Origin of the sequence: Thalassospira sp. MCCC 1A03138 (assembly GCF_002115785.1) — a bacterium.
Lineage (GTDB): Bacteria > Pseudomonadota > Alphaproteobacteria > Rhodospirillales > Thalassospiraceae > Thalassospira.
The window spans coordinates 115,344-221,132 of sequence record NZ_JFJY01000008.1; the positions used below are offsets into that span (position 1 = coordinate 115,344).

The following is a 105,789-nucleotide window of genomic DNA, read 5'->3' on the forward strand; positions in this document are numbered from 1 at the left end:
AAAAGAATATCGACCACGGTCGAACTTCCGTAAACCTTGCCAGCGCCCTGACCAGCATCCCCGATGCCCCGGATGCCCGACATAACTATAATGCGGATGGGACATGGGCCGATCTGGAGGACAGCTTTGTCCAGGGACGGATCGAACATGATGTAAACGACTATCTTATGGCCTATGCCGCCGCAGGCACCCGCCACATGGAAGAATCCGGGATTTATTCCACGCCGACCATTACCGGCACCGATGGCACCATGACCTATGGCGGTTCAACCATCGTTCGCGAAGATACAACCAATAGTGCGCTGACCGGTGCCCGCGTTAAATTTGAAACCGGTGTGGTAAAGCACGAACTGAATGCCGGGGTTTCCTATCTTCAGAACAAAAGCCATCAGGCATGGGCGTTCTCGCCCGGTGCATCGGCGCTTACCGGCAATATTTATGGGCCGACACCCACAGGCTATCCGGCGCTGGCAGCGCCATCAGGAAATCTGAGCGATCCGGGGCTTCGCAATATCAACGAACTGACCAGCTATTTTCTTGCCGATACCGTCAGCTTCCTTGATGACCGCGTCAGCGTCACGGGTGGCATTCGCCGTCAGTCGGTCAATACCAAGCAGTTCAGTCTGACCAGCGGTGCACAATCGAGCAACTATGACGCGGACGAATACACGCCGATGGTCGGCATCGTCGGCAATGTGACCGATCAAGTATCGGTTTATGCCAACTATATGGAATCCCTGTCGCCCGGCGAAACAGCCGCCAGTGCGGCAAGTGATGCGACCCTGACCAACCCGAGCGAACAGTTGGCCCCTTACACCTCCGAACAATATGAAATCGGGGCGAAGGCGGATTTCGGCAGCTTTGGCGGTAGCATCGCGCTGTTCCAGATTTCCAAACCGTTTTCTTATAAAAACGCCAGCAACACCTTTGCCGCAGACGGCGAGCAGCAGAACCGCGGCGTTGAATTCCAGGTTTTTGGCGAACCTGTGACCGGCACCCGTATTCTGGGCGGTATCACCGTTTATGATGCGGAACTGTCCGATACCCAGAACGGCACCAATGACGGCAACACGCCGATTGGCATTCCCGACTATGTTGCCAAGCTTGGCATTGAATATGACCTGCCGTTCCTTGAGGGGGCGACGGTCAATGCGCGGGCGGTTCACACGGCATCGCAATATGTCAATGCAACCAACACCCTTTCGATCCCGTCATGGACGCGCCTTGACCTTGGTGCGCGTTACACGACCGATGTGCACGAATATCCCGTTACCATCCGTGCCAATATCGAAAACGTCACGGATAGCGATTACTGGGCGTCGGCCAATGGCGGCTATCTGACGATGGGTGCGCCGTTGACGGCCAAAATCTCGCTGACGGCAGATTTCTGATCCCGATCAGCTCAAACAAAAACGCCGCCCCAAAAGGGCGGCGTTTTTCGTTAAGGGGTCTAGCCTGAACGATCAGGCGCGTGCCTTGCTTTCGGACAGGCCAAGCGCACCAAGGGCGGTTTTGACGATGCTTTGCGCATCAAGTCCTGCCTTGGCGTATTGAATGTCGGGCTTGTCATGATCGATCAGGGCATCGGGCAGCGCCATGGTGCGGACTTTAAGCCCGTGATCCAGCAGGCCGTTGCCCGCCATATGTTGCAGGACCATCGCGCCAAAGCCGCCAATCGATCCTTCTTCAATCGTGATCAGGACTTCGTGGTTGCGTGCCAGATCGGCGATCAACGCATGATCAAGCGGTTTGGCAAAGCGGGCATCAGCGACCGTCGCCGGAAGGCCACGTGCGGCGAGGTCTTCGGCGGCCAGCATCGCCTCTGCCAGGCGGGTGCCGTATGACAGGATGGCGATCTTACCGCCTTCGCGCAGGATACGCCCCTTGCCGATTTCAAGAACCTGTCCCTCGGCCGGCATTTCAACACCGACACCCTCGCCCCTTGGATAGCGGAACGCGCTTGGGCGGTCATCAATCGCCCATGCGGTCGTGGTCATATGGACCAGTTCGGCCTCGTCAGCCGCCGCCATCAGAACGATATTGGGCAGGCAGCCAAGATAGGCAATGTCATAGGCACCGGCATGGGTCGCCCCATCCGCGCCGACAAGCCCGGCACGGTCCATGGCGAAACGGACCGGCAGGTTCTGGATGACCACGTCATGCACCACCTGATCATAGGCGCGTTGCAGGAAGGTCGAATAAAGCGTGCAGAACGGTTTATAGCCTTCGCACGCCATCCCGGCGGCAAAGGTCACGGCATGCTGTTCGGCAATGCCGACGTCAAAGGCACGATCCGGGAACCGTTCGGCAAAGATATTGACCCCGGTGCCCGACGGCATGGCCGCCGTGATCGCGGTGATCTTGTCATCGGTTTCAGCAAGTCTGGTCAGCGTTTCGCCGTAAACCTTGGTGTAGGACGGTGCATTGGGTGTGGCCTTGGCCTGCTTGCCTGTGACAACGTCGAACTTGGCGACGCCATGATATTTGTCGGCGGCATTTTCGGCCGGGCCATAGCCCTTGCCCTTCTGGGTCACGACATGAACAAGGATCGGGCCATCGACATCCGCATCGCGCACGTTTTTCAGCACCGGCAGAAGATGATCCAGATTATGACCATCAATCGGCCCGACATAGAAGAAACCCATTTCTTCAAACAGGGTTCCGCCGGTCACCATGCCGCGGGTATATTCTTCGATCTTGCGGGCGGCTTCTTCGATCTGACGCGGCAGGTGTTTGGTCAGGCCCTTGGCCGCATTGCGCAGGCCCTGATAGCCCTTGCCCGAAATCAGACGCGACAGATAACCCGACATGGAGCCCACCGGTGGGGCAATCGACATGTCGTTATCGTTCAAGATCACAATCATGCGCTGATCGGCGGCAGCGGCATTGTTCATCGCCTCGTAGGCCATGCCGGCACTCATGGAGCCATCACCAATCACGGCAATGACGTTTTTGCGTTTATCATCGGAAAGCTGATTGGCGACCGCCATGCCAAGCCCGGCCGAGATCGAGGTCGAGCTGTGCCCGGCACCGAACGGGTCATATTCAGACTCGGATCGTTTGGTAAAGCCCGAAAGCCCGCCGCCCTGACGAAGGGTGCGGATACGATCACGTCGCCCGGTCAGGATTTTATGCGGATAGCATTGATGCCCGACATCCCAGATCAGCCGGTCGTCGGGCGTATCAAACAGGTAATGGATCGCAACCGTCAGTTCGACCACGCCAAGCCCCGCCCCCAGATGCCCACCGGTAACCGACACGGCATCAATCACCTCGGCGCGCAATTCATCTGCGACCTGCTTCATCTGCGCAGGTTGCAGGCTGCGCAAATCAGCCGGGGTGTTAATCGTGTCCAAAAGCGGGGTCTTGGAGGTCGTGCTCATACCGATCTCGATCTTCAGTTTTGTGTGGCGTTTTTTATATAGCGTTCAAACCAACAGGGTGACGTTTCCTTAGCCCTATTGCAAGCAGCGTAAAATAAACAGCTTCGCTGTAATTAGCGACCCTGAAAATCACCTGATTTGATGTCACCGAGGAACTTCAGCACCACCTGCTCGACCGTGCGGTGAATATCAGTGCGTTCGCGCCCGAAATCCCGGCATAAATAACCAAAGTTTTCAGCAATATAGGGTGTGCAGGGTGGCAGGAATGAATAATGCCCGGCCCCTTTTGCCTTCACAAATTTTGCCCGGCCGCGCAGCAGCGTGCGAAAATGGGCGGCATTGGCGGTTTCGGGCAGGATTTCATCAGTTTCGGCCTCGATAAACAGCATCGGCACCGTCACATCGGCAAAGCCCGCATCGGTCGCGGCAACGCCAAAGGCCGGGGTTACGGCAATCACGCCCGCGATCCGGTCATCGCGTGCGGAAACAAACGGGCCGCCATAACGATCATGCAGACCATCAATCAGGTCATCACCGGGCGCGTGCTGGCAAATCACGCGGTCCTGATCGGCATTGAGCGCGCAATAGCTTTGCCAGGCGGCGGCATCAAACTGCCAGCCCGCCATTTTAAGCACCGTCGCCCCACCCGCCGAATGGCCGAGCGCATAAATACGATCCGTATCAATCTGAGCAGCAATGCCGTCATGATTCAGCAACAGATCAAGGGCAAGACGCATTTCGCGTGGACGGCGTTCGATGATCGTCAATTGCCGCGCATCGGACGGATCAAGGTAATTATCGCCATGATGCTGCGGGGCGGCGACGATATAACCGCGCCGTGCGAGATATTCCGCCAGCCAGAACTGATTGAACCGGTGCCCTTCGGACCCATGCGAGAACATCACCAGCGGATAGGGTCCGTCGCCTGCGAAATCCGCATCGCGGGCCGCCGTCGAGGTCACGCCCATATGGCGCACGGGGCGTTCATCGGCGTGCGACGGATACCAGATCGCAAGCGGAAACGGGTCCCTGTCAAACAGCCGGTCACGAAAACCGGCTGTGTATCTGGCTTGTTGGCTCATGACAGGTGACGGACCTTAACGCCCGCGTTCGATCACGAAACGGGCGACCTCGCGCAGCGGTTCGGCTTCGCCGTCAAAGCAGTTCAGGTGATTGATCGCCTGATCACACAGCATTCTGGCCTGCTCGCGGGCCTGTTCAAGGCCCAGAAGCTTCACGTAGGTCGATTTATCCTGATCGATATCCTTGCCGGCCGTTTTGCCAAGTTCGGCGCTGCTGGATTCCACATCCAGAAGGTCATCCTTGATCTGGAAGGCCAGCCCCATGTCATGTGCGTAGGATCGCAATGACATGCGCATGCTTTTGGGGGCCTTGCCCAAAATCGCCCCGGCTTCGCAGGCAAAGGCAAACATCCGGCCGGTTTTCAGCAGATGCAGATGGGTGACCTGCGCCTGATCAAGGCTTTGCCCCTCGCCCGCCAGATCGATCATCTGACCGCCGACCATGCCATATGGCCCGGCCGCACGGGCAAGCGCACGGACAAGATCGGTGCAGACACGCGGATCGGGATGGGTGCTTTCATCGGCCAGCACTTCGAAGGCCTGTGTCAGCAGCGCGTCACCGGCCAGAATGGCGGTCGCCTCGTCAAACTGATTGTGGCAGCTTGGCTTGCCACGTCGAAGGTCGTCATCATCCATGGCCGGCAGATCATCATGGATCAGCGAATAGCTATGGACCATTTCAACCGCGGCGGCGACTCGCAACGCGCACTGGCGCGATACCCGGAACAATCCGGCGGAGCTTAACACCAGAAACGGACGCAGGCGTTTGCCTTCGCCCAGTGTCGAATAACGCATCGCCTGAAACAGGCGTTGCTCGATCTGGCCATTGGGGCGCGGCAGAATGCCATCAAGCGTTTCGCCAAGGTCAGCAGAAGCAGTACTCAGCTCAGCAAGCAGGTCGTAACTCACCATATTCTCCGCGAGAATTATTCGATTTCGGTCGGGGTTGCGTTCGGACGGCCATCCGCACCCAGCGTGATTTTCTCGATGCGTTCTTCGGCCGCACGCAGTTTATCGGCGCAATGACGTTTCAGCGCCGCACCGCGTTCATAGGATGCAATGGCATCATCAAGCCCCACCTGCCCCTGTTCAAGCTGCCGTACGAGGCTTTCAAGCTGGCCGAGGGCCTCTTCAAAGCTGAGTTTGGCGATATCATCGGGGATTGCGGTGGATGGGGTTGGCTCGGACATGTCTGCTCCATTGATTTGATTGGCGCGGAGTTTACGCCGACCGTCCCGGCAGGGCAACCAGCCAGAATGGAATTCCAAAAGGAAATTCGCAGCTGCGAAGCGTCCCCCCGCCCGGCCGGAGTTTGGGCCGGGATTGATGCCTTATGCCGTCATCAGGGTTCGCACATGGGCCTGAACCGAACTTGCCAGCGATGGCAGGTCATAGCCGCCTTCAAGCACCGAAACAACGCGGTTGTCGCAGACCTCGCCCGCAAGGGCGAGAAGCAGTTCAGTCATCCAGGCAAAGTCGCTTTCAACGAATGAAAGGCCCGCCAGCGGATCATTGCGATGCGCATCGAAGCCGGCCGAAATGATCAGCAATTCCGGTTTGAAGGCGGCAATGCCGGGTAAAACCGATTGTTCGAAGGCGTGCTTCATTTCAGCCGTTCCCGCCCCGGCCGGAAGCCCGACATTGAGGATGTTATTGGCGCATCCGCGTTCATCGGGGGCACCGGTGCCGGGATAAAGCGGCCATTGATGGGTTGAACAGTAAAACAGGTCGGGATCGTTATAGAAAAGATCCTGTGTCCCATTGCCGTGATGAACGTCAAAATCCATCACCGCCACACGTTTGATGCCATGGGCATCGCGGGCATGACGCGCACCGACCGCGACATTGTTAAACAGGCAGAACCCCATCGCCCGGTCATATTCCGCATGATGTCCCGGCGGGCGCACGCCGACAAAGGCATTGCGTTCATGGCCGGCCAAGACCGCATCGACCGCGACGCAGACACCGCCAACCGCGCGCAATGCCGCCTCGCCCGAGGCGGGTGAAACATAGGTATCGCCATCAAGGGATTCATATCCGCTTTGCGGGATCGCGGCCATGACACGGTCGACATAGGCCGGATCGTGGACCTTTTTGATCAGATCAAGATCGGCCTTTGGGGCTTCTTCGCGGTGCAGGAACATGAATTCTTCGGCTTCAAGAACCCGCTGAATGACGCGAAGACGATCAGGCTGTTCCGGGTGGCCCGGCCCCGTATCGTGGTCGATACAGCTTTGATGCGTGACAAATAATGTCGCCATGTTTTGCGGATACCTTCCTGAATAGATGCCAGTCAGACAAGTTTGATCTTTGACGGTCACCTTGCCTTACGGGCGGCAACCTTGGTTATTATTGTTTCATCGTGCCAGCCGAAGTTATCTGCTGCTTTGTTCTAGATCATCATGAATCAGACAAATACTGCAAGTTTTCAAACTGAATGACAGATTAAGACCCTGCATGAACTGTCTATTGTATACTCGGTGACTCAGAACGAAATATCGCCATAATCTCTGTCCACAAGACAAAGAGTGTCTTGACAGTTTGATGTTATACTTGAGAATAGGAAGCTTCCCATTCTTGAATTTCATTAATGGGTTTGAGGCACAAAGACCTCGTTGGTTGGAAAAAATCGGGGACATCCCATCGGAGATTATCACCACGAATGTGATACACCCGATGCCCCAGTTGGGACAAAAGCCGAATATGGCCAGGCTAAAGGGAGCCAAATGGAACTTACCCATCTCGAAAAAAAGGCCGAGCAAGCCAGCGCGCTTCTGAAGGCCATGAGCAATCAGAGCAGACTTATGATTCTTTGCCAGCTTAACGATGGCGAAAAATCGGTCGGTGAACTTGAACGCATTGTCGGACTGAGCCAGTCCGCCCTGTCACAGCATCTTGCAAGATTGCGGCGGGACAAGCTGGTTAAAACCCGGCGCGAGGCACAGACGATCTTTTATTCGCTGCAAGGCGATGAAGCGGTCACCGTCATCAAGACACTTTATGGTCTGTATTGCCGCGACGACAGCAGCGCCGTCGCCGCCTAAGACTTTATGGAACTTCCCCCACAAAAAAGCCTGTCGGACATCCGGCAGGCTTTTTTGCGTTGATATGTATTATCCAGATGGGCCCGAAGCGGACCTAGCCGCATTCGGGTGCCGCAAGCCGCGTGACCTTTTGCAGGTCACCGCGCACGCGGAAGCTGCCGTAATTCATCCGCAGTTCCTGGGCGACACCGTTTTCCCCGAAATCAACCGCAATCTCGGTCGACGGGCCGTTTTCGGCATTGCCCAGCGGGTAATAGGCCAGGTTCAGGCTGTGATAGGGTCGGTTTGCGATACCATCGGCATCTTCGGCCGTGTTCTGCGATGGTCTGGCTGCCGAAATCACTGCGGCAATCCGGTTGGTCGGTGTATCGCCGCTGCCATCAAACACCAGATCATTGGCAAATTTGTCGCCCTGAAGCGCGCGCTTCAGCAGGGTTAGGGAATGCTGGGTCGGGAACATGGTATCGGCCGGCAGTTCCTCGGTCACTTCGACCGGGACTTCGTAGGTGACAAGAACCTTGTCCTTGTCACGCACCGCATCGCCAACAACCTCGTCGACCTGCACACCGTCGAGATAATCACGCATGCGGAAGCGGTATTTCGATCCGTCAAAGTTTTCCCACTGGGTCATCGAATAGGCGGAATTGATCGAACCGCCCTCGGCCCCTTGCAGAACCATCAGATGCTGCATCTCGGTGATCCAGCCATCACAGACCTTTTCAAACCGGTACCCCAGCGCACCGCGCACACCGACAACGGAGCTGCCGACATCCGATGACACCATCGAAAACCGGTATTCCGCCACATGCGGCACCAGTTCGGCCTGAGTATCGGCCGCTTTACGCACATGAGCCGGGTCAAAACCGCCCGGATTGGCAGCAAAGGATTGCCCTGCCTGCGCGGAACATCCCGCCAGGGCGACACAAAAGATCAGCGCTCCGAAGACGGAACGCTGTCGATTTTCAGGACAAACCTTAATAACTGGCAACTCTATTCTCCGGCAGCGTCGATCCCGACAATCCAGGGATCTTTGACACCCTTTTTGGCAGCAAGATGGCGTAAATCTTTTGCATGCTCGTGCGATAGCGGACCAACAGCAACACGCAGGTATTCGCGGCCCTTGACCGTCGCACTGATCAGACGCGGCTGATATTCACTGTAAAGCGACAGGGCATTTTGCGCGCGCAGCTGATCGGCGAAGCTTGCCAATACTACATAGTCCCCCGGAAGCGGCACTGCAACAAGCTTGTCCTGCGCCGCGTTTTCCTGCGCGATCACGCTGACCTCGTCGGTCATGATGCCGGTATCGGTCAGGGCGGCGGTTTGGGTTTTTGCAACCGGGGCGACCGATTTTGGCGGAGCGACATACCCGGCGACCGCGGCATCGGCCTCGCCCTGCGGATCAAGGGGGCCCTCGTTGCGAAGCGGGGTACGGTCATAGTCGGGGGTGAATTGATCCTGTGCGCTGGCGATTTCGACGGGGGCTGATGCAGGAACAGCAGCCACTTCGTCATGCGACACTTCGTCATGTATCACCGGGCGCGGCGGCAGATCGGTTTTGACAATCACGGCCGATGTGCGGGCACCGGCTTTGGGATTTGACCAGTCTTCGCCAGGTGCGTTAACGGCATATATTGCGGGTTCGGCATCGCGGATTTTCTGTTTGACCGATGGTGCGCCCGGCTCGGCCAGGGCAACGGCATCATCAAGGACCACATTATCGTGGCAGACGTCTTCTTCAAATAACGGGCGATGCAGGGCGCAATCACGTTCGGCAACGGCCGAGACCGCATGATCCGTGGTGCTTTTGCCCGTGGTCACATAGCTGATCAGATCGCCGGCCAGCTTGGCAACGGTCAGTTCGACCGGCCCACCGCACGCCGCCAAAGCCAACGGTGCCACCACCGCAAGTATCTTTTTCAAACCGTAATCCCCCGCAGGATATAAATTGTTCCACGGTGAATGTGGATTACGGCGGGTTAAGATTACGTAAGCATAGGCCATAAAATAACGCGCTCCTGCCCCATCCCTTTGATGATTCCCGGCTTAGAATCCTGAACTCGCCCCAACCACTCTTAAGGGTAACTTTACACGGGAACCACTCGCGCAAAGATTGATGGTGTCGCCTTCACATTGCCATTCACCATTAACCCGAGGCTTCCCAATGTGCACAGACTTTCAAATCTGCGTTGATCAGCAAGGTTACGTTTCCGGTCGCTCCATGGAGTTTGCCCTGAACCTGAATTCCAAATTCTTCTTCCGCCGCGTCGGACACAAATATACTCAAGACCTTTGGGGCAAGAATTTCGGTTATAGCTGGACCGGAAAATACGGCTTCGTTGCCATGAACTGCTTTGATCAGCAGATCGTCACGGATGGCATGAACACCGCAGGGCTTTCAACAGGCAACCTCTGGCTGCCCGGTAGCAAGTACCAAACGATCACCGATCCGCAAAGAGGCCTTTGCATTGATAATTTCGCAGCCTGGATACTGAGTTCATTTGCAACCTGCGATGAAGTGAAGCAGGCATTAAAGGACGAAACGGTTCAGGTTGGTGCATCGACACTTGTAACGGGATTACTGCCCCTGCATTTCCCCATCCATGACGGTGACGGAAACTGTATTGTTATTGAATTCACCGACGGCAAAGCGATTGTTTACGACAATCCGGTCGGTGTGCTGACCAATCAGCCCGAATTTCCCTGGCATCTCGATAACCTGCGCAACTACACATCGCTCTCGCCCTATGACGCCGACGAAGCAACCTTCAACGGACATACCTTTACGCAAACGGGGCATGGCTCCGGCCTTTCGGACCTTCCGGGCGACCCGACCCCGCCAAGCAGGTTTGTTAGGGCGACGGTTATGACAAGTTTCGCCGCACCGGTCACATCACTCGACGCGGGCACCAATCTTGCCTTTCATATTCTGAACACTGTCGATATTCCCAAAGGTCTCGTGGCCGGTAAGAAAGACAACAAATCCATCCTGCCTGACATGGATTATACCCAGTGGGTTGTTGTGCGAGACGCAGCGCGCAAAATATACTCAGTACGTTTTTACGGATCCCAGCAGGTCCGTTCGATCAATCTGACCGAACTGGAACAATCCGGCCAGCTTGATGAACTTGATGGCCTGCTTGTGCCCTTCACATCAAACGGGTTTGGCAATATGACCCGCGAAGAACTTGGCGCAACCGAACCCCCGAAAAGCGTCGCTGACTTGCCTCGGAACAACTGATCAATCCGACGAAAATAGAAAAAACGGCCCGGAACAATCCGGGCCGTTTTGCTGTCTGCGAAAGGCAGAAATCAGTCTTTTTTGATTTTCGGCGGAAGCTGCACACGCAGGTGCAGTTCCTTGAGCTGGCGGTCATCGACCTCGGCCGGGGCATTCATCATCAGATCCTGTGCCTGCTGGTTCAGCGGGAAGGCAATGACTTCGCGAATGTTCGGCTCGTCAGCCAGAAGCATGACGATACGGTCAACACCCGGGGCAGAACCACCGTGCGGCGGAGCGCCGAATTTGAACGCGTTGATCATGCCACCAAAGCGGTCATCAACGACGTCCTTGCCGTAACCGGCAATCTCGAACGCCTTATACATGATGTCCGGGCGGTGGTTACGAATGGCACCCGACGACAGTTCGATACCGTTACAGACGATGTCATACTGCCACGCCTTGATATCAAGCGGGTTCATGCTTTCAAGGGCTTCAAGACCGCCTTGCGGCATCGAGAACGGGTTGTGGCTGAATTCGATCTTGCCGTCGTCGTCTTCCTCGTACATCGGGAAATCAACGATCCAGCAGAATTTGAACATGCCGTCTTCGCGAAGACCCAGTTCATCGCAAACCTTGTCGCGCGACTTGCCGGCAAATTTGGCTGCTGCCAGTTCCTTGTCACAGGCAAAGAAGACCGCATCGCCATTGGCAACGCCGGTGACTTCCTTGATTTTCGCGATACGTTCGGCATCAAGGTTCTTGGCAATCGGGCCTTTGGCTTCGCCGTTTTCATCATAAACGATGTAACCAAGACCAGCCGCACCTTCTTCGCGTGCCCAGGCGTTCAGCTTGTCAAAGAAGCTGCGCGGGCGGCCTGCGGCCCCCGGTGCCGGAATGGCGCGAACCACCGAACCCTTTTCGATGTTCGAGGCAAAGATGCCGAAATTCGAACCACGGAAGGCTTCGGTCACGTCAGACAGAATGATCGGGTTGCGAAGGTCGGGCTTGTCCGAGCCGTATTTCGCCATCGATTCATCAAACGGAATGCGCGGGAACGGAAGCGGTGTTACGTCACGACCACCGCCGAACTCGACGAAGATGTCATGGAGAACCGGCTCGATCGCGTCAAACACGTCGTCCTGGGTGGCAAAGGCCATCTCGAAGTCGAGCTGATAAAACTCGCCCGGCGAACGGTCGGCACGGGCGTCTTCATCGCGGAAGCACGGTGCGATCTGGAAATAACGGTCAAAGCCCGAAACCATCAGAAGCTGTTTGAACTGCTGGGGTGCCTGCGGCAGGGCATAAAACTTGCCCGGATGCATGCGCGACGGTACGAGGAAGTCACGCGCACCTTCGGGCGAGCTTGCCGTCAGGATCGGGGTCTGGATTTCCAAAAATCCCTGTGCCGTCATTTTCTGACGCATTGCCGAAATCACGCGCGAGCGCAGAACGATGTTCGAATGAACACTTTCGCGGCGCAGGTCAAGGTAACGGTGACGCAGGCGGATTTCCTCGCCATATTCGGCATCGCCAAATACCGGCATCGGCAGAACGTCGGCCGACGACTGGACTTCGATATTTGATGCATAAACCTCGATCTCGCCGGTCGGCAGGTTCGGGTTGACGGTTTCGGCGGTCCGTTTGACGACCTTGCCATCCACCGTGATCACACTTTCGGCGCGCGACTTTTCAAGAACCGCGAAAAGCGGGCTTGAAATGTCGATCACGATCTGGGTGATGCCGTAATGGTCGCGCAAATCGACAAACAGAAGGTTGCCGTGGTCGCGCTTGCGGTGGATCCAGCCGGACAGGCGCACTTCCGCATCGGCGTCAGAGGCGCGCAACGCATTACAATTGTGTGAACGATAAGGATGCATGGTCTTTCCAGGTTGCTTTGTATGCTTGGTATTTCGGGCCGCAAATTTGGCGCAAAGGTGCATGGCTGCACCGCGCTGTCAAACAAAAAAGCACCGCAAACCAACCGCCACCGGCAAATCGGGGCGGTCAAATCGGATGATCTGTCTGTCTGCGCGACGCGGCGCTTGAAATTCTGCGGTATAAAACGCTGCCAAAGCCCCGCCGTCAAGTGCCCGTCGCAATGGTCTGCATTGCGGGCCGGAATTTCAGGTCGGTGGCGCACCGATCCCCTGCAAATCCTTGACCTTTACAAAACGGATCAGTCGCCCGGCTTCTGGTTGGACATCCGCCCAGTGATCAACATCGAATTCATACTGGCAAAGACCGCAGGTCGGATATTTGCGGTTCATTTCCAGCAATGCCTCGCCATCGCCCTCGCCAAACAGCCGGGCGGCGAAATCGGCAATTCCCGGATTATGGCCGATCATCATCACACAGCGGGCCTCGTCATGGGTGTGCCCGAGGCTTTCAAGCAGTACGGCCTCGGTCGCCATATAAAGGTCTTCGTTGTAGATCACGTCGGATGCACTGGCAAAATCCCGGCCCAGCAGCGTGAGTGTCTGGACCGTGCGTTCGGCGGTTGAACACCAGATCAGATCGGGTACCAGCCCCTGGTCATGCAGGTAACGTCCCATCACCGGGGCCGCCTTTTCACCGCGCCGGTTCAGTTCCCGATCGTGGTCGGATCGGGATGGATCGGTCCAGCTTGATTTTGCATGCCTGAGCAGAAGCAATGTCTTCATAAAATCGGGTATCCGGTGATCTTAAGGAAAGCAGACTTTTGCATGCCACATCGGGCGCTGTGAAGCCACCAAGAAAACTGACTTAAAAATTTAAGAAAATTGCACCCCGACAAGCAGTTATCCTATACTCCAATCGCAACCGGGGCCTGTCGCTTTATTTCAAGGACACAAACCCACTTTCGCAGGAGGCACAGCGTGACCCACGCCGCCGTTATTCAATCAAGCGCCATCACACTTGATTCGGACAAGCGCTTTATAAACCGCGAACTTTCGTGGCTGGCCTTTAACGGTCGCGTCCTTGAAGAGGCACAAAACAAACGTCATCCGTTATTGGAACGGGTGCGTTTCCTGTCGATTTCCGCCAGCAACCTTGACGAATTTTATATGGTTCGCGTTGCAGGCCTGGTCGGGCAGCTGCGTGCGGGAATGACCAAAGTCAGCCAGGATGGCATGAGCCCATCCGAGCAGCTTCGCGCCATTACATACGACGCCAACCAGTTGATGCAGGATCAGCAGCGCATCTGGCAGCAGCTTAGCACGGAAATGGAAACGCACGGGATTTCGGTGATCGGACCGGAAGACCTGACCCAGACGGATCGCAAATGGCTTGATGGCTATTTCATGCGCGAAATCTTTCCGACGCTGACACCACTTGCCATCGATCCGTCGCATCCCTTCCCGTTCATTCCGAACCTTGGTTTCGCGATTGTCATGCAGCTGTTTGACCCGGCGGATGGTCACAACATGCGCGGGCTGATCCCGGTGCCGCCGAAGATCGGCCGCTTCCTGCGCCTGCCGGGCCGCACCGAACGGTATCTGCCACTCGAACAGGCGATTGTCCTTTACCTCGATAAGCTGTTCCCCGGTTTCGACATGATCGAGCATGGCCTGTTCCGTGTCATCCGTGACTCGGACGTCGAGATTGAAGAAGAAGCCGAAGATCTGGTGCGCGTTTTCAAAACCGCGCTGAAGCGCCGTCGTCGCGGTAGCATCATCCGGCTTAAAGTCAACGCCAAGATGCCCGAAGACCTTCTGGATTTCGTGGTCGATGAACTTTCTGTCGCCCCCGAAGAAGTCGTCAAGGTCGACGGGCTTGTCGGGCTTGTCGATGTCAAGCAGCTGATCGATTCCGATCTGCATCATGATCTTCTGTTCCCGCCCTATGGCGCGCGTTATCCGGAACGGGTGCGCGACTTTGGCGGTGACTGTTTTGCCGCGATCAGTAAAAAGGATCTGGTGGTTCATCACCCGTTCGAGGATTTTGACGTCGTCGTGCAGTTCCTGTTGCAGGCTGCGCGTGACCCCGAAGTCGTCACCATCAAACAGACGCTTTATCGCACATCGGAAAACAGCCCGATCGTCAAGGCGCTGATTGCGGCGGCCGAAGCCGGTAAATCGGTTACCGCCATGGTCGAGCTTAAGGCACGCTTTGACGAGGAAGCCAACCTGCGCTGGGCCGCTGATCTTGAACGTGCCGGTTGTCAGGTGGTCTATGGCTTCCTTGACTGGAAAACGCATGCCAAGGTGTCGCTGGTGGTTCGGCGCGAAAGCCACGGGCTTCGGACCTATGTCCATTTCGGGACCGGCAACTATCACCCGATCACCGCGAAATTCTATACCGATATTTCGTTCTTCTCGTGCGATCCGGCATTGGGGCGTGACGCGGCCAGTATCTTTAATTTCATGACTGGCTATGCCACCCCGCGCTCGCTTGAAAAAATTGCCATCGCACCGCATACGCTTCGCCCGACCCTGCTTGCCCATATCGATCAGGAGATCGAAAATTGTCAGGCGGGCAAACCGGCTGGCATCTGGGCCAAGATGAACAGCCTTGTTGATCCGGTGGTGATTGATGCGCTTTATCGTGCCAGCCAGGCCGGGGTGCATATCGAACTGGTGGTGCGCGGCATATGCTGTTTGCGGCCGGGTGTGCCGGGCTTGTCAGAAAATATTCGCGTCAAATCGATCGTCGGTCGGTTCCTTGAACATTCGCGCATTGTCGTCTTTGCAAACGGCGCAAAACTGCCATCGCGCAAGGCCAAGGCGTTCATTTCATCCGCCGACTGGATGCCGCGCAACCTTAACCGTCGTGTCGAAACGCTGGTCCCGGTGGAAAACCCCACTTGCCAACGCCAGATTGTCGAACAGATCATGATTGCAAATCTGAAAGATACGGCGCAGGCTTGGTACCTGCAGCCCGACGGGTCATATGAGCGGTGCGAAGCAGACGAAAATTCATTCTCCTCTCACCAGTATTTCATGACCAACCCGTCACTTTCGGGCCGTGGCAGCGCGCTTAGCGAGGAAGATCCAAATGTTCCCGTGCTGCAGCTTGATGACTAAGAAAACAGGCAGGTTCAACCAACCGCATGCTGACTGACCAAAGGGTTTCCAACCGTATCGCCATCATCGATGTTGGCTCGAACTCGGTGCGTCTTGTTGTGTTTGATGGCATGACACGCGCACCGGCCCCGATTTTCAACGAAAAGGTGATGTGCGGCCTTGGCCGTGATCCGGAAAATACCGGACGGCTGAACCCCGAAGGCGTTGAAATGGCAACCGCTGCCCTGCGGCGGTTCGCCCGGCTGTTGCGTGCGATGAAGGTCACACGTGTCGATATCCTTGCCACCGCGGCCGTGCGTGCGGCCAGCGACGGACAGGCGTTTTGCGATCGGGTCCTTGCCGAGACCGGCCTAACGGTCAAGGTCATTGACGGCCTTGAAGAAGCCCGCCTTTCCGCCCTTGGCGTGATTTCCGGCGACCGCCGTGCGACCGGTATCGTCGGAGATATCGGTGGCGGGTCGCTTGAACTGGTCCTGTTGGAAGAAGGCGAGATCAAAAAACGCGTGAGCGTGCCCTTGGGTGCGATGCGCCTGCATGCGGTATTTGGTTCGGACCGTGCCCGTCTGGAAGCCGAAGTCAAAACCCACCTTGAAAGTATCGACTGGCTGCATGAAGGGGCGGGCAAGCCATTGATTGCGGTTGGCGGTTCGTGGCGTTCGATTGCCAAGCTTTATATCGCCCAGGAAAACTATCCGATTTCGGTGGTCCATAACCTGACGATGCCGCGATCAGAAATTGGCGAACTGACGCATATCATATCCCAGCAAAGCCGCGTGTCGCTTGACAAGGTTGGCGGTGTTTCCAAACGCCGCATTGATAGCCTGCCGCATGCGGGCCTTGTCATGAACATGCTGCTTGAACGCATGCAGGCCAAGGAAGTTGTCTTTTCCAGCCATGGCCTACGCGAAGGCTGGATGTATGAAGCCCTGCCCGATGAATTGCGCGAACGCGACCCGTTGCTTGATGCCTGTCTCAGCTTTGCCGAAGACGGCGAACGTTTCCATCAGCATGGCGAGGAACTTTATCGCTGGTCGGCACCGATTTTCCGCGAACAGCCGGGGAATCTGGGCCGTTTGCGCCTTGCTGCCTGCATCATCGGCGATGTCGGCTGGAACGAACATCCCGATTACCGGGCGATCCAGAGCTATAACCGCATCCTGCATCACCCCTATCTTGATCTGAACCATCATGACCGGGTGTTCCTCGCTTATACCATCGGGTCACGCTATACCGGCAATTTCAAGGGTGACGAGTCAAGCGACCGTCTGCTTGACGACGATACACGCGCGATTGGCCGCCTTTACGGTCATGCCATCCGCCTTGGCCATACGCTTTCGGGGGGGGTTGAAGGCATCCTTCCCGGTACGGCGCTTGTTCATGAAGATAAGACGCTTACACTTCAGATGCACAGGGACTTCGCGGCACTCAACGGTGAAGTCGTTGAACAACGTTTATCGAAGCTTGCCAAACTGATGGATTGCGACAGCAGGGTCGTGATTGTCGATCAGCTTCCCCAGCCCTGATACCGTTTCCTTCTGTTTATTCAGGGCTTTCCGGTTCATTTATTTTGAACCGGAAAGCCCGCAATGCTATGGTGCCCTTGCTTCCCAAAGCACCCCGTCCGCGGAAAGGGCTGCGCCCGGTCTTAAATGACATATGAACCACACGGTTTCCTTGCCTGTCTGGCGGACACAGGCTTAAGCACGGGGGAATCGTATGTCTGCTTCACGCACATCGAAATCCAGAATATTTGACGGCCGTCTGAACCTTGAACAGCAGCGCAAGCGCGCCAAGGAACTGCTGAAACCTGCCCGCAATCAGCAGGCAGATGCCCAAACCCGGATTGCGGCCCACCTGCCTGGTAAAAGCATTGATGACCTGCAACTGGCCGATAGCCAGCTTGTCATCGCACGCGAAAACGGCTTTGCCAGTTGGCCGAAATTGAAATCCCATATCGACCGCATTACCGAACACCAGCGCCAGATTGCATCGGGGCAGTTGCCAACGCTCGACACCCCGGCAACCCTGCATCTGCGCTGCGGCTCGGACATTGCACACGGTTTGAAACTGGCCGGATTTGTCGGTACTTTCATGGAATTTTCCGATCCGTTCTGTCAGGGACCGGTGCCCGATGTGCCCCTGCCCGACTTTATCGAAACGCGCGCGCGTTTTATCGCATCGTCCTATCGGATTGATTTTCCCGATGCGCTTTCCCGCCTGCAACGCGAATATGCCGGGCTGGCGACATTGGGCGATTATGATCATGTCGTGCTGTGGTTTGAACATGACAGCTACGATCAGCTCATACTGGCCTTCCTGCTTGATTTCATCGCGACACTTCGCCCGCAAACCAGGCTTGATCTGATTTGCGTTGATCGGGTGCCGGGGGTTGAGCGTTTCATCGGCCTTGGTCAGCTTTCGCCCGAACTGCTGATCTGGTGCTGGGAAAATGCCCGCGCACCAGTTTCAGGTGCCATGCTGGAATTCGGCCAAACGGTCTGGCCCGCGATCCGTGCCTCAAGCCCCGATGCATTGCTTACCATCATCGATAACGGTCAATCGCCAATCCCCTGCATGATCGCAGCCCTTGATCGACATCTGCGTGAATTGCCCGATCCCGAAAACGGTCTTGGCCTGACGCAGAAACTGACGCTGCAAATCCTTGCCGATTTCGGTCCGCTTCCGGCCGGCAAGGTTTTTGGTCACCTGATGCGAACCTATGACCCGCTGCCGTTTCTGGGCGATTTGATGTTCTGGGAAGTTCTTGTTGATATGGGCCGGGCGAAAATGCCGCTTTTCACCTATCCCGAAAACCCGAGCCAGACGCCCTGGCCGGACCGGACCCTGTCGCTTTCTGAGACCGGCAGCGAAGTCCTTTCCGGCAAGCGAAATTTCATGGAGTTTTACGCCGGTGAACGATGGGTTGGCGGCATCCGGATTAGCGGTGCAACAGGACCTTAAACCAGCTTTCGCGTGACCCTGAAAATCTCGCCCCGCAGCCATTTATGCGGGGCGCTGGCGGCGTTGCGGACGTGCCAGGACTGGGCGAAGCTGTATTCAGGGAAATCAAGCGGGAAGGTGCATTTGGCAAAGCCGGTCATGACATCGCGTTCAAGCCGCGATGGCAGAGATGCGATCACATCCGTCCCGCGGATCAGGCTGGCGATGCTGGCAAAGGTGGATGCCTGCAAAACCGTGCGGCGTTTGCGTCCGATGGCATCGAGCATCTCGTCCACCGCCGAATGATCATTATTGCCGATAATCACGCGCGCATGGGGCACGGCGCAATATTGATCCAGCGTATCGGGTGGCACATCATGGCAATCCGCATCGTAAAAGCACGCCATATGTTCGCGAAACAGAGTCTGTTGCGCGATATCGCCGACATTTTCAGTCATATGCAGACCAATCGCCAGATCAAGCTGGCCGCTGCGCAGCCGGTCGATCACGTTGGTATCGCCATGGATCGGCAGAATCCGAAGCCGGATATCGGCGGCATAGCCGCGGATGATGCGAAACAGTTCGGGCATGATCACCGCCACCTCGTAATCGTTGGTACCGATCACAAAGCGGGCTGATTGGTTCGGATCATTCGGATCGAAGGCATCAACGCGGGCAAGGTTGCGCAAATCCTGCAACAGGATACGCACCCGCCCGGCCATTTCATCGGCATGGGCGGTCGGCGTAATCCCCCGCCCCGACCGGACAAAAAGCGGATCACCGACAATCTGGCGCAACCGGTCAAGCCCGTGGCTGACCGTCGGTTGACCGACGCCAAGGCGATTGGCCGCGGCGGTTACCGATCCCTCGTCATAGATGGTCAGGAAAAGCCGTAGCAGACGATAATCAAGATCCAATTCATCGATGTTCATGCATGAATACTATCACCTTGATCGAATTGATCATATGGGAAATCAGGTGCAGTTTCATTTCATTGACGGGCCAATGCCCACCCCCGATTACCGGAGAAATGAAACCATGAAAATCCTCGTTACCGGCGCCACCGGCCAGCTCGGAAGCCTTGTTGTCAAACATCTGCTCGACCGCGTCCCGGCCAGCCAGATCGCGGCCAGCGTGCGCAATATTGCCAAGGCACAGGAAATGGCCGCCGAAGGCATTGATATCCGCCATGGCGATTTTGATGATCTTGCCCTGATGACCAACGCGTTCAAGAACGTTGATATCGTGCTGATAATTTCGGGCGAAACCGATGTTGAAACCCGCATCAAACAGCACCGTACCGCCGTTGATGCCGCCAAGGCAGCCGGTGTCAGCCATCTTGTCTATACCAGCTTCATCGATGCGCGCCCTGAAAGCCCGTTCACCTATGCCGCGATCCATGCCGACACGGAAAGCTATATCAAGGCAAGCGGCCTGTCCTTTACGCTGCTGCGCAACAGCTTCTATACCGACCTTCTGATGGCAGGCGTTCCGCATGCGCTTGAAACCGGCGATTTTGGTGCCCCTGCCGGGAATGGCAAGGTCAGCTACATTCCGCGCAACGACCTAGCCGAAGCTGCCGCCACCGTGCTTGCCAATCCGGCCGATCATGTCAATCAGACCTATGACCTTTCGGGCACGCCCATCGGCTTTGCCGATATTGCGGCCATCATTGCTGACGCAACCGGCAAGGATATCCGTTATGTCGATCTGCTGCCCGAAGTCCATACCGGCATTCTGGCAAGCTTTGGCCTGCCCGACCATCTGATCGAGGCGCTAAGCGGCATGTATGTCGGCACGCGTAATGGCGATTATGAACAAACCAGCGATGATTTTGCCAAGGTTGTCGGCCGCGCACCGCAAAGTACGGCGGACTTCCTTAAAGCGGCGCTGAAATAATCTGCCACATCTAAAAACGAAAAACGGGCCAAATCTGGCCCGTTTTTTCATGTCTTCGATTGGGTCGCGGGATTTAGTCCCGAGCTTCAAGCTCTACAAATACCACTTCGCCGTTCTTGAGCTTGAGCCCGATCTGTCCGTGCTTGAGTTGCAGGGCATATTGGCCGAACAGCTCGCGCCGCCAGCCATGCATCGCCGGGACGTCGGCATTGTCATCAGCCGCGATATTCTGCAAATCGTCGCTGGATGCCACAAGACGCTGGGCAACGCCCTTTTCCTCGGAACAGAGTTTCAGCAGCACCTTAAGCAGTTCCACCGTCGGGCCGATCCCGGCAGGAAGGTCCGGGCGGAATTTTGGCTGCGGCCAGTCTTCCTGCGGGCTATCAAGGGCGGCCTGGATGGCTTCGATGATCGCCTGACCGGGTTTGCTGCTGCCGAAATTGCGGCCAACACCGCGGGTCTTGTCGAGATCCTTGTCGGTCAATGGCTGCCGGGCGGCGATATCAAGCAGCGTATCATCGCGCAGAACGCGGTTTCGCGGTAAGTTCTTGCGCTGTGCCTCGGTCTCGCGCCATTCGCCAAGCGCACGCGCCACCGCCAGGAATTTCGGGCTGTTGGAGCGGGTTTTAAGCCGAAGCCATGCTTCTTTCGGATCAATCGAATAGATCGACGGATCGGTCAGGCGTTCCATTTCCTCGGCCAGCCAATAGGCCCGACCATTGGCTTCGAGCCGTTCGTGGAAGGCTTCGTAAATCACGCGAAGATGCGTCACATCCGACAGCGCATAGCTGAGCTGTTTGGTCGAAAGCGGACGATGCGACCAGTCGGTAAAGCGCATTGATTTATCGATGTTCTTGCGCACCACCTTGTTGACCAGCGTCTCGTAACCGACCTGATCGCCATAGCCCAGCACCATCGCCGCCACCTGGGTATCAAAGACCGGGTGCGGGACCTTGCCGCTGAGATGGACGAAAATCTCGATATCCTGACGGGCGGCGTGAAACACCTTGACCACGCTTTCGTCCTGCATCAGGTCGAACAGCGGGGCAAGGTCAATGCCCTCGGCCAGCGGATCAACCGCCGCGCCATTATCCGATGTTTCGGGGCTTGCCAACTGCACGAGGCAAAGCTGCGGCCAATAGGTCGAATCGCGCATGAACTCGGTATCGACCGTGACGTATTCGAACTGCCGGAGCTTTTCGCACAACGCGCGCAGTTCTTCTGTATTTGTAATTGGTTCCATAAACCTTGCTATAACATTGCCGGGCGCGATCCGCCAGTAGCTTCGATATGACAGCTATCATGCGTAAAAATCACGGAAAACCCGCCGCCTTAGATGATTTCATCCTCGTCAAGCAGCGGATCGGATTGCAGATGGGTTTCGATGGCGTCCATGCGTTCCTGCAATTCCGATGACCGTTTGATGGCCGCCACATGGAAAAGCGCATCGCCCTGATTGACAATCGGCAGATTGGTCCGCCCGATGATCAATCCGGCATGTTTCGCCACGACCTCTGCATCGCGAAGGCCAAACGGATCGGAAACTGCGGCCACCACATCGCCTTCGTTGACGAACTCGCCCGCGATCTTGAAGGTCCGTAAAATCCCGCCGACCGGCGCACGCAGCCAATAACTGCTGGATGATTTGAAAGGGGGGACTTTCGGATCACGGATCGAGCGGCCCGACGTCATGCCAAGCTTGCGCATCACGCGCAAGACACCCGACACACCAGCCCGGATCGACATTTCATCAAAGCGGAGCCCCTCGCCCGCTTCATAGAGCAGGATCGGGACTTCGGCCTCTTTGCCGGCCTGGCGCAGCGACCCTTCACGCAGCGGGCTGGTCAGGATGATTGGAGCACCAAAAGCCTCGGCATATTCCATGATGTCATGATCATCGTCATTGACCCTGATCTGGGGCAGGTTGACGCGGTTCACGGCTGCCGAATGAAGATCGATGCCGAAATCGGATTTCTCGACAATCTCGGTCAGGAAAAGATGGGCAAGCTGTGCGGCAAGCGACCCCGCCGAATGACCGGGGAAACACCGGTTAAGATCGCGGCGGTCAGGCAGATAGCGCGTATGGTTCAGAAAACCGAACGCATTGACCACCGGAACCGCCAGCAATGTGCCATGCATCCCGCGAAGGGCGGGCGATTTCAGAACCCGGCGGATGACCTCCACCCCGACGATTTCATCGCCATGCACGGCCCCACTGACAAACAGGACCGGACCGGGCCGTTTGCCATGCACCACATTGACCGTCAGATTGACCGGCGTGTGATTGGATAAAAGCGAGATCGGAATATCAACGATCTGGCGCGTCCCGGCGGGGACTTTTTTGCCGCCAATCTCGAAGTCCGGGGTCCTGGCTACCTTTGCCGATTTGGCTTTGGATACTTTCTTCCCGATCTCGTTCACAGCTTATCCCTTGCCTTTGGTCCGCACCTTGCCTGGGCGGTGATCCTTTTCCATGAATTCGATAATCATCCCGGCAATATCCTTGCCGGTTGCCCCTTCGATGCCTTCCAGACCGGGTGATGAATTGACTTCCATCACCACCGGACCGTGGTTGGAGCGAAGAATATCGACACCACAGACATTTAGCCCCATCGCCTTGGCGGCTTCAACTGCTGTTGCGCGTTCCTGCGGAGTAATACGCACGGACCGCGCCGAACCGCCGCGATGAATATTGGATCGGAAGTCGCCCTCTGCCCCCTTGCGTTCCATGCTGGCGACGACCTTGCCACCAATCACAAAGCAGCGAATATCGGTATTGCCCGCTTCCTTGATGAATTCCTGTACCATGATATCGACATTGGCACCGCGGAAGGCCTCGATCACGGACTTGGCGGATTTTTCGGTTTCGCCAAGAACCACGCCAATGCCCTGGGTGCCTTCAAGAAGCTTGATCACCACCGGGGCACCGCCAACGATGGAAAGGACTTCGTCGGTTTTTTTCGGATCATGGGCAAAGGCCGTTACCGGCAGGCCAACACCACGCCGCGACAGAATCTGCAGGGAGCGCAGCTTGTCGCGCGAGCGGCCAATCGCCACGGATTCGTTTAACGGATAAACGCCCATCATTTCAAACTGGCGCAACACCGCCAGTCCGAAAAACGTGACCGAAACACCGATACGCGGAATGACCGCGTCATAGCCGCTAAGCTTCTGGCCGCCGTAATAGACTTCGGGTTTAAGGGAGGTGATGTTCATCGTGACGCGCAGCGTATTGATGACATCAATTTCGTGCCCGCGACTTTCGGCCGCCTCGACCAGCCGTTTGTGGGAGTACAGATTAGGATTGCGCGCAAGCATTGCGATTTTCATGCAATGGACTCCCGTGGTCGAGCGTTACAGAATGTGTCGAAGGTTCAACGACAGCGTCGGATCATTGTTCCGAAACGGTGCCGGATTGCAGCGCCGTATAAACCTGTTCCGGTTTCCCCGCCAGATAAGATTTTGACGGTTGGACCAAAAATCTTCCTGCCTTCATTGCCGTGCGCCCCAACAGCATGGGAAAGCCCATCAATGAACGGTTTGCCAATGAAATCTCGACCCGGATTTTATGATGCCCGACGGCGATATGGGTCGAAATCACATAACGTTCCTCGGCCTCGCCGTTGGAGCTGCGAATCTCGCGGGTTTCCACAAGCGGTGCCGTGCATTCGATACGACCATGCCCGTCACCGCGGTAATGCGGCAAGATGAATTTTACGAACTTTTGGTTATCGCGTTCAATCAGCCGTGGATTAAGCGCATGCAGCGACGATGTCCGCGCCCCGGTATCGACCTTGGCCTTCATCAACGGCACGTCAAAATCCGGTAGTCCGATCCATTCGCGCCAGCCCAGAACATGTCCGGACTGGACCAGTGCATCGGTCTTGGATTTCAGGGACGGTTTAACCTTGGTCTTGCGCGCGGTCACATGCACTATCCGGTAATTTGCAATCGGGCGAATATAACGCGTAACATCTTGCCTCGCCTATCGAAAATGCGTCGGACTGCTGCGTCAATCCTGTTGACCATCCATCACGGCCCGCACCAGCGGCAATGTCACCGCGCGTTTTTGCGCCAATGCCTGCCGGTCAATCGCGGCCACCAGTTCGGTAAGCGCGACAAAGCTGCGTTCGATGCGTGGCAGGATATAGGCAATGATCTGCGGGCCTGGTGCCATCTGCCGGTCGGCGAACAGCTTGATCAGAAGTCCGACCATCAGGTCGTCATCGGGCGGGGAGATTTCGCAGACCAGTGCTGCCCCCAGACGTGATTTCAAATCCGGCAGATCGACTTTCCAGCGCGATGGGGGCTGCTGTGCGGTCATCAGCAAATGCCCGCCGCGTTCTTTCAGCATATTATAAAGATGGAAACACGCCGTCTCGTCGAGGCCAAGATCGGCATCCTCGATGACAAGCCCGGTGGCATCGCCCAGAAGCACGTCCGGATTCGCCCCGACAAGGTCACGCCCCGAAACGCTTAGCGCGGCCGACCGTGCCCGCCATACTTCCGCAAGGTGGCTTTTGCCCGATCCGCGCGGCCCATAAAGACAAAGGGCAGGAACCGGCCATTCCGGCCAGTGATCAATCCATGAAACGGCTTCGCGATTACAATCGGCGACCATGAAATCGGCCCGCCCCAATGCCGGGCGCAGTTCCAGTTCCAGCGGCAACTGTTGCGGCGATAATTCCGGCATATGGCCGTCGCCACCCTTTTCGGGTGCAGCGGGCGTTTCGTCCGGGGCCGTCTTTTGGGGTGCGCGGGTCACTGTGTTCTCAATTCTCGGCGTCTTTTAACGGATCATAGGCCGGATTGTCAGGGCCGTGATCATATAACCGGCTATCCAGATACTGCCTTAAGCCATATCGCACAAGCACACCGATCACCGCAGCCACCGGTACGGCCAGCATCACACCCAGCAATCCGAAAACAGCACCCCCGGCCAGCAGGGCAAACATCACCCAGACCGCATGCAGACCGACCTTGTCGCCGACCAGTTTGGGGGTCAGGAAGTTGCCTTCCATCACCTGCCCGGCCCCGAAAACAAGGGCGACCAGCGCCAGATCGACACTGACGCCAAACTGCGCCAATGCCACGCCCATGCCAACGGCAAACCCGGCAAACATGCCGAAATAGGGTACAAAGGACACGAGCCCGGTCATCAGGCCAATGACAAAGCCGAATTCAAGCCCAACCGCCGTCAAGCCCAGCGCGTAGAACAGGCCGAGCAAAATGCAAACCGTAGCCTGCCCGCGCACGAAGCCAGCCAGGGTTTCATCAATTTCGCGCGCGCATTGGCGGATATCCCCGGCCGAACGGCGCGGCAGATATCCATCGATCTTGGCAACGATCTTGTCCCAGTCACGCAGCAGGTAAAAAGCCACAACCGGGGTAATGAACACAAGGCTGAGGAAGTTCAGCAACGCCAGCCCCCCCGAAAGCACATTGGTCAGAAGGTTGCCGACCCATTTGATCGCGTTCGCGGTCTGGCCTTTGACCGAATCCGATATGCCTTCAAGCGTTTCGGGCGCGATGCGGTCGATGATGTGCTGCACATACGGTGCTACGGTCGTCCGCAATGTGTCGATATAACCGGGCAGTCTTTCAAGGAAGCCTGCAAGCTGGCTGCCGATCATCGGCACGATCAGCAACAACACGAAAATGAAAATCAGGAAAAACAGAGCCGTGATGATCGTCGTGGCAATCGTCCGGTTGATCCCGCGTGCTTCCAGCCGATCGGCCAACGGATCAAGGAAATAGGCAATCGCCATCCCGGCCACAAACGGCAGCAGAATACTGGAAAAAAGCCAGATCAGAACGAAAAAGGCGACAACGAAAATCAGCCAGAAACGGGCCTGCTGCCGAAATGTCATATCCGTTTTTCCCCTTGTTTCGCTGTCATGTCGCCGTGATGACGCCCGCCCCCAAAACATTTGCGAACATCCTGGACGGTAAAGCCTCAGGCGGCATTAACCGCCGATCGACAGGTCCTGTAAACGTTCCGAACCGACAGGCTGGATAAACCAGAGATCGCCGGACTGGCTCAAGCTTAAATTCTGCTGTGCCAGGGCGGTGCGCAGCTGATCGGTTGAACCGACATAATCAACTGCAATCTGCACTTCGCGGCGCGACATCGCGACAACCCGGCTGGCGCGGACCACCGGGGACCCGACAATGCGGTCCTCGATCCTGGCCCAGTCATCAAGACCGGTGATCGGGATGAACACCATCAACTGCCCGCCGGTTCCGTAATTGATCAGGTTGGCACGTTTCCATCCTGCCGAAAGCTGGTCCTGCACGCCCTTGGCCGCATGCACCAGCGTTTCGTTCAGGCTTTCGCCCGACTGGGTCGTTTCGGTCACACCAAAGACCTGTGGTGCGCCGCTGGCATCATAACGGGTCACGGTTACATCAACCCTTTCTGCACCGGTTTCGCCACTGACCGTGGCGCTGGCGACAACGGCGACATTCGCACCATAGCGGCGGGCAAGCTCGTTCAAACGTTCGATCGCGCCATTTTCCGCCTGTTCGGCCGAAACGGTGCCGATATCCTGCAAATCGCCAATCGGTGCCTTGACCGGGACCAGACCGCCCGATGCGAAATTGCGGCTCCAGATATCGCGCCACGGATTGGGGTCATCCCACAGGCTGGTGTAACCGCCCGAATGATAGACCGGCACAATGATCACCGGCTTGGATTGCAGTTCGGCAAACGGGATATCGCGGAAACGCAAATAGTTGCGAAGTTCGTTTTCCTTGAACCGCACCGTCATGTCCGCGATATAGCGCACCGAGGATGTTTTTTCGTTCGAGACACCGAAATCGCGCACCATATTATTGATGTCGTTCTGGTTTGGCGTGCCAAGACTTCTGCGGTCTTCGGGCAATGTCAGGCGTGCCACAACCTCATCGAAGGCCTTGCGCTGACCGATGGCAAGGGCCTGATCACGTGCGGCGGCGGCGGTTTCCGCACTTTCGTCAACATGCACCCCCGATACCGAGAAGATGTCCTGTGCAAATACCGGAAAGGATAAGGACGCCGAAAGTCCGACGACACCTGCCAACAGCCTGAAACTTTTGAGTCTTGTAAGCACGTTTGCCTCTTTGCCCATTTTTCGATGGTTTGATGCTTCTTGTGGCACGAGTGAAGCATTCTGGAAAGAAAACTCTCCCATGCGCACCTGAGCATTGCATATTGCCCACGTTTGAGTATTTTCGGCCCAGCGGAAATTATCAAGCCCGCGTTTTTTATCAGTATGATGACTTTTGGCTTCTTATTGCCCTGATTAAAGGCGTAACCAAGGCGAAAGTTCCGGTCCCGGTTGCCAAAACCCGGCCTGATCGCCCGTACTGATGAAAAACGCGGGTTGCCCGCTTTTGTTTTATCCATGCGCTTAAGCCGAGGATCACCCAATGACCGCCTCCAACGGCCTTACCTATAAGGACTCCGGTGTCGATATCGATGCTGGCAATGCCCTTGTCGATGCAATCAAACCGCTGGCCAAAGCAACCAGCAGAACCGGCGTTACCGGTGGTTTGGGGGGATTCGGCGCTTTGTTCGACCTGAAAGCTGCCGGTTATAACGACCCGGTTCTAGTTTCGTGCACCGATGGTGTCGGTACCAAGCTTAAAGTCGCCTTTCTGGCCGACAAACACGATACCGTCGGCATCGACCTTGTCGCCATGAGCGTCAATGACCTTGTGGTCCAGGGCGCAGAACCGCTTCTGTTCCTTGATTATTTTGCCACCGGCAAACTTGCCGTCGACAAGGCAACCGACGTTGTTGCCGGTATTGCCGAGGGTTGCAAACAGGCGGGCTGCGCGTTGATCGGCGGTGAAACCGCCGAAATGCCGGGGATGTATTCGGATGGCGAATATGATCTGGCCGGTTTTGCGGTTGGGGCGGCGGAACGCGGCGAACTGCTTGACGGTTCGAACGTTGCCGAGGGAGATGTGATCCTTGGCCTGGCGTCAAGCGGTGTTCATTCCAACGGTTATTCGCTGGTGCGCAAGGTTGTTGAACGTGCCGGTCTTGGTTATGCCGACGATGCCCCGTTTGCACCGGGCAAAAATGTTGGCGAGGCCCTGCTTGAACCGACCAAAATCTATGTCAAAAGCTGCCTTGCGGCGCATAAGGCCGGTCTGGTCAAGGCGCTGGCGCATATTACCGGTGGTGGTCTGACCGAAAACGTCCCGCGCGTTCTGCCGGAAAACCTGACGGCGGTGTTTGACGCCAGCACGTGGGAATTCCTTCCGATTTTCAAATGGCTGTCCAAACAGGGCGGCATTCCGCCGGTTGAAATGGCGCGTACCTTTAACTGCGGCATTGGCATGTGCGTTGTGGTTCCGGCGGATAAGGCCAATGAGGCCGAAGCATTGCTGCGTGAAAACGGCGAAACCGTCAGCCAGATCGGTGTGATCGGCCCGCGTGCCGGTGATGGCCCGCAGGTCATCATCAAAAACATGGCTGCTGCATGGGAAAAGTAACGCCGCTGAAGCTTGCCGTTCTGGTTTCGGGCGGCGGGTCGAACCTTCAGGCGATTATCGATGCCTGCAAGTCTTCTGACTATCCGGCGGAAATCGTTCTGGTGTTTTCCAACCAGCTTGACGCAGGCGGGCTTGAACGTGCGCGCCGTGCCGGTATCCGGGCAGAAGCCATTTCGCACAAGGGCTTCGAAGGGGGGCGTGAGGCCTATGACAGCACGGTCAGCAACCTGATTGAAGCGTCCGGTGCCGATCTTGTGGTTCTGGCAGGTTACCTGCGCCTGGTCAGTGAAAGCTTCGTGACGCGCTGGGAAGGCCGGCTGATCAATATCCACCCGTCGCTTCTGCCAAGCTTCAAGGGCCTGCATGTTCATCAGGCTGCGCTTGATGCCGGGGTCAAATATTCCGGCTGCACGGTGCATTACGTCGTGCCAGAAGTCGATTCCGGCCCGATCATTGCGCAGGCCGTCGTGCCGGTCCTGCCCGGTGATGATGCCAGTGCGCTGGCGCAGCGTATCCTGAAACAGGAACATCGCATCTATCCGCAGGTGATCCGCTGGATCGCCGAAGGCCGGGTTTCGGTCGATGAAGCCGGGATCGTAACGGTCGCCGATGCGAATGCCCCCGATTTCGCGCGAATCAATCCGGTGCTTGAACCGAACTGACTGCGCCCGTGGCGGGCGATCCGCAAATGGTTTTAAGGGGTGAACGAAAGTTCACCCCTTTTTTCTGAAAACTGCCGTTCTCGCCATATTGCCTCCGCAATCTGTCGGCCAAATGCGTGACCGAAATGACATCCCCCTTCGCCAAGACGGATTTGATATGCGGATTGCCAGCCTTACCTCTTCGATTGCCGTTGTCCTGGCATTGCTTCCAAGTCCTGTTCCTGTGCTTGCGAACGAGGCCCCGCCCGCACCGAGAAACTGGCGCGAAACCAAATGCGCGATGTATCACGATATCCGCGCCGAAGTTCTGAAATCAATCCCGCGCGAAGCAATCGGCGATGCATTTGCCAAAGCCGAAGAAGACTATATCGCCGGGGGATGTCGCGGGCGTGCCTATGCCTGCCCGCGAACCGACACGCAGCTGGAATATGCCAACACCGTTTCACTGCGCATGATGAGCGGCGGTCTTTCGGGCACGTTCCTGCCCTATGGCTGCGAGGGCGGGACGGAAACAGCCCCCGAACAATAAGCCGATCATTCGCCAAATGAATGATATCGCCAGTTAATCTGCGTCTTGCGTCGCAACAACTTCACGTCTATACACTGGAGAAATTCTAAACGCAGGAGGCTAATTTGCAGGGTAAAGACTACGAACTGACCAAGACCCACGTCGACATCTATAACGGCTATACCGTTTTTATGAAGTGGGTCACTCTTTCTGTTGTCGCCATTTTGATCCTGATGGCCATCTTCCTGCTGTGATCGCCTGATCGCGGGATAAAAAATGCAAAGCTGCCGAAACCGGCAGCTTTTTTCTTGGCCAAAAACAAACGCATGGCGTTATTTTGGAAATATTTATTCATCCCTGAAATGTGTTACGATAATTGCGGCATCCCCGCTGCAAGGGGGCGCATACCTGTAACATGTCAGGGAGGAAACAATGCAAGGAAGCGACTACGACACCAATCTGGTTGAAGTCCACCAGCATGGCTGGGAAAACTGGACCAAATTCATGCTCTGGAGCGTCATTTCAATTGCCGTCCTGCTGTTATTGATGGCGGCATTCCTGCTTTGATCGGCTGTATATTTCGCGCATAAAAAAAACGCCCCGCACATGATGCGGGGCGCTTCTTATCCGGCGAACCGGAAACCGTATTTCGTATCGCTTAACCGACGATGTCGGAGCCTTAAGGCTTAGCCGACGATGTCGGTCTGGGCGAAGAAATAGGAAATTTCGATTGCAGCATTTTCAAGCGAGTCCGAACCGTGGACCGAGTTCGCTTCGATGGATTCTGCAAACTGTTTGCGAATGGTGCCTTCCTCGGCATTGGCCGGGTTGGTAGCGCCCATTACTTCGCGGTATTTGGCAACAGCGTTTTCGCCTTCCAGAGCCTGGACGACGACCGGGCCGGAAACCATGAAGTCCACGAGTTCACCAAAGAACGAACGTTCTTTGTGAACAGCGTAGAAGCCTTCAGCCTGTGCACGGGTCAGAGCGACACGCTTCTGCGCGACGATGCGAAGGCCTGCGTCTTCGATGACGGCATTGATTTTGCCAGTCAGGTTGCGGCGCGTTGCGTCCGGCTTGATGATCGAAAGAGTGCGTTCGATAGCCATTGGTTTCACCTAGCTACTTGTAAAAATTCGTTACCCCCAAGAAGGGACTGCGGAAGATAAAAAAGCCGACGACAAGGCTTCCTTATCATCCGCAGACCCTAAGGTTGGCGCTATATAAACGCCCTTGGATCGCAACGCAACACATAGTTCTGCCCGCGCAATTCAGACCTGCGCGCCTTGCATCGGCGGTTGAAAGCCTCAAAACCCGCCGGTTTCCCTTCAAAACTGCGATTTACTGGCATTTGCATATGCTGTCTTGGGGTTCTTTGCGTCCAGATGACAGTTTCAAGAATCCTTGCGTCGCAGCCCTCCCTGCCCTATTGAAAGCACAGATTTTCAAACGATTCCCGGATGCGGACCCGAAATGCTGCAAATTACCGATCTGACCTACCGCATTGGCGGCCGCATGATCCTTGATCATGTCACACTGACCGTCCCCGATGGCTATAAGCTGGGCCTGATCGGACGCAACGGGGCTGGCAAATCCACGCTGCTGAAACTGATTTCCGGCGAAATCGCATCGGATGGCGGCGATGTATCGCTGTCAAACCGCACCCGCATGGGTGTGGTATCGCAGGAAGCCCCGGCAGGGTCGCGATCCCTGCTTGATACGGTTCTGGATGCCGATACCGAACGTGCGGCCCTTCTGCATGAAGCCGAAAACGTCACCGATCCGAACCGGATCGCTGATATCTATACACGGCTTGCCGATATCGATGCCCACACCGCCGAGGCACGCGCGGCATCAATCCTTTCGGGGCTTGGCTTTGATGCCGAAGCCCAGCAACGCCCGTGCGATGATTTTTCCGGCGGCTGGCGCATGCGTGTGGCACTTGCGGCAACCCTGTTCCTGCAACCCGACCTGCTGCTGCTTGACGAACCGACCAACCACCTTGATCTTGAAGCCACCATCTGGCTTGAAAACTATCTGATCAACTATCCCGGCACGATCATCCTGATCAGTCACGACCGCGATCTTCTGAACAAGGCGGTCAAACATATTGCCCATCTGACCGATGGCAAGGTGACGATGTATGGCGGCAATTACGACAAATTTGCCAAGACCCGCCGCGAGCAGATGGAACTGGCGTCCAAGCATTACGAAAAACAGGTCGCCCAGCAAAAACACATCCAGTCCTTCATCGACCGCTTCCGCGCCAAGGCCAGCAAGGCCAAACAGGCGCAAAGCCGTATCAAGATGCTGGAAAAAATGGGTCCGGCGATTGCCGTTGTAGAAGACCGCAGCATTTCGTTCGACTTCCCAAGCCCCAAGGAATTGCCACCGCCTCTGATCAATATCCATAACGGAGATGTCGGCTATGAACCCGGCAAACCGGTCTTGCGCAATATCAGCCTGCGCATTGATATGGATGACCGCATCGCGCTTCTGGGCGCCAACGGTAACGGTAAATCGACACTGGCCAAGCTTCTGGCCAACCGGCTTGAACTGATGGCCGGGGAAAAGGTTGCGTCAGGCAAATTGCGCATCGGTTATTTTGCACAGCATCAGACCGACGAGCTTCGCGGTGATGAAACCCCGTATCAGCATATGGCTGCCCTGATGCCTGATGTGATCGAACACAAGGTCCGGGCCCAGCTTGGCCGCTTTGCGTTTGAAGGCCAGAAAGGCGACACCAAGGTCAAGGACCTTTCGGGTGGGGAAAAGGCGCGTCTGCTGTTTGCGCTCATGACGCTTGATGCCCCGCATATGCTGATCCTTGACGAACCGACCAACCATCTTGATATCGACAGCCGCGATGCGCTTAATCATGCGCTTAATGCCTATGAAGGTGCGGTAATCATCATCAGCCACGATCCCTATCTGATCGAAGCCTGTGCCGATCGCCTGATCCTGGTTGCCGATGGTGCGGTCACCGCCTTTGACGGCGACGTTGCCGAATATCGCCAGTATCTGCTGAACCGTGCGCGTGATGAACGCCGCGCGGACAAGGCAGAAGCCAACGAGAATGGCGAACCGGCACGACCAGAGGACAAAGGCAACCGAAAGGCGCTCCGCCAGCAGGCTGCCGAAAAGCGCAAGGCCGCCGCCCCCATCAAGCGCGAGATCGAAAATCTTGAAAAGCAGATGGAAAAGCTGACCGCACGCCGTGACAAAATCAAAGAAGAAATGGCAGATCCGGCGCTTTACGAGCCCGATAACGCGACCAAACTGACCACCTTGCAAAAAGACCTTGGCAAGATCGAAAACGAACTGGCCGAGATCGAAACCCGCTGGATGGAAAAGCAGGAAGAATACGAACAGAAGGTGGCGTAATCCGCCGCCTTCTGGCGTCTCCCCTGTTTTGACGTCAATCCCGCCCCGCTGCCATCAAGTCGCCGAATTCTCCCCGCAGCTTTTCCCAAGGGCAAAGCAAACAATGCGGGAGACGGACCATGGTTGAAATCATCTATGGGACCGACGGCGCAGATGTGCTTGTCGGAACGGAACAGGACGATCATATTTTTGGGCGCGCGGGCAGTGATTATATCCGCGGGCTTGGCGGCAATGACCGCTTCTATGAGATCGGACTGGGGAACGATACACTTGATGGCGGTGCCGATCATGATCATTTCCACGCAGGTATCGGTGACGACACGCTGCTTGGCGGTGCCGGCAATGACAAACTTGATGGCGGCCCGGGAGCCGATATCATCGATGGTGGTCCCGGCCGCGATGAAATTCAATTTTCCTATTCAAATGACTCGGCCAGGGAAGGTGTCATCGTCAATCTTGTCACCGGCATCGGTGTGGGCGGCGATGCGGATGGCGACCGCTATAGCAATATCGAGGACATCCGAAGCACCAGATATGACGACGTCCTAATCGGCAATGAAAAGGACAACACCTTTTTTCAGACCTACAACCGATATGGCGATGGCGATATCATGCGCGGAGGTGATGGCGATGATAAATTCCATGCTGCCGCCGACTCTTCTTTTTCCGATGATCAGAACAACTATTTCATCGGTGGCGAAGGCAGCGACACCATCAGCTATATTGCCGGTTGGGGCAATGATGCGCCTTATGGGGAATATGGCCCGCAGCCGGTGATCAACCTGGAAACCGGTTCAGGGCGCACCGGCGACCATTTCGTCAGTATCGAAAATGTAGATGGCAGCAATCAGGGCGATCTGATCATCGGTGACGACAATGATAACCGTCTGATCGGCAACAAGGGAACTGACACCATCTATGGCGGCGATGGTGACGATATTCTGGAAGGTGAAGAACTATACGGCGAAGCAGGGAACGACACACTTACCGGCGATGGATATAACGTCTCGCTCTATGGGGGTGATGGCCATGACACGCTTGATGCCGGCCCCAAAGCCCTTGAAGCCTTTTCCGACAACATCCTTTCGGGCGGCGGCGGTAATGACTGGCTTCAGGGAAATATCGGCGATGATACCTTTATCTTTGACGCCGAGGCCTCCAGCCGTGATCGTGTGGTTGATTTCGAAACCGGTGACGGTGGCGATACCCTGCTCCTCACCGCTGATCTTCAGGCCAGATCGGGCATTACCGATTTTGACAGCCTGCTGGATCACACCACCGAAACCGATGGTGGTGATCTTTACATCGATTTCAGCAACGGCGATCCATGGACCTTTGGCGTGATCGTCGAAGACATCACCGAGGATGACCTGACACCTGATAATGTCGAGTTTGGCTAAGCTGGCCCCATATGCCGATATGCCAAGGCCGCCCGATTATGACAGGGCGGCCTTTGTTCTGTTCAGGTTGCGGTGGGCTGATTGACCCTGGCCGAAAGGGCCGCGTGGCTTTCCACCCGTTCGGAATACCGATCAACAAGGTGATCGCGAATGTCGCGGGTTAACAGCGTGAACTTCACCAGTTCTTCCATCACATCGACAATCCGGTCGTAATAGGGAGACGGCTTCATGCGCCCCGCCTCATCAAACTCGTTCCATGCCTTGGCGACCGATGACTGATTGGGGATGGTCAATAACCGCATCCAGCGCCCCAGAATGCGCAACTGATTGACGGTGTTAAAGCTTTGGCTGCCGCCGCACACCTGCATCACCGCCAGTGTCTTGCCCTGTGTCGGGCGCACCGCACCAAGCGACAGCGGTATCCAGTCGATCTGGCTTTTCATAAGGCCAGTCATGGCCCCGTGCCGTTCGGGCGATGACCAGACCATCCCCTCGCACCAGCTGACCAAATCGCGAAGCTCTGTCACTTTCGGGTGATCGGTCCCGGCTTCGTCAACCAAGGGCAGGCCTGCGGGGTTGAATATCCGGACCTCTGCGCCAAACCGAGTCAAGATACGTGCGGCTTCCTCGGCGGCGAAACGCGAAAAGCTGCGTTCACGAAGCGAGCCATAAAGCACCAATATACGCGGTGCATGGGTGCTGTGTGCCGTGGGAAACAATGCCCCAGCCGTGATCGGTGCGAACTGCTCATCCTTGATATTGGGGGTATCAGCCAACGCGTTCCCCTTTCGCATTCAGGATCATCTCGCCATCTTCCTTGTAAAGCGGCCCGACCGGCAAGTGATCAAGCAGATCAAGTACCGTTTCGGACGGACGGCACAACCGAACCCCTTTTGGCGATGCAACAATCGGGCGGTTGACCAGAACCGGATGGGACAGCATCGCGTCGATCAGGGCATCGTCCGATACCGCATCATCAAGCAATCCCAATTCTGCCGCCGGTGATTTGCTGGTACGCAGTGCCGTGCGCGGTGTCAGGTCGGCGGCGGCAAAAAGTGCCAGAAGCTGTGGCCTGGTCCAGCCTTCCTTCAGATATTCGATCACCTGATAGGGATCGCCGGATTTCTCAATAACCTCCAGGACATTGCGCGATGTCCCGCAATCAGGATTGTGGTGGATAACGATCATGGCAAACCTCGTGAAAGCTTATTATGCGTCGGGGAAACGGGCACGTGTCCGGTTGGCAAAGGCCACCAGCGACAGCATCACCGGTACTTCGACCAGAACACCGACCACGGTTGCCAGTGCCGCCCCGGAATTCAGGCCAAACAGACTGATCGCCACCGCGACGGCCAGTTCAAAGAAGTTCGATGTCCCGATCATCGCGCAGGGTGCCGCCATCCGGTGCGGAATGCGCAGCAGGAAGGCCGCCCCATAAGCCAGCACGAAAATCCCGTAGCTTTGAATCAGGATCGGAACCGCAATCAGGACAATCACCAGCGGCTGTCGCAGGATCACATCGCCCTGAAGCCCGAACAGAATGGCGACCGTCGCAATCAGGCCAAGGATCGACCATGGTTTGACCCGGGCGGAAAATCTTTCGATCGCATCCTTTGATCCCAGAACCCGACGCGTCACCAACCCGGCCAGAAGAGGTAAAACCACATAAAGCACGGTTGCCAGAACCAGCGTTTCCCACGGTACGGCAATATCGGTCACGCCGAGCAACAATGCGACAATCGGCGCGAATGCCACGACCATGATCAGATCATTGACCGACACCTGTACCAGCGTGTAGGTCGCATCCCCCCGCGTCAGTTGCGACCAGACAAACACCATGGCTGTGCACGGTGCCGCCCCCAGAAGGATCAGACCGGCGATATATTGCGCGGCGTCAACTGGTGCGATCCAGGGGGCAAAAACATGTTCGAAAAACATCACCGCCAGAAACGCCATGGTGAACGGCTTGATCAGCCAGTTGACCACCAGCGTCACCAGAAGCCCCTTGGGCTGGCGGGCCACCCCGGCCACGGCGGCGAAATCAACCCCGACCATCATCGGATAGACCATCGCCCAGATCAGGACGGCGACCACCAGATTGATCGACGCCACCTCGCTTGCGGCAATCGCATCGACAAGCCCGGGCGCCACCACGCCGATCACAACCCCGCCAATCATGGCAAGCCCGACCCAAACGGTCAGAAACCGTTCAAACACACCAAGTTTTCCACTGTCGGCACCGCAATCGGCACCATTGTTTGCGTGATTATTCTCTGTCATCGGAATTCCCTGTGATCGTAGTGATCAGGCCGCTCATCGGCAGGTTTTGTTCAACATCGGCAGACAGATATCCTCCCGCCCGCCACAACAGTCTTCCATCAGGAACACCAGAAGATCACGCATCGTGCCGATCTCGGCAAAATAACGGATCGCACGCCCCTCGCGCACCGACCGGACCAATCCAGCGGACGACAGGATGTTCAGATTGTTCGAAAGCGTGTTGGCGCGAATATCAAGTGCCGCCGCAATATCCCCGGCAATCATGCCTTCCGGTTCCGCCTTGATCAGCAGCCGGAAAATATCAAGCCGGACATCATGCGCCAGCGCCGATAATGCATTTAAGGTATCTATCTTTTCCATAATTCATGAAATATCGAATTATAAAGACAGGTGCAATCAAAAATGCACCACTACCGATCTTATATCGCAACAAAAAGACCGCCCCGGTTGTCCACGACGGCCTTTTCTTCATATCCGTCCCAGACAGATCCGGCGGATCGGACGGTATTCATGCTTCTGCTTTCTGGCCCCGCTTACCCATCGATTTGCGCGTTCGTTTCTGCTGATACATGCTGTCATCAGCAAGCCCAAGCAGCGCCATAACCTCGGTCGTGTCGCCGGGGAAGACGGCAAAACCGATACTGGCCCTGACGCTGACGGTCACCGTATCGATATCCATATTGCGTTGAAGGGCGGCGGAGATTTTCTGGCTGATCCAGTCGACCTCATCCCTGCTTTTAAGGGCGTCGACAATCACGGCAAACTCGTCCCCGCCAAGTCTTGCGACCGTGTCGCCCTGACGGACCGTATTTTTGATCCGCTGCCCGACCTTGGTCAGGACCACATCGCCAACCTCGTGTCCATAGCGGTCATTGATCGGCTTGAACCCGTCAAGATCGATATAGAGCACGGCAATCATGTGGCCTTCGCTTTCGGCATGCCTGCAGGCAACATCAAGCCGATCTTCAAACAGCAACCGGTTGGGAAGCCCGGTCAGGGCATCGTGATTGGCCTGCCGCCAAAGTTCCTGCGCATTTTCCATATGGCGCGAAATATCAAACCCCGTCTCGACAAAGCTGACCGCCCCGCCATCGGCATGACCAATCGCACTGATGACCACATTGACATAAAAGAAATTGCCATCCTTGCGCCGGTTACGAACCTCCCCCTCCCAGGTGCCATTCGCACGTGCCGCCATCAGTATTTCGTCAAGCTCGGCAGCATTTTCACGTTCGGCGCGCAAGAAAGACAGGGACCGGCCGATGGCCTCGTTGGGCAGATAGCCGGTCATGGCGGTAAAGCCCGGATTGACCTTGGTGATCAAGCCTGTCTCGTCCGTGACGACAACGCTGTTCTTCGATGTTTTCAGAACCTCGGACGATAGGCGCGCATCAAAGCTGTCTGCCAGTTGCCGTTGGCGCGTCCATGCATAGGCCGCACTTCCAACCGCAATCAAAATCAGGAATGCTGCGGACACCGTGATCAACATCGAACGTTGCGGCCACAAAAGATCATCCAGCACGTTTGAAGAAATCCATGCCCCGACAAACAGATCAAGCCGACCTTCGCTGCTTTCACCATTGCCGAAAATCACCGAAAGCGACCGGCTGCTGTCGCGCATCAGAAACATGTCCGATACGCCAAGCTGACGCAGGGTGAAAAGCCCCCTGTCCGTCGAAAAACTTTCCAGTCCCAGCCGGATATTCTCCCACGCATCGCCAAACCGGTCGGCAAATGTCACGGGTTTTTCCGAAAGCAGCATCGACCAGTTTTCATCCTCGCGCCCGCCGCGGATCCAGTTGCCCGCCTGATCAAGCACAAACGCGTGTGATCCCGCAACCGCAAGCGGGGCCAGAACATCATCAAGCAAGGGGGCGGCACGCAGGTTCAGAACCACAACACCCTGCCGCTCCCCAAACCGGTCAAATACCGGTGCCGAAAGCCGGATTACCGGTTTGATCGGCTGTTCGATTTCGCCGTATTCCCGATTAAGATCGATGCCAGAGATATAAACCGTGCCGCGCGGCGCACGCGCAGCCTGCGCAAAATAAGGACGCTTCGCCTTGTTCTGGAGATCACGGCCCGGCACCTGATAAGGCACTCCACCACCGTAATTCACCCGAACGACCTCGTCGCCCGCCATATCCAGAAACCGGATCTGATCGTAAACAATCCGGCGTTGCGCAAACAGGACATATTCCTCGGCCAGCCGATCGGTTGACGATATCCCGGCAAACACCGCATCAAGGCTGGGGCTTTCCGACAGGATCAGAAGGTCAGAAACCACATTGCCGATCTTTTCCTGCAAAACCGATATCGACTTGTCGAGATTGTATTCCTGCTGCCCTGATATGACCTTAAGCCGCGTTGCGCTGCCATCCCATGCGACAAACGACACCAGCAGCACAAAAACCGCGCAAAGCGGTATGAAACAAACCAGAAACGATTTGATATGCCCCGATCGGATCATGCCTCTGAACTTCTCAACCTGTTTGTTCGTTTTATCTAAATGGGAACGGTCGCAAAAATTACACCGCCTACCCGTAAAAGTTCCACCCCCGATCCCTGAGGACAATACCCCGCCCCACCTGACAGACAAGTCGCAAACAGCCATATCGATTCTTCACCTTCCTGACATGAGCCTGTCAGGAACGCCCTGCTAGTTTAGCCCTGCCGATCAAATGGTTCGGCGGATAAATTACGAGCGCCCCATGACATATGCTGAAAATCTCTGGCTGTTCTTTGTTCTGCTGTCGGGCATCATCATTGTGCCCGGCATGGATATGTTTTTCGTTATTGCCAATTCCCTGACCGGCGGCAAACGTGCCGGGTTGTCGGCCACCGCCGGGATCATGCTGGGCGGGGTGTATCACACGCTGCTGGGTGCCATCGGCATCAGCGCGCTTCTCGCCATCGCGCCATGGCTTTTGAATGCCATGCTGTTTGCCGGGGCGGCCTATATGGTCTGGATCGGCATCACGCTGTTGCGCAGTGCCATCACGGTGGAACGCATCCGGGCGGCCAGAACCGCATCGCTTTGGGTCGCATTTCGCCAGGGCATGATCACCTGCATGCTCAATCCCAAGGCCTATCTGTTCATTTTCGCGGTCTATCCGCAATTCATCCGCCCGCATTACGGGCCACTATGGTCACAGGCGCTGGTCATGGGGATCATGACGGCCGCCGTACAGCTTGCGGTTTATGGCGCGCTGGCCCTTGCGGCCGGGACCAGCCGTAACCTGATTACCGGCAATCCGGTGGCAACGATTTTCATCGGGCGGACGGCTGGTTTGGTGCTTATCGGTGTTGCCCTTCTGACCGCGTGGCGGGGCATGGCGACAACCGGGATCAACTTTTGATTGACAGGGCGGTGTGGCCTGATCAATACTTAACCTCATGGTTAAGTATCAAGAAGCCGAACTGAACGACATTTTTGCCGCCCTTGCCGATCCAACCCGCCGTGCGCTTCTGGCGCGGCTGGAGACGGAAGAAAACCTGTCGGTCAGTGAACTGGCGCGACCGTTTCACGTTTCGCTGCCTGCGGTGATGAAACATCTGGATGTTCTGTCCGATGCCGGGCTGATTGCGCGGCAAAAGACCGGACGGACGGTCAATGTGCGCCTGAATGCCGAACCGATGGAGCACGCCATGGAATGGCTGGCCCGCTATCAGCGCTTCTGGTCGCACAAACTCGATCAGCTTGCCGCGTTCCTTGAACAAGAAGATGACGACGCCATCAAAACCGAAAAGAAGCAGGATAGGGAATGATGCCCGATACAACATCAGACAAGCCGAGCCTGATGATCCGGCGCCGGATTGCGGCCCCACCGTCAAAGGTTTACGCCGCATGGACCCAGCCCGAAAAACTCGCCAGATGGTGGGGACCGGAGGGTTGCGAGATGATTGATGCCAGCATCGACGTCCGGACCGGCGGCACCTTCCGCATCCGTTTCAAGGAACCGGGGCCCGATGGTGAAATCCACGATGTCAGCGGCACCTATGATGCAGTTGAAGCCGATGCAAAGCTGTCCTTTTCCTGGCAATGGATCACCATGCCCGAACGCAAATCGCATGTGACCCTGACCTTTATGGCCGAGGATCACGGGGCGGCGACCATATTAACCCTCCATCACACGCAGTTCTTTGACGAGGCTGCGCGTGATGGGCATCAGAAAGGCTGGAGCAGTACGCTTGACAAGCTTGAAGCCTATTGCACCTCGGCATGAGGTTGCCCCGATTTCAGTCTTGACCTCAACCATGGTCAAGATCCCAACATCACGCCGAAGAACAACCGCATAATAAATTCCGCGATGCCCCAATCCATTGCGGCCTGCGCCACCATAAGAAATACTGGAAACACAAGACATGAGCGCCCCGAATAGCCCCGTCGCGTCACCAACCGACGATACCGCCCAGACCGACAACAAGGCCACCCGCCGCGAATGGATCGGCCTTCTGGTGCTGACCCTGCCGTGCCTTCTGATCGCGATGGATATGACGGTTCTGCATCTTGCCGTACCGGCCCTGACCGCAAGCCTGAACCCGACAAGTGACCAGTTGCTTTGGATTGTCGATATCTATGGCTTCTTCATTGCCGGGTCGCTGATCACCATGGGCACCCTGGGTGACCGGATCGGTCGGCGTAAATTGCTGATGATCGGCGGTGGCTGCTTTGGTGCGGCCTCCGTACTTGCCGCCTTTTCCGATACGCCGGAAATGCTGATTTTCGCCCGGGGTGTGCTGGGCATTGCCGGGGCGACGCTGATGCCTTCGACCCTGTCGCTGATCCGGTCCATGTTCCACAATGACAAGGAACGGTCCTTTGCGATTGCCGCATGGATGACGACCTTCATGGTCGGCACCGCTGCCGGGCCGCTTCTGGGCGGACTTGTTCTCAGCTATTTCTGGTGGGGCGCTGTTTTCCTGCTCAATGTGCCGGTGATGGGGCTTTTGCTGATTGTCGCCCCGATCCTTCTGCCCGAACACAAGGCAGAAAGCTTTGGCCGGCTTGACCTGTTCAGTGCTGCCCTGTCGCTTGGCTCGGTTCTGGCGATCATTTACGGGGTCAAGGTCATTGCCGCCTATGGCTTTGGCAGTGATGCGCTTGCCGCCCTTGTCTTTGGCCTGCTTGGCGCATGGGTTTTCATCCGCCGTCAGCGCAAGCTTGCCGATCCATTGCTGGATCTTGATCTGCTCAAACAGAAAACCATCGCACTTCCCATCGTCATTCAGACCGCGGTGATCTTTGCCGGTATGGCTTATTTCCTGTTCCTGTCCCAGGCCCTGCAACTGGTCATCGGCCTTACGCCGATCCAAGCCGGGCTTTCGATGTTGCCCGCAACTGTCGCCGGTATTGTCGGCTCGATGGGGGCGCCGGTCCTTATGGGCCGGTTCAAACCGGGACAGGTGATGACCGGTGCCCTGATCCTGACCGCGGCTGGCTTTGGCATGCTGTCATGGCCGGGCAGCGTCGTCAGCCTTTATGTCCTTGTGGCTGGTGCGACGATCTTCTCGCTTGGCATTACGCCGGTTGCGATGATCTGTACGGATATGGTGGTGGCATCGGCCCCGTCTGATCGGGCCGGATCGGCAGCGGCGATGTCGGAAACAAGTGCGGAGCTTGGCGGTGCGCTTGGCATCGCCATTCTGGGCAGTGTCGGTACCGCGATCTATCGCGATGTCATGATCGAAGCCGTACCGACCTGGATCGGGAACGAGGCCGCAGACGCCATCCGCAGCACATTGGGCGGGGCGGTCAATGCATTGCACGATCTTCCTGCGACAATATCATCGGACATTTTGCCACTGGCGCGCGCGGCCTTTACGGACGGTTTGCAGGTTATTTCGATTATCTGCACAATTTTGATGGTTTTATCGGCGATTGGCACCCTGTTCGCGTTGCGCGATGCGCGTTGTGACACAAATAACGATGATGGGACCGATGGGGTAAATGGCGATACCCCTTACGACCCGGCCATCAAACAGGCAGCCTGCGCCACCGGAAATGTGGAGTAATCACAATGCGAAGTCCGGAACTCCCCCCAAGACTTGAAAGCAAGCGTTTCATCCTGCGCGATTTCACGCCCTCGGATCGGGCGGCGTTTGTCGCCTATCAGATGGATGAACGGTATCGCGCCCTTTACGGTACTGCTGATAACGACGGCACGCGCGCCAGCAGCAATGCGCTGTTTGACCGGTTCCTTGCATGGCAGGAAGAACAGCCGCGGCGCAATTTTCAGGTCGGGATTTTTGATAAATCGTCGGGCGATCTGCTTGGCTGTGTCGGCCTGCGTGGCAAGGACCTGCCGGTGGATAGCGCGATTTTCGGGATCGAGCTGTCGCCGAGCCATTGGGGGCGTTACCGCGCAGCCATCGAGGCCAGCACGATGATGATCGCCTTTGGTTTCCGCGAGCTTGATCTTGCGTCGATCATGGGCGTTACGGCCAGCGACAATAAACGCATTGCCCGTCTGGCTGACTGGTTCGGGGCCGAAGTCGTGGCAGAACGCCATGGGTCGGAAAATTCCCCCGAATGGACCACCGAATGCGGGACCGCAAAGGTCGACTGGTCCCTGAAACGTACGATTTGGGACCATGGCAGACCCGATGCATATCCCCGCACCGGTCATGACAGCTTTATCTATGCCAACTGCAATCACAAAACCGGTACTAACGCTGAGATGCAAAAACAGGCCTGCGAGGGAATGTAAGTCAGATCCGATCGGATGGACATATGGCCGGTAAAATGGCCTGCCCCAACTGATCGGTGCCTGATGCCTGCTTGAATTGCCCACCCATTTCCCGGACGACACGTATTTGCATTGCCTTTTGATCAGCGCGCCAACCGATCAACAAGGAGAATATGATGAAACGCCCCGAAATCGTCTCTCGCGCGGAATGGCTTGATGCCCGCAAGGCGCATCTTGCAAGGGAAAAGGAACATATGCGCGCCTATGACCGCCTGTGCGAGGAACGCCGTGCCCTGCCATGGGTGCGGGTGGACAAGGATTATGTCTTTGACACGCCGGACGGTGAAAAATCGCTGGCCGATCTGTTTGATGGCCGCAACCAGCTTATTGTCTATCACTTCATGTTTGGCCCCGGCTGGAAAGAGGGCTGTGTCGGTTGTTCATTCCTTGCCGATCACTTTGACGGTGCCAACCTCCATCTCAAACATCATGACGTGACACTCGCGGTCGTTTCGCGGGCCCCGCTTGCGGAATTTAAGGATTTCAAGAAACGGATGGGCTGGAACTTCTCCTGGTTTTCTTCGGCGGGATCGGATTTCAATTACGATTTCGATGCGTCGTTTCGCCCTGATGACGTCAAATCCGGCACCGCGACCTATAACTACGCGCCCTATACCGGCAATATGGAAGACCTTCACGGCGAAAGCGTCTTTGTCCGTGATCCCGACAGCGGCGAGATTTTCCACACCTATTCCAGTTACGCCCGCGCCGGTGATGCCCTGATCGGGGCGCACGCCTTCCTTGACATGACACCCTTTGGCCGTAACGAGGACGGAGTGATGGACTGGGTCAAGCTGCATGATCAGTACGAGGAATACCAACCCGTGCATTCCTGCTGTCACTGATCAGGCTGCTCTGACATTTGCCTTACGGGTATTGCCTCCCCCTTATCGGTGCTGGGGCAATACCCATTAATATCCCCCGCCCCCATCAAACGGGCGCAATCCCATACACTCCTGTAAAGACAAGACAATTCTCTTTTTCGCGCTATGATGGCGGAAATAATCGCGGATAAAAATCCGCCCCCGCACGAGCAATGCGAAAAAGAGGATTACATGGAGCTGTTTTTCACAGGTGTCTTCAGCCTGACCATATTGGTCGGCGCGATCATGGGCATCATCGCTTTTTTCCGGATACGCGGTTTCAAACAGAAACTGCAAATGCTGGAACAACAGATCGGGCTTTTGAAAGCCGGTCTGTCGGTGCCTCCGGCTCCTTCGGTCACACCTGCTGCGGCCCCACCGGATAAAACAGCAAAAGCCGACGCGGCTGATCCTGCTGATCAGGCAAAACCGGCCAAGACCGACACCTCCGCCCGCCCAGCAAAACCAGCAGCGGCCGCGCCAAGACCACAACGCACCGTGCCGCAAGCAGCCCCCAAACGCGCCATCGGCTTTGAAGAAAAGATCGGCACGCGCTGGGCGGTGTGGATCGGCGGCATCGCGCTGGTGTTTGGTGGCATTTTCCTTGTGCATTATTCCATCGAGGCCGGTTTGCTTAGCCCGTTGGTACGCATTCTGCTTGCGGCCCTGTTTGCCGCGGCCCTGTTTGGCACTGGCGAATATCTTCGCCGTCAGCCCGCCCTGCTTGCGGCCAAGACCGGCAACAATGCCGGTTATATTCCGGGCATTCTGACCCTTGCCGGGACGACCACCGCCTTTGCCACGGTTTTTTCCGCCCATATGCTTTATGGCATGGTCGGCCCGGCGATGGCCTTTGTCCTGATGGCGCTTGTGGCGCTGGGCACGCTGGCACTTTCGCTTTTGCAGGGGCCATTGGTGGCATCGACCGGGCTTCTGGCCAGTTACATCGTGCCGTTTATGGTGCAGTCGGGTGAACCCGCCCCCTGGGTTCTGGCCTTTTACGGTTTGATCATCACGGCAGGCAGCTATGGCATTGCGCGATTGCGTGGCTGGCACTGGTTTGCCATGACAACCGCGATTGCGGGTTTTGTCTGGGGCCATCTTCTAGCCTTTGCCGCCCCGGCCGATATGGGGGCGTCGCTTGCGGTTTATGATATTGCCATTCTGCTGGCCGCGATTGCGACCTATGCCATTGGCATTTACCCCCGCGATCCCGCCCGGATTCCCGAACACATCGACTGGAAATCGTCGCTTATGGTCGCCGGGAATGGCTGGCTTGTGATTTATCTGCTTCATCACAGCGGGTTTGATGCGACCGGCACCGCGACCCTGATGATCATGCTGGCCCTGCTGCTGGCGACGGCGGCCCTGTTCCCGGTTCTGGGGCCGGTTGCACTTGGTGCGCCAGTATTGGCACTGATTGGCTATCTGGGTTGGGATATCCGTCTTTCCATCGATCCGCTGCTGTATGATCAGCCAATCATCACCGATGCGATTGATAAATTTTCCGTCCTGCCCGATACGCAATCCTTCCTTCTGACCGGGCTTGGGCTTGGCCTGATTCTTGGTCTTGGTGGCTCTGCCGGGGCGGTATTTTCCACCGCCCGCCTGTTTATGGCGGTTGCCGGGGTGTCGGGCCCGATCGGGCTGTTCCTGATTGCGCTCTGGCGTAGTGATATTCTTGATGTCGATTTGTTCTTTGGCGGTTTTGCACTTGCGCTGGCGGCCGGGTTCCTTGGTGCCTTAAGCATCATCGACCGCAGAATGCCCGCCACCGCACATGGCCGGGACGGGGCGCTTGCCGCCTATACGGTGGGCACCATCGGCATGATTGCCACCGCGATGTTCATCCTGCTGGGGGATGGCTGGCTGCCGCTGGGGCTTGCCGCCCTTGCGGTTGCGACCGTTTGGGTTGGCGGGCGCTGGCCCCTGCCGGGGCTTGCCAAAACCGCGATTGGCATTGCCGGTCTGGTTCTTGTGACAATCTTCTGGCAGCCGACCATTGTTCCCGCTGATCAGCTTGGCACCACACCGGTTTTCAATGCATTGCTTTGGGGCTATGGCGGTCCGGCGCTGGCATTCTGGGCCTGTGTCTGGATGCTTCGCCAGTCCGGCGATGTGCGCCACCGTCTTGTTTTCGAAGGACTTGCAATTTTCACAAGCCTTGCGACCGGTGCGGTGATCCTGCATCACGCCACCAATCATGGCGTTTTCCATGCCATGCCCGATACCCTGATGGAATGGAGCCTTCAGTCCCTTCTGGCGCTTTCGGCGGCAATCGGTTTGCAGCGGCTTGACCGGTCGCTGGCAAGCCCGGTGATGTCCCGGTGCATTCTGGGGCTTGGTTTTGCCGGGTTCTTCATGCTCGGCATGCTGAACCTGCTGTTGCTCAACCCGTTGATGAGTGGCGAGTTTGTCGGCAATGGCCTGTTCTTTAACCTGCTGCTTTCGGCCTATCTGCTGCCCGCGATCCTGACCGGCCTTCTCGCGACCCGGCTTTCGGGGGGCAAACCGGAAAGCTATCGCCGGACGGCAGGGGTTCTATCGATCCTGCTGGCCTTTTGCTGGATCACCTTTGAAATCCGCCATTTCTTCCACGGCGGTTATATCGGCATGTATCAGCCGTGGACATCGCCGGAACTTTACAGCTATTCCGCGGCGTGGCTGGGCTTTGGGATTGCGCTTTTGGCCTATGGGTTGTGGCGTGGATCGCTGCATGTCCGCATGGCATCGGCGGCCTTTGTCTTTATGGCAGTTGCCAAGGCGTTCCTGTTTGATATGTCGGGCCTTGAAGGCATCTGGCGGGCGCTGTCCTTCATCGGGCTTGGCGTCGTTCTGATCTGTGTCGGGCTGTTCTATCAGCGCCTTTTGGCACGCCAAAACGGCCCCAGCCCCGAAAACGACCATGAGAACGGGGAAATCGCCGAAAATGCGCCGCCAGAACCACCAAAAGGAGATCAGGACTAAACCGGTTTTTATCAGAAACCGGGTGTCGTACACGATCAGCGATATGGTTAAACCGCGTTAAATCGTGCACATGCCTGCATATAACAAAAACGCCCGCGCTCTGATTCGAGCGCGGGCGCAATTTTTTCTGAATAATCGCAGGGATTATTCAGAAATTTTGAAAACCGGCAGGACCGAGCCTTCATATTTGGTTTCGATGAATTCGCGGATCGCATCATCGTGATAGGATTCAACCAGCGTTTTGACCCACGGCGCGTCTTTGTCCTGGGTGCGGGTGACGATCACGTTGGCATACGGGCTGTCATTGCCTTCAATCGCGATTGAATCCTTGATCGGGTTCAGACCGGCTTCGAGTGCGTAGTTGGTGTTGATCGCCGACGCATCCAGATCGGCAAGCGAACGCGGCAGCTGGGCCGCATCAAGTTCGACGAACTTGATGTTTTTCGGGTTTTCAATCACGTCAAGCGGGCTGACCGAAAGGCCGGCTGCCGGATCGACCTTGATCAGGCCTTCGGACTGCAGCACCAGAAGCGCACGACCGCCATTGGTCGGGTCGTTCGGAATGCCGACTTCGGCACCGTCTTTAAGCTCGCTCAGATCCTTGATCTTGTCGGAATAGATGCCCATCGGGGTCAGGATGTTATAGCCGACCACCGAAAGGTCATAACCGCGATCCTTGATCTGGTTATCAAGGTAAGGCTTGTGCTGGAAGCTGTTGGCCTGCAGGTCGCCATCATCAAGCGCCTGGTTCGGAATGACATAATCCGAGAAGCTGATGATTTCGATGTCAAGGCCCTTTTCGGCCGCGACCTTGACGACCTGTTCCATGACTTCTTCGTGCGCACCGGGGGTGACGCCGATCTTGATTTTCTCGTTCGCCAGCGCCTGACCGGTCAGGGCGGCGGCCAGAACGGCAGCAGCCGTCAGTTTAAGCAGAAACCGCATGGTAAAACTCCTTGTTTACTGTGGTGTTTTGCGGGAATTCAAAGAAGATGAAGAAACGAAAACAGTGATCAGATATTGCGTTTATCAGCCTTGCGCGCCAGCCAGTCGCCCAAGCTTTGCACCATCTGCACCACCACAATCAGGGTGATGACAACTGCCGCCATAACATCGGGGCGGAAACGCTGATAACCGTAACGAATGCCAAGATCGCCAAGCCCGCCAGCACCGACCGCGCCAACCATCGCCGAATACCCGATCAGGGTGACCGCAGTTAAGGTCAGGCCGTGAATGATGCCCGGCAATGCTTCGGGCAGCAGCACCTTGGTCACCACCTGAAACGGGCGTGCACCCATGGCCTGGGCCGCTTCGACAAGGCCGCCATCAACTTCGCGGATCGCGCCTTCGATGATGCGTGCGATGAACGGAATGGCCGCCACCGTGAGGGGCACAATCGCCGCTGCCGTACCGATGGAGGTTCCCGCCACCAGACGGGTGAACGGAATGATCGCCACGGCCAGAATGATGAAGGGCACGGACCGGGTCGCATTGACGATCGGACCGATGATTTTCTGGAACAGCGGGGCTTCGAACAGTTCGCCGCGCCCGGATGTCGCCAGGACCACCCCAATCGGCAAGCCGAATGTCGTGCCAAGCACAAGGGCAGAAATCACCATCGAAAAGGTTTCAAGCGTTGCCTGAAGCAGGATCGGTGCAAGTGTTGCAAACATGATTAAGCCTCCTGCCCGGTATTCGCGTTCGCAGCCGCATTCGGCCGCGCCGGGTAATCAAGGAATTCATCGGCCAGAAGCGATTGCGTCGTGGCGTGGGTCGGATTGGCGAAAATCGCGTCAACCTTGCCTTCCTCGACAATCACGCCGCCATCCATGACCGCCACCCGGTCACAAAGCTGTTTGACCACGGCCATTTCATGGGTGATCACCACCATGGTCAGGCCAAGGCGTTTGTTGATGTCACGCAGCAGGCTGAGAATCTGGCGGGTGGTTTCCGGATCAAGGGCGGATGTGACCTCGTCACACAGGACGACCTTGGGATTGCTTGAAAGCGCACGCGCAATGCCAACGCGCTGTTTCTGACCACCGGAAAGTTCGGCGGGATAACGGTCGCGCTTGTCTTCAAGACCGACCAGCGGCAGCAACGGATCAACCGCCGCGGCAATTTCCGCCTTGCTGGCGCCGGCAAGCTCAAGCGGCAGGGCGATATTGTCGTAAACCGTGCGCGATGACAGCAGATTGAAATGCTGGAACACCATGCCAAGCTGACGGCGAAACAGCGGCAGATCGCGTTTTACCAGTTGCGTGACATCGGTGCCATCAACGATGACACTGCCCGCTGTCGGGACTTCAAGCAGATTGATGCAGCGAATAAGCGTGGATTTCCCCGCACCGGACCGACCGATCACCCCCACGATTTCACCGGCCGCGATGTCAAGATCGATGCCGTGAAGCGCTTTATGCGCCGGGCTTCCGCGCCGTGCGGGGTAGGTCTTCTGGACGTTCGAGAGCCTGATCATGGATCCCAACCTTTTCCGAACATAAAAAAACCGCCGCGGCTATTCCCGAGGCGGTCGTACATGTCGGAGCGTGCACGCCCTCTCGCTTTAGCCGCATTTTTATCGCGCCCGCAAGCTGAGGAGCAAATCGGCGCGTTCGATAGAGACTGTATACCCAACCCTGCGCCATTCATCAATCCCCATCAACATGCAATTTACGCATGGCTTGCATGAGACGGGCATGATCAACACGAAATATTTGTATTAACACCCCATCACAAACCCCGCCTGTCGGCGTCATAGGACGTCTTCACCAAAGCGGGACCGGACAAATGGCCTATGCCGACAGGATCAGCGACCTTGCCCGAACACTGGCGCAATACCCGACCAGTGTGACCATCACCGGCAGCAAGATCGACATTCGCACCGCCAAGCAGCTTGAAAGCCTGAATGCGCAGATCAGCAACGATCAGAACCTTGCGCGTGATGGCGATGCCCTGATCGCAGCGGCCAGCGGCAAGGATGCCAAGGCATTGTCGCAACGCATTGCCGACGCCGCCCCGCAGGTCGGCAATCTTCTCGCGGCATTTGGCGCGCAGGATACCGAGCGGCTCAAGACGCTGAGCATCATGAGCAAACAGAAATTCGATGCGAGTGCCGCCAGCCGCCTTCAGGCCGAGAAACGCTTTGCCGATGAGGTTGCGAAACTGATGGCACAGGAAGCACAGGCGGTTGCGGCCCTGCCGACATCGCCCTGTGGCCCGAAACCGCAACCCACACCAACGCCGACACCATCGCCCGGCCCCAGCACCAGCCCATCACCGGTGCCGTCGCTTGATGATGTGATCGCGTCGCTGCCCGGTTATCTGCAGATCACCATCCCCGATGCGGTTAGCGGATATGACGCCGACAGCCTGGCGGTCGCGAGCAAGGCCGCAGGAGATGCCGCGATCAGGCTTGGCGTCAAAACGCCGGACGGGATTACCGATTACGCCACCGTGCAATTCACGGGAGGCCCGGATGTCACCAGTCAACCGTGGGCAAGTGCGATCCTGAAGGATACCGGACTTGGCACCATTGATGACCGGATTGCCATTCTGAACAACGCGCTTCAGGCGCGGCTTCTGATTGCCGATGCGATGAATGACAGCCCATCACCCGCCCCTACCAGCCGCTGAGGACGTCATGGCAAATTATACCGTCCAGTTCACCGCCCCTGCCGGAGTTTACCCGTTCAATACAGTGCACGTTTCGCTGACCTGCGATGCCCATCCGCAGCAGACACAGGATTTGGTTCTGATACCCAATGTCGCGGTTTCCCATGTCTTTGATATTGCGAGTGGCACTTGGCGGCTAAAGATCAGCGGAGCCGGGTTCGTCCCAGTGGATCAACAGAACATTGTTGTGAATGGCGATGCCACCAATGCCAAGAATCTCGATGTTATCTGGTATACGCTTCACACCGACCGCAATCGCGACGGCAATCTGGATGATGCCGGTCTTCTTAATCAGGTCACCCCACCTGCCATCACATATGGCGTGGCAGGCGTCGGCGCAATCATTCCGGTCAACTGTAATCGTGACGGTAACAATACCGCAGTCGGCTATGCCGATAATCAGGACCAGCGGGTAAACGGGAACAACGATCTTCTCACCGGTACCTCCCGTCTTGAAATCAGGCGAAATGCACTTGGCCCGAATGTCGGAGCACCGGCCGTTCCGGGCAGTTGGAACTTGCAGCTAAGCGTTATCGGAACCCTTGGCGAAAACCCGGCCCGGCAACATTTGCGGATATTCGACGGTATTCTGAATAACAGCACCGAAATCATCGGCCCTGAAACGACCGACATTACACCGATCACGACTGTCACTGTCGGTGCGACCAAACTCTTTGCACTTGAAGCTGTCCGGTTTGCAGGCAACGGATTTACTTCTGGTCAGATTCGCATTGCCATGCATGTGATCCAGGAAGAAGTCACGGGTGTTGGCAATCCGACCTATCTGTATGCTGACCGGGTTGTCGTCGCACGCTGGCTCGGCAATCACCATTTGCAAACAGTTGCCTGCATGTATGTCGCCAACGCAAACAATGCACAGTTTCGCATTGAACTTGGCGCTGAAGCCGGTGCAGACAATCCGGTTATCCCGGTTACGGTTGGGGCTCCCACCGCAGCAACCCGAACAGGTGTTCCCTATCTGAACGGCAATGTATGGGCAAACTATCTCGGGGTCACCGTTGCCGCCGGGGATGACCGCTGGATGCGCGATACTATTGTATCGGGTAACTGTTCATGGCCCGGCAACGGCACAGGTGTTGAAAACAAGGATGTTTTCATGAAGGCACACCGCTGGCGGCCCCTGCAAAACTGGGTTTATGAGACATTGCTAAGCGCAAATGTTGGCATTTCATATCCGGCCGCAGGAAGCGCAGATGCTATCACTTCGGCTAATTCCGGGGGAAATATTGCCGTGACCCCACCCGTTCAGAAAACGGCGAATGGCATAGTCACATCGTATCGATACGGTCGGATTTATTATGGCCATAACCGGTATCACAGGGTCGATGCCAGTAGCCGCGACTTTATGGCCGCCCAGAACATGCAAACACCGATCATTCTTGACACGGATTGGCTGCTGGTTGGTCATGTCGATGAAATGATGACCTTTGTGCCGGATAATAATCCGGCCAATGCCTTCAAAAAGTGGAAGCTTCTGGTGGCGAGCCCGGCGGAGGCATATCGCCTTATGACAGCCGCCCAGGCTGCACATGGCGCAGCAAATGTGCTCAATCGTGCGGCGTGGGACCCTGTCAACAATCGCTTTAATTATGCAAGCCAGCAAATCAACGGGACCAATGTTGGCGCAACCATCAACGCCTTTCTTGGCAACGGCCAGGCCCCCTTAACCAATCCGCGAGATCACAGCAATTACACATACAGGCAACTACGCAACTGGAATATCGGTGGCGTTGAAACAATCATCACCAGGAATGTTGCCGTCCTGAAAAATGCATTTGATCTGGCTGATACCGATATCATCAAGGTTCCGGTCATCTTCTTCCCGGAAGGCTTTAACCCCGGTAACTTCACCTTTGCAGACAAGGTTTCTGGTTGGACAATCGGGCGTGACAACGGCTTTAACGTCTATCCGGGCAAACAGGGCGGTTTTCAGTGCGGTGCCTTGACCGGTGACATGCCCAATATGTTTGTTGGTAATCACCGCCTGATGATCCCCAAGCCTTTCGGCCCGTGGATCGAGGACAATACAAACCCCCATCACGGATATGATCTTTTTGAACGTGATTTGACCCAGAAAATCGCTGCCATCGTCAATGGTCCCACCTGCCAATTCATTGATGACTGGAATGACTATCACGTTGAACTTGGTGAAATTCACTGCGGCACGAACGAATTGCGCACGCCTTATAACGGTCAGGCGGCGTTTGGCAATGCGCGCTATGCCAACTGGTGGACAGCGGTTGATGCGTGATATCGTGACATATGAAACGGGAGCTTTCCGATGACTGCACAAAGCGACTATCAACAGGCCCTGAAAGATATCGCGAACCTTGCAACACAGGAAGCAAAGCGCGTGACCGGCCGCCCGGCCCCACAGGCGATTGACCAGATTTTCCGGCAATATGGCGGCACCATCGCCGCCCCGATGATCGATGATCTTAAAGCAAGTTCGTGGAAAAAGTGGGAAAGCTGGCAGTTGGGCGGGGCGATTGCCTATCTGTCGAGTTACGGCACATCGGCCGCGGTTACGCCATTGCGCGATATCGAGCAGAACTATCCGGTGACCGATATTCAGATTCAGGCAAAGGCACTGGCCGACCTTTTGGCAACACTTGACGTTGCCGCGTCCGAGGCCAAGCAAATCCCGCAGGTGCAGGACGCAATCAAAAGCGGTGATGCCGATCAGATGGCGCGTGCAATGTTGTTGGGGCTGGCGCAAATCGATCCGGACTGGCCGGTGCGGGCATCTGAAATCCAGACAAAGCTGTTTGCCCTGTCGGCGGACAGTTTCCCGGCAATCAATGAAATGGCGGACGGTAGACTAAGCCAGAATGACGTCACCAAGGCGCTGGTGGAAATCCTGTTTGAGAATGTGACATCGGGGACGGGCACGCCGTAAGCATAGTAAAAGCCGATCAGCTTTCGGCCTTTTTTTCCCATGCCCCTTGGGGGGTCTGCTGCCAGTAAGACAGCTTGTGCCCGGCGTCTTTCCAGTCTTTCCAACGCGTGCGCGCCTCGGCCACCGCATCATGATCGCGGTCATCAAACAGCATGATGACGCGTTCATAATCTGCGATCTTTTCGCTAATCGCGCGGTCGGTCAGAAACAGAAACTGCGCCCCGTTGGGATTTTCATCATCGGATGTCAGCCATACCGGCTGCATTTCCGGATCACCATCGGATTTCGATCCATGGGGCATCCAGCTTGCGGCGTCATAGGTCCAAAGCAGGGTGTTGAGCGCCTCGATCCTTTCCTCGGTTCCGGTCATGACGACAGCACGTTTTTCCCGCTCCAATGTCTTGGACAGCAGGGTCGGCAATGCACGTTCCAGCGGGGACGCGGTCAGATGATAGAACCAGATGTCAGCCATGGTCGATTTCTATCGCGAACATGAAAACGGGGCAAGGTGATCGTCACCCTGCCCCGCAAGTTTGTGGTCAAACCGCCGTGAAATCAGGCTTCGTGATTGTCCGCAACAAAGCGATCAAGCAGACGTACACCATAGCCCGTGCCACCCTTTGGCGTGACTTCGCTATCCTTCGTCGCCCAGGCCATGGCGGCGATATCAAGATGCGCCCATGGGCGATCCTTGGTGATGAAGCGTTGCAGGAACTGGGCAGCCGTGATGGAACCGGCCGGACGACCGCCGACGTTTTTCATATCGGCAATGTCGGATTTAAGCTGGCTGTCATAGGCCTTCGACAGCGGCAGGCGCCAGACGGTTTCATTGACCGCAAGACCGGCATTGGTGATCTGGGCGGACAATTCATCATTGTTGGAAAACAGCCCGGCATTTTCATGGCCCAGCGCAATGATGATCGCGCCGGTAAGCGTCGCCAGATCGACGATCAGTTTCGGATCGTATTTTTCCTGCACATAGGTCAGGGCATCACACAGAACAAGGCGGCCTTCGGCGTCGGTATTGATGACTTCGATGGTCTGGCCCGACATGGAGGTCACAACATCGCCCGGACGCTGTGCGGTGCTTGACGGCATATTTTCAACAAGGCCGATGACGCCAATCACGTTGGCCTTGGCCTTGCGCCCGGCCAGGGCCTTCATCAGGCCGGAAACCACACCGGCCCCGCCCATATCGAATTTCATGTCTTCCATGCCAGCAGCCGGTTTGATCGAAATACCGCCGGTATCAAAGGTCACACCCTTGCCAACAAACGCGACCGGTGCGTCTTTTTTCTTGCCTCCGTTCCAGCGCATGACAACCATATAGGGCTTGTGCGCCGAACCTTGCGAGACGCCCAGAAGTGCGCCCATGCCAAGTTTTTTCATTTCCTTTTCGTCAAGCACGTCAATCTCGATACCGAGCTTTTCAAGCGCGCTGACTTCTTTCATGAAGCTTTCGGGATACAGCACATTGGCCGGTTCAGACACCAGATCGCGGGTGAAGAACACGCCTTCGACGACCTTTTTGGCACTGTCGAACTGTTTTTTGGCGTCCTTGTGATCGCGTGCGGCAATCGCGATGGATTTCAGGACCGGTTTATCTTCCTTGGTTTCGGTGGTGCGGTATTTATCGAAACGATAATCGCGCAGCATCGCACCGGTGGCGAAATCACAGGCCATGCCTTCCATGTCAAACAGGACGGTCACGTCCTTCTCGCCGGTCGAAAGGGCGCGCACGGTGACATTGCCGCCAAGTTTCTGGGCGGCGATCACGTCAAATTCGGCTTCCTTGCCAATCCCGAACACGATGATGCGCGAAAGATCGGTATTGGCCGGTGCCAGAAGCTGCAGGCTTTGCCCTGCTTTCCCCTTGAAGGTCGATCCCTTGATCGCCTTGGCAAGTGCGCCGCCGGTTGCTTCGTCCAGCGCCACGGCACTTGGCATCAGATCGCCGCCATCGGTGGCAAAGGCGATCACAGCGCCCGAGGTCGGGATGGCGAGATCGGAGAACGTGATCTTCATGAGAAAAAGGCTCCTGTCATGTTTCGGGCATATGTGGTGTCTGCACCGGCAATCCCGCCGATGATGCTTGAATGCTTTCCCTAATCTAGCGCGTTAAATGGCGAAGAAAAGGCTTATTGCTCAAAAACCTGCGGGATTTTACCGATGTGACAGGCCCATGACGACCACCCACGTGTTTCCACGGTGATTTTGGCCGATTGCTCAATGTCAAGGCAGGCGCACAATCGCGGCCTATGATGGAACTGTTCCAACTTAGTCCCCTGCTTGTTTGACGGTGCCATGATGAATGCGAAAACCACGCCGATCTCGATATCCGAACCCGCCCCCGCACCGCACCCATTCTGGAGTGGCGCGTTTCGTCCGATGTTTCTGTTTGCCGGGCTTATTGCGGTGGTGGCCGTGGTCTGGTGGGTGGCGGGGATGGCGCATGGCGTGCCGACGCCGTCGCTTGGCACACCGTCGCTTTGGCACGGGCATGAAATGATTTTCGGCTTTGGCGGGGCGGCGATTGGCGGGTTCCTGCTAACCGCGATTGCCAACTGGACGGGGCGGCCCGGCGTTGCGGGCGGATTGCTGATGGGGCTTGCCGCGTGCTGGCTCATCGCGCGGCTGACGGTTGGCTTTGGCGAGACATTGCCGCCCGCCTTGACCATTATCGGCGGGCTTGGTTATTTCATCGCCCTTATCGTGATTGCCGGGCGGGAGCTTGTGCTGGGGCGGAATTATCGCAACCTTAAAATCCTTGGCATTCTGGGGCTGATTACCGCCCTTGACGGGATGTTTATCGCAAGTGCGCTTGGCCTGATCGCGCTTGAGCCAATGGTGATCTACCAAAGTGCGATTTTGCTGATCGTGCTTCTGATTGCGCTGATTGGCGGGCGGATCATCCCGGCCTTTACACGCAACTGGCTGCAACGCGAACGCCCGGATGCCTCGATGCCGGTGATGTTTACGTGGTTTGATGGCGTATGTCTGGCGACCCTTGCCATCACCATCGTAATCGGAATGGTGGATACGGATGGCACCATCTTTGGCACGGCATTGCTGATCACGGCCGGGTTGCACGGGTTTCGCATGGCGCGCTGGCGCGGGCATCTGACGCTACGTGATCCGTTGGTCGCGATGTTGCATTTCGCCTATTTCTGGGTGCCTGCCGGATTGGCGGCGTTTGGCATCGCCCATATCTGGCCGGACGTGATTGCGGCGCGTGATGCCCTGCACGGGCTTACCGGCGGGGCGATGGCCTGCATGATCATCGCGATTGGCGGTCGGGCAGCCCTTGGCCATACCGGGCGGGAATTGCGCGCAAGCCCTGCCCTTAACGCCGCGTTCGGGCTTGTGTGGATTTCAACCGTGCTGCGGCTTTCGGTCGGGCAGTTCCCGGATGCTTACATCCCGGTTCTGGCGGCGGCGACTTTATGCTGGCTGGGCGGGTGGCTGGCATTTCTGATCGGTTATGCGCCGATATTGCTGGGACCAAGCCAGAAAAAGACACGCGGCATTCCGGTGAAGTGAACGGCGTCAACCAAAATCAAACAGCGACAGGGTCGGGTTGGATTTGATGTATTCGACCTGCCCCTTGTCCGCATCGCCGGTGCAGTGCCAGCCGTGGCTTTCGTAAAAGCCATGCGCGCGGATTTTGGGATCGGCATCGGTGGTCAGCGATATATCGTTGCAGCCTTGGGCAAACAGCCATTCCTCGGCCACACGCAAAAGGGCCCGGCCCACCCCGCGACCTTCGAAATCGGGATCAACGAACAGCGCCCATAATGTCGCCTCGCGCGGGATGGCGATGGCAAAGCCCGCCGCCGCGCCATCCAGATCGGCCACCCACATGCCATAGCCATCAGCTATCCATTTGCCAAAGGCGGCCCTGGTGATGCCGCGTTCGGCCAGTTGATCGACTGACAGGTGGTTTTCACGCACCCGGCTTCGGATGGAGAAAATGGCACTGACGTCAGAGGTGCTGGCTTTGCGGATTTTCATGGGGTGATTTTGGGTCCAAACGAAACTGGCGGCAATTTAGCCTGCTTTGCCCGAAATGGAAGCAAAAACGCCATCAGGATGGTGGTGCCGAACCCGCAGTTGGCGCGGCCAGACGCACCGGCTGGCGCTTTGGCCCCCAAGTGCCGGGGCATGGTTGGAACACACCTGCGCAATGGGTGCCGCAATGAGTGCAGGCCCCATGCGCATCAAGGTTCCAGTCCGATAACTGATACCAGTCACGCCCGATCAGGATGTGACCGCAGTTATGACAAAAGGTGCTTGATCCGGCCTTGTCATGGACATTGCCGACATAAGCATACCGAATGCCGTTTTTCATCGCGATCTCGCGCGCCCGGATCAGGGTCGCGGGCGGGGTGCGCGGATGATCCATCATTTTCCAGTCGGGATGAAAGGCGGTGAAATGCATCGGCACATCGGGGCCAAGATCACCCGCCACCCATGACGTCATTTCATCGAATTCCGCGTCGCTGTCATTCTCGCCCGGAATCACCAGACTGGTCAGCTCGAACCACACCCCGGTTTCATGTTTAAGGTATTTCAGGGTTTCCAGAACATCGGCCAGATGGGCGGAGCAAAGCTTGTGATAGAAATCCTCGGTAAAGCCCTTGAGGTCGACATTGGCCGCATCCATGTGGCGGAAAAATTCCTCGCGGGCTTTATCGCCAATATAACCCGCCGTGACGGCAACGGTGCGAATGCCCGCCTCCCGGCAGGCCTGCGCCACATCCACCGCATATTCCAGAAAAATCACCGGATCGTTATATGTAAAGGCGACTGCCGAACAGCCATATTCCTTGGCGGTTCTGGCGATCATTTCAGGCGTCGCAAGCGATCCCAGCCTGTCCATTTCACGCGCCTTGGAAATCTCGTAATTCTGACAGAACTTGCAGGTCAGATTGCAGCCCGCCGTACCAAAGGACAGGATCGGGGTGCCGGGCAGGAAATGGTTAAGCGGCTTTTTTTCGATCGGATCGATGCAAAAGCCCGATGACCGCCCCCATGTGGTCAAAACCACCTGATCGCCCTCGCGCGCCCGGACAAAGCACAGGCCCCGCTGCCCGTCCTTCAGCTTGCAAAAGCGCGGGCAGACATCACACTGGATACGACCATCCTCAAGATGATGCCAGTATCGGCCGAGAACACTATCGATTTGCGGGGTCGTGACATTCATGGCGTTTTGGACCCTGACGGGACTTCACGATTGTTAGCTTGTCCTTTTAATATGTAGTCCTGATCGCTATCTTTTTCAAAGGAAGCCCATCATTGGAAGCGTCATGACGATTATCCGTCCTCCTGCCATTGCCGGAACGTTTTATCCCGCCGCACCCGATATGTTGCGCAGCGAGATTGACGGGTTGATCCATGCGGCGGTCGAGAGCCAGACGGAGAATGATACGCCAATCCCCAAGGCGATTATTGTGCCCCATGCCGGGCTGATGTTTTCGGGCGCGATTGCCGGTTTGGGTTTTGCCACGATTCGGGCGTTAAAGGGCACGGTCAAACGGATCGTGATCATTGGTCCGGCGCATCGCATGGCATTTCAGGGGATTGCGATTGCCAAGGCGGACGGGTTTGCGACACCGCTTGGCGATGTGAGGTGCGATCTGGCCGGGTTGCAGGCCGCCCTTGCATGGCCGCAGGTACAGGTTCTGGACGAGGCGCACCGGCTGGAACACGGGCTTGAGATCGAATTGCCGTTTATCCAGCGATTGTTTGGAGAAGATGCCGATATCGGGATTGTGCCCCTGCTGGTCAGCCGGTGTGCTGCACGGCAGGTGCATGAGGTGATCGAGGCCCTGTGGGGCGGGCCGGAAACCCTGATCGTGATTTCATCGGACCTATCGCATTTTCATGATTACGATACCGCCAAACGCATCGACGACAATACGCGCGCAATGATCGAACGGTTTGACGCCGAAAGCATCACAAGCGGCGATGCGTGCGGCGCGTTGCCAGTTGCGGGCATGTTGATGTCGGCCCGCAAGCGCAGCATGCGGATCAGGACACTTGGCATGTGTAATTCCGGCGATATCACGGGTGATAAATCGCGCGTGGTCGGCTATGGCGCGTGGGCGGTTTATGCGGGAACGGAAAAGATGCGCAGTTCTGACAATGAGAACGGGTCTTTCGTCGGCGCGACCGATAGGCTTCTGGCCGATCATGGGGCGACGATGATCGACCTTGCACGGCAATCGATCTGGCACGGGATCACGCATGGCGGGCCGCTTCGCATTGATCCGGCATCGATTTCGCCCGAACTTCTGCAACCGGGTGCGTGCTTTGTGACATTAAAGAAATCCGGCCAGCTTCGCGGCTGTATCGGATCGGTGATGGCGCATCGCGATCTTGCGACGGATCTGTGCGAAAATGCCTTCAAGGCCGGGTTTGGCGACCCGCGTTTTCCGGCCCTTCGCCAAGATGAATTGAATGACGATCTGGAATTATCGATTTCGGTCCTCTCCCCGCCGCGTGATTTTCCATTTGAAAACGAGGCCGATCTGATCGCCAAACTGACACCCCATGAGGATGGCATCATCCTGTCGGATGGCAATCATCGTGGCTTGTTCCTGCCACAGGTCTGGGAACAGTTGCCCGATCCGGCGGATTTCGTGGCGCAGTTGAAACGCAAGGCCGGGCTTTCGACGGATCACTGGTCGGATCGCATGCGCGCCCAACGGTTTGTCACGCGCGGCATATCGGGCAAGGACATCGCGCCCAGGGATTTCTGGCAGCAATCGCCCCCGATGCCATGAGCATTGCCGGACCAGACAACATCAATGCCCGTGACGCCCGTTATCGTTATTTCATTGAAAGCGTGATCGCGTGGGAAGGGGTTTGGGGGTTTTATGATAAAGGCTGGCTGTTGTGCCCCGGCAATGATGGCACCCGATATTGCCCGTTTTTCGCAAGCCATGACCATGCGGATGCGTGGAACGAGATAGCGCAAACCGGCTATGTCCCGACCGCGATCACCCTAGTTGAACTGACCGAAAATCTGTTGCCCGATCTTGCCCGAAACAGGATCGAGCCCGGTATTTCACCGACAGGCGATGATGGCCCGATCCTGCCGGGACATTTGGCATTGCATGATGATTTGATGGCCACATTGAAACGCCATATTCAGGGCACATGAACAGACTGGACGTGATGGGCAAAATTCCCTATGCCCTTTGCACGCAAAAGATTAACCAGACGAGATTGCCATGACGATTGCCCTTCCGGCCGATGCCAGCGCCCTTGAAAACGGGTTGATTGAAATTGCGCGCCGCGCCGGTGCCGCCATGATGAAAATCTATGACACCGATTTCGAAGTCCGGTCCAAGGATGACGCATCCCCGGTGACCGAGGCCGACGACGCCGCCGAGGCCGTGATCCTGCCTGGTCTTCGCGCCCTGACCCCCGATGTCAAAATCGTGTCCGAGGAAAGTGCGGCCGCAGGTGACATTCCCGATGTCAACGGGGATACCGATTTCTTCTGGCTGGTGGATCCGCTGGACGGGACCAAGGAATTCATCAAACGCAACGGCGAGTTTACCGTCAATATCGCCCTGATTGCCAAGGGCACGCCGGTTCTGGGCGTGGTTTATGCCCCGGCAATTGAAAAGCTTTATTACGGCGGGCCGGATGGTGCCAAGCTGATTGAAGGCAATGGCGATGTTGATGACACAACCCGTGCCATCACCGTGCGCGACATGCCCGAAGACGGCGTTGTGGTTGTCGGGTCACGTTCGCATGGCGATCCCGACGCAATGAAGGCGTTTCTGGGTGATCTTGCGGTCAAGGAACTGCGCCCGGCGGGGAGCTCGCTTAAGCTCTGCCTTCTGGCCGAAGGGGTGGCCGACCTTTATCCGCGGCTTGGTCCGACCATGGAATGGGATATCGGGGCAGGTCATGCGGTTCTGGCGGCGGCGGGTGGCGTGGTCGAGAATATGGATGGCACCCGGTTTGCCTATGGCAAGGCCGATTTCCGTAATCCGTTCTTCATCGCACGCAGCCCAAGCGTACCGGTTCAGCACCAAGGTTAAGCTTCGTTACTTTCCGCATTGCAGGATCAAGGGACGATTTACGCATTCTGCAAGGCGTGATCGCATGATTGATCACGTCTGCTGATCACGCGTAAATCTTCGCAAAAGGAAAAAAGCACGCTATCTCAGTTCACTGGTTGAAATTCGATTCCGCGGCACAAACTGTATAACACCGAAAAATCGCTATACGTTTGAGTTGAGATATTCCCCCTTTGGGAGAGAACTTTGATGTTCCGGAATTCAATTTCGCGCCTGATCATTTCCTTGCAGAGCCTTTTGCTGATTGGCTTTGTCAGTGTTACCGGCGTTCTGGCATTTGTCAGCTGGCGTGCATCGGACAATGCATCGGAAATTCTAAATGCAACCCGCGCAGATCAGCTGCTGTTTTCCGCTGTCCTTGGCGTCAGGCAGCAGATTTCCAGCACCCAGACCGCGTTAGTGTCGCAAGACGACCCAACCGCGGCCTTTGCCGAGACACGCGCGATTGCCGACCAGAGTTTTGACACCGCCATGACGGCTCTTGAAGATGTCGAGGTCGACGGGGTTGATAAATATATTTCCGACCTTCAATCCGCGTGGGCAGAACAGAACCGCCTTGAAGAAAATATTGATGCACTGGCAAAGCGGCCCAAAGACCAGCGCAGCGTCCCCGAAGTCAAGGAATGGTCAGATTCAGTCCGCAACGTCGTTGACACCATTCTGGGTGTATCGCTTGCGGTTGGAAATGATGTTCGGCTGCTTGATCCGTTTGTCGGCGAAATGATCCAGGTTCGCCGGGCGGCATGGATGGTACGCGACAAGTTTGGCAGCCAATGTTCGCTTTTGCGTCCGAATGTCTCGAAAAACGAGCCGTTAAGCCCCGAATCCTTCGCACGTTGGAACCAGCTTAAGGGCGGTTATCAGCTTATGTGGGACGAGATTGATTCCGTCATGGCCCGCCCGGGCATTCCACAGCGTCTTTTAAATGAAGTAAAAGCAGCTGAAAGCGCGACGGCTTCAGCACAGACGCAGCTCGATGCCCTTTATACCGGTTTGAATGGTGGCACGGCACCAGCCATGCCGCCGACCGAATATACAGCCCTTTGCAATGGGCCGTTTGACCAGATTGTTGAAATCGGTCACACCGCCATGAAAGAGGCCGTGTTAAGTGCGGAAAGCAAAAAAGCATCGGCAAATATCGGGCTTGTGACCGTCAGCATCGGGCTTGTCATCGCCCTTGGGCTTTCGGCGATTGCGATTGCATCCGTGCTACGGCGTTTTTCAACCCCGATTGGCCATCTTATGGTCGATGTCGAACGCCTGTCACAGGCTGATTATAAAACCAAGGTCACGGAAACCGGCACCCCTGACGAGCTGGGTCGTCTGGCGGAGGCCCTTGAAGAGTTGCGCAAAAATGCGTTGCAGACCGAAGAACTGAGACAGGCACAGCAAAGAGCCCAGCAGGAGCAAATCGAGAAAGGCAAGAAACTGGCCGAGGCGGTCAGTGCATTCGAACAAGGATCAGCAAGGATCGTGCAGGCCGTTCGCCATGCATCGGGGGATATGCAGGGCAATGCTGAACAATTGTCCACCATTGCCGAAAACACCGATCAGCGCACACAGGTTGTTGCCAAGGCATCGGGCGAGGCATCGGGCAATGTGCAGACCGTTGCCGCCGCGTCCGAAGAACTGAGCGCCTCAATCATCGAAGTCAATCAGCAGATCAATGGATCATCACGCATGGCCAATGATGCAGTTGACGAAGTTGAACAAACCAATCAATCGTTCTCGGACCTTAAGGAAGCGGCCGAAAAGATTGGCGAGGTTGTCGAGCTTATTCAGAATATCGCATCGCAGACCAACCTTCTGGCGTTGAATGCGACGATTGAGGCGGCAAGAGCCGGCGACGCGGGCAAGGGTTTTGCCGTGGTCGCCAACGAGGTCAAAACCCTTGCCACCCAGACGCACAAGGCAACCGAGGAAATTTCGGGCCAGATTGGCGGCATGCAAACCGCCGTTGGGCTTTGCATTGAAGCGATTACCGGGATCGGCACCAAAATCCACACCATCAACGAGGCGATTTCGGCGATTGCCGCAGCCACCGAAGAACAATCTTCGGCAACGCAGGAAATTGCCCGAAATGTCCAGCATGCCGCGACCGGCACATCAGAGGTTTCAGATAACATTGCGTCTGTGACCGAGATGGCCCGCGATACACGGCAAATGTCCGCCGAAGTCCTGAAAGCATCGTCAGAGCTTTCAAGTCAGGCGGATGCCCTTGGACGGGAGGTTGAAGAATTCCTGTCCCGGGTCAGAGGCATCTAATTGATCCGATGCCTCCAAGCAACGTCAGATAGAAAAACCGGGCAGCGGCCTTATGCACGCTGCCCGATTTTTTGGTGACGAAAGCAGCTATGCTCCCTCGAAAATCATTTCGCGAACGCGGCATCAAAACGAATAGCAAAGCCCGATCAGTAGTTTGCCATTGATGCGCTGCAACGGGCATCAGCCGCTATTTCATAGCCTATATCAAAAGAGCTAAACACCGCAGTTTTATTGACTTTGAGCGTATTTTTTGCTATACAATCTTTATCGCCACACAACGTGTAGGTGACGTAAATAGCCGCCGGAATCACGGCGACGCGGTCCGGGTCACTGCTGCAGGGCGACCACCGGGCTAGAGCGTAAAATGGAGCCGCCATCAAGATGGCGGCTCTGCGCTGTTTGGGGTTAGGTTCCCGGTGCCGGTGTGGCCCGGCGCATCATCAAAAGCAGTACCGAAATCCCCGCCGAAAGCAAAACCAGAACCGGCAGGGCCCAGTTCCCGATCATCACCAGAAGCGACGTCCCCGCCGACGGGCCAACAATGGCCCCCAGCGTATAGCTTTGCGAGACGATCACCAGAACGCCGATCTGATATCCCTGCCCCCGGCCACTGGCCGCGATCAGGACGGCAGCGGTATAAAGCCCCGCCACCGCAATCCCCAATGCGAACTGAATGACAGCGGCAAAGATGCCATATCCGGCAAGCGCCATCGGCACCGCCCCCGCCAGAAGCAACCCGAAGCACAGCCATGCCAGTTTGATCGGGCCGCTTTTATCGGAAACATAGCCGACAAGCGGCTGGCAGATCGTACAGCCAAACACAAATATTGCCGCCATCCAGAGGCCGGCATCGGCAAGCCCGGTGTCGCGTTGCGATTGCAACGGCAGGACCGACAAAAAGCAGATTTCGACAAACCCTGCGACAAAGGCAATCAGCACCAGATCCCAATGATCGATCCAGCGCCGGAAAGCTGCCCCGGCCCCCTTTTGGGTCGATGCCATTTCAATGCGCGGCATGGCAAAGGCACAGAAAAGCGGAATGATGGCCGCCGCAAGGGCGATGCCCGACATGACGAATGCGTCATCCCCAAACCAGCCAATCAGGATCGGCCCCAGAACTATGCCAAGCCCCATCAGGGTTTCATGAAAACCAACCACCCGGCCAACTTTATGGCGCGGAGCCAGTTGCACGATCAAGCCGTCACACACCACCCACCGCAGGATCAGCCCCACCCCGGCAAACAGGGTTGCCGGCAGGACAAGGGCCGATTGCGGCGCAAACATCACCACGACAATCAGTATGAAGAATGACAGGCCGCTGATCAGAAGCGGGATGAAAGGATGGGTTTTGCGCAAAACCGCCGCCACAAAGAACCCGCCGATCAGATCGGCAATCCAGTAAAGCGACAGCATCATGCCGCCATGCCGTTCCCCCAGCCCGGCATTGGTCAGTGCCAGGGGTAAAAGCGTATCGATCACGCCGATCTGGATGATCTGCGAAACAAAGGACGCCAGATTAATCAGCGCCAGCGGTATGGCAATTTTCGGCGGAATGGATGGCATGTGCAAAGGCATAAAAGGCCCTCCTTGCGATGGATTACACCGTTTCGAGGACCTGTGCGGGTGTTTGCAGCAGGCCGGATATCAGGGATGCAGGCTTTGACACGCACCACGTGCGAACCCGGATCAATCATCGGGTTCTTCCTGCGACCGACACCCTAAACCGGGACGATCATTCGATCAATCCAAACAGCGATAAAGTCGGTTCCAGCTTGTCATTAAGCCCTATCGTCGCTAGGTATTTCACAAGGCTATATTTTTTATGGAATGCTTGATGTCCCCGGCTTTGACGATCCGCCCCTATTCCGAAGGTGCCCTGACACAGGCCGCGGCCAAGTTGCGCGCGGGCGAGCTTGTCGCGTTTCCGACCGAAACGGTTTACGGGCTGGGTGCGGATGCCACCAATGACGATGCGGTTGCGGGCATTTTTGCCGCCAAGCAACGGCCAAGCTTCAACCCGCTGATCAGCCATTTCCCTGATCGCGATGCCGCCGCCAGACATGCGATTTTTGATGCGCGTGCCGATAAACTTGCAGCGGCATTCTGGCCCGGTGCGCTGACGCTTGTTTTGCCCAAACGTGATGACAGCACGGTTTCGCACCTGACCACCGCCGGACTGCCAAGCATCGCGGTGCGTGTCCCCGCACATGACATGGCACGCGCATTATTACGTGCGGTCGGTCGACCGATTGCAGCACCTTCGGCCAACCGATCCGGGCGGATCAGCCCGACGACGGCGGCCCATGTGGCAGCATCCCTTGGCAATGCGATTGGCATGATCTTGGATGGCGGGCCGTGCGGGGTTGGCCTTGAAAGCACGGTGATTGATCTTACCACCGATCAGGTGGTGATGCTGCGCCCCGGCGGGATTACGCGTGATCAGGTGGCGCAAGTTCTGGGATGCGACGTCGTGATGGCCGAAACGGACGACAATGCGCCTAAAAGCCCCGGCATGCTGACCAGCCATTATGCACCCGGCCTTCCGGTGCGGCTGAATGCCGATGCGCCGGATCAGAAGAAATACGGCCATGAAATATTGCTGGCCTTTGGCGATTGCGTGACCAAGGGGTTTGACAAGGTCCTGTGGCTTTCGAAAACCGGTGATGACCGCGAAGCCGCCGCCAACCTGTTTGCCAAACTGCACGAAGCCGATCAGCCGCGCTTTGACGGGATCGCGATTGCGCCGATCCCCGATACCGGTCTTGGGCTTGCGATCAATGACCGGATGAAACGCGCCAGCGCGCCCCGCGCCCTTCATCCGACCCCGTAATTCTTCCAACGTCATCCGAGCGGAAAACAGCCCCATGCACATCCTGCCCGCCAGCGCGATCAAGGAACTTCAGGATGCCCTTGGCCCGAAAGGCTGGAGCATGGAGTCCGATATTCTGGCCACGCACAATGCCGAGGCCCGCGGCAAGTTTGCCGGTGATGCGGGCATGGTACTTTATCCGGCCAATACCGACGAAGTCGCCAAATGTGTCGCGATCTGTGCAACGCATGGCATTGCGATTGTGCCCCAGGGCGGCAATACCGGGCGATGCGGCGGCGCGGTTGCCAATGCGGCCGAGGTGATCCTGAACCTGAAGCGGATGAACCGGATCATCGAAATCGATGCCCGCGATTTCACTGCAACGGTCGAGGCCGGTGCGATCCTGCAAACCTTGCAGGATGCGGCAGGCGACCGTGACCTTCTTTTCCCCCTAAGCCTTGGGTCGGAGGGTTCCTGCCAGATTGGCGGCAATCTTGCGACCAATGCGGGCGGGCTGAACGTCATTCGTTATGGCAATGCGCGCGATCTGGTTCTGGGGCTTGAAGTCGTTCTGCCCGATGGCAGCGTGTGGAACGGCCTGTCGTCCCTGCGCAAGGACAATACCGGTTATGATCTGCGCGATCTGTTTGTCGGGTCCGAAGGCACCCTTGGCATTATCACCAAGGCAACGCTGAAACTGTTTCCCAAGCCGCGCCATGTCGCGACCGCGTGGGTGGCTGTCCCCAGCCCCGATGCCGCCCTTGATCTTCTGGCGCTTGCACGGCGTGAAAGCGGTGATGCGATTGCCGCGTTCGAGCTGTTGTGCGGCTTTGCCCATGATATGGCAGTCGCCCATTTGCCGGGGCTATCCGCCCCGCTTGCCGCCCCCTCGGACTGGTATGTGATGATCGAACTGACCTCGTCGCGGCCCAAGGATGACCTGAACGAGGTTCTAAGCGACCTTCTCGAAAGCGCCCTTGAGGCAGGCCTTGCCAGCGATGCGACATTGGCACAGTCCGAGGCCCAGCGCGCCAATCTTTGGGCGATCCGCGAAGGCATCCCCGAGGCACAGGGGTTTGAAGGCGGCAGCATCAAGCATGATGTTTCGGTTCCGGTTTCCAGGGTGCCGGAATTGCTGACACGCGGCATGGCCGCAGCCGGTGATTTCATTCCGGGCATTCGCCCCTGCCCGTTTGGCCATGTCGGCGATGGCAATATCCATTTCAACTTCACCCAGCCGGTCGAGATGGAAAAACAGGCGTTTCTCGATTGCTGGGAAACGTTAAACCGCCTGATCCATGACATTGTTGCCGATCTTGGCGGATCGATCAGTGCCGAACATGGCATTGGCAAGCTGAAGCTTGATGAACTGGCCCGCTATGCCAGCCCGGAAAAGATGAAATTATTGCGCGTGGTCAAGGATGCGATTGATCCAGATGGTATGCTCAACCCCGGCAAGATCGTGAAATAGCCCCAAAAGCCAGCGACCCCATCCCAAAAAGGTCCGCGATGTTTTCGATTGATACCTATGATCCGCTAAACGTTCCCAAGGCCGTCGGGGACGATATCTGGATCGTGGATGGCCCGGTGATCGGGTTTCAGTATCTCGGCATGAAACTGCCGTTTCCGACCCGGATGACGATCATCCGGCTGGCGTCAGGCAAGCTGTTTATCCATTCACCGATCCGTTTGACGGCGAGGCTCAAGGCCCGTGTTGATGCACTGGGCGAAGTTGCCTGCCTGATTGCACCCAACACCATTCATTATGCCGGAGTGCCGGAATGGCAGGCGGCCTATCCGGCAGCGCAAAGTTTCTGTGCGCCCGGTGTGATCAAACGCGCGAAATCGGTCGGCATGACGGTATCGTTTGATGCCGAACTTGCCGATACTGCCGAACCGGAATGGGCGGATGAAATCAAACAGGTGATGGTGCGCGGCGGTTATTTGTCCGAGGCGGTATTTTACCACCCGAAATCAAACACCCTGATCCTGACCGACCTGATCGAGAATTTCGAATCCCACAAGATCAAAAGCCCGATCTGGCGGTGGCTGGTCCGGATATTTGGCTCGATGGATCCGGATGGCTGCGCGCCGCGCGATATGCGCATGACCTTTGCCGGACACAGGGAAAGTCTTCGCAAGGCGGTAAATCAGATGATCGACTGGGCACCGGAACGGGTGATTATCGCGCATGGCCGCTGGTACGATCACAACGGCACCGCCGAGCTTAAACGCGCATTCCGCTGGGTCATGAAATAAGGGGCGCGCCGATCATGGCACGCCCCCTTTCTATCGTCAGATACGAAAGAAATTATTCTTTCGGGCCGGACCAGCTATTGAGCGCGTCAAGCTTGTCCTGACGGCGGGCTTCGGGGGATTTTTTCCAGTCATTGCCGAATGCCGCGGATTCCCATGACCCATAGGTCGGGTTCGGCAGCATGAACCAGCGTTCACCCCAATAGGTCGCGTATTTGTCCATGACTTCAAGGCGTTCGTCGATGGAGCCGTCAATATCGTCGGTGAAATCGCCGAAGTTATCGCCAAACATCATGATGACACGGAAATCAGCCGCAACGGCCGCACGGCGGGTGGCCTTGGCGGAACCCCATTCTTCCTTTTCACCGCGCACCATCACATGGTCCGCATCGGCGTAAGGGAAACCGTATTCCTGGAGGTTTTTGATGGTCGCGGCTTCTTCGGCAGCCTTGCGGTTGGTGACATAGAAGACTTCAACGCCCTTGTCAGCCGCGGCCTTGGTCAGTTCCAGCGCGCCCGGCGTCGGGGTTGAAATCGCATCTTCGACAAATGCCGCCCAGGTTTTGGAGCTGTAAGACGTATTGGCCGTCACAACCCATGACTGATAGGCCGAGTTATCGAGCACGGTTTCATCAACATCAAGGATGATCGCCGGCGGCTTGGCGGAATAATTGCCATCCTGTTCAAGGGCCGCGGTCCAGCCATGATCCCCAATCGCGGCATCGAGAAGACGCTGCGCACCGGCATAAACCGAAAGGGCGGTGGTTTTGTATTCGACCGAGGTCTGATACCAAAGCGACGCGTTCAGACCGTCATTCTGTGCCGGTTCCTGTGCCTGTGCGCCAAACGCGCCAAAGGCCGAACCCGCCAGAAGAACGGCAACGCCAAATGATTTCGTCGTCAATTTCATCTTTGTATTCTCCCTGTTTGGTTCCCGATCCGGCCTGCACACACCCGATACGCAAAATAGCGGGCTGACCAGCCGGACAGGATTGCAAGAGCATGCCACCGCACCGCACCAAAGAAAAAGCCTTTTTCTGCATCGGGGCGGAAAAAGGCTTTGAACGCGATTGGATAAAGGCGCCAATCCGGCGGCCCGCAGTCAGACAGTCGGGCGTTTTTCAAAAGTGGTGAACCCGTCTTCAAGCCCGGGTTCCTCATGCACGCGGGTGACATTGGCATGCGTCGGGCCGTCATGACAGGCGGCAATCATGGATTGCACCCCGGCCACCGGGCCACAAAACAGAGCTTCGACCGTGCCATCCACACGGTTGCGCACCCAGCCGGTCAGATCACGCTTGCGCGCTTCCTCGACCGTCCAGGCGCGATACCACACGCCCTGCACCCGGCCTTCAATCCGGGCATGAACGGAAATGTTTCCGGTGCCGGTTTGCGGGTCGGGTTCGGTGGTGGTCATGACAACATCCTTTGATGTGATGTTTACTTCGCGACTTTTATTTCGCGCCGGGGATATTGGCGTGCAGATGGGCGGTGTCCTGAAACTTCTGTTTCTGTTCGGCGCTTGCCGGAGCCTGATGATTGTCTTTCCATTCATCATAGGTCATGCCGTAAACGACTTCTCGCGCACCATCATAATCCATCGGAACGCTGCGTTCACGTGCCGCTGCCAGATACCATTTGGCAAGGCAGTTTCGGCAGAAACCCGCAAGGTTCATCAGATCGATATTCTGCACATCCTTGCGGTCCTGAAGATGCTGCACAAGCCCGCGAAAGGCTGCGGCTTCAAGTTCCAGCTTGGTCTGCGGATCAAGATTTGCCGCAGGGCCATTGGCAAGGGATGCTTCGGTCGACATTTCCGAACCGGCGCAATCAGACATTTTCCATACTCCCGACCGTGCCATAGGCAGGCAGGTCCTCTTCAAGTTTCTCGATGCTTTCGGGCACCTCGGCGATGCTTTCGACCGTGACGAAATGATCATTATCGATTTCCGTCTGATCGACCATTTCGTGGACCCATGTGATTTCATAGGGAATGTGGATCGCAGACCCGCCGCACGCAAGGACGGGCAGGATGTCGGACTTTAACGAGTTGCCGATCATCACCGCCTCGGATGGCTCCACACCATAGCGGCCAAAGATATTGCGATAGGTCAGCGGGTCCTTTTCCGACACGATCTCGACCCCGGCAAACAGGCTTTCGAGGCCGGAACGCTCGATTTTAAGCTGCTGGGCGATCAAATCGCCCTTGGTGATCAGGACAACCTTGCGATCCGGATGGGCGGCATAATGGCGCAAAACATCCTCGGCCCCTTCAATAAGGCGGGTCGGCGCGCGCAGCATCGATTTGCCGATTTCGGCCAGTTCATGAATTTCGGCCGCACTTATTTTCTTGTCGGAAAGTTCGATCGCGGTTTCGATCATCGACAGGGTAAAGCCCGTGATGCCGTATCCATAGATCGAAAGATTGGCCAGTTCCGCCTGATAGAGCCGATCATTCACCGTATCGGCATCGCCATAATGCGAAAGCATTTCGCGCAGGCGGATATGGGCGTCACGAAACAGCGGTTCGTTGTGCCACAGCGTATCGTCGCCATCAAAGGCAATCAGTTTATAGGTCATTCCAAGCCCTCGTTTCTTGTTATTGGATGGCCATGTCAAAGAATTGGGCCTCAATCCGCGACCATAGGTTAGCCGGAAATCGCCGTAAAGCCCCGTTTTCTGTATTTAATATGCGTTGCAACTGTTCGAAAGGGGTTGCAAACCCGTCCGATCGAACAGGTATGAAACAAAAAGCGCCGGGGGAATGTTCCCCCGACGCCGATCACGTTTCAGTCAATGCCCGATCAGATCACGACCCGGCCTAGGCTGCCTCGTCTTTTTCAAACTCGATGATGATCGCATCCACCGAAAGGTTCGCGCCCTGCTCGGCATGGATTTTTTTGACCACGCCTTTGCTTTCGGCCTTCAGCACGTTTTCCATTTTCATGGCCTCAAGGATGCAAAGTTCCTCGCCCGGCTGGACGGTCTGGCCCTCGGTGACCGATACCTTGACGAGCAGCCCCGGCATCGGGGACAGCAGGAAGTTTGACATGTCCGGCGGCGCCTTGAACGGCATCAGTTTTTGCAATTCTGCCACGCGGGGCAGCATCACCTTGAAGCTGCGCTGGATGCCGTTGGCCGACAGGCGATAGCCGACACCCTCGACATCGATCTGCACGCAGACCGGCGCACCGTCAATTTCGCCGACAAACAGCGCATCGCCGATTTTCCAGTCGGATGAAACGCCATAACTGCGATCCCCGATGGCAACGATATAGTCATTGTTAACACCGTCAATTTCGATATCGAACGCGGTGTGATCATCGCCCGATACCGCGACCCAGCTTTCGGCAACCTGCAACGGATGATCGCTGACCTGCCCGGTCACCCGCGCATTGCGTTCCGCCACCCGCTGATTGAGGTATCCGGCAACAACCACCAGCATCGCCGGATCATCGTTGGGCAGATCATCGGCAGAAAAGCCGTTGGGATATTCTTCGGCGATGAAATTGGTGGTGATATTGCCTGACCGGAACCGTTTATTGGCCATGACGGCGGCAACAAACGGGATATTGTGCGAAATACCGCGAATGTAATAGGCATCAAGGGCGGCCCGCATTTCCGCAATCGCATCATCACGGGTTTCGCCGTAAGTCACGAGCTTGGCGACCATCGGGTCGTAATACATCGAAATCTCGCCGCCTTCATAGACACCGGTATCGACACGCACCGATGCGCTTTCAGCCGGGGGCTGATACCGCACCAGACGCCCGGTAGAAGGCAGGAATTCACGGAACGGGTCTTCGGCGTAAATGCGGGTTTCCATCGCCCATCCGGTCAGCTTGACGTCATCCTGCGCGAGCGTCAGCTTTTCGTCATTGGCGATTTTGATCATCCATTCCACAAGATCCTCGCCGGTCACCAGCTCGGTCACCGGATGTTCGACCTGAAGACGGGTGTTCATTTCAAGGAAGTAGAAGTTCTTGTCCTTATCGACGATGAATTCCACCGTCCCGGCAGAGCAGTAATTCACCGCATGCGCCAGTGCCACGGCCTGTTCACCCATCGCCTTGCGGGTTTCAGGGTCGATAAAGGGTGACGGCGCTTCTTCGACGACTTTCTGATGACGGCGCTGAATCGAACATTCGCGTTCGCCAAGGTAAATGCCGTGACCATGTTTATCGCAAAGCACCTGAATTTCGATATGGCGCGGTTCTTCGACGAATTTTTCGATAAAGACGCGATCATCGCCAAACGAGCTTGCGGCTTCTGACGTGGCGCGTTCGAACCCTTCGCGGCATTCGGCATCGTTGCGCGCAATGCGCATGCCCTTGCCACCACCACCAGCCGACGCCTTCAACATCACCGGATAGCCGACATCATTAGCAATTTTGATCGCCTCGTCGGTGTCCTTGATCACGCCCATATAGCCCGGAACGGTGGAAACACCGGCATCAGAAGCGATTTTCTTGGACGTAATCTTATCACCCATCGCGGCAATCGCGCCGACCGGCGGGCCGATGAAGGCGATTTTGGCGGCATCAAGCGCCTTGGCGAATGCCTGATTTTCCGAAAGGAACCCATAGCCGGGATGGACGGCCTCGGCCCCGGTGGATTTGCAGGCATCGATGATTTTATCAATCACCAGATAGGACTGGTTGGATGGCGCCGGGCCGATATGCACGGCTTCGTCGGCCATCTGCACATGCAGGGCATTTTTATCGGCATCGGAATAAACCGCGACCGTGGCAATGCCCATTTTGCGGGCTGATTTGATCACGCGGCAGGCAATTTCACCGCGGTTGGCAATCAGGATTTTCTTGAACATATTGTTTGCTCCCAATTTGACGTCGCGGGTTAAAGCGGAATGTTGCCGTGCTTGCGGGCCGGGTTTTTGATGTCCTTGTTGCGCAGCATGCCAAGCGCCTTGCACACGCGGCGGCGCGTGCCATGCGGCATGATGACATCATCAATGAAGCCCTTGCGCCCCGCGACAAACGGGTTGGCAAATTTTTCGCGGTATTCTTCGGTGCGGGCCTCGATCTTGGCCGGGTCGTTCATATCGGCCCTGAAAATGATTTCCACCGCGCCCTTTGGCCCCATCACCGCGATTTCGGCGGTCGGCCAGGCATAGTTGACATCACCGCGCAGATGTTTGGACGCCATCACGTCGTACGCACCGCCATAAGCCTTGCGCGTAATCACGGTGACCTTTGGCACCGTCGCCTCGGCATAGGCATAAAGCAGTTTGGCACCGTGCTTGATGATGCCGCCATATTCCTGTGCGGTGCCCGGCATGAAGCCCGGCACATCGACAAAGGTGACAATCGGAATGTTATAGGCATCACAGAACCGTACAAACCGCGCGGCCTTTTTCGAGGATGCAATATCAAGGCAACCGGCCAGAACCATCGGCTGATTGGCAACGATACCAACCGTGCGGCCATCCATGCGCGCCATACCGATAATGATGTTTTTGGCATGATCGGGCTGAATTTCATAAAAGTCGCCTTCATCCACGACCTTTGTGATCAGTTCCTTCATGTCATAGGGCATGTTGGGATTTTCAGGGACCAGCGTATCAAGCGAGAAATCATCGCGCATGATCGGGTCTTCGCACAGACGTGCGGGCGGCTTTTCCTTATTGGATAGCGGCAGGAAATCCATGAAACGGCGGGTCTGCAATAGCAGATCAACATCGTTTTCAAACGCCAGATCGGCCACACCGGAAATGCTGGTATGGGTCATCGCCCCGCCAAGTTCCTCGTGGGTGACTTCCTCGTGCGTCACGGTCTTGACCACGTCCGGGCCGGTCACGAACATGTATGAACTGTCCTTGACCATGAAAATGAAGTCGGTCATGGCCGGGCTATAGACCGCCCCGCCCGCGCACGGCCCCATGATCAGGGAAATCTGCGGGATAACACCGGATGCCTCGACATTGCGCTGGAACACATCGGCATAACCGGCAAGGCTTTCGACACCTTCCTGAATACGCGCACCGCCGGAATCGTTAAGCCCGATCACCGGTGCGCCGACTTTCATCGCCTGATCCATGATCTTGCAGATCTTGCGTGCATGCGCCCCCGAAAGCGCACCACCGAACACGGTGAAATCCTGTGAAAAGACAAACACCAGACGGCCATTGATCGTGCCATGCCCGGTGACCACGCCATCGCCCGGAATGCGGTTTTCGGTCATACCGAAATCAACGCAATCATGTTCGACAAACATGTCCCATTCCTCGAACGAGCCTTCGTCAAGAAGCACATCAAGCCGTTCGCGCGCGGTCAGTTTGCCCTTGGCATGCTGATTGTCGATGCGGCGCTGGCCGCCGCCCATGGCCGCCTCTACGCGTTTGGCTTCGAGCTTGGCGATAATATCCTGCATATTGCGTGATCCTTATTTTGGGCCGCCCGGAATGCATTCATGACGATGGTCATGCCGGTGATGCAATCTGAATGATGAATTGAAATAGCATTATTCGGTACTGGAATGCCAATTATTTTTCACAGTCTGGTACAGGAACAAAATGGCCCGCAAAGGCCTGATTTCCCTAACGTCATTGCGATATGTGTGGGCGGGCTGGTCTAAAGTCTAGAAGCCGGTCGGGAAATTCCGGCATTTCGAACGGTGCGGGCACCAAACGGGTTCTGGCGCGTTAAGGCCTTATGATATCCACCAGAACGGTCCTTTCATGAATCTGTTTCGCATCCGCCCGCACGAGCCGAAATCCACCGGCGATGATCGCCCTGCGCAATCCTTATGGCGTTATATCTGGCTGATGAGCGGCCGGCACCAGATCGTTGTCTGCCTGATTGCCATATCGGTTGCCGTCCTTGGCATTGTGCCGCTGGAACTGCAACGCAGGCTTGTCGATGATGCGATCAGCAAACAGGACATGTCGCTTCTGACCGTGCTGGCGGTGATCTATCTGGCGGTGGTGCTGGTGCAGTCGGCAGCCAAATTCACGCTTCGGATTTACGAAGGCTGGCTCAGTGAAAGTGCGATCCGTCATAACCGCCGCCATCTCAGCCGCCTTTACGCCGAAGACCGCACCGGCAATGGCGAAGGCGAAAACGGTCGGGCGGTATCGATCATCGGATCGGAAATCGAAAAACTCGGCGGGTTTGTGGGCGATGGCCTTTCGCAGCCGGTCGTCAATGCCGGGATGCTGATTTTCGGGATCGGCTATATGGTCAGTGTCGAGCCGATCATTGGTCTGATCGGCATTCTTGCCCTGATCCCGCAAATCGCACTGGTGCCCGTCATTCAAAAACAGATCAACCGGCTGATTGAAAAGCGCGTGGAAAAAATGCGCGAAATCAGCGACGAGCTAAGCGAACTCCACCCCGGCGAAGATGACGATCACAAGGAACTTCTGGATCCGATCCATCGCGGCATCAGTTATCTTTATAACAACCGCATGTGGTTTTTCATCCTCAAGTTCGGGATGAAAACCCTGATCAATCTGCTGAATGCCCTTGCCCCGCTTTGCGTGCTGGTCGTCGGTGGTTATCTTGCGATCAAGGGCGAAACATCGGTCGGGATTATTGTCGCCTTCATTTCCGGCTTTGACCGGATGTCATCACCAATGCGCGAATTGCTGTCCTATTACCGGATGGCGGCACAGGCAGCCGTACAGCACAGAATGATCGCGAAATGGATGAATTGATCAGGGCAACGAATGTTTATCGCTGCCCGATCAGATCAAGATACCGCCCCGCGGCCAGCAGTTCGGCCCGATGACGTTCGCGGCGCGCGACGGCTTCGGCGTCGGCCCCCCAATGTTCGATGGAATAGTTTTCATCAAGCTGGGAAACTTCAAACGCCTGTTCGGCACTGATCCGGCGCCGCAGGGTTGCCAGACCGATGATGACCGATCCCGAAACCGTCGTCAGGGTGTGAAGGGCTGTCAGATGGTAATCATCAAGCGCCTCGACCTCGTCCTGTATGCGCAGAAGGGCCTCGTCTTCCTGCGTGATCGGCATGACGCCCTCGGTCACTTTCAGCGAAATACCCAGTTCATGATGCGCCCAGTCAATTAACGGCTGCCATGCTTCGGCCTGCTGGCGCACAAGATCATCGGGGAAAGATGCGCGATAGCATAACAGGTCAGACCGGCCAAACCCGGTCAGCTCCGCAATCACCGCAAACCGGTGCGGGCGCACCCGGTCAATCGCGGTCGCGGCCAGTTGCATGATCGGCATCGTGGTCGGCAGAACCTTTTCGCCCTGCGCATCCCATTCAGCCGCAATTTCATGCGCCAGCCGTTCGGCGGGCAATACGAATTCGGCCTTGGACGGCGATTTTACAGGCCTTCCGTCCAGATGAATACGCCAGCCCTGCGCATCTTCGTCGCGCACGGCTTCGGCTTTTTTATAAAAACGGTTGATCGATTTTGTAAGCATGATGGCGATATGCCCAAATCCGTTTCCATGTGCAAGCGATTTGATGGGACCGCCATCTTCAAAGGCGATTATCAATAATTACTGTATAATTTTTGGTCAATTTACCCCATTGACCATTTATTAAACAACCGTACTCTGCCCGTAACGGTCCCTTCATATCAGGAAAACCGAGAAAAAAGGGATTTGGCACAGGCATTGCTGTGCGATCAGGGGTATCATTCGGTCAATGGGTCGTCAAAAAGACCCGAAACAGGAGGCTTCATTAATGGTGAGACTTAAAGCGCGACTACTTGGCGCGACCGTCGGCATTGCCGTTGCACTTGGTGCGCAATCCGCCATGGCCCAGATGGCGATCAAATTCACACTCGACTGGAAATTCGAAGGCCCGGCAGCACCCTATGTGCTGGCAAAGAAAAAGGGCTATTTCGACGATGAAGGCCTTGATGTCACGATTGATTCCGGCAACGGCTCGGTTGGTTCGATCACACGCGTTGCCAGTGGCGCCTATGATGTCGGATTTGCCGATATCAACTCGATGCTGGAATTCAATGCATCGAACCCCGATCGCGCGATGAAGTCGATCTTCATGGTTTATGACCGCCCGCCCTTCTCGCTTTTCATGCTGAAAAAAAGCGGCATCACCAACCCAGAAGACCTGATTGGCAAAACGCTTGGCGCGCCGGTGTTCGATGCATCACGCAAGCTGTTCCCGGCCTTTGCACAGGCAACCGGGCTTAAGCTTGATGACGTCAAATGGGAAAGCATGGACCCGCCGCTGCGCGAACCGATGCTGGTGCGTGGTGACGTGGATGCGATCACGGGGCACTATTTCACGTCGATCCTGAACCTTCAGGCACAGGGCATTTCAAAGGATGACCTGACCGTTTTCAAATATTTCGATTACGGCATGGATTTCTATGGCAATGCGATGATCGCATCGGCCGACATGATGGAAAACCATCCGGAAGAACTGCGTGCGTTCCTGCGTGCGGTCGTCAAGGGATGGCGTGATGCGATTGCCAACCCCGAAGAAGCCATTGCAGCACTTAAGGAAACCGATCCGCTGATTGACCCGGCCCTTGAATTGCAGCGCCTTCAGATGACGATTGATGACAACGTCGTCACCGAAGTAACCCTTAAAGAAGGCATGGGCCAGATCAAGACTGATCGCATGAACAAGGCGATTGATCAGGTCAGCCTGGCATTTGGCATTGAAAACAAGCCGAGTGTTGCGGACATCTTCACCGACATTTTCATGCCCGGTGAAAAAGACCGGATGCTGAAATAACCGGCACTTCAGACCACGCAAACGGGGCCGGGCAAACCGGCCCCGATACATAATAAATCATCAGGATACGCAGGGGGATGACTGCCGTGTCGAAAAGCTTTGTCGAACTCGACAATGTCCGGCTTCGTTACAGCGAAGGTGACGATCTGGCATTGGAAACAACAAACATGAAGATCAACAAGGGCGAATTCATTGCCGTTGTCGGTCCTTCGGGATGTGGCAAGTCATCGCTGCTGAAACTGGTATCGGGATTGATGCCCCCCAGCGAAGGCACGGTTATCGTCGATAACAAGGAAGTTTCCGGGCCGCTCAAGATCGTCGGCATGGCATTCCAGAACCCGACCCTTCTGCCATGGCGCACGACCCTTGATAACGTCCTGCTGCCGATGGAAATCGTCAAACCGCATCGCAACCGCCTGCGCAAGCATCGGACCGAATATGAAGACCGCGCGCGAAAGCTTCTGGCCAGTGTCGGGCTTGCCGGGCACGAAGACAAATACCCGTGGGAATTGTCAGGCGGGATGCAGCAACGCGCATCGCTTTGCCGGTCGCTGATCCATGAACCCGATCTTCTGATGCTGGACGAGCCGTTCGGTGCCCTTGATGCCTTCACCCGCGAAGAGCTTTGGGACATCCTGCAAAATCTTTGGATGGTGCGGCCCTTTACAGTGATCCTGGTGACCCATGATCTGCGCGAAGCAGCCTATCTCGCCGATACGATTTATGTGATGTCCAAGCGCCCGGGTACGATTTTGGTCCAGCGTGAAAACACCCTACCCCGCCCGCGCGATCAGGAAACGACATTCACGCAGCCCTTCACCGATCTGGTCCACGAATTGCGCAGTCACATCCGTGACGTGCGCGCGGCATAAGGGAAGGTTGAAAGCATCATGGCCAAGAAAAAAGACCTCTCCAAAGCCACTCCCTGGATCAGTGCAATCGGGCTTTTCGTGATCTGGGAACTGATTGTCCGGATTTTCAATATTCCGGTCTATATCCTGCCGACACCGTCGGAAAGCATCATGGTCGGCTGGGATTTCCGCGGTGCGATCTGGATGCATGCGGTTCATACGCTTTATACGACCCTGGCGGGCTTTGCCATTGCGGTTGTGTTTGGCGTGGTTCTGGGCGCGCTTGTCGGGTCCAGCAAGGCGGTTTATGACGCGGCCAACCCGCTTCTGGTCGGGTTCAATTCGGTGCCAAAGGTGGCACTGGTCCCGGTTCTTGTCATGTGGTTTGGCATCGGTACGGTGCCCGCGATCATCACCGCATTCCTGATTTCGTTCTTCCCGATTGTGGTCAATGTGGCGACGGGACTGGCAACGCTTGAACCCGAATTGCGCGATGTGTTGCGATCCCTTGGCGCGACCCGGCGCGATATTCTGGTCAAGGTCGGCTTCCCTCGCGCCATGCCCTATTTCTTTGCATCGCTCAAGGTTGCGATCACGCTGGCCTTTGTCGGTTCGGTGATTTCCGAAACCGTCGCATCAAACCTTGGTGTTGGCTATCTGATGTTGTCGGCATCATCGAAATTCAACATGCCGCTGGTGTTTGCCGGGTTGCTGGTGATCGCGGTGATGGGGATTGCGATGTACGAGCTGTTTAACATCATCGAACGCCGGTCCACCAAATGGGCCAATCGCGGAAATCCGACCAATTAAGAGCTTCGTCGCACCGCTTGGGCACACAAAAGGCCGGGAAAACCCCGGCCTTTTGATGTTCTGGCGATTGCGATAAAGCCTTAGGACAGATGGGCGTCAAAGAAACCCATCGTGCGTTCCCACGCCAGTTTGGCATCCTCGGCGTCATAACGGCCACCGGTCGGATTGGCAAAGGCGTGGTCGGCCTCGTACCAGAAAATCTGGTAATCGGTTTTCCCGGCTTCCTTGAGGGATTCCTCGAACCCGTTGACCATCGATTTGTTGATGCTTTTATCAAGGGTGCCGAAATGCCCCATCAGCGGCGCGTTCAGGGTTGAAACCTGCTCGGCGGTCTTTTTGACATTGCCGTAATAGACAACAACCGCATCGACATCGGCGGCAAGCGCGGTATTGAGCGACCAGCCACCACCAAAGCACCAGCCAACCGTTCCCACCTTGCCGGTTGAATCCTTGTGATTTTTAAGGAATTTGACGGCTTCCTGCAATTTTTCGGTGGCAATCGCCGGATTGACCCCCGACATCAGCGCCTTTGCGCCGTCGGCCGTGGTTGCGGGTGGCTTGCCATACAGATCAACCGCAAGCGCGATATAACCCTGCTTGGCATATTCTGCCGCAACCGCGCGGATCTGATCATTAAGGCCCCACCATTCATGGATCAGAATGACGGTCGGGGCCGGAAGGGTTGCCGGCATGGCGATTTCGGCGGTCATTTTTTCCCCGCCCGGCGTAGTGATGGTCACGGGGGACAATGTCGATCCGGCGGCATGGGCCAAAATCGGATCGGCCAGAATAACCGCAAGCGGCAAGGCAACCGCGCCTTTAAGGAACAGACGACGATCTTCATCCGTGGCCTTCGGCGGCGGGCCGAGATGGTCGTTTACGCCACATCCGTCAAGCGTGCACATATTCAAGCCTCCTCTGTCTTGTTACGATCAGGCGTTTTATCAGGTTGCATTTGGCATGATGCTCTTCGCGTCTTCATTTCGCAAGAAGCGAAGAATTTGCAAATCACACTCGCGTCATAAATCCCTGTCACCCCAAAGAGTACGCACTCAAACCCGTTACAGATCAACCCTTTGTACCGGCATCCTGGCAATTGTCATGCAAATGTCCCCTTGCCCTGTCTGCTGTTGCCTGCTTTAACAGCCAAACGTCGATCCTGTTCCCAATCATCCGAGGAAATCATGCGTACTATCGAAACGGTTCTTTTTGATCTGGGCGGCGTTCTGGTCGATTGGGACCCACGGCATCTGTATCGCAAGATTTTCACCGACCCGGCCGAAATGGAACGTTTCCTGACCGAAATCTGTCATCCGCACTGGAATTTCCTGCATGACAAGGGTGCGCTTCGCTTTGCCAAATCGATCCCCGATCTTCAGCATCGCTATCCGGAATATAGCGACCAGATCGCGGCATGGATGGACCGCTGGCCGGAAATGATGAAGGGGTCGATTGACCGCACCGTTCATATCCTTGAAGAACTGAAATCACGCGGCAATGTACGTTTGTTTGCGCTGACCAACTGGTCGGCGGATACATGGCCGCACGCGATTGAACGGTTCGGTTTCCTGAGCCATTTCGAAGGCATTCTGGTATCGGGTCAGGAAAAACTGGCCAAGCCCGATCCACAGATTTTCGATCTGACGGCCGCACGCTTCAAACTTGATCCGCGCCAGACCCTGTTTATCGATGACAGTGAAAAGAACATTCAGCAGGCGCGCGAAATGGGCTTTGCCACCCACTGGTTCCGCGATCCGATCCGCCTGCGCCGTGACCTGATGGAATATGGCCTGCTTTAAAAGCAGTCAGTGGCGCTTGGCCGTCAGGTAATTGGCAAAGCACTGTTCGAAAACATATTTCCAGCCGCTTTCATAGCCGTCGCGGACCATCGGGGCGATTTCGCCCAGATTTTTCCAGTCCCAATGCTTGAGCCGGATCACACAGCGGCCAAAGGCATTCTGTTCGAACGTGACGCTGATGCGGGTATAGGCCCCCTCTTCCCAGCCGGGATGCCAGGTAAAGGCAATATGCTCGCCCGCCTGCCAGATATCGACAGTGCCCCAGACCACCGGATCGCGGCCCTTGGCATGTTCGACAATCTTGCCACCAAGGCCCGGATTGATTTCGACCAATTTGCAGTTTTCACGCGCTAGCGAATGGCTGTCGGTCGGCCACCAATTGCCAAAGCCATTGGTGAATGCCTCGAACGCGTATTCCGGTTCGACCGGAACGGTGATTTCCACCCGGATCGGTTTCAGATCGTCATCTTTGTGATCGGCTTCAGGCAGCATCGCGGCCAGTTCCCCACATGGTTTCCAGCAATCCGGGCAGCTGATCGAAATGATCAATCACGGCATGCGCCCCGGCATTGTTCAGCGTTTCAATATCGTGATACCCCCAACTGACACCAATCGACAGCATCCCCGCCGCCCGGCCCATTTCGATATCATAGGCGGTATCGCCAATGATCACCGCGTTGGGTGCATCCACGCCGGTTTCATCCATGGCGGCGTGCAACATCGACGGATGGGGTTTCGACGGATGATTGTCGCATGTCTGAAGGGTAACGAACCGGCCTTCAAGTGCGTTGCGCGCCAGCACGGCATCAAGCCCGCGACGCGCCTTGCCCGTCGCAACGCCCAAAAGCCAGTTGCGTGTGTCAAGTTCGGCCAGCATTTCGCGCACACCGGGGAAAAGCGGCTCGTAAAAATCCGGGGTCTGGCGCAATTCAAAGAATGCCGCCTTATAGGCCGCGGTGACACCTTCAATAATTGCGTCATCGATCATGCCCGGTGCTGCAAGCTTGCGGATCGCTTCAGGCAGGCTCAGACCGATGATGGTACGTGTCTTTTCAAGGCCGGGGCAATCAAGGTCATGTGCGGCAAAGGCATGATCCATGCAATGCGCAATCGCGTGCTGGCTATCAACCAGCGTACCGTCACAATCAAATACCACAAGCCTGAGCGGATCGTTCGCCATCAAAAGTCATCCAGTTCTGTTCATATCGCGGCGGAGATTATTCCAAAGTCCGCCAAAGATCGAGTCTCTAGCCCATGCAAAGTCGACGCATTTTTTGCTCTGCGGCAAGCAATGGAAACCAATGGTAAATTTCAACACACTTTCGAACACCCCAAGGTAGGATTAGGATGCTTCTGTTAGCACGCAAACTGCGGAGGCTGAACATGCTCACACTTCGGGACTGCATCGATTTCAGCGATCTGAGCGAGGAGGAAATCCTCGCGATTGCCGAGTGTGAACACATCCCCCTTCTGACCGCCCTTGAGGAAGGCGAAAGCATGGTGCACACCCCACGGGGGCGCAAACGGATTGCTATTATGATCAAAAGCCAGGCGGAAATGTGCGAACGTACGGGAAATACGGTCCATGCCCAACATCTGCGCCGGGTTCATGATGCGTTTATCAACCGTTTCGGCAAAGTGGTGACGCGCCCTTAAACGCAACAAACGATTGTCATCAACCGTTGACAGGGACGAAAAAGCCGACGCACTGCGTCGGCTTTTCGCGTTTCGGAGGCTGCGCCTACCCGTTATCTTTTCCGCAACCGGGATGGCTTTGCCTTGGGCTTCGGTTTGATTTCCTTTTCCCGGTGGATTTCCGGGGTCAGGAATTTGGTCGGCGTTTTCGGATCGAAATTAAGCGCTTTGATGGTTGCGCTGAAATGTTCGGGCACCGGGGCCTCGATCACGACACGATGACCAGTCACCGGATGGGGAAAATCAATCGCACGCGCATGCAGATGCATCTGGTTTGACAGACCATCAAGAAACGCTTTGGCCCCGCCATATTTACCATCGCCAAGGATCGGGCATTCCATCGCCTGACAATGTGCGCGCAGTTGGTGGGTACGACCGGTTAGCGGCGACAGGGCAAGCCACGCCGCACGACGTCCGGCACGGGCCAACTGACGATAGATCGTCTGGGCCGATTTGCCCTCTTTTTCGTCGATCACCATCTTTTCACCGCCCTTGCCGCCATGTTTGGCAAGCGGCGCATCAATCAGGCCTTCGCGTTCATCCGGGGCACCGGTAACAATCGCCCAATAAAGTTTGCGCGTGGTTTTATCCTTGAACGCCTTGGTCAGGGCATTGGCCGCCGATGCCGAACGTGCCAGCAACAGAACACCACTGGTGTCCTTATCAAGACGGTGCACCAGTTTGGGGCGTTCCTTGCTATCAAGTTTCAGCGCATCAAGCATGCCATCAACATGCAGGTCAGTATTGGTCCCGCCCTGCACGGCAAGTCCCGCTGGCTTGTTGATCGCCAGAACCACCTCGTCATAGAAAATGACGGAATCGCGCAGCGCCTGAAGTTCTTCCTCGGTCGCATCGGACTTGGTCGGGCCGGACTTCACATGCTGGGCCGCATTGGCCGCATCGTAATTGCCCTCCGCCCATGGCCCCATCCCGCCGCCAGACATGACCGGCGCGGGCGGCACACGGACTTCCTGACCGGGCTCAAGGCGCTGACCGGCCTTGGCACGTTTGCCATCCACACGGATCTGACCACCCCGCAGGAACTTCTGAACCTGCCCAAAGGTAAATTCCGGGCAGTTCCGTTTGAACCAGCGATCCAGCCGCATTTCGGCTTCGTCATTCTTAACCTTGCGCAGAGTGACGCCACTCATTGCAGAACTCCCCTTACCAGCGCGATTGCGCCAAACAATGCTGCGATGCCAACGCAGACCGAAACCGCGACATAAAGGCCCGAAAGGCCGATATTACCGCGTTCATATAAGGTCGCGACATCAAGCGAAAAAGTAGAAAACGTTGTAAACGCCCCCAAAAAGCCCGTCACAAGGAAGGCCCGCATTTCAGGACTAAGCGACAGTTTAAGCGCCGAAAGTTCGATCAAAAGTCCCATGACAAAAGACCCGACGATATTGACCGTCAACGTCCCCCAGGGAAATCCATGACCCAGTGTTGCCCCCATCAGGGCCGAAACACCATATCGGGCAACCGCCCCGATAGCCCCGCCCAATGCGATGGATGCGATAAACAACGGTGAAAATTGCATGGCGCGGAACCTAGTCTTTCAGTTCTGAAAAGTCACGTGTGAAAACATCATGGGCGGGTCGCATGTGATAACCAGCTGATTTCGAGATATCACAAGTTGCCTTCTTGCCTGAAAACCTATTTCTCTTTTATTAGTCCTATCTACTTAAGATTGAGGGGAGACGAAAAGTGAAATTAAGACAGGCAAAGTTGCTGCTCATCGCCGGACTGACATTAATGCTCGGAGCTTGTTCGAGCAAATACCGTGTGGATAACCACGAAGTAATGACCACCGTGCCGCCCGGCAGTTCATATTACGTCATGTTGCCGAAAGATGGCATTTACGGAGAAACGAACTACAACAATTCCGGTCAAATGCTGGTTCAAGTTGTTCGCAATAAACTAAGCCCCTTCAGCAGCAGGATTATCTCGGCCTCTACAGTAGAAACTCGTGAAACAGCGTTTGCAAGCGCGGCAAAAGATGACCTTGATTATCTGATCGAACCCGAAATTCTGCATTGGGAAGATCGCGCAACCGAATGGTCAGGACGTCCGGATCGCATCACAATCAAATACCAGGCCTTTGATGTGCGAACACAGGCCATGCTTCTGACAACCACCAGAAGCGCTAGCAGCAAATGGGCATCCTTAGGAGGAGACCATCCACAGGATCTTTTGCCGGTTCCTACCGAAGAATTTGTAGCCGCTTTGCTCGGAAAATCGACCGATATCGAAAAGTAATCCAAAGATTTAAAGGCTCGCGCCATTTGATCTGGAACGAGCCTTTTTCATCTTTGTCGCGCTTGTCATAATCAGTTCTTCGGCGCGGCCTGCTGACCGATCAGGGCGACGGTTGCCGCCATCCATGATTTCAGACGCTTTTCATTCTGGCCGAAATCATCACTCCCATAAACCGACCGGGAGTAGGCAAAAACGCGGCTGCCGCCGTTTTCACCGGGGATGACTTTGACATCGACCCAATCCGGGAATCTGAGAACCGGCGTCCTCGCAAGGAACCGCAATTCAAGCGACAGACCATTACCGTCGACAAGTTTCATACCCTGCGCGCCCGCGGTTGCCTGCAACGCGCTTGCGACAGTATCGGGCAATGCATCGAATACCGGGCTTTGCACGTTGCGATCGGTCGATGGGCAGGCATCCGGCGGGCAAACCAGGAAATAGGTCGGTGACTGCGGCAGGTCGATATCCGGTCCCAGACTGATGTCTGCCGGTTCATCTGCCATCAGCATACTGTCGAGCAATCCGCTAAAGCGCACTACGGCAAATGTCAGCCCACCGACAAACAAAAGCCATGCCAGTACAATCGCTACGCGTTTCACAAAAATTCCCCGTTCCCGTGTTTGAGCCCTGCTGTAACCCAATACTCCCTAAATACCGGTTAATTCCTGTAATTCGTCAAGTTAACAAATGCAAAAATGCCCAAACGAGATGCTCGTTCGGGCATTTTTCGGAAACCAATGGACCGCAACGGGGGGGGGGATGGATTGCGATGATCGATTTCCCGCGGGCAATGCAACAGGTCGTAAGCGTTATGCTGCCTTCGGAAGCGGTGCAGCAGCCACATTGGCAATCGCGCGTTCCATGGCTTCTTCGGCATTGATCGCGAAACCGGATGCGTCGATCACGTCAACATCGGAAATACCGACAAAACCAAGAACCTGTTTCAGATACGGGGTCGCGAAGTCGGCCGGGCTATTGACCGGAACACCGCCTGTGGCAACAACGATATAGGCTTTCTTGCCTTCAAGCAGGCCTTTCGGGCCGTTTTCGGTGTAGTTGAAAGTCACGCCGACGCGGGCGATCAGGTCAACCCATGCCTTAAGGGTCGACGGGACCGAGAAATTATACATCGGTGCACCGATGACAACGACGTCGGATGCCTGAAGCTCGGCAACCAGTTTGTCGGAAACGGCGATCACGTCTTTCTGTGCGCCGGTACGGTTTTCAGCCGGGGTATAGAACGCGCCAACAATCTCGCCGGTCAGGGCCGGGATCGATTTATCGTTCAGGTCACGTTCAACAACATTGGCAGTCGGGGTCGAAGCGACAATACGTTCGATCAGCTTTGATGCGATCTGACGCGAATTGGAATTTTCGCCGTTAACCGAGGCATTGATATGCAGGATCGAAGTCATGTGAATTCTCCAAGTCCGGGTTTGTTTCTGTTGCCCGGACTTTAACAGTTTCCATGACGAAGATTATCCGATGTCTTTTCACCAGATTGTTGACCAAAAGAGAACAACACACCTGCTGATTAGTCTTCACCGCGCTGCTTTTGACGTTCCCGGCGCAATTTATCGAAATAGTCGACCCGCTTTTTCAAATCACGTTCAAAACCGCGTTCGACCGGTTCGTAAAAATTCTGGCGGCGCATGCCATCGGGAAAATAATTCTGCCCGGAAAAACCATCTTCCTGATCATGGTCATAGGCATAGCCACTGCCATAACCGATATCCTTCATCAGCTTGGTCGGCGCATTGAGGATATGGGCAGGCGGCATCAGCGACCCGGTATCACGTGCGATCTTTAATGATCGTTTATAGGCGGCATAACCGGCATTTGATTTGGGGGCCAGTGCCAGATAGATCACCGCCTGCGCCAGCGCCAGTTCGCCTTCTGGACTGCCGAGGCGTTCATACGCCTCCCACGCGCCAACACAAATCTGCTGCGCCTGCGGATCGGCAAGTCCGATATCCTCGACCGCCATGCGGGTGATGCGGCGCGCGACGAATTTCGGGTCCTCGCCCCCGGCCAGCATCCGATTAAACCAATACAGGGCCGCATCCGGGTCCGACCCGCGCACCGATTTATGCAGCGCACTGATTAGGTTGTAATGACTGTCATCGCCCTTGTCATAAAGCGGCATGCGCTTTTGCACGGTACGCGACAGTTCGGCAACGCCAAGCGGCCCATCGTCACTGGGCGGCAGCAAAAACAGCTCTTCGGCAAGGTTGAGCAAATAACGGCCATCCCCATCGGCCATGGCGCGCAACGTCACCCGTGCTTCGGGCGACAGGGGCAACTCAAAGCCCATTTCCTTCTCCGCCCGCACCAGAAGCTCTTCAAGCCCCTGATCATCCAGCCGTTTAAGCACCAGCACCTGACAGCGCGACAGCAATGCCGCGTTCAGCTCGAAGGACGGGTTTTCGGTTGTCGCCCCGATCAGGGTAATGGTGCCGTCTTCAACAAATGGCAGGAAGCTGTCCTGTTGTGCCTTGTTGAAACGATGGATTTCATCAATGAACAACAGGGTCGACTCCCCGGTTGCCCGCCGCCCGCGTGCCCGGTCAAACACCTTGCGAAGGTCGGCAACCCCGGAAAAGATCGCCGATAGCGGTTCAAACGCCATATCGGCAACATCGGCCATCAGGCGGGCCAGGGTTGTTTTACCACAACCGGGTGGCCCCCAAAGGATCACGGATGGCACCCGCCCGGTATTGATCATCCGTGTGATCGGCCCGTCATCCCCAAACAGGTGCCCCTGCCCGACGACCTCATCCAGCTTTGCCGGGCGCAGCCTGTCGGCCAAGGGCCGGGATGCCTGACTTTCAAACAGTGATACCATGTGGGGCCTTTGATCCTTGGTATGCGTTGCGGCGGCCGGTTACAGGGTAAATTCAGCGGTCAGAACCTTACCATCGCGTTTGACCGCAATGGACCAGTCGCGACCGCGTTCACCGGCTTTGACAACTTCCTTCAGGCGGGCGACCGAGTCAATCGGCACACCATTGACCTCGACGATATAATCACCGGGTTGAATGCGAGCACGGCGCGCAAGGCTATCGCGCTGCACGGCAAGGACGATGACACCGTTGCTCAGCGTATCAATGCCAATTTCATCAGCAAGTGCCGGGTTCACATTGGCAACCTTTGATCCGCTAAACGGATTACGGCCCTCAATATCGGTTTCCTCGCGCGCGGGTAGTTCAGGCGCGACTTCAAGCGGCATCCGGAGCATCACTTCCTGCCCCTTGCGCAGCACGGAAAGCTCGGCATTGTGATCAAGTTCCAGTGTTGCGATGCGGAATTTAAGCTCGTTGGGGTTATCGACAGGAAGACCATTCACCGCAATCACCACGTCACCGGGCAAAAGCCCGCCGCGATTGGCCGGGCTGCCCTGCCGCACTTCATTGATCAGAACACCATGCGGGCGATCCAGATCAAGCGACGACGCCAGATCGGCGGTCACCGACTGACCAGCAGCGCCCAGCCACGGACGACGCAGATCGCCACTGATCAGGCCCCGCATCACCACCTTGACCATGTTGACCGGCACGGCAAAGCCGATACCGTTTGACCCTCCCGATTTGGTAAAGATCGCCGAATTCACCCCGATCAGCTTGCCATCGATATCGACAAGCGCACCGCCGGAATTCCCCGGGTTGATCGCCGCATCGGTCTGGATAAAGGACTGGTAATCCTGCCCGGTCACACCGGCACGCGCCAGTGCGGAAACAATCCCGCTGGTCACGGTTTGCCCCACCCCGAACGGGTTACCGATGGCAAGGACAAGGTCGCCCACCTCGACCGCGTCAGAATCGCCAAGCGTGATGGCCGGCAATTCATCCTTCACATCACGCAGACGCAGAACGGCCAGATCGGTGCGCTCGTCAGAACCGACCAGATCGGCATCAAATTCCCGATTGTCATGCAGAACGACGCGAATCTCGCTTGCGCCATCAATCACGTGATGGTTGGTAACGATTGTGCCGTCCGACGATACAATCACCCCGGAACCAAGCGACCGTTCAACCCGCTGGCGCGGGGCGCCAAACGCCCCGCCGAACCGTTCGCCAAAGAACTGACGAAAGAATGGATCGTTGAAAAACGGACTGCGTTGCTGGGTAGTGACGACCTTTTTGGTATAGATGTTCACAACGGCCGGCGCGGTTTGCTTCACCAGCGGCGACAGCGACATCTTTATTTCAGTCTGGCTTTCGGGCAGACGCCGATCCTGTGCGGATGCTACGCCAATCTGGCCAAACATGGCCCCTGATACAATCATGATCCCGGTCATGACGGTCGCAATCAATCGTGCCTGCACGTCGAACTCTCTCTTTTCTTCGTAAAGCGGGTCAGCGCGGAAAACAGTCTGGTTAGAGTCAGGGGCAGCCCCCTGGATACCCGACAGAAAGTAGGGTGATCAGGATTTACGCGCAACCTTGGCGGAAATATGATGAATTTTGAAATATTTCCCAATGCGCGATAAAACCAAAAGAAAACGGGCGGCACCATTGGCACCGCCCGTTTCTATCTTAAAGGCCGAAACGTTGCTTATTCAGCAGACGCTTCTTCGCCTTCGCCCTCTGCTTCAAGGCGAGCACGGTCTTCCGCGCCTTTGGCTTCCGGGTTGCGATCAACGAGTTCGATCACAGCAACCGGAGCAGCATCGCCATAACGGAAGCCAGCCTTCAGAACGCGGGTGTAACCACCCGAACGCTCTTTGTAGCGATCAGCAATTTCGCCGAACAGCTTGGCAACGACTTTCTCGTCACGCAGGATCGAAATGGCCTGACGGCGTGCATGCAGGTCGCCCCGCTTGCCCAGCGTAATCAGTTTTTCGACATACGGGCGAAGATCCTTGGCCTTCGGAAGAGTGGTTTTGATCTGCTCGTGGGTGAGCAGCGAAACCGCCATGTTAGAGAACATCGCCTTACGATGGGACGAAGTACGATTAAGCTTACGGCCTTGCATACCGTGACGCATAGGAACTCTCCTTATTGCCTTGGCTTCGCGCACGAAACCGATTGTGATACCGCGCCGCCACCCTGACTAAATCAGGTCATGCACGTGCGGTTTTGGGCACCAGCCCGCCAGAAATTCCGAAAACCGGGTTTCTGGTTGGGGCAGAACGCCTGCCCCGTCAGTCAAAAAGCACCGACCCGAAGGCCGAAGCCCCGTCTTAGAACGGGTCTTCGAACTTGCGAGCGAGTTCTTCGATGTTTTCCGGCGGCCAACCGCCGACTTCCATACCAAGATGCAGGCCCATCTGAGCCAGAACATCCTTGATTTCGTTCAGCGATTTACGGCCGAAGTTCGGCGTACGAAGCATTTCTGCTTCGGTTTTCTGAACCAGATCACCGATATAGATGATGTTGTCGTTCTTGAGGCAGTTTGCCGAACGGACCGAGAGCTCGAGCTCGTCGACCTTGCGCAGCAGATTGCGGTTGAACGGCAGTTCGTCTTCTTTCTTCTCTTCGACAACCGCTTCCGGCTCGTCGAAGTTGACGAACAGCGACAGCTGGTCCTGAAGGATGCGGGCAGCAAGTGCCATCGAATCTTCCGGGGTGACCGAGCCGTTGGTTTCAACGGTCAGCGACAGCTTGTCATAATCGGTATCCTGACCAACACGGGTGTTTTCCACCTTGTAGGCCACTTTACGGATCGGGCTGAAGATTGCATCAATCGGAATAAGACCGATCGGCGCATCCGACGAACGATGCGAAGTCGCAGCAACATAGCCTTTACCGTTATCAACGGTAAATTCGATGTTCAGCGTCGCACCATCATCAAGATGGCACAGCTCGAGATCCGGGTTAAGGATTTCGATGTCGGCACCGGTTTCGATCTGACCCGCGGTGACAGCACCCGGACCAGTCGCTTTAAGCGCCATTTTCTTCGGACCTTCGGCATGCATGCGCACACCCATGGTCTTGATATTCAGGATGATGTCGGTGACATCTTCACGCACACCCGGGATCGACGAAAATTCGTGCAATACACCGTCAATCTGGATCGCAGTAACCGCCGAACCCTGGAGCGACGACAGCAGAATGCGACGCAGCGCGTTACCCAGAGTCTGACCAAAACCGCGCTCCAGCGGTTCCGCCACGATCGTACCGATGCGGCTGGCATCCGTACCCGGAGTAACATCAAGCTTGGTCGGCTTAATCAGTTCCTGCCAGTTCTTTTGAATCACGAGACCCACCTTCGCAACTGGAGCCTATGGTAAGGGGGGCACAAAATTGGCCCCCGCGAGAAACGCGAAGAGGCCCGGTCGCCCGGGCCCAAACGCGGGGTCGTCCGCAGATCGGCGCGATTAGACGCGACGACGTTTACGCGGACGGCAACCGTTATGCGGGATCGGCGTTACGTCTTTGATCGACGTAATGGTGAAACCAACCGCCTGAAGCGCACGAAGAGCAGATTCACGTCCCGAACCCGGGCCTTTAACCTGAACTTCAAGGGTTTTCATGCCGTGTTCAGCAGCTTTTTTACCTGCGTCTTCGGCAGCAACCTGTGCAGCATACGGGGTCGATTTACGCGAACCGCGGAAACCCATACCACCAGCGGTCGACCAGGAAATGGTGTTGCCCTGAACGTCGGTGATGGTGATCATGGTGTTGTTGAAGGTCGCGTTTACGTGCGCGATACCGTTCGTAATGTTCTTCCGCTCGCGGCGACGCACGCGAGTCTGAGGAGCTTTTGCCATTGTCTGTCCCCTACCTTACTTCTTCTTGCCAGCGATCGGCTTAGCCGGGCCCTTGCGGGTGCGGGCGTTGGTGTGGGTACGCTGACCGCGTACCGGGAGACCGCGACGATGACGCAGGCCGCGATAGCAACCCAGATCCATCAGACGTTTAATGTTCATTGCGGTTTCACGACGAAGGTCGCCTTCGACGGTGTAATCAGCGTCGATGACTTCACGCACCTTGAGAACCTGGTCATCAGAGAGCTGATGAACGCGGGTTGCTGCTTCGATGCCAACCTTTGCGCAAATTTCTTTAGCTTTCGCCGGGCCAATGCCGGTGATGTAGGTAAGCGCAATCACGACGCGCTTAGCGGTCGGGATGTTTACGCCAGCAATACGAGCCACTGTGTGAGACTCCTGTTTCCTGTTAACAAACCCTGCGGCAGATCCGGTAGGACGGGGCGCTGCAAAAGCGGGCCAGCAATACTGCCACCCCGCCAGCAAAAAAATGCCCTGCCCGGGAAATTACCCCAGGATGGCTTCTATCTCGCGCGTAACTTCGTCGATTTCGGCCATCCCGTCAACTGTTTTCAGCTTACCGGCATTCTCATAGTAGGGAATGATCGGTGCTGTCTGCTTGTGATAAGCTTCCAGTCGCGATGTGACCGTCTCGGCATTGTCATCCGCACGGCGTTTGAATTCGGTGCTGCCACATACGTCGCAAACACCGTCCTGCTTGGGTTTCTGGAACTCGTCATGATATCCCTGCCCGCATTTCGCGCAGGTGTAGCGACCAACGATACGTGCCACAAGGGCGGCATCATCAACCCGCAACTCGATCACATAATCAAGTGCCAGTCCCTTCGTTTCCAGCATCACATCCAGGGCATGTGCCTGGGCTGTGGTGCGTGGAAAACCGTCCAGGATGAAACCGTTCTTGGTATCATCCTGATCAAGTCGTTCGGAAATCAGACCGATCATCAGATCGTCGGAGACGAGCTTGCCCGCATCCATGACTTCCTTTGCCTTCTGCCCCAGCTCGGTACCGGCTGCGACCGCTGCACGCAGCATGTCACCGGTCGAAAGCTGAATCATGCCGCGTCCCGTTTCAAGACGCTTTGCCTGGGTCCCTTTGCCAGCACCCGGAGGGCCAAGAAGGATAATGTTCATTGTTGTCCGTCCCCCTGATGGTCTTGGTGGCGCCGCCTTAGCGGCGGCGTCCACGCAATTTGGATTTCTTGATCAGGCCTTCATACTGGTGTGCCAGCATATGCGACTGGATCTGTGCTACGGTATCCATGGTTACCGTGACAACGATCAGCAGGCTAGTCCCACCAAAGTAGAACGGCACCGACCATTCGGCGATCAGAAGCTCTGGCAGGATACAGACAAATGCCAGATACGCTGCACCGATGACCGTCAGGCGGGTCAGGATGAAATCCAGATAGTTGGCGGTATTCTTGCCCGGACGGATGCCCGGAATGAAGCCGCCATGCTTTTTCAGGTTGTCTGCCGTATCTTCCGGGTTGAAAACAACCGCGGTGTAGAAGAAGGCAAAGAAGACGATAAGCGCGATATACAGACCGATATAAAGCGGCTGGCCACGGCCAAGCAGTGCTGTCACGGTGCTGAGCCACGCAGGTGCATCCGCACCGGCAGTGAACTGTGCAACCGACAGCGGCATCAGTAGAAGCGAGCTTGCAAAGATCGGCGGAATAACGCCGGCCGTGTTGATCTTGAGCGGCAGATGCGAGCTCTGACCTTCCATGACCTTCATGCCGACCTGGCGTTTCGGGTACTGGATCAGAACACGGCGCTGCGCACGTTCCATGAACACGATGAAGGCAATGACGGCAATCGCCAGCACGATGATCGCAACGATCACCAGTGCCGAAATCGCGCCGGTACGGCCAAGTTCAAGGGTGCCCGCAATCGCGGCCGGAAGGCCCGCAACAATACCGGTAAAGATGATAAGCGAGATGCCGTTACCGATACCACGCTGGGTGATCTGTTCGCCCAGCCACATCAGGAACATGGTGCCGCCAACCAGGGTCACAACCGCAGTAAAGCGGAAGAACATGCCCGGATCATGAACCGCAGAGCCGGATGAACCGCTCATGCTTTCAAGACCAACGGCAATGCCCCATGCCTGGATCGTGGCGATCAGAACGGTCAGATAACGGGTATATTGATTAATCTTTTTACGCCCCTGTTCGCCCTCTTTTTTCATAGCCTCAAGGCTTGGCGAAACAGTGGTCATCAGCTGAATGATGATCGAGGCAGAGATGTAAGGCATGATGTTCAGCGCGAAGATGGTCATACGCCCAAGCGCACCACCAGCAAACATGTCGAACATGCCCAGGACGCCACCCGCGTTCTGCCGGAAAATGTCGGCAAGAATGGACGGGTCAACACCGGGAATCGGGATATATGTTCCCAGACGGTAAACTATAAGCGCTCCCAACGTGAACCAGATACGCTTTTTAAGCTCGGTAGCCTTAGAAAAAGACGACCAGTTCAGGTTCGCGGCAAGCTGCTCGGCGGCCGATGCCATGCACTTATCTCCCAATAGGCTAAAACTGGAGGGTCCGGTCCCGTAATCTTGGGAACCGGACCCTCACGTAGTCATAGAGGCTTATTCTGCGGTTTCTGCTGCGGCAACCGGAGCAAGAACCTTGACCGAGCCACCAGCTTTCTCGACGGCTTCGATAGCCGACTTGGAAGCACCGGTGATTTCGATGTTCAGTTTCGCTTTCAGTTCGCCTTTAGCGAGCAGACGCAGACCGTCTTTCTGCGGACGGGCCAGGCCTTTTTCGACCAGAACTTCGATGGTGACATTCGCACCTTCTTCAAGAACACCGTTATCAACGGCGGTCTGAAGGGTACCAAGGTTCACGACACCGAACAGTTTCCGGAACGGATTTTTAAAGCCGCGCTTCGGAAGACGACGGTAGATTGGCATCTGCCCGCCTTCGAAGCCATTGATCGCTACACCGGAACGGGACGTCTGACCCTTCTGACCTGCGCCAGAAGTTTTGCCTTTGCCCGAACCGATACCGCGACCGACGCGGGTGCGCGCCTTGCGGGCACCCGGGTTATCGGCAAGTTCGTTGAGTTTCATTAATCAACACCTTTTCGATCTGGGGGCCAATCAGGCCTCGTCCACGCGGACGAGGTGCTTGACCTTGGCGATCATACCGCGAACAGCCGGAGTATCTTCCAGCTCACGAGTCCGGTGCAGTTTGTTCAGGCCAAGACCCACAAGGGTCTGGCGCTGATCAGCCGGACGTCCGATCGGCGAACCCGTCTGGGTAACGCGAACGGTCGCTTTTTTCTTAGCAGCCATATCGAATTACTCCTTTTCGAGAACGGCGGCCGCAGCCGAACCGCTATCGCGACGGGCAACGATCTCGCCAACCTTCAGGCCGCGTTTTGCAGCGACCTGACGCGGTGAAGCGCCGTTGACCAGAGCGTCAAGAGTTGCACGGATAACGTTGTGCGGGTTGTTCGAACCGGTGCATTTGGACACGACGTCCTGAACACCCATGGTTTCGAAAACTGCGCGCATCGCACCGCCAGCAATGATACCGGTACCAGCCGGAGCAGAGCGGAGAATAACCCGACCTGCACCAAAATGGCCCTGCACATCGTGGTGAAGGGTACGGCCTTCACGCAACGGAACGCGGATCATGTTGCGCTTGGCTGCTTCGGTAGCCTTGCGGATCGCTTCCGGAACTTCACGAGCTTTACCCGTACCGTATCCGACGCGACCGCGCTGGTCACCGACGACAACCATTGCGGAGAAAGCAAAGCGACGGCCGCCCTTAACGACTTTCGCGACGCGGTTGATACCAACCAGCTTGTCGACGAGTTCGTTTTCTTCACGGGCTTTCGGCGCCTGCTGCTGCTGTTGTGTATTCTGATTACGTGCCATGGTCGTGCTCCTTAGAAGTCCAGACCGCCCTCACGGGCGGCATCGGCCAGAGCTTTCACCCGGCCATGGAACAAATACCCGCCACGATCAAATACGACCGTTTTCACACCAGCGGCAACGGCACGTTCGGCAATAGCTTTACCGACCAGCACAGCTGCTTCGGCATTGCTGCCTTTGCCACCGAGATCTTTCTCGGCCGACGAAGCGCAGACAAGAGTCTTGCCTGCCAGATCGTCGATAATCTGTGCATAGATATGCGCGTTGGAACGGTGCACGCTGAGGCGCGGGCGACCGGCCGCTTTCTGGCGGATCGCAAAACGAACGCGGCGTTTGCGGCGCTCGAAGAGGTTTCTCGCGTTTTTCATCGTGCCAGTCCTTACTTCTTCTTGCCTTCTTTGCGCAAGATATACTCGCCTTCGTAACGGACACCTTTGCCTTTGTAAGGCTCCGGACCGCGCCAGCCGCGTGCATTTGCAGCGAACTGACCAACGAGCTGTTTATCTGCGCCAGAGATGGCGATAAGGGTCGGCTTTTCTGCGACGACGTTAAGACCCGCGGGGATCTCCATTTCCACGTCATGAGAGAAGCCAAGCTGCAGAACCAGTTTATTGCCCTGGACCTGCGCACGGTAACCAACACCGGTGATTTCCAGTTTCTTGGTGAAGCCGTCCGAAACCCCGGTTACGAGGTTTGCGATATTGGCGCGTGTGGTACCCCAAAGGGCACGGGCGCGCTTGGTATCGTTGGCCGGTTTCACGGTGATCTGGTTGTCATCCTGTGAAACGGTTACGTCCGAGGTCAGCGGCAGACGAAGCTCACCGAGCTTGCCTTTTGCACTGATCTGTTCTTCGGTCAGGGTGATGGTAACGCCGCTAGGCACGACCACCGGGTTTTTTCCTACTCGCGACATCGTTGGCCCTCCTTAGAATACCTTGCAGAGGATTTCGCCGCCGACATTCTGCTCGCGAGCCTCCTGATCCGACAGAACCCCTTTCGGAGTGGATAGGACTGCGATGCCCAGGCCGTTGTATACTTTCGGAAGATCTTTGATCTTCGAATACACACGACGCCCCGGGGTCGAGACGCGGTCGATCTGCTTAATCACGCCTTCGCCCTCAAAATATTTGAGTTCGATGTTGATTTCGCTGACGCCCTTGCGAATTTCATTAATGCTGTAACCGCGGATGTAACCTTCGCGCTGGAGAACATCCAGCACACCGGTACGCAGTTTTGAAGCCGGCGAAGCAACGCTGGATTTACCAACGCGCTGACCGTTGCGGATACGCGTGAGCATATCGCCTACGGGATCAGTCATCGACATGTGATGTCCTCCTTACCAGCTCGACTTCACCATGCCCGGAATCTGACCACGCGAAGCAAGTTCACGAAGCGCGATACGGGACAGGCGGAATTTGCGATAGACACCGCGCGGACGACCGGAAACCTGGCAGCGGATACGCTGACGGATACGGGCCGAGTTACGCGGCAGCTGGGCGAGTTTGATCACGCACGCGATACGCTCTTCAGGAGAGGTCTCGCGATTGTTAATGACCGCTTTAAGGGCGGCACGCTTGGCAGCATGCTGCTTAGCCAGGCGCTCACGTTTAAGTTCGCGCTGAACGGCGCTTTTCTTGGCCATGGGCCAACCTCCAGTTAGTTTCCGAACGGAAGATCAAAGCCCTTGAGAAGGGCGAGAGCTTCGGCGTCGGACTTTGCCGTGGTGCAAATGATGATGTCCATCCCGCGGACCGAGTCGACTTTGTCGTACTCGACTTCAGGAAAGACGAACTGTTCCTTGAGGCCCATGGCAAAGTTGCCACGACCATCGAAGGATTTTTTGTTCAGGCCGCGGAAGTCACGAACGCGCGGAAGCGCGACCGAAACCAGACGGTCCAAGAACTCGTACATACGGTCGCGACGCAGGGTCACTTTACAACCGATGTTCATGCCTTCACGAAGCTTGAAAGCCGCTACCGACTTTTTCGCCTTGGTGAAGATAGGCTTCTGACCGGTGATGGCAGCGAGATCGGCTGCGGCACCTTCCAGCTTTTTGCGATCCTGGGTGGCGTCGCCGACACCCATATTGATCACGATCTTCTCGAGGCGCGGAACCTCCATGGAGTTCTCGTAGGAGAACTCCTTCTGGAGTGCGTCACGCACCACTTCTTTGTAATGTTCGCGCAGGCGCGTCATTTTTCCGTCCCTCAGTTGTCGATGACTTCGCCGCTGAGCTTCGCTACGCGAACCTTGCGACCATCATCGAGGGTCTTGAAACCGACGCGGGTCGGCTTGTTTTCTTTCGGGTCGACAATCGCCACGTTGGAAACGTTGATTTTCGCTTCCTTCTCGACGATGCCGCCAGCATCAGCACCGGTCGGACGCTGGTGACGTTTCACCAGGTTGATGCCCGAAACCAGAACTTTGTTCTCGGTCGGGAAAGCGGCGATAACTTCGCCGGTTTTCCCTTTGTCTTTACCCGTAAGAACAATGACGCGATCACCCTTTTTAATCTTGGCAGCCATTACAGCACCTCCGGGGCAAGCGAAATGATCTTCATGTAACCACGCGAACGGAGTTCACGGGTCACCGGGCCGAAAATACGCGTACCGATAGGCTCACCGTTCGCATTAATAAGAACGGCAGCATTACGGTCAAAGCGGATCGCCGAACCATCGGAACGACGAATTTCCTTTGCGGTCCGAACGATGACAGCTTTGTGTACTGCACCCTTCTTAACACGACCGCGCGGAATGGCTTCCTTGACGGAAACCACGATAACATCACCGACATTAGCGGTTTTGCGCTTCGAGCCGCCCAGCACCTTGATGCACTGAACACGGCGAGCGCCGCTATTATCGGCAACGTCCAGATTGGACTGCATCTGGATCATGGGTTTACCCCTTGACTATGGTTGGGCTGAGGACTCACTCCTCGACCACTACTTCCCAAGACTTCAATTTCGAGATCGGCCGGCATTCGCGAATACGAACGACGTCACCCGTCTTGAAGCGGTTCTCTTCATCATGCGCGTGGAATTTCTTCGACTTGCGCACATACTTTTTATACAGCGGGTGCATGACCTGGCGTTCCACACGGACCACCACAGTCTTGTCGTTTTTTGTCGAAACGACTGTCCCCTGCAATACACGCCTCGGCATGTGTCTTAACTCCTATGCGTGTCCAGTTAGGCCGCAGTAGCACCCTTCTCGTTTCCGAGAAGGGTTTTGATGCGGGCGATATCACGGCGGACCTTACGGACCTGCGCAGTGTTCTCGAACTGACCGGAAGCCTGCTGGAAACGCATATTGAACGATTCCTTACGCAGGTCGAGCAGCATCTGTTTTAGTTCATCAGCGCTTTTCGCGCGGAGATCAGCAATTTTCATCACTAATTACTCCCCTTCACCAAGACGCGTGACAAACTTGGTCTTGATCGGCAATTTTGCCGCTGCGAGCTCGAAAGCCCGACGTGCAAGATCCAGCGGAACACCGTCAAGTTCAAACATAATCCGACCCGGTTTTACACGTGCCGCCCAATATTCGACCGAGCCTTTGCCTTTACCCTGACGGACTTCAGCAGGCTTCTGCGATACCGGGAGATCCGGGAAAACGCGGATCCACACACGGCCTTGACGGCGCATGTGGCGGGTGATCGCGCGGCGGGCCGCTTCGATCTGACGCGCCGTTATACGCTCCGGCTCCAAGGCTTTCAAGCCATAAGCGCCGAAATTAAGTTCCGTACCACCTTTGGCCTCACCTTTAAGGCGACCCTTGTGTGCTTTACGGAACTTTGTACGTTTTGGAGAAAGCATCTCTCTATCTCCTTACTTACGACCTGAACCAGCCGACTCGAGCGCTTTACGCTCGGAAGCCAACGGATCGTGAGCCATGATTTCGCCCTTGAAGATCCAGACCTTCAGACCGCAAACACCATAGGTGGTGTGAGCTTCCGAAGTGCCATAATCAACGTCCGCACGCAGGGTATGCAGCGGAACGCGACCTTCACGGTACCATTCGGTACGAGCGATTTCAGCACCACCAAGACGACCAGCAGCATTAATACGAATGCCACCAGCACCGAGACGGATTGCGTTCTGAACCGAGCGCTTCATGGCGCGACGGAACGAAACACGGCGCTCAAGCTGCTGGGCGATGTTATCAGCGACCAGCTTGGCATCGATTTCCGGTTTACGGATTTCGATGATGTTAACCTGCACTTCCGACTTGGTCAGTTTCTGCAGATCATTCTTGAGCTTCTCGATGTCCTGGCCTTTTTTCCCGATCACAACACCCGGACGGGCAGAGTGGATCGAGATGCGGGCTTTTTTCGCCGGACGTTCGATAATCACCTTCGAAACACCCGCCTGTTTCAGACGGTCGAAGATGTATTTACGGATCGCCAGGTCTTCATGAAGAAGGCCAGCGAAATCGGCCTTGTTGGCGTACCAGCGGGAATCCCACGTGCGGTTGATGCCAACGCGTAAACCGATCGGATTTACTTTCTGACCCATTACTCGGCCTCCTCACGTTCGCAGACGACGATGCGCATGTTGGAGAACGGCTTGATGATCTTGCCGACGCGACCGCGTGCGCGGGCCCGCCAACGTTTCATCACGAATGCCTTACCAACAGTCGCCTCTTTGATAAAGAGACGGTCAACATCGAGCTGGTGGTTGTTCTCGGCGTTAGCAATCGCCGATTCCAGCAGCTTTTTGACGTCCTGCGAAATGCGTTTGTTGGAGAAGGTGAGCTCTGCCAAAGCAGCCTCTGCCTTCATACCACGGATCGACTCGGCGACGAGGTTGAGCTTACGCGGGGAAATGCGTACTGCCCGGAGCGAAGCCGCAGCCTCGTTGTCCGCCAGCCGACGGATGTCAGCTTTTTTACCCATCGTTACTTCCTCTTCGCCTTCTTGTCGGCCGCGTGACCATAGTAGGTACGGGTCGGCGAAAACTCACCGAACTTATGACCGATCATATCTTCGTTCACAAGTACCGGCAGAAACTTCTGGCCATTGTAAACCCCAAAGGTGAGGCCTACGAATTGCGGCAAAATCGTCGAGCGCCGCGACCAGGTCTTAATTACCTCATTCCGGCCTGAAGCACGGACTGTTTCGGCTTTCTTAAGAAGGTATCCGTCTACAAACGGACCCTTCCAAACGGAACGCGCCATAGTCTAGCCTCCTCCGTTAGCTCTTATGACGACGGCGCATGATGAGCGCGTCAGTCTTTTTGTTCGAGCGGGTACGTTTGCCCTTGGTAGGCTTGCCCCACGGCGTAACCGGGTGACGACCACCCGAAGTGCGACCTTCACCACCACCATGCGGGTGATCGATCGGGTTCATGGCAACACCACGAACCGAAGGACGCTTGCCAAGCCAGCGATTGCGGCCTGCTTTACCAAGGTTTGTGTTCTGCTGGTCCTGGTTGGACACGGCACCGATGGTAGCCATGCATTCACCACGAACCAAACGTACCTCACCGGAGGACAGCTTAAGCTGGGCGTAACCCTGGTCCTTGCCGACAAGCTGCACATAGGTGCCTGCCGAGCGTGCGATCTGACCACCTTTACCGGCTTTCAGTTCGACGTTATGGACGATGGTACCGACCGGAATATTCTTCAGCGGTGCGGCATTACCCGGCTTAATGTCTACGCGTTCGGCTGCAACAATGTTGTCGCCGACAGCAAGACGCTGCGGTGCGAGGATGTAGGCCAACTCGTCATCGGAATAACGAACCAGGGCGATAAACGCCGTGCGGTTCGGATCATATTCCAGACGTTCGACCGTACCAACGACATCAAACTTGGTACGTTTGAAGTCGATAATGCGGTAACGACGCTTGTGACCACCACCAATACGGCGGGCGGTGATACGACCAGAGTTGTTACGGCCACCTTTCTTGCGAAGACCTTCGGTCAACGCTTTGATCGGCTTGCCCTTGTGGAGATCGGAACGATCGACAAGAACCAGCTGACGGCGACCAGGAGAGGTTGGTTTAAACTTCTTCAAAGCCATGTCTTAGATTCCCGTCGTCACGTCGATGGACTGACCCTCTTCGAGGGTAACCATCGCTTTCTTGAAATCGCTCCGGCGACCGACAGTACCGCGAAAACGCTTGGTCTTGCCTTTTACCACAGAGGTATTGACCGCCTTGACCTTCACCCCGAACAGACCTTCCACAGCAGCCTTGATCTCCGGCTTGGTGGCGTCGATCGCAACTTTGAACGCAACGGCGTTGTGTTCAGAAATCAGCGTCGACTTTTCAGTGATATGCGGGGCGCGGATGACTTCGTACATCCGCTCTTTGCTGATGATCGTCATTTGAGACGTGCCTCCAACGCTTCGACCGCACCCTTGGTCAGCACCAGGGTGTCACGGCGCAGGATGTCATAGACGTTAGCACCGATCTCTGGCAGCACATCAACCTGCGGGATGTTGCGCGCAGCGCGTGCAAAGCCCTCATTGATCTGCGCACCGTCAATGATCAGTGCAGATTTCCAGCCGAGCTTAGCGAAAGCAGCGACCAGATTCTTGGTTTTGGCGTCCGAGAATTCCGCGGAGTCCAGAACGATAAGCTTACCGTCCTTTGCTTTGGCCGACAGAGCGGTTTTCAGCGCGAGCTTACGGAATTTCTTGGTCAGATCGTGCGAATGATCGCGAACACGCGGACCATGCGCTACACCACCACCACGGAACTGTACGGCTTTACGGGAACCGTGACGTGCACCGCCACTACCCTTCTGACGTACGAACTTTTTCGTGGTCGCAGAGATCTCGCTTTTTTCCTTTACCTTGTGGGTACCGGCGCGGCGTTTTGCCAACTGCCAGTTCACCATGCGGTGCAGGATGTCACGACGAACGTCCAGACCAAAGATCTCTTCTGCGAGATCGATGTTACCGGCCTTGGACGCGTCAAGTTTAAGAATGTCGAGCTTCATGATGCTTATTCCTTATCCTCGGCGGCAGCTTCTTCAGCAGCCGGGGCAGCACCCTTTAGCGCGGCCGGGAACGGCAGACCTTCCGGTGCAGCACGTTTCACGGCATCCTTGACAAGGACATAAGCGCCGGCATGACCCGGGACAGCACCGTGAACCAGAACAAGACCCTTTGCTTCGTCGGTAGAGACGATTTTAAGGGACTGAACGGTTACGCGCGCCGCACCCATATGACCAGCCATCTTCTTACCTTTGAAGACGCGGCCCGGATCTTGGCACTGACCAGTGGAACCATGCGAACGGTGCGATACAGACACACCGTGCGACGCACGCAGACCACCGAAGTTATGGCGCTTCATCGCACCGGCAAAACCTTTACCGATGGAGGTGCCGATGACGTCAACGTACTGGCCTTCAACAAAGTGGGTTGCCGAAAGTTCGGCACCGACTTCGATCAGCGCATCTTCGCTAACGCGGAATTCAGCAAGTTTGGCTTTCGGCTCAACCTTGGCTTTTGCAAAGTGACCGCGCATCGGCTTCGATACGTTTTTCACTTTTGCTTTGCCATAGCCAAGCTGAACAGCAACGTAACCGTCGGTGTCGCTGGTACGATTAGCAACGACCTGAAGGTTATCGACTTTCAGAACGGTGACAGGAAGGTGCACGCCTTCGTCCGTGAAGACGCGAGTCATGCCAACCTTCTGGGTAATAAGTCCACTACGCATTGCGGCTTACTCCCGATTAAAGTTTGATCTCGACGTCGACGCCTGCAGCCAGGTCGAGCTTCATCAGAGCATCAACGGTCTGGGGAGTCGGGTCGACAATGTCGAGAAGACGCTTATGCGTACGGATTTCGAACTGCTCACGCGATTTCTTATCGATGTGCGGAGACCGCAGAACAGTGTATTTCTCAATGCGGGTCGGCAGCGGAATCGGGCCGCGGACCTCTGCGCCAGTGCGCTTCGCCGTATTGACGATCTCACGCGTGGACTGATCCAGCACGCGATGGTCAAACGCCTTCAGGCGAATGCGAATGTTCTGACTATCCATGTAATTATGTACCGGAGCCCTCAAAAGGACACCGGCCCCTCAACTGGAGTTGACGATTGCCGCAAAAGTGTTGCGGGCGGCTTACATAGCCGCCCGCTTCACAAAGATCAAGAGAAAATTACTCGATGATCTTGGCAACAACGCCCGCGCCGACGGTACGACCGCCTTCACGGATTG

The 105,789-nt window shown here is 56.2% G+C and carries 112 protein-coding genes and 1 pseudogene (1 of these 113 cut by a window edge); 39 read left to right on the plus strand and 74 right to left on the minus strand.

The window, feature by feature from the left end; all coding sequences use genetic code 11:
* Nucleotides 1-1,391 carry the 3' portion of a TonB-dependent siderophore receptor gene (locus TH468_RS16450; protein WP_085645771.1) on the plus strand. It extends 871 nt beyond the left edge of the window, so 1,391 of the gene's 2,262 nt are visible here — the last part of the coding sequence; its start codon lies off the left edge, out of view; its stop codon occupies nucleotides 1,389-1,391.
* Nucleotides 1,392-1,463: 72 nt separating this feature from the next.
* Here the strand turns inward: TH468_RS16450 and dxs are convergent, their stop codons facing one another.
* From dxs to TH468_RS16475, 5 genes are all read right to left on the minus strand, one after another.
* Nucleotides 1,464-3,383, minus strand: a complete 1,920-nt coding sequence (gene dxs, locus TH468_RS16455) for a 1-deoxy-D-xylulose-5-phosphate synthase (protein WP_085645691.1) — start codon at nucleotides 3,381-3,383, stop codon at nucleotides 1,464-1,466.
* 113 nt (nucleotides 3,384-3,496) lie between these two features.
* Nucleotides 3,497-4,465, minus strand: a complete 969-nt coding sequence (locus tag TH468_RS16460; protein WP_085645692.1) for an alpha/beta fold hydrolase — start codon at nucleotides 4,463-4,465, stop codon at nucleotides 3,497-3,499.
* Between the two features lie 15 nt (nucleotides 4,466-4,480).
* Entirely contained in the window at nucleotides 4,481-5,377 is an 897-nt protein-coding gene (locus tag TH468_RS16465; protein ID WP_085645693.1) for a polyprenyl synthetase family protein, read from the minus strand.
* A 14-nt stretch (nucleotides 5,378-5,391) separates the two neighbouring features.
* On the minus strand, nucleotides 5,392-5,655 hold the full coding sequence (locus tag TH468_RS16470; RefSeq protein ID WP_062958977.1) for an exodeoxyribonuclease VII small subunit: 264 nt from the start codon (nucleotides 5,653-5,655) through the stop codon (nucleotides 5,392-5,394).
* Between the two features lie 141 nt (nucleotides 5,656-5,796).
* The gene (locus TH468_RS16475; RefSeq protein ID WP_085645694.1) at nucleotides 5,797-6,726 is read right to left on the minus strand and encodes a histone deacetylase family protein; all 930 of its coding nucleotides are present in this window, start codon (nucleotides 6,724-6,726) and stop codon (nucleotides 5,797-5,799) included.
* 465 nt (nucleotides 6,727-7,191) lie between these two features.
* On the opposite strand from TH468_RS16475, the gene TH468_RS16480 reads away from it, so the two are divergent.
* Nucleotides 7,192-7,509 (plus strand): helix-turn-helix transcriptional regulator, encoded by a 318-nt coding sequence (locus TH468_RS16480; RefSeq protein WP_007090865.1) that lies wholly within the window; start codon nucleotides 7,192-7,194, stop codon nucleotides 7,507-7,509.
* A 94-nt stretch (nucleotides 7,510-7,603) separates the two neighbouring features.
* Here the strand turns inward: TH468_RS16480 and TH468_RS16485 are convergent, their stop codons facing one another.
* Together TH468_RS16485 and TH468_RS16490 are read right to left on the minus strand one after the other, a co-directional pair.
* On the minus strand, nucleotides 7,604-8,497 hold the full coding sequence (locus tag TH468_RS16485; RefSeq protein WP_085645695.1) for an EipB family protein: 894 nt from the start codon (nucleotides 8,495-8,497) through the stop codon (nucleotides 7,604-7,606).
* A 2-nt stretch (nucleotides 8,498-8,499) separates the two neighbouring features.
* Nucleotides 8,500-9,432: an SPOR domain-containing protein gene (locus TH468_RS16490; protein WP_085645696.1), complete on the minus strand. Its 933-nt coding sequence runs from the start codon at nucleotides 9,430-9,432 to the stop codon at nucleotides 8,500-8,502.
* A gap of 241 nt (nucleotides 9,433-9,673) precedes the next feature.
* On the opposite strand from TH468_RS16490, the gene TH468_RS16495 reads away from it, so the two are divergent.
* A complete protein-coding gene (locus tag TH468_RS16495) occupies nucleotides 9,674-10,750 on the plus strand; it encodes a linear amide C-N hydrolase (RefSeq protein WP_168177164.1) in 1,077 nt (358 codons plus the stop codon).
* 71 nt (nucleotides 10,751-10,821) lie between these two features.
* On the opposite strand, the gene aspS is transcribed toward TH468_RS16495, so the two are convergent.
* Together aspS and TH468_RS16505 are read right to left on the minus strand one after the other, a co-directional pair.
* Nucleotides 10,822-12,609 carry an aspartate--tRNA ligase gene (aspS, locus tag TH468_RS16500; protein WP_085645772.1) on the minus strand — a complete coding sequence of 596 codons (1,788 nt, stop codon included), beginning with the start codon at nucleotides 12,607-12,609 and terminating at the stop codon, nucleotides 10,822-10,824.
* A 246-nt stretch (nucleotides 12,610-12,855) separates the two neighbouring features.
* A complete protein-coding gene (locus tag TH468_RS16505; protein WP_085645698.1) occupies nucleotides 12,856-13,392 on the minus strand; it encodes a histidine phosphatase family protein in 537 nt (178 codons plus the stop codon).
* Between the two features lie 195 nt (nucleotides 13,393-13,587).
* Here TH468_RS16505 and TH468_RS16510 point away from each other — a divergent pair, with 195 nt between their 5' ends.
* The 3 genes from TH468_RS16510 to TH468_RS16520 all read left to right on the plus strand — a co-directional run bounded on the left by TH468_RS16510 (nucleotide 13,588) and on the right by TH468_RS16520 (nucleotide 18,696).
* Nucleotides 13,588-15,735, plus strand: coding sequence for an RNA degradosome polyphosphate kinase (locus TH468_RS16510; protein WP_085645699.1), 2,148 nt, complete (start codon nucleotides 13,588-13,590; stop codon nucleotides 15,733-15,735).
* A 26-nt stretch (nucleotides 15,736-15,761) separates the two neighbouring features.
* The gene (ppx, locus tag TH468_RS16515) at nucleotides 15,762-17,258 is read left to right on the plus strand and encodes an exopolyphosphatase (RefSeq protein ID WP_085645700.1); all 1,497 of its coding nucleotides are present in this window, start codon (nucleotides 15,762-15,764) and stop codon (nucleotides 17,256-17,258) included.
* A 193-nt stretch (nucleotides 17,259-17,451) separates the two neighbouring features.
* Nucleotides 17,452-18,696 (plus strand): DUF1835 domain-containing protein, encoded by a 1,245-nt coding sequence (locus tag TH468_RS16520; protein WP_085645701.1) that lies wholly within the window; start codon nucleotides 17,452-17,454, stop codon nucleotides 18,694-18,696.
* Here TH468_RS16520 and TH468_RS16525 read toward each other — a convergent pair.
* Entirely contained in the window at nucleotides 18,693-19,607 is a 915-nt protein-coding gene (locus TH468_RS16525; protein WP_085645702.1) for a LysR family transcriptional regulator, read from the minus strand. The genes TH468_RS16520 and TH468_RS16525 overlap by 4 nt on opposite strands.
* A gap of 106 nt (nucleotides 19,608-19,713) precedes the next feature.
* Between TH468_RS16525 and TH468_RS16530 the strand changes: the two genes are divergently transcribed.
* Nucleotides 19,714-20,574 (plus strand): SDR family oxidoreductase, encoded by an 861-nt coding sequence (locus TH468_RS16530; RefSeq protein WP_085645773.1) that lies wholly within the window; start codon nucleotides 19,714-19,716, stop codon nucleotides 20,572-20,574.
* 73 nt (nucleotides 20,575-20,647) lie between these two features.
* Here TH468_RS16530 and rnd read toward each other — a convergent pair whose 3' ends face one another.
* The 7 genes from rnd to TH468_RS16565 all read right to left on the minus strand — a co-directional run bounded on the left by rnd (nucleotide 20,648) and on the right by TH468_RS16565 (nucleotide 27,665).
* On the minus strand, nucleotides 20,648-21,817 hold the full coding sequence (gene rnd, locus TH468_RS16535) for a ribonuclease D (RefSeq protein WP_085645703.1): 1,170 nt from the start codon (nucleotides 21,815-21,817) through the stop codon (nucleotides 20,648-20,650).
* Nucleotides 21,818-21,906: 89 nt separating this feature from the next.
* Nucleotides 21,907-22,995, minus strand: coding sequence for a succinylglutamate desuccinylase/aspartoacylase family protein (locus tag TH468_RS16540; protein WP_085645704.1), 1,089 nt, complete (start codon nucleotides 22,993-22,995; stop codon nucleotides 21,907-21,909).
* 3 nt (nucleotides 22,996-22,998) lie between these two features.
* A complete protein-coding gene (rimK, locus tag TH468_RS16545; protein ID WP_085645705.1) occupies nucleotides 22,999-23,904 on the minus strand; it encodes a 30S ribosomal protein S6--L-glutamate ligase in 906 nt (301 codons plus the stop codon).
* A 61-nt stretch (nucleotides 23,905-23,965) separates the two neighbouring features.
* Nucleotides 23,966-24,502, minus strand: coding sequence for a RimK/LysX family protein (locus TH468_RS16550; protein ID WP_085645774.1), 537 nt, complete (start codon nucleotides 24,500-24,502; stop codon nucleotides 23,966-23,968).
* Nucleotides 24,503-24,586: 84 nt separating this feature from the next.
* The gene (locus TH468_RS16555) at nucleotides 24,587-25,339 is read right to left on the minus strand and encodes a DnaA ATPase domain-containing protein (RefSeq protein ID WP_085645706.1); all 753 of its coding nucleotides are present in this window, start codon (nucleotides 25,337-25,339) and stop codon (nucleotides 24,587-24,589) included.
* 7 nt (nucleotides 25,340-25,346) lie between these two features.
* Entirely contained in the window at nucleotides 25,347-26,444 is a 1,098-nt protein-coding gene (locus tag TH468_RS16560; RefSeq protein ID WP_085645707.1) for an AI-2E family transporter, read from the minus strand.
* Nucleotides 26,445-26,540: 96 nt separating this feature from the next.
* Nucleotides 26,541-27,665 carry a DUF2066 domain-containing protein gene (locus tag TH468_RS16565; RefSeq protein WP_246832369.1) on the minus strand — a complete coding sequence of 375 codons (1,125 nt, stop codon included), beginning with the start codon at nucleotides 27,663-27,665 and terminating at the stop codon, nucleotides 26,541-26,543.
* Between the two features lie 319 nt (nucleotides 27,666-27,984).
* Between TH468_RS16565 and purM the strand changes: the two genes are divergently transcribed.
* The 5 genes from purM (at nucleotide 27,985) to TH468_RS21505 (ending at nucleotide 30,795) form a co-directional block, all read left to right on the plus strand.
* A complete protein-coding gene (gene purM, locus TH468_RS16570; RefSeq protein ID WP_085645709.1) occupies nucleotides 27,985-29,058 on the plus strand; it encodes a phosphoribosylformylglycinamidine cyclo-ligase in 1,074 nt (357 codons plus the stop codon).
* A complete protein-coding gene (gene purN, locus TH468_RS16575; protein WP_085645710.1) occupies nucleotides 29,046-29,720 on the plus strand; it encodes a phosphoribosylglycinamide formyltransferase in 675 nt (224 codons plus the stop codon). Before purM ends, purN begins: the two co-directional genes overlap by 13 nt.
* A 157-nt stretch (nucleotides 29,721-29,877) precedes the next feature.
* A complete protein-coding gene (locus tag TH468_RS16580; RefSeq protein WP_139834743.1) occupies nucleotides 29,878-30,249 on the plus strand; it encodes a hypothetical protein in 372 nt (123 codons plus the stop codon).
* Nucleotides 30,250-30,353: 104 nt separating this feature from the next.
* Complete coding sequence (locus TH468_RS16585) at nucleotides 30,354-30,482, plus strand: aa3-type cytochrome c oxidase subunit IV (RefSeq protein WP_085645712.1); 129 nt, start codon at nucleotides 30,354-30,356, stop codon at nucleotides 30,480-30,482.
* 178 nt (nucleotides 30,483-30,660) lie between these two features.
* Entirely contained in the window at nucleotides 30,661-30,795 is a 135-nt protein-coding gene (locus tag TH468_RS21505) for an aa3-type cytochrome c oxidase subunit IV (protein WP_139834744.1), read from the plus strand.
* 119 nt (nucleotides 30,796-30,914) lie between these two features.
* On the opposite strand, the gene ndk is transcribed toward TH468_RS21505, so the two are convergent.
* Entirely contained in the window at nucleotides 30,915-31,337 is a 423-nt protein-coding gene (ndk, locus tag TH468_RS16590; RefSeq protein WP_007091418.1) for a nucleoside-diphosphate kinase, read from the minus strand.
* 364 nt (nucleotides 31,338-31,701) lie between these two features.
* Here ndk and TH468_RS16595 point away from each other — a divergent pair, with 364 nt between their 5' ends.
* Nucleotides 31,702-33,612, plus strand: a complete 1,911-nt coding sequence (locus tag TH468_RS16595) for an ABC-F family ATP-binding cassette domain-containing protein (RefSeq protein ID WP_085645713.1) — start codon at nucleotides 31,702-31,704, stop codon at nucleotides 33,610-33,612.
* Nucleotides 33,613-33,731: 119 nt separating this feature from the next.
* Nucleotides 33,732-35,012: a calcium-binding protein gene (locus TH468_RS16600; RefSeq protein ID WP_085645714.1), complete on the plus strand. Its 1,281-nt coding sequence runs from the start codon at nucleotides 33,732-33,734 to the stop codon at nucleotides 35,010-35,012.
* A gap of 62 nt (nucleotides 35,013-35,074) precedes the next feature.
* Here TH468_RS16600 and arsH read toward each other — a convergent pair whose 3' ends face one another.
* From arsH to TH468_RS16625, 5 genes are all read right to left on the minus strand, one after another.
* Nucleotides 35,075-35,806 carry an arsenical resistance protein ArsH gene (arsH, locus tag TH468_RS16605; RefSeq protein ID WP_085645715.1) on the minus strand — a complete coding sequence of 244 codons (732 nt, stop codon included), beginning with the start codon at nucleotides 35,804-35,806 and terminating at the stop codon, nucleotides 35,075-35,077.
* Nucleotides 35,781-36,200, minus strand: coding sequence for an arsenate reductase family protein (locus TH468_RS16610; protein ID WP_085645716.1), 420 nt, complete (start codon nucleotides 36,198-36,200; stop codon nucleotides 35,781-35,783). The genes arsH and TH468_RS16610 overlap by 26 nt, the downstream gene beginning before the upstream one ends.
* Nucleotides 36,201-36,221: 21 nt before the next feature.
* Nucleotides 36,222-37,292: an ACR3 family arsenite efflux transporter gene (gene arsB, locus TH468_RS16615; protein WP_085645717.1), complete on the minus strand. Its 1,071-nt coding sequence runs from the start codon at nucleotides 37,290-37,292 to the stop codon at nucleotides 36,222-36,224.
* A 33-nt stretch (nucleotides 37,293-37,325) separates the two neighbouring features.
* On the minus strand, nucleotides 37,326-37,652 hold the full coding sequence (locus TH468_RS16620) for a helix-turn-helix transcriptional regulator (protein WP_085645718.1): 327 nt from the start codon (nucleotides 37,650-37,652) through the stop codon (nucleotides 37,326-37,328).
* Between the two features lie 148 nt (nucleotides 37,653-37,800).
* Nucleotides 37,801-39,762: a diguanylate cyclase domain-containing protein gene (locus tag TH468_RS16625; RefSeq protein ID WP_168177165.1), complete on the minus strand. Its 1,962-nt coding sequence runs from the start codon at nucleotides 39,760-39,762 to the stop codon at nucleotides 37,801-37,803.
* A 241-nt stretch (nucleotides 39,763-40,003) separates the two neighbouring features.
* Here TH468_RS16625 and TH468_RS16630 point away from each other — a divergent pair, with 241 nt between their 5' ends.
* The 7 genes from TH468_RS16630 to TH468_RS16660 all read left to right on the plus strand — a co-directional run bounded on the left by TH468_RS16630 (nucleotide 40,004) and on the right by TH468_RS16660 (nucleotide 47,871).
* Nucleotides 40,004-40,651, plus strand: a complete 648-nt coding sequence (locus TH468_RS16630) for a LysE family translocator (RefSeq protein ID WP_085645720.1) — start codon at nucleotides 40,004-40,006, stop codon at nucleotides 40,649-40,651.
* Between the two features lie 37 nt (nucleotides 40,652-40,688).
* Nucleotides 40,689-41,060: a helix-turn-helix transcriptional regulator gene (locus TH468_RS16635; RefSeq protein ID WP_085645721.1), complete on the plus strand. Its 372-nt coding sequence runs from the start codon at nucleotides 40,689-40,691 to the stop codon at nucleotides 41,058-41,060.
* Nucleotides 41,057-41,518: an SRPBCC domain-containing protein gene (locus tag TH468_RS16640; protein WP_246832370.1), complete on the plus strand. Its 462-nt coding sequence runs from the start codon at nucleotides 41,057-41,059 to the stop codon at nucleotides 41,516-41,518. Before TH468_RS16635 ends, TH468_RS16640 begins: the two co-directional genes overlap by 4 nt.
* 139 nt (nucleotides 41,519-41,657) lie before the next feature.
* Nucleotides 41,658-43,307, plus strand: coding sequence for an MFS transporter (locus tag TH468_RS16645; RefSeq protein ID WP_085645722.1), 1,650 nt, complete (start codon nucleotides 41,658-41,660; stop codon nucleotides 43,305-43,307).
* A 5-nt stretch (nucleotides 43,308-43,312) separates the two neighbouring features.
* Nucleotides 43,313-44,002, plus strand: coding sequence for a GNAT family N-acetyltransferase (locus tag TH468_RS16650; RefSeq protein ID WP_085645723.1), 690 nt, complete (start codon nucleotides 43,313-43,315; stop codon nucleotides 44,000-44,002).
* A gap of 155 nt (nucleotides 44,003-44,157) precedes the next feature.
* Entirely contained in the window at nucleotides 44,158-44,886 is a 729-nt protein-coding gene (locus TH468_RS16655; protein WP_085645776.1) for a thioredoxin family protein, read from the plus strand.
* Nucleotides 44,887-45,096: 210 nt separating this feature from the next.
* On the plus strand, nucleotides 45,097-47,871 hold the full coding sequence (locus tag TH468_RS16660; RefSeq protein ID WP_168177166.1) for a DUF2339 domain-containing protein: 2,775 nt from the start codon (nucleotides 45,097-45,099) through the stop codon (nucleotides 47,869-47,871).
* Between the two features lie 144 nt (nucleotides 47,872-48,015).
* Here TH468_RS16660 and TH468_RS16665 read toward each other — a convergent pair whose 3' ends face one another.
* The 3 genes and pseudogenes from TH468_RS16665 to TH468_RS16675 form a co-directional block, all read right to left on the minus strand.
* The gene (locus tag TH468_RS16665) at nucleotides 48,016-48,816 is read right to left on the minus strand and encodes a MetQ/NlpA family ABC transporter substrate-binding protein (protein WP_139834745.1); all 801 of its coding nucleotides are present in this window, start codon (nucleotides 48,814-48,816) and stop codon (nucleotides 48,016-48,018) included.
* Between the two features lie 68 nt (nucleotides 48,817-48,884).
* Nucleotides 48,885-49,544: a methionine ABC transporter permease gene (locus TH468_RS16670; RefSeq protein WP_085645725.1), complete on the minus strand. Its 660-nt coding sequence runs from the start codon at nucleotides 49,542-49,544 to the stop codon at nucleotides 48,885-48,887.
* A 74-nt stretch (nucleotides 49,545-49,618) separates the two neighbouring features.
* Nucleotides 49,619-50,347, minus strand: a pseudogene (locus TH468_RS16675) (methionine ABC transporter ATP-binding protein); the annotation flags it as partial.
* A gap of 311 nt (nucleotides 50,348-50,658) precedes the next feature.
* Here TH468_RS16675 and TH468_RS16680 point away from each other — a divergent pair.
* Genes TH468_RS16680 through TH468_RS16690 form a run of 3 tightly spaced genes read left to right on the plus strand, consistent with a single transcriptional unit; the run spans nucleotide 50,659 to nucleotide 54,463 of the window.
* Nucleotides 50,659-51,504, plus strand: coding sequence for a hypothetical protein (locus tag TH468_RS16680; RefSeq protein WP_085645727.1), 846 nt, complete (start codon nucleotides 50,659-50,661; stop codon nucleotides 51,502-51,504).
* Nucleotides 51,505-51,511: 7 nt separating this feature from the next.
* Nucleotides 51,512-53,815: a protein-arginine deiminase family protein gene (locus tag TH468_RS16685; RefSeq protein ID WP_168177167.1), complete on the plus strand. Its 2,304-nt coding sequence runs from the start codon at nucleotides 51,512-51,514 to the stop codon at nucleotides 53,813-53,815.
* Nucleotides 53,816-53,845: 30 nt separating this feature from the next.
* Nucleotides 53,846-54,463 carry a hypothetical protein gene (locus tag TH468_RS16690; protein WP_085645729.1) on the plus strand — a complete coding sequence of 206 codons (618 nt, stop codon included), beginning with the start codon at nucleotides 53,846-53,848 and terminating at the stop codon, nucleotides 54,461-54,463.
* A 16-nt stretch (nucleotides 54,464-54,479) separates the two neighbouring features.
* Here the strand turns inward: TH468_RS16690 and TH468_RS16695 are convergent, their stop codons facing one another.
* Entirely contained in the window at nucleotides 54,480-54,935 is a 456-nt protein-coding gene (locus TH468_RS16695) for a DNA polymerase III subunit chi (RefSeq protein ID WP_085645730.1), read from the minus strand.
* An 83-nt stretch (nucleotides 54,936-55,018) separates the two neighbouring features.
* Complete coding sequence (locus TH468_RS16700) at nucleotides 55,019-56,488, minus strand: leucyl aminopeptidase (protein ID WP_085645731.1); 1,470 nt, start codon at nucleotides 56,486-56,488, stop codon at nucleotides 55,019-55,021.
* A 279-nt stretch (nucleotides 56,489-56,767) separates the two neighbouring features.
* On the opposite strand from TH468_RS16700, the gene TH468_RS16705 reads away from it, so the two are divergent.
* The gene (locus TH468_RS16705) at nucleotides 56,768-58,003 is read left to right on the plus strand and encodes an NnrS family protein (protein WP_085645778.1); all 1,236 of its coding nucleotides are present in this window, start codon (nucleotides 56,768-56,770) and stop codon (nucleotides 58,001-58,003) included.
* A gap of 6 nt (nucleotides 58,004-58,009) precedes the next feature.
* Here TH468_RS16705 and TH468_RS16710 read toward each other — a convergent pair whose 3' ends face one another.
* Nucleotides 58,010-58,474 (minus strand): GNAT family N-acetyltransferase, encoded by a 465-nt coding sequence (locus TH468_RS16710; RefSeq protein ID WP_085645732.1) that lies wholly within the window; start codon nucleotides 58,472-58,474, stop codon nucleotides 58,010-58,012.
* A gap of 73 nt (nucleotides 58,475-58,547) precedes the next feature.
* Complete coding sequence (gene amrS / locus TH468_RS16715; RefSeq protein WP_085645733.1) at nucleotides 58,548-59,666, minus strand: AmmeMemoRadiSam system radical SAM enzyme; 1,119 nt, start codon at nucleotides 59,664-59,666, stop codon at nucleotides 58,548-58,550.
* Between the two features lie 103 nt (nucleotides 59,667-59,769).
* On the opposite strand from amrS, the gene amrB reads away from it, so the two are divergent.
* The 4 genes from amrB (at nucleotide 59,770) to TH468_RS16735 (ending at nucleotide 64,824) form a co-directional block, all read left to right on the plus strand.
* A complete protein-coding gene (amrB, locus tag TH468_RS16720; protein WP_085645734.1) occupies nucleotides 59,770-61,248 on the plus strand; it encodes an AmmeMemoRadiSam system protein B in 1,479 nt (492 codons plus the stop codon).
* Nucleotides 61,245-61,628, plus strand: coding sequence for a DUF2750 domain-containing protein (locus tag TH468_RS16725; protein WP_085645735.1), 384 nt, complete (start codon nucleotides 61,245-61,247; stop codon nucleotides 61,626-61,628). Before amrB ends, TH468_RS16725 begins: the two co-directional genes overlap by 4 nt.
* A gap of 70 nt (nucleotides 61,629-61,698) precedes the next feature.
* Nucleotides 61,699-62,520, plus strand: coding sequence for a 3'(2'),5'-bisphosphate nucleotidase CysQ (gene cysQ / locus TH468_RS16730; protein WP_085645736.1), 822 nt, complete (start codon nucleotides 61,699-61,701; stop codon nucleotides 62,518-62,520).
* 228 nt (nucleotides 62,521-62,748) lie between these two features.
* Nucleotides 62,749-64,824, plus strand: a complete 2,076-nt coding sequence (locus TH468_RS16735) for a methyl-accepting chemotaxis protein (protein ID WP_085645737.1) — start codon at nucleotides 62,749-62,751, stop codon at nucleotides 64,822-64,824.
* A 405-nt stretch (nucleotides 64,825-65,229) separates the two neighbouring features.
* Here TH468_RS16735 and TH468_RS16740 read toward each other — a convergent pair whose 3' ends face one another.
* Nucleotides 65,230-66,399, minus strand: coding sequence for an MFS transporter (locus tag TH468_RS16740; RefSeq protein WP_085645738.1), 1,170 nt, complete (start codon nucleotides 66,397-66,399; stop codon nucleotides 65,230-65,232).
* Nucleotides 66,400-66,658: 259 nt separating this feature from the next.
* Between TH468_RS16740 and TH468_RS16745 the strand changes: the two genes are divergently transcribed.
* From TH468_RS16745 to TH468_RS16755, 3 genes are read left to right on the plus strand one after another with little or no spacing between them, the layout of a single operon-like run.
* Nucleotides 66,659-67,654: an L-threonylcarbamoyladenylate synthase gene (locus TH468_RS16745; protein WP_210402258.1), complete on the plus strand. Its 996-nt coding sequence runs from the start codon at nucleotides 66,659-66,661 to the stop codon at nucleotides 67,652-67,654.
* Nucleotides 67,655-67,688: 34 nt separating this feature from the next.
* On the plus strand, nucleotides 67,689-69,104 hold the full coding sequence (locus TH468_RS16750) for an FAD-binding oxidoreductase (RefSeq protein WP_085645739.1): 1,416 nt from the start codon (nucleotides 67,689-67,691) through the stop codon (nucleotides 69,102-69,104).
* A gap of 38 nt (nucleotides 69,105-69,142) precedes the next feature.
* Nucleotides 69,143-69,892: a DUF4336 domain-containing protein gene (locus tag TH468_RS16755; RefSeq protein ID WP_085645740.1), complete on the plus strand. Its 750-nt coding sequence runs from the start codon at nucleotides 69,143-69,145 to the stop codon at nucleotides 69,890-69,892.
* Nucleotides 69,893-69,944: 52 nt separating this feature from the next.
* On the opposite strand, the gene TH468_RS16760 is transcribed toward TH468_RS16755, so the two are convergent.
* From TH468_RS16760 to TH468_RS16785, 6 genes are all read right to left on the minus strand, one after another.
* Nucleotides 69,945-70,799 (minus strand): 5'-nucleotidase, lipoprotein e(P4) family, encoded by an 855-nt coding sequence (locus tag TH468_RS16760; protein ID WP_085645741.1) that lies wholly within the window; start codon nucleotides 70,797-70,799, stop codon nucleotides 69,945-69,947.
* A 192-nt stretch (nucleotides 70,800-70,991) separates the two neighbouring features.
* Nucleotides 70,992-71,306 carry an acylphosphatase gene (locus TH468_RS16765; RefSeq protein WP_085645742.1) on the minus strand — a complete coding sequence of 105 codons (315 nt, stop codon included), beginning with the start codon at nucleotides 71,304-71,306 and terminating at the stop codon, nucleotides 70,992-70,994.
* Nucleotides 71,307-71,343: 37 nt separating this feature from the next.
* Nucleotides 71,344-71,703, minus strand: a complete 360-nt coding sequence (locus TH468_RS16770; RefSeq protein ID WP_062952521.1) for a DUF1244 domain-containing protein — start codon at nucleotides 71,701-71,703, stop codon at nucleotides 71,344-71,346.
* Nucleotides 71,704-71,719: 16 nt separating this feature from the next.
* Nucleotides 71,720-72,469 (minus strand): HAD family hydrolase, encoded by a 750-nt coding sequence (locus tag TH468_RS16775; RefSeq protein WP_062958934.1) that lies wholly within the window; start codon nucleotides 72,467-72,469, stop codon nucleotides 71,720-71,722.
* 241 nt (nucleotides 72,470-72,710) lie between these two features.
* Nucleotides 72,711-74,717, minus strand: coding sequence for an acetyl-CoA carboxylase biotin carboxylase subunit (accC, locus tag TH468_RS16780; protein WP_085645743.1), 2,007 nt, complete (start codon nucleotides 74,715-74,717; stop codon nucleotides 72,711-72,713).
* Nucleotides 74,718-74,746: 29 nt separating this feature from the next.
* A complete protein-coding gene (locus TH468_RS16785) occupies nucleotides 74,747-76,279 on the minus strand; it encodes an acyl-CoA carboxylase subunit beta (protein WP_085645744.1) in 1,533 nt (510 codons plus the stop codon).
* 307 nt (nucleotides 76,280-76,586) lie between these two features.
* Here TH468_RS16785 and TH468_RS16790 point away from each other — a divergent pair, with 307 nt between their 5' ends.
* On the plus strand, nucleotides 76,587-77,564 hold the full coding sequence (locus TH468_RS16790) for an ABC transporter ATP-binding protein (protein ID WP_085645745.1): 978 nt from the start codon (nucleotides 76,587-76,589) through the stop codon (nucleotides 77,562-77,564).
* Nucleotides 77,565-77,580: 16 nt separating this feature from the next.
* On the opposite strand, the gene TH468_RS16795 is transcribed toward TH468_RS16790, so the two are convergent.
* A complete protein-coding gene (locus TH468_RS16795) occupies nucleotides 77,581-78,300 on the minus strand; it encodes an ATP12 family chaperone protein (protein WP_246832371.1) in 720 nt (239 codons plus the stop codon).
* Nucleotides 78,301-78,565: 265 nt separating this feature from the next.
* On the opposite strand from TH468_RS16795, the gene TH468_RS16800 reads away from it, so the two are divergent.
* The 3 genes from TH468_RS16800 (at nucleotide 78,566) to TH468_RS16810 (ending at nucleotide 81,249) form a co-directional block, all read left to right on the plus strand.
* Nucleotides 78,566-79,588 carry an ABC transporter substrate-binding protein gene (locus tag TH468_RS16800; RefSeq protein WP_085645780.1) on the plus strand — a complete coding sequence of 341 codons (1,023 nt, stop codon included), beginning with the start codon at nucleotides 78,566-78,568 and terminating at the stop codon, nucleotides 79,586-79,588.
* Between the two features lie 77 nt (nucleotides 79,589-79,665).
* Nucleotides 79,666-80,460: an ABC transporter ATP-binding protein gene (locus TH468_RS16805; RefSeq protein WP_085645747.1), complete on the plus strand. Its 795-nt coding sequence runs from the start codon at nucleotides 79,666-79,668 to the stop codon at nucleotides 80,458-80,460.
* A gap of 18 nt (nucleotides 80,461-80,478) precedes the next feature.
* Nucleotides 80,479-81,249 (plus strand): ABC transporter permease, encoded by a 771-nt coding sequence (locus TH468_RS16810; RefSeq protein WP_007091468.1) that lies wholly within the window; start codon nucleotides 80,479-80,481, stop codon nucleotides 81,247-81,249.
* A gap of 80 nt (nucleotides 81,250-81,329) precedes the next feature.
* Here TH468_RS16810 and TH468_RS16815 read toward each other — a convergent pair whose 3' ends face one another.
* Nucleotides 81,330-82,154: a dienelactone hydrolase family protein gene (locus tag TH468_RS16815; protein ID WP_085645748.1), complete on the minus strand. Its 825-nt coding sequence runs from the start codon at nucleotides 82,152-82,154 to the stop codon at nucleotides 81,330-81,332.
* Nucleotides 82,155-82,433: 279 nt separating this feature from the next.
* Here TH468_RS16815 and TH468_RS16820 point away from each other — a divergent pair, with 279 nt between their 5' ends.
* Nucleotides 82,434-83,048, plus strand: a complete 615-nt coding sequence (locus TH468_RS16820) for an HAD family phosphatase (RefSeq protein ID WP_085645749.1) — start codon at nucleotides 82,434-82,436, stop codon at nucleotides 83,046-83,048.
* Between the two features lie 6 nt (nucleotides 83,049-83,054).
* On the opposite strand, the gene TH468_RS16825 is transcribed toward TH468_RS16820, so the two are convergent.
* Complete coding sequence (locus TH468_RS16825; protein ID WP_085645750.1) at nucleotides 83,055-83,540, minus strand: SRPBCC domain-containing protein; 486 nt, start codon at nucleotides 83,538-83,540, stop codon at nucleotides 83,055-83,057.
* Complete coding sequence (locus TH468_RS16830; RefSeq protein ID WP_085645751.1) at nucleotides 83,530-84,228, minus strand: HAD-IA family hydrolase; 699 nt, start codon at nucleotides 84,226-84,228, stop codon at nucleotides 83,530-83,532. Before TH468_RS16830 ends, TH468_RS16825 begins: the two co-directional genes overlap by 11 nt.
* A 203-nt stretch (nucleotides 84,229-84,431) precedes the next feature.
* Here TH468_RS16830 and TH468_RS16835 point away from each other — a divergent pair, with 203 nt between their 5' ends.
* Nucleotides 84,432-84,704, plus strand: coding sequence for a hypothetical protein (locus TH468_RS16835; RefSeq protein WP_085645781.1), 273 nt, complete (start codon nucleotides 84,432-84,434; stop codon nucleotides 84,702-84,704).
* Nucleotides 84,705-84,796: 92 nt separating this feature from the next.
* Here the strand turns inward: TH468_RS16835 and TH468_RS16840 are convergent, their stop codons facing one another.
* Complete coding sequence (locus tag TH468_RS16840; protein ID WP_085645752.1) at nucleotides 84,797-85,894, minus strand: RluA family pseudouridine synthase; 1,098 nt, start codon at nucleotides 85,892-85,894, stop codon at nucleotides 84,797-84,799.
* Nucleotides 85,891-86,283 carry a fluoride efflux transporter CrcB gene (gene crcB / locus TH468_RS16845; RefSeq protein ID WP_085645753.1) on the minus strand — a complete coding sequence of 131 codons (393 nt, stop codon included), beginning with the start codon at nucleotides 86,281-86,283 and terminating at the stop codon, nucleotides 85,891-85,893. Before crcB ends, TH468_RS16840 begins: the two co-directional genes overlap by 4 nt.
* A 167-nt stretch (nucleotides 86,284-86,450) precedes the next feature.
* Here crcB and TH468_RS16850 point away from each other — a divergent pair, with 167 nt between their 5' ends.
* On the plus strand, nucleotides 86,451-87,002 hold the full coding sequence (locus TH468_RS16850; RefSeq protein ID WP_139834746.1) for a DUF4823 domain-containing protein: 552 nt from the start codon (nucleotides 86,451-86,453) through the stop codon (nucleotides 87,000-87,002).
* A gap of 71 nt (nucleotides 87,003-87,073) precedes the next feature.
* Here the strand turns inward: TH468_RS16850 and TH468_RS16855 are convergent, their stop codons facing one another.
* From TH468_RS16855 to rpsJ, 31 genes are all read right to left on the minus strand, one after another.
* Entirely contained in the window at nucleotides 87,074-87,601 is a 528-nt protein-coding gene (locus TH468_RS16855) for a DUF1499 domain-containing protein (RefSeq protein WP_085645755.1), read from the minus strand.
* A gap of 210 nt (nucleotides 87,602-87,811) precedes the next feature.
* On the minus strand, nucleotides 87,812-88,417 hold the full coding sequence (locus TH468_RS16860; RefSeq protein ID WP_085645756.1) for an FMN-dependent NADH-azoreductase: 606 nt from the start codon (nucleotides 88,415-88,417) through the stop codon (nucleotides 87,812-87,814).
* A gap of 119 nt (nucleotides 88,418-88,536) precedes the next feature.
* On the minus strand, nucleotides 88,537-89,847 hold the full coding sequence (locus tag TH468_RS16865; protein WP_085645757.1) for a replication-associated recombination protein A: 1,311 nt from the start codon (nucleotides 89,845-89,847) through the stop codon (nucleotides 88,537-88,539).
* 39 nt (nucleotides 89,848-89,886) lie between these two features.
* The gene (locus TH468_RS16870) at nucleotides 89,887-91,326 is read right to left on the minus strand and encodes a DegQ family serine endoprotease (protein ID WP_085645758.1); all 1,440 of its coding nucleotides are present in this window, start codon (nucleotides 91,324-91,326) and stop codon (nucleotides 89,887-89,889) included.
* A 230-nt stretch (nucleotides 91,327-91,556) separates the two neighbouring features.
* Nucleotides 91,557-91,988, minus strand: a complete 432-nt coding sequence (gene rplQ, locus TH468_RS16875; RefSeq protein ID WP_007091482.1) for a 50S ribosomal protein L17 — start codon at nucleotides 91,986-91,988, stop codon at nucleotides 91,557-91,559.
* Nucleotides 91,989-92,184: 196 nt separating this feature from the next.
* A complete protein-coding gene (locus tag TH468_RS16880; RefSeq protein ID WP_085645782.1) occupies nucleotides 92,185-93,201 on the minus strand; it encodes a DNA-directed RNA polymerase subunit alpha in 1,017 nt (338 codons plus the stop codon).
* A 120-nt stretch (nucleotides 93,202-93,321) separates the two neighbouring features.
* Nucleotides 93,322-93,714, minus strand: coding sequence for a 30S ribosomal protein S11 (gene rpsK, locus TH468_RS16885; protein WP_007091484.1), 393 nt, complete (start codon nucleotides 93,712-93,714; stop codon nucleotides 93,322-93,324).
* A gap of 15 nt (nucleotides 93,715-93,729) precedes the next feature.
* Nucleotides 93,730-94,098, minus strand: coding sequence for a 30S ribosomal protein S13 (gene rpsM / locus TH468_RS16890; RefSeq protein WP_007091485.1), 369 nt, complete (start codon nucleotides 94,096-94,098; stop codon nucleotides 93,730-93,732).
* 120 nt (nucleotides 94,099-94,218) lie between these two features.
* On the minus strand, nucleotides 94,219-94,863 hold the full coding sequence (locus tag TH468_RS16895; protein ID WP_037990968.1) for an adenylate kinase: 645 nt from the start codon (nucleotides 94,861-94,863) through the stop codon (nucleotides 94,219-94,221).
* A gap of 37 nt (nucleotides 94,864-94,900) precedes the next feature.
* Nucleotides 94,901-96,247, minus strand: a complete 1,347-nt coding sequence (secY, locus tag TH468_RS16900; RefSeq protein WP_085645759.1) for a preprotein translocase subunit SecY — start codon at nucleotides 96,245-96,247, stop codon at nucleotides 94,901-94,903.
* A gap of 81 nt (nucleotides 96,248-96,328) precedes the next feature.
* Entirely contained in the window at nucleotides 96,329-96,814 is a 486-nt protein-coding gene (rplO, locus tag TH468_RS16905; RefSeq protein WP_071240404.1) for a 50S ribosomal protein L15, read from the minus strand.
* 30 nt (nucleotides 96,815-96,844) lie between these two features.
* Nucleotides 96,845-97,039: a 50S ribosomal protein L30 gene (gene rpmD / locus TH468_RS16910; RefSeq protein ID WP_007091489.1), complete on the minus strand. Its 195-nt coding sequence runs from the start codon at nucleotides 97,037-97,039 to the stop codon at nucleotides 96,845-96,847.
* 6 nt (nucleotides 97,040-97,045) lie between these two features.
* A complete protein-coding gene (gene rpsE, locus TH468_RS16915; protein WP_007091490.1) occupies nucleotides 97,046-97,627 on the minus strand; it encodes a 30S ribosomal protein S5 in 582 nt (193 codons plus the stop codon).
* A gap of 11 nt (nucleotides 97,628-97,638) precedes the next feature.
* Nucleotides 97,639-97,992 carry a 50S ribosomal protein L18 gene (gene rplR / locus TH468_RS16920; RefSeq protein WP_007091491.1) on the minus strand — a complete coding sequence of 118 codons (354 nt, stop codon included), beginning with the start codon at nucleotides 97,990-97,992 and terminating at the stop codon, nucleotides 97,639-97,641.
* A gap of 11 nt (nucleotides 97,993-98,003) precedes the next feature.
* The gene (rplF, locus tag TH468_RS16925) at nucleotides 98,004-98,537 is read right to left on the minus strand and encodes a 50S ribosomal protein L6 (protein WP_007091492.1); all 534 of its coding nucleotides are present in this window, start codon (nucleotides 98,535-98,537) and stop codon (nucleotides 98,004-98,006) included.
* A gap of 12 nt (nucleotides 98,538-98,549) precedes the next feature.
* A complete protein-coding gene (gene rpsH / locus TH468_RS16930) occupies nucleotides 98,550-98,948 on the minus strand; it encodes a 30S ribosomal protein S8 (protein ID WP_062952336.1) in 399 nt (132 codons plus the stop codon).
* Nucleotides 98,949-98,960: 12 nt separating this feature from the next.
* Nucleotides 98,961-99,266 (minus strand): 30S ribosomal protein S14, encoded by a 306-nt coding sequence (gene rpsN / locus TH468_RS16935; protein WP_007091494.1) that lies wholly within the window; start codon nucleotides 99,264-99,266, stop codon nucleotides 98,961-98,963.
* A 14-nt stretch (nucleotides 99,267-99,280) separates the two neighbouring features.
* Nucleotides 99,281-99,820, minus strand: coding sequence for a 50S ribosomal protein L5 (gene rplE, locus TH468_RS16940; RefSeq protein WP_007091495.1), 540 nt, complete (start codon nucleotides 99,818-99,820; stop codon nucleotides 99,281-99,283).
* Between the two features lie 11 nt (nucleotides 99,821-99,831).
* Nucleotides 99,832-100,149, minus strand: coding sequence for a 50S ribosomal protein L24 (gene rplX, locus TH468_RS16945; protein ID WP_007091496.1), 318 nt, complete (start codon nucleotides 100,147-100,149; stop codon nucleotides 99,832-99,834).
* Nucleotides 100,149-100,517, minus strand: a complete 369-nt coding sequence (rplN, locus tag TH468_RS16950) for a 50S ribosomal protein L14 (RefSeq protein WP_007091497.1) — start codon at nucleotides 100,515-100,517, stop codon at nucleotides 100,149-100,151. Before rplN ends, rplX begins: the two co-directional genes overlap by 1 nt.
* A 34-nt stretch (nucleotides 100,518-100,551) precedes the next feature.
* On the minus strand, nucleotides 100,552-100,785 hold the full coding sequence (gene rpsQ / locus TH468_RS16955) for a 30S ribosomal protein S17 (RefSeq protein WP_007091498.1): 234 nt from the start codon (nucleotides 100,783-100,785) through the stop codon (nucleotides 100,552-100,554).
* A gap of 26 nt (nucleotides 100,786-100,811) precedes the next feature.
* Entirely contained in the window at nucleotides 100,812-101,012 is a 201-nt protein-coding gene (gene rpmC, locus TH468_RS16960) for a 50S ribosomal protein L29 (RefSeq protein WP_007091499.1), read from the minus strand.
* Between the two features lie 6 nt (nucleotides 101,013-101,018).
* Nucleotides 101,019-101,438 carry a 50S ribosomal protein L16 gene (gene rplP / locus TH468_RS16965; RefSeq protein WP_007091500.1) on the minus strand — a complete coding sequence of 140 codons (420 nt, stop codon included), beginning with the start codon at nucleotides 101,436-101,438 and terminating at the stop codon, nucleotides 101,019-101,021.
* 12 nt (nucleotides 101,439-101,450) lie between these two features.
* Complete coding sequence (rpsC, locus tag TH468_RS16970) at nucleotides 101,451-102,137, minus strand: 30S ribosomal protein S3 (RefSeq protein ID WP_007091501.1); 687 nt, start codon at nucleotides 102,135-102,137, stop codon at nucleotides 101,451-101,453.
* Nucleotides 102,137-102,517 (minus strand): 50S ribosomal protein L22, encoded by a 381-nt coding sequence (gene rplV / locus TH468_RS16975; protein WP_007091502.1) that lies wholly within the window; start codon nucleotides 102,515-102,517, stop codon nucleotides 102,137-102,139. The genes rpsC and rplV overlap by 1 nt, the downstream gene beginning before the upstream one ends.
* A gap of 2 nt (nucleotides 102,518-102,519) precedes the next feature.
* Nucleotides 102,520-102,798, minus strand: coding sequence for a 30S ribosomal protein S19 (rpsS, locus tag TH468_RS16980; RefSeq protein WP_007091503.1), 279 nt, complete (start codon nucleotides 102,796-102,798; stop codon nucleotides 102,520-102,522).
* Between the two features lie 16 nt (nucleotides 102,799-102,814).
* Nucleotides 102,815-103,642, minus strand: a complete 828-nt coding sequence (gene rplB, locus TH468_RS16985; protein ID WP_007091504.1) for a 50S ribosomal protein L2 — start codon at nucleotides 103,640-103,642, stop codon at nucleotides 102,815-102,817.
* Between the two features lie 3 nt (nucleotides 103,643-103,645).
* Entirely contained in the window at nucleotides 103,646-103,948 is a 303-nt protein-coding gene (locus tag TH468_RS16990; protein WP_007091505.1) for a 50S ribosomal protein L23, read from the minus strand.
* Nucleotides 103,945-104,565 (minus strand): 50S ribosomal protein L4, encoded by a 621-nt coding sequence (rplD, locus tag TH468_RS16995; RefSeq protein ID WP_007091506.1) that lies wholly within the window; start codon nucleotides 104,563-104,565, stop codon nucleotides 103,945-103,947. The genes TH468_RS16990 and rplD overlap by 4 nt, the downstream gene beginning before the upstream one ends.
* Nucleotides 104,566-104,570: 5 nt before the next feature.
* Nucleotides 104,571-105,287: a 50S ribosomal protein L3 gene (gene rplC, locus TH468_RS17000; RefSeq protein WP_007091507.1), complete on the minus strand. Its 717-nt coding sequence runs from the start codon at nucleotides 105,285-105,287 to the stop codon at nucleotides 104,571-104,573.
* A 16-nt stretch (nucleotides 105,288-105,303) separates the two neighbouring features.
* Nucleotides 105,304-105,612, minus strand: a complete 309-nt coding sequence (rpsJ, locus tag TH468_RS17005; protein ID WP_007091508.1) for a 30S ribosomal protein S10 — start codon at nucleotides 105,610-105,612, stop codon at nucleotides 105,304-105,306.
* Nucleotides 105,613-105,789 lie beyond the last annotated feature (177 nt).

Bases quoted from the DNA above. Each gene is read 5' to 3' on its own strand.
- dxs (WP_085645691.1), bottom strand. From the start codon at position 3,383: ATGAGCACGACCTCCAAGACCCCGCTTTTGGACACGATTAACACCCCG.
- TH468_RS16460 (WP_085645692.1), bottom strand. From the start codon at position 4,465: ATGAGCCAACAAGCCAGATACACAGCCGGTTTTCGTGACCGGCTGTTT.
- TH468_RS16465 (WP_085645693.1), bottom strand. From the start codon at position 5,377: ATGGTGAGTTACGACCTGCTTGCTGAGCTGAGTACTGCTTCTGCTGAC.
- TH468_RS16470 (WP_062958977.1), bottom strand. From the start codon at position 5,655: ATGTCCGAGCCAACCCCATCCACCGCAATCCCCGATGATATCGCCAAA.
- TH468_RS16475 (WP_085645694.1), bottom strand. From the start codon at position 6,726: ATGGCGACATTATTTGTCACGCATCAAAGCTGTATCGACCACGATACG.
- TH468_RS16480 (WP_007090865.1), top strand. From the start codon at position 7,192: ATGGAACTTACCCATCTCGAAAAAAAGGCCGAGCAAGCCAGCGCGCTT.
- TH468_RS16495 (WP_168177164.1), top strand. From the start codon at position 9,674: ATGTGCACAGACTTTCAAATCTGCGTTGATCAGCAAGGTTACGTTTCC.
- aspS (WP_085645772.1), bottom strand. From the start codon at position 12,609: ATGCATCCTTATCGTTCACACAATTGTAATGCGTTGCGCGCCTCTGAC.
- TH468_RS16505 (WP_085645698.1), bottom strand. From the start codon at position 13,392: ATGAAGACATTGCTTCTGCTCAGGCATGCAAAATCAAGCTGGACCGAT.
- ppx (WP_085645700.1), top strand. From the start codon at position 15,762: ATGCTGACTGACCAAAGGGTTTCCAACCGTATCGCCATCATCGATGTT.
- TH468_RS16520 (WP_085645701.1), top strand. From the start codon at position 17,452: ATGTCTGCTTCACGCACATCGAAATCCAGAATATTTGACGGCCGTCTG.
- TH468_RS16525 (WP_085645702.1), bottom strand. From the start codon at position 19,607: ATGAACATCGATGAATTGGATCTTGATTATCGTCTGCTACGGCTTTTC.
- TH468_RS16530 (WP_085645773.1), top strand. From the start codon at position 19,714: ATGAAAATCCTCGTTACCGGCGCCACCGGCCAGCTCGGAAGCCTTGTT.
- rnd (WP_085645703.1), bottom strand. From the start codon at position 21,817: ATGGAACCAATTACAAATACAGAAGAACTGCGCGCGTTGTGCGAAAAG.
- rimK (WP_085645705.1), bottom strand. From the start codon at position 23,904: ATGAAAATCGCAATGCTTGCGCGCAATCCTAATCTGTACTCCCACAAA.
- TH468_RS16560 (WP_085645707.1), bottom strand. From the start codon at position 26,444: ATGACATTTCGGCAGCAGGCCCGTTTCTGGCTGATTTTCGTTGTCGCC.
- purM (WP_085645709.1), top strand. From the start codon at position 27,985: ATGACCGCCTCCAACGGCCTTACCTATAAGGACTCCGGTGTCGATATC.
- purN (WP_085645710.1), top strand. From the start codon at position 29,046: ATGGGAAAAGTAACGCCGCTGAAGCTTGCCGTTCTGGTTTCGGGCGGC.
- TH468_RS16580 (WP_139834743.1), top strand. From the start codon at position 29,878: ATGCGGATTGCCAGCCTTACCTCTTCGATTGCCGTTGTCCTGGCATTG.
- TH468_RS21505 (WP_139834744.1), top strand. From the start codon at position 30,661: ATGCAAGGAAGCGACTACGACACCAATCTGGTTGAAGTCCACCAGCAT.
- ndk (WP_007091418.1), bottom strand. From the start codon at position 31,337: ATGGCTATCGAACGCACTCTTTCGATCATCAAGCCGGACGCAACGCGC.
- TH468_RS16595 (WP_085645713.1), top strand. From the start codon at position 31,702: ATGCTGCAAATTACCGATCTGACCTACCGCATTGGCGGCCGCATGATC.
- TH468_RS16600 (WP_085645714.1), top strand. From the start codon at position 33,732: ATGGTTGAAATCATCTATGGGACCGACGGCGCAGATGTGCTTGTCGGA.
- arsH (WP_085645715.1), bottom strand. From the start codon at position 35,806: ATGCGAAAGGGGAACGCGTTGGCTGATACCCCCAATATCAAGGATGAG.
- TH468_RS16610 (WP_085645716.1), bottom strand. From the start codon at position 36,200: ATGATCGTTATCCACCACAATCCTGATTGCGGGACATCGCGCAATGTC.
- arsB (WP_085645717.1), bottom strand. From the start codon at position 37,292: ATGACAGAGAATAATCACGCAAACAATGGTGCCGATTGCGGTGCCGAC.
- TH468_RS16620 (WP_085645718.1), bottom strand. From the start codon at position 37,652: ATGGAAAAGATAGATACCTTAAATGCATTATCGGCGCTGGCGCATGAT.
- TH468_RS16625 (WP_168177165.1), bottom strand. From the start codon at position 39,762: ATGATCCGATCGGGGCATATCAAATCGTTTCTGGTTTGTTTCATACCG.
- TH468_RS16630 (WP_085645720.1), top strand. From the start codon at position 40,004: ATGACATATGCTGAAAATCTCTGGCTGTTCTTTGTTCTGCTGTCGGGC.
- TH468_RS16635 (WP_085645721.1), top strand. From the start codon at position 40,689: ATGGTTAAGTATCAAGAAGCCGAACTGAACGACATTTTTGCCGCCCTT.
- TH468_RS16640 (WP_246832370.1), top strand. From the start codon at position 41,057: ATGATGCCCGATACAACATCAGACAAGCCGAGCCTGATGATCCGGCGC.
- TH468_RS16645 (WP_085645722.1), top strand. From the start codon at position 41,658: ATGAGCGCCCCGAATAGCCCCGTCGCGTCACCAACCGACGATACCGCC.
- TH468_RS16650 (WP_085645723.1), top strand. From the start codon at position 43,313: ATGCGAAGTCCGGAACTCCCCCCAAGACTTGAAAGCAAGCGTTTCATC.
- TH468_RS16655 (WP_085645776.1), top strand. From the start codon at position 44,158: ATGAAACGCCCCGAAATCGTCTCTCGCGCGGAATGGCTTGATGCCCGC.
- TH468_RS16660 (WP_168177166.1), top strand. From the start codon at position 45,097: ATGGAGCTGTTTTTCACAGGTGTCTTCAGCCTGACCATATTGGTCGGC.
- TH468_RS16665 (WP_139834745.1), bottom strand. From the start codon at position 48,816: ATGCGGTTTCTGCTTAAACTGACGGCTGCTGCCGTTCTGGCCGCCGCC.
- TH468_RS16670 (WP_085645725.1), bottom strand. From the start codon at position 49,544: ATGTTTGCAACACTTGCACCGATCCTGCTTCAGGCAACGCTTGAAACC.
- TH468_RS16680 (WP_085645727.1), top strand. From the start codon at position 50,659: ATGGCCTATGCCGACAGGATCAGCGACCTTGCCCGAACACTGGCGCAA.
- TH468_RS16685 (WP_168177167.1), top strand. From the start codon at position 51,512: ATGGCAAATTATACCGTCCAGTTCACCGCCCCTGCCGGAGTTTACCCG.
- TH468_RS16690 (WP_085645729.1), top strand. From the start codon at position 53,846: ATGACTGCACAAAGCGACTATCAACAGGCCCTGAAAGATATCGCGAAC.
- TH468_RS16695 (WP_085645730.1), bottom strand. From the start codon at position 54,935: ATGGCTGACATCTGGTTCTATCATCTGACCGCGTCCCCGCTGGAACGT.
- TH468_RS16700 (WP_085645731.1), bottom strand. From the start codon at position 56,488: ATGAAGATCACGTTCTCCGATCTCGCCATCCCGACCTCGGGCGCTGTG.
- TH468_RS16705 (WP_085645778.1), top strand. From the start codon at position 56,768: ATGATGAATGCGAAAACCACGCCGATCTCGATATCCGAACCCGCCCCC.
- TH468_RS16710 (WP_085645732.1), bottom strand. From the start codon at position 58,474: ATGAAAATCCGCAAAGCCAGCACCTCTGACGTCAGTGCCATTTTCTCC.
- amrS (WP_085645733.1), bottom strand. From the start codon at position 59,666: ATGAATGTCACGACCCCGCAAATCGATAGTGTTCTCGGCCGATACTGG.
- amrB (WP_085645734.1), top strand. From the start codon at position 59,770: ATGACGATTATCCGTCCTCCTGCCATTGCCGGAACGTTTTATCCCGCC.
- TH468_RS16725 (WP_085645735.1), top strand. From the start codon at position 61,245: ATGAGCATTGCCGGACCAGACAACATCAATGCCCGTGACGCCCGTTAT.
- cysQ (WP_085645736.1), top strand. From the start codon at position 61,699: ATGACGATTGCCCTTCCGGCCGATGCCAGCGCCCTTGAAAACGGGTTG.
- TH468_RS16735 (WP_085645737.1), top strand. From the start codon at position 62,749: ATGTTCCGGAATTCAATTTCGCGCCTGATCATTTCCTTGCAGAGCCTT.
- TH468_RS16740 (WP_085645738.1), bottom strand. From the start codon at position 66,399: ATGCCTTTGCACATGCCATCCATTCCGCCGAAAATTGCCATACCGCTG.
- TH468_RS16745 (WP_210402258.1), top strand. From the start codon at position 66,659: ATGTCCCCGGCTTTGACGATCCGCCCCTATTCCGAAGGTGCCCTGACA.
- TH468_RS16750 (WP_085645739.1), top strand. From the start codon at position 67,689: ATGCACATCCTGCCCGCCAGCGCGATCAAGGAACTTCAGGATGCCCTT.
- TH468_RS16755 (WP_085645740.1), top strand. From the start codon at position 69,143: ATGTTTTCGATTGATACCTATGATCCGCTAAACGTTCCCAAGGCCGTC.
- TH468_RS16760 (WP_085645741.1), bottom strand. From the start codon at position 70,799: ATGAAATTGACGACGAAATCATTTGGCGTTGCCGTTCTTCTGGCGGGT.
- TH468_RS16765 (WP_085645742.1), bottom strand. From the start codon at position 71,306: ATGACCACCACCGAACCCGACCCGCAAACCGGCACCGGAAACATTTCC.
- TH468_RS16770 (WP_062952521.1), bottom strand. From the start codon at position 71,703: ATGTCGACCGAAGCATCCCTTGCCAATGGCCCTGCGGCAAATCTTGAT.
- TH468_RS16775 (WP_062958934.1), bottom strand. From the start codon at position 72,469: ATGACCTATAAACTGATTGCCTTTGATGGCGACGATACGCTGTGGCAC.
- accC (WP_085645743.1), bottom strand. From the start codon at position 74,717: ATGTTCAAGAAAATCCTGATTGCCAACCGCGGTGAAATTGCCTGCCGC.
- TH468_RS16785 (WP_085645744.1), bottom strand. From the start codon at position 76,279: ATGCAGGATATTATCGCCAAGCTCGAAGCCAAACGCGTAGAGGCGGCC.
- TH468_RS16790 (WP_085645745.1), top strand. From the start codon at position 76,587: ATGAATCTGTTTCGCATCCGCCCGCACGAGCCGAAATCCACCGGCGAT.
- TH468_RS16795 (WP_246832371.1), bottom strand. From the start codon at position 78,300: ATGCTTACAAAATCGATCAACCGTTTTTATAAAAAAGCCGAAGCCGTG.
- TH468_RS16800 (WP_085645780.1), top strand. From the start codon at position 78,566: ATGGTGAGACTTAAAGCGCGACTACTTGGCGCGACCGTCGGCATTGCC.
- TH468_RS16805 (WP_085645747.1), top strand. From the start codon at position 79,666: ATGACTGCCGTGTCGAAAAGCTTTGTCGAACTCGACAATGTCCGGCTT.
- TH468_RS16810 (WP_007091468.1), top strand. From the start codon at position 80,479: ATGGCCAAGAAAAAAGACCTCTCCAAAGCCACTCCCTGGATCAGTGCA.
- TH468_RS16815 (WP_085645748.1), bottom strand. From the start codon at position 82,154: ATGTGCACGCTTGACGGATGTGGCGTAAACGACCATCTCGGCCCGCCG.
- TH468_RS16820 (WP_085645749.1), top strand. From the start codon at position 82,434: ATGCGTACTATCGAAACGGTTCTTTTTGATCTGGGCGGCGTTCTGGTC.
- TH468_RS16825 (WP_085645750.1), bottom strand. From the start codon at position 83,540: ATGCTGCCTGAAGCCGATCACAAAGATGACGATCTGAAACCGATCCGG.
- TH468_RS16830 (WP_085645751.1), bottom strand. From the start codon at position 84,228: ATGGCGAACGATCCGCTCAGGCTTGTGGTATTTGATTGTGACGGTACG.
- TH468_RS16835 (WP_085645781.1), top strand. From the start codon at position 84,432: ATGCTCACACTTCGGGACTGCATCGATTTCAGCGATCTGAGCGAGGAG.
- TH468_RS16840 (WP_085645752.1), bottom strand. From the start codon at position 85,894: ATGAGTGGCGTCACTCTGCGCAAGGTTAAGAATGACGAAGCCGAAATG.
- crcB (WP_085645753.1), bottom strand. From the start codon at position 86,283: ATGCAATTTTCACCGTTGTTTATCGCATCCATCGCATTGGGCGGGGCT.
- TH468_RS16860 (WP_085645756.1), bottom strand. From the start codon at position 88,417: ATGACTTCGATCCTGCATATCAATGCCTCGGTTAACGGCGAAAATTCC.
- TH468_RS16865 (WP_085645757.1), bottom strand. From the start codon at position 89,847: ATGGTATCACTGTTTGAAAGTCAGGCATCCCGGCCCTTGGCCGACAGG.
- rplQ (WP_007091482.1), bottom strand. From the start codon at position 91,988: ATGCGTCACGGTATGCAAGGCCGTAAGCTTAATCGTACTTCGTCCCAT.
- rpsK (WP_007091484.1), bottom strand. From the start codon at position 93,714: ATGGCAAAAGCTCCTCAGACTCGCGTGCGTCGCCGCGAGCGGAAGAAC.
- TH468_RS16895 (WP_037990968.1), bottom strand. From the start codon at position 94,863: ATGAACATTATCCTTCTTGGCCCTCCGGGTGCTGGCAAAGGGACCCAG.
- secY (WP_085645759.1), bottom strand. From the start codon at position 96,247: ATGGCATCGGCCGCCGAGCAGCTTGCCGCGAACCTGAACTGGTCGTCT.
- rplO (WP_071240404.1), bottom strand. From the start codon at position 96,814: ATGAAACTCAACGAACTTGCCGATAACCCGGGTGCCCGCAAGGCGCGC.
- rpmD (WP_007091489.1), bottom strand. From the start codon at position 97,039: ATGGCTGCTAAGAAAAAAGCGACCGTTCGCGTTACCCAGACGGGTTCG.
- rpsE (WP_007091490.1), bottom strand. From the start codon at position 97,627: ATGGCACGTAATCAGAATACACAACAGCAGCAGCAGGCGCCGAAAGCC.
- rplR (WP_007091491.1), bottom strand. From the start codon at position 97,992: ATGAAAAACGCGAGAAACCTCTTCGAGCGCCGCAAACGCCGCGTTCGT.
- rplF (WP_007091492.1), bottom strand. From the start codon at position 98,537: ATGTCGCGAGTAGGAAAAAACCCGGTGGTCGTGCCTAGCGGCGTTACC.
- rpsH (WP_062952336.1), bottom strand. From the start codon at position 98,948: ATGTCGATGACTGATCCCGTAGGCGATATGCTCACGCGTATCCGCAAC.
- rpsN (WP_007091494.1), bottom strand. From the start codon at position 99,266: ATGGCCAAGAAAAGCGCCGTTCAGCGCGAACTTAAACGTGAGCGCCTG.
- rplE (WP_007091495.1), bottom strand. From the start codon at position 99,820: ATGACGCGCCTGCGCGAACATTACAAAGAAGTGGTGCGTGACGCACTC.
- rplX (WP_007091496.1), bottom strand. From the start codon at position 100,149: ATGGCTGCCAAGATTAAAAAGGGTGATCGCGTCATTGTTCTTACGGGT.
- rplN (WP_007091497.1), bottom strand. From the start codon at position 100,517: ATGATCCAGATGCAGTCCAATCTGGACGTTGCCGATAATAGCGGCGCT.
- rpsQ (WP_007091498.1), bottom strand. From the start codon at position 100,785: ATGCCGAGGCGTGTATTGCAGGGGACAGTCGTTTCGACAAAAAACGAC.
- rpmC (WP_007091499.1), bottom strand. From the start codon at position 101,012: ATGAAAATTGCTGATCTCCGCGCGAAAAGCGCTGATGAACTAAAACAG.
- rplP (WP_007091500.1), bottom strand. From the start codon at position 101,438: ATGCTTTCTCCAAAACGTACAAAGTTCCGTAAAGCACACAAGGGTCGC.
- rpsC (WP_007091501.1), bottom strand. From the start codon at position 102,137: ATGGGTCAGAAAGTAAATCCGATCGGTTTACGCGTTGGCATCAACCGC.
- rplV (WP_007091502.1), bottom strand. From the start codon at position 102,517: ATGGGTAAAAAAGCTGACATCCGTCGGCTGGCGGACAACGAGGCTGCG.
- rpsS (WP_007091503.1), bottom strand. From the start codon at position 102,798: ATGGCGCGTTCCGTTTGGAAGGGTCCGTTTGTAGACGGATACCTTCTT.
- rplB (WP_007091504.1), bottom strand. From the start codon at position 103,642: ATGGCTTTGAAGAAGTTTAAACCAACCTCTCCTGGTCGCCGTCAGCTG.
- TH468_RS16990 (WP_007091505.1), bottom strand. From the start codon at position 103,948: ATGACGATCATCAGCAAAGAGCGGATGTACGAAGTCATCCGCGCCCCG.
- rplD (WP_007091506.1), bottom strand. From the start codon at position 104,565: ATGAAGCTCGACATTCTTAAACTTGACGCGTCCAAGGCCGGTAACATC.
- rplC (WP_007091507.1), bottom strand. From the start codon at position 105,287: ATGCGTAGTGGACTTATTACCCAGAAGGTTGGCATGACTCGCGTCTTC.
- rpsJ (WP_007091508.1), bottom strand. From the start codon at position 105,612: ATGGATAGTCAGAACATTCGCATTCGCCTGAAGGCGTTTGACCATCGC.